The sequence below is a fragment of the Granulicella mallensis MP5ACTX8 genome (genome assembly GCF_000178955.2).
Lineage (GTDB): Bacteria > Acidobacteriota > Terriglobia > Terriglobales > Acidobacteriaceae > Granulicella > Granulicella mallensis.
The window spans coordinates 3,619,983-3,735,325 of sequence record NC_016631.1; the positions used below are offsets into that span (position 1 = coordinate 3,619,983).

Genomic DNA, 115,343 nt, shown 5'->3' on the forward strand with positions numbered 1-115,343 from the left:
CCCCGCTATATTCCACTCGATGCATGAGGAATGCGGTCAGGAAGCAAATAAAGCAAATTTCCTGTAGGTGTATAGCGGAATCGTGACATTTATGGCCGTTTTTACCCAGAAAAACGGTACTACACGCCCGATTCAACTTCCCAATAACAGGAAATTGCTCTAGAGGCATGGCAGTCCTGACGACTGCATGCACTTGAGATCGATAGGGATTAGAGAAAGGAGATTGGCGGGGGAAGTTGAAAGCGGAAAGGAAGAGTCGGCTTCCGAGGGACGATGAGCGACGCTCTAGACCGTTTTACGTACCCAGAATCGAGAACCGGTTCAAATAGATTCAGGCAGAGCGCCTGAAGACCGGCTATCAGATGCCGATAGATATCCGCTGATCGTACGACCAGGAACATCAACAGGCTGGAAAGCAGGAGCAGAAGTATTACTTTGCCAATACCCAGAAATACGGAGGAAAAATAGTGCCTCGTATTAATGATAAACAGAAAGCAAAGGAAACTGAGACACGCTTGTCTGTTCCGACGGAATACCATGAACGCCTCTGCCGGACAAGTATACATCTGAGAGGGAAAATCCAGAAAGGCATTACCAATGGTGGAGCAGAGTGACGGATCACTTCGACTGACCAGAGCCGAAGTGATCCTCTTTTGAAGGGATATTGCAAGATGAAGACGATAGGTCACAAAAGCTCGGGGCTTTTGACATTGCGCTATTCATGCGCGAGCGCACATTGCCATTTACTTCGTCTCTTTTCGCCATTTCCGAATCGTTTCGAGCAGTTCGGTCTGGGTCAGCTTGGCGATCTTTATATTCTTTTCGCCTGCTTTGGCGTTCATCGGACGAACAGCGATCGCTTCCTTGATTCCGGGGCGAACCCGCAGGAACACGCCACTGGCTCTTCTCGGTCCTGGAATGGGAGGTGCCGAAGCCATGCGCAGTTCACCGTTCGGCTTCATGTTGCGTAGGGCGTAGACGGCGCAATTGCCATCCTTCAGCAATTCGCGAATGACATCTTTGACTAGCTCTGACTGATTTGCGTTGAATTCAATACCATGTACATTAGGCATAAAACTACCCTTCCTCAGTGCAAATAGTACAAAGAACTTCCTTAGTAACTCGTAAAGATCTATCCGCGAAAAGACTGGCTATCCTTAACAAAAGTACCCAGCGTGTCGTAAATTCAGAAGTACTCTCAGCAAAGATTCAAGCTGCACGAAGAACTGGATCGGAGATTTAATGGACACCACAATTACCCCGGCGCATAAGCCCATCAACTCCCCGCGCCAGGTTCTGTTCGCCAGCCTGATCGGCACGACCATCGAGTTCTTCGACTTCTACATCTATGCCACCGCGGCAGTGATCGTCTTTCCACAACTATTCTTCTCGGCCGCCGATCCTGCTTCCGCGAAGCTGGCCTCGCTGGCGACCTTCGGCATCGCCTTTCTGGCGCGACCCATCGGCTCCGCGCTCTTCGGCCACTTTGGTGACCGCATCGGCCGCAAAACCACGCTGGTCATCGCCCTGTCGACCATGGGAATCTCAACCGTCGCCATCGGCGCATTGCCTACGTACCACACGATTGGTATTGCAGCGTCGCTGCTGTTGGCGCTATGCCGCTTTGGACAAGGAATCGGATTAGGCGGCGAGTGGGGCGGCGCTGTGCTGCTGGCCATCGAGAACGCGCCACCGAACAAACGTGCCTGGTACGGCATGTTTCCGCAGCTCGGAGCACCGATTGGATTCTTCCTCTCCGGCGGCGTCTTCCTTGTGCTCTCCCGCTGGCTCACGGATAAACAGTTCTTCTCGTTTGGCTGGCGACTTCCCTTCCTCGCCAGTGCGGTGCTGGTATTCCTCGGACTCTATGTCCGGTTGACCATTACCGAGACGCCGGTCTTCCAGGAGACCCTGGATCGAGGCGAACAGGTAAAGCTGCCCATGCTGACGGTGTTTCGCGACCATACCCGGGCGCTCATCGCCGGCATCGCAGTATGCCTGGCGACGTTCGTGCTCTTCTATCTCATGACCGTCTTTACGCTGTCCTGGGGAACCAGTGCGCTGGGCTATACCCGCGGCAAATTCCTGCTGATGCAGTTATTCGGCGTCATCTTCTTCGCAGTAACCATTCCCATCTCAGCGCTGCTCGCGGAACGTGGAAGAAAGACCGTCATGCTCTGGGTTACCGCTCTGATCGGAGTCTTCGGTTTGATCATGGCCCCGATGTTTTCAGCCGGCACCGTCGGCGCAGTCGCCATGCTGGCCTTGGGTCTGGCACTGATGGGACTCACCTACGGGCCACTCGGCACAGTCATCTCTGAGCTCTTTCCAACGCGCGTGCGCTATACCGGAAGCTCACTGGCCTTCAGTCTCGCAGGCATTGTGGGCGCTTCACTGGCACCGTACATCGCCACGTCACTGGCCAAGAAGTACGGCCTGCCCTACGTCGGCTACTATCTCACCACAGCGGCTGTTTTGACGTTCCTGGGTTTACTTTCGATCCGAGAGACGAAGGATGACGATCTCTCCACGACGAGGGGGTAAAGCACCTGCGCATTCCATACAATCGAGAGCATGCGCACTGTCGTCATTACCGGTCCGCCTCCGGTGCAAATTCTGGATGTGACTGGACCGCTTGAGGTCTTCTCTCAAGTAGCAGGCTATGAGATCGTCCTGGGAAGCCCGGACAGGAATACCGAACTGCGTACAAACCGCGGCATCTCCCTGACCGGCGCAAAGCCGCTCGCGGAGATCGACGGGCCCATCGACACACTCATGATTGTGGGTGGTCCGGGAGCGGAGAACGGCCAGTATGACGAGACCTTTCTTGCGTGGGTCACAAAGGCAGCCGAGCGTTCAAGACGCGTCGCCTCCATCTGTACAGGAGCTTTCACGCTGGCTGCGGCGGGGCTTCTCGACGGGAAAAAAGTAGTCACACACTGGGACTTCTGCGATCGGCTTGCCCGAGAGTTCCCAGATGTAATGGTGAAACCCAATCCCATTTACTTGCGCGATGGATCTATCTACACCTCGGCAGGAATCACCGCCGGCATCGATCTGACGCTGGCGCTCGTAGAAGAAGACCACGGGCATAAGGTCGCGCTCGATGTGGCGCGCAAGCTGGTCATGTTTCTGGTTCGACCCGGCGGCCAGGCGCAGTACAGCCACATGCTGTCGCATCAGGCAGTCACGTCCAAGCCACTGCGTGAATTGCAGGTATGGATGATGGAAAACTTACGCGAGAACCTGACGGTCGACCGCCTGGCCGAGCGAATCGGGATGAGTCCTCGCCACTTTACCCGTACGTGTCTGCGCGAGACCAAGATGAACCCAGGGCAGTTTGTCGACCGCATGCGGGTAGAAGCTGCCCAGCAGATAATCGACAGCTCCGATATGGGTCTCAAGGAGATTGCTGACGCAAGCGGTTTTCAGAATGCCGACTCGATGCGCCGCACATTTCTTCGCATCCTCGGGGTCACAGCAGGAGAGTATAGCCGCAGGTTCAATCGCAAAACGTCTGCATAGTGTTCGTGGCAGATTAGAGAAGCAGATTCCCTTCGGGAATGACAACAAGAAAAGCAAAGGCAAAACATAGAATCGCTGTTGCTGTTGTCTCTCTTGTTGTCATTCCCGCAGAGAATCTGCTTCTGGCCAGCGCCGAGCTCCTGCGACAAACGCAACGCTCCAACCTGCCTTGCCAACTTAGTGACGAATCGAGTTCGGGAATGGAGAGTTCGCGATCAGGTCGCAAAAGTTAGGGCTCTTGTAACCCGAAATAAATCGCTCGCAGACATCGGCTTTGACCGTACCCCAGGTCGAGCCCGGCTTGTGCGCGAAGCCGCCAAAGAACGCCTTCACGATGCCCTCTTTGAAATCAACGCGCGGATAGGCCGCGACGATCTCTTCGCGAACTTCTACGGGAAAAGTATCGAACCCTTCACCCAGCACGTCCAGCCCTACACCGGAGAACAGCAGCGCCACCTCAGGCTCCATATACTGCGTTACGCCCGGCGTGGTGTGCAGTGCAATCGCACGCCATGCGACCTGGATCTGGTCCTCGGGAATCTTGTGAGTGGTCAGGAACTGGCGCACCGCATTCGCGCCATCCACTTCAAAGCGCTCTGTCTCGCTGGAGAACGCCTTGATCAGTCCGAGATCGTGAAACGCCGCACTGACGTACAGCAGTTCAGGGTCGAAACGCAGTTTTGCATGCCGTCCTTGTTCCGCGGCAAACAGGTAGACACGAACAGAGTGGTTGTAGATCAGGTCCGTTCCATGCTCGCGAAGAATATCGGTAGCTTCTTTCGCGAGTTTGGTATCGGGAATCAGAGTCGTGTTTTGCGTAGTAGTCATGGCTGAATCCTCCTTGCAGTTGCTGTACGCTCTCGGCGTTACAGCGTCTGACAAGTACGAATCTAGGAGGATTGCAGCCCTAACGCCACGACATAGATCCAGCAAAAACGGACACCCTTACTTGGGGTCCTTCCCTCTGCTGGTGAACTTGCTCAGGATGAACTCCTGGGCCAGCGCGCTGATCATACGGCCGCCTGTAGTGGTCAAAGCACTACTAAAGACCAGGCCCGGGCCGCGATTGGAGGGGGGATAGTACACATTGGTCAGCGCAGCGGCAGCAAAGTCGCCACCAATGCTGGAGTAGTTGAACTGCTCGCGGCCGTTATCACCCTTGGCGATGAAGGGGCTGGCGAGGGCGTGCATGACGCGAGACTTTGTCGTCCCCGTACCCTGATAAAAATAGCGCGGGTCCTGGTGCAGCAGAGAAGGCAGGACAGCGCCGCCGATCATGATGTCGGAGGCAGCGTCAGCATAGGCAGCACCCACGCGCTGACCGTAGCCTTTTGCACCCTGAACGTAATCGGGCGTGTCTCCAGCCTGGTTGATACCCGCCAGAAAGATCGCCGTACCGAAGGTAACGACATCGGTTGAGGTCTTAAACGCGAGCTTGTACTTCAGCTTCGTCGACATCGGCACAAACCGATGATCGTAGGAGACATAAAAGTTGGGAATGATGCCCAGAACGCGCTGCTGCTCCTCCGCCTTGACCTGCTCCACGGCAAGCTCTGAAGCACTAATCGCATCTACCGTCTGCACCGTCGAAACCGTGAGCTTGATGTCGGCGATCTCAGACTCCTGTCCCGGCGTAAGCACGAGAGCAGGCGAGGTCCAGTCCGCAAATCCCTTTGCGGTGACCTTCGCGTGATAGGAGACGGACGGATGGAGACCGATGAGGGTGAAATATCCATCCCCGTCTGCCGTGGCCGTGTGGTGATCGCCGGGGGAGGGCCCGTCGACGCTAATCGTCGCTCCGGGAATCGCCCCGCCTTCAACATCGGTCACGGTTCCGGTCACACCTGCAGCCTGCGGCTCAGGAGCCGAAATTAACTGCCCAGATGCGTAACCAGATGCATAAACTGCAGAGAAACAGAAAGCAAAAATACAGATAAATTTCCTAATGCCCATAGTTAAAAAGAACGTCCTCAGTAACAGACGCCCGAGGCCCCCTAAACGGTTCAAACATTGACAATTCTCGACAAAGATAAATCTCACAATCCACAGCGGATAGAGCTTGACTCCGAGGCCCCGCATGTTGTTCTTCAGCAAACATTAAGGTGAGGGCGATAGGCTTTATGCGAATGATGTCTCACCGCTCTATCAGCAACCTTCGCGCAAGCCTGGCTCTCTGCCTCGCTTTGCCCCTCTGTGCAAAACCATTGGCGGCACAATCCACATCAACCGCAGCCACGACCACGGAGGCCGTCACAACGATCTCGCTGGACGAAGCGATTCGCCGCGCCGAGGCTAACGAATCCGGGTTTGCCTCAGCTTCGGCCGAGAGCCGTGCCTCCCAACTGAACCGCTCCATCGCGCGTGCAGGCCTGCTCCCCTCGGCAAGCTTTCATAACCAGTATCTCTTCACCCAGGGCAATGGGTCAGGAGACCGCATCGGCCAGACGGCCAACGCCCCTGCGCCGCGCTTCATCGCTAACAACGCCGTACATGAATATGCCAGCCAGGGAGTCGTCAACGAGACGGTGGGCCTGCAGCAGTTCAGCGCCGTAAGCCTGGCCGATGCCAACGCTGCGAAGGCTGCCGCCGAGATGGAGATTGCACGACGGGGACTGGTGTCGGCGGTGGTGACGCTGTACTACGGACTAATCTCGGCAGAGACGAAGCTCACTGCGCTCCAGCGTGCCTCCGATGAAGCCAATCACTTCGTAACGCTTACCCAGCAACGCGAAGAGGCACGGGAGTCGGCCCACGCCGATGTGGTGAAAGCACAGTTGCAGCAGCAGCAGCGTTCACGCGATCTGGCCGATGCACAGGTGGCTGCGACACGAGCCAGGCTGGAGCTTGGCGTACTTCTCTTCCCTGACCCGCGTACGCCTTTCAAGACCGAAGCCACCGCGGTACCGGTGCTTCCCGATCGCAGCGATATCGAAGCGGACGCCGCGAAGAACAACGCCGAACTAAAGAGTGCCCTGGCTTCGCTGCATGCGAGCCAGGCGGAGGTCACGTCGGCACGTGCAGCCTATCTCCCTGACCTGGGACTGAACTTCACCTATGGTGTCGACGCCCCTCAGTTCGCGGCAAAGGGCCCGGATGGGGCGCGCAATCTTGGCTACTCGGCCAGCGCCACCCTGGACATTCCTCTCTGGGACTGGCTTGCGACGCAGCACAAGGTGAAGCAGAGCGAGATCCGCCGCGATGCCGCCAAGGTGGCGCTCTCCGCGGCGCAGCGCCGGTTGATCGCCAACCTCGCAGAGTTCTATGACGAAGCTGCTGCTGCACGCGATCAACTGGCCTCACTCGACCAGAGCATCATGACCGCGCAGGAGAGCCTGCGCCTGACACGGCTCCGTTATACGGGCGGCGAGGGCACGGTGTTCGAGGTCGTCGACGCGCAGAACACGCTCCTCTCCGCCGAAGCCGCGCGCGCCGATGGCGCCGTTCGCTATCAGGTTGCACTCGCTAACCTCCAGACACTCACGGGAAGGTTTTAACCCATGCTTCTTCGCTCACGAAATTTCATTGGCTTTGGCGTCGTGTTGTTCTGCCTCAGCACAGCAGGTTGCAAGAAGACCGACCCCACACCTGAGGTCGCAGTTTCCGTCGAAGCAGCCAAACCCGAGACCGGCCCCATCTCCGAGCAGATCACCAGCGATGCCATCCTCGCGCCGCTGGCACAGGCGGCCCTGTCGCCGAAGATCAGCGCGCCGGTTAGGGAGTTTTACGTGCAGCGTGGAGCTCATGTCCATGTGGGACAGCTTCTGGTGTCTCTGGAAGACCGCGACCTTGCGGCAACCGCTCTCGACAATCGCGGCAGCTATACGGCAGCCGAAGCAGCCTACGATCAGACGACCAAGGCACAGATGCCCGAGGACACCCAGAAGGCCGAGCTGGATCTTGCTCAGGCCAAGGCGAACCTCGATCTCAATCGCAGCATCGTGAGCGGCCGCAGGCAGTTGCTCAAAGAAGGCGCGATTCCAGGACGCGATCTCGACACCGCAGAGGCAGCGCTGGTACAGGCACAGGCAGCGTACGACTCCGCCGCCAAGCACCTGCAGTCTGTGCAGAGCGTCAGCCACGCGGCTGCAGGCAAGAGTGCAGAGGGTCAGTTGACCTCAGCTAAAGGCAAGTTCCAAAACGCCGAGGCACAGTTGAGCTATGCCTCGCTGCGCAGCCCCATCGACGGGGTTGTGACCGATCGTCCTCTGTTCGCTGGCGAGACCGCCCAGGCAGGCACGCCGCTCATCACCGTAATGGACACTTCGTCTCTACTGGCGAAGGTGCATCTCTCGCAGGCGGCAGCGCAGCGGATGAAGGTTGGCGATAAAGCGCAGGTCACCATACCCGGCATGGACGAACCGGTCGAGGCCACCGTCTCCCTCATCAGCCCGGCGCTCGATCCAGGCTCGACGACCGTCGAAGTCTGGGTGAAGCTCAAAAATCCCGACGGCAAGCTGAAAGCGGGCACACCGGTTCATCTCGCCATTGCGGGACGAACCGTTCCGGATGCCCTGCAGATTCCAACCCAGGCGCTGGTCCCAGCGAAGGACGGCAGCCTCGGCGTTATGGTCATCAGCGATGGCGCAGCGCATCTGAAGCCGGTCCAGATCGGCATTCGACTTCCCGACAAGGTGCAGATCACGAGCGGCATCAGCGCGTCGGACATGGTGATTACATCGGGCGGCTATGGCCTCGACGACAACACCAAGGTCACCACGGCAAAGGCTGAAGGCGCGGCTGGGGACAAAGACTAATGGCCGCTCCCGAATCCTCTTCCTTCTGGCTGGCACGCTCGACGCGTACCGTATTCTTCTTCGTCTTCGCCCTGACCATGGCTGGGGTCTGGGCCGCATTGCGCGTGCCGATCTCTGTCTTTCCCGAGACCAACTTTCCACGCGTGGTCATCGGCGTCGATAACGGCGTGATGCCGGTCGAGCAGATGGAAGTCACGATCACCAAGCCGATCGAGAGCGCGGTGAATAGCGTTCCGGGACTGGTTACCGTGCGCTCCAACACCAGCCGCGGTTCGGCAGAGATCAGCCTCTTCTTCGACTGGTCCGTGGACATGTTCCACACCCTGCAACTGGTAAACGCGGCCATGAGCACCGTGCAGCAGAGCCTGCCCGCTACAGCAAAGATCACCACCAACCGGCTGACCTTCGCAACCTTTCCCATCCTCGGCTACAGCCTCACCTCCGACACCGTCTCGCAGACGCAGCTCTGGGAGCTGGCCACGTACGATCTCGCGCCGCCGCTGAATCGCGTGCCCGGTGTCAGCACCGTTACCGTCCAGGGCGGTAAGGTCCCTGAATTCCATGTCGTCCCGAACCTCGCGAAGCTGCAGGCTGCAGGGGTCACGATTCTCGATCTCACCAATGCTATTCAAGCCGCGAACATCATCGATTCGCCCGGCCTCTACGAACAGGACCATCAACTGGTGCTCGGCCTCGTCGGCGCACAGGTGCATGACATCGACGGACTGCGGCAGCTCGTCGTAAAGACCACCGCCAGCGGTACTGCCATACGTGTTGGAGACATCGCTCAGGTGGTGGACGCCACGATGCCTGTCTACACCGTGGTGACAGCCAACGGCAAAGCTGCGGTACTGATCAACATTACCCGCCAGTCTTCGGGCAACACCGTCGCCGTCGCGGACCAGGTTGCAGCGGAGATCGCACAGCTGCAAAAGAAGCTGCCGCCGGGCGTCACGCTCAAGCCTTACTACGATCAGTCGCAGCTGGTGCGCGAGAGCATCTCCAGCGTGCGCGACGCGATCTTTCTCGGACTCGTCCTCGCCTGCGTCATCCTCTTCGTCTTCCTGCACGACTGGCGCTCATCGCTCATCGCCGGCCTCGTAATTCCGGTCACGGTTGCCGTCACCATTCTCTTCCTCTGGGTCATCGGCGAGAGCTTCAACCTGATGACGCTCGGCGGCCTGGCTGCGGCCATCGGCCTGGTCATCGACGATGCGATTGTGGTCGTCGAAAACATTGTGCTGCATCGCGACGCGGGCGAGCATCGCGTTGAGGCCGTGCGCAAGGCCCTGCGCGAGATCATGCGTCCTCTGATCGGCTCCACGATCACACCGGTCGTCGTCTTTCTGCCGCTGGTGGCTGTCACTGGAGTAACAGGCAGCTTCTTCCGCGCACTGGCCATCACGATGACGGTCTCGCTACTGACCTCGCTGGTGCTGGCGCTCACCTGGACCCCAGGCCTTGGCATCGTGCTGCTGCGCAGCCATAGCGGAGACACGAAGCCCAAAGATACCAGCGGCCATCCGGAGCCGGGCCGTGCGCTGGCGCGCGTGATGCAGTGGCACCGCTCCGCGCTGGAGTGGTCGCTGCGAAAACCGCAAATGCTCGGGCTTCTCTGCGTGGTACTGGCCGCCGGAGCCTTCTTCGCCTATCGCTCGCTCGGCTCCGATCTATTGCCCGAGATGGATGAAGGCGGCTTCGTGCTCGACTACATCATGCCGGCCGGCAGTTCGCTCGCGGAGACCAACCGCGTGCTAACCCACGTGGAAAAGATTTTGCACGACACACCCGAGGTCGAAAGCACCTCACGCCGCACGGGCCTGCAGATGGGCCTCGCTGCCGTCACAGAGGCGAACACCGGCGACATCACCGTCAAACTAAAGGCCAAGCGCAGCCGCGCGATCGATGACGTGATGAATGATATCCGCGACGAGATCAAATCCACGGAACCTGAGTTGGACGTCGAGTTCACGCAGGTATTGCAGGACATGATCGGCGATCTCTCTAACGCTCCCGAGCCGATCCAGATCAAGCTATTCTCCAACGACTCGAAGCTGCTCTACGAGCTTGGCCCCCGCATAGCGGACGCCATCGGGAAGGTAAAAGGCGTCGTCGACGTGCAGAACGGTGTCGACAATACGATTAGCGGCCCGGCCACCAACTTCCAGATCGATCCTGTGCTGGCAGCCCGCATGGGCTTTACACCCACCGAGGTCGCCGAAGATGCTACCTCGATCCTCGACGGCGTCACGCCGAACGATCCCTTGATTGCAAATGGCAGACCCTATACGATTCGCGTGCGGCTTGGTGACGAGACGCGCAGCTCGCTCGACGCGATTGAGAACACGGTCTTCAACAGCAGCACCGGCCACACCGCGACGCTCGGATCGATGACGCAGATTACGCAACTGCCGCCGCAGAACGAGATCCATCGCGAAAATCTGGAGCAGACCGTTGTCGTGACTGGAAGGCTTGAGGGTTCTGACCTCGGCACGGGCGTGGCCCAGGTGCAGAAGGTTGTCGCGGCGATGCACCTGCCACCAAGCGTGCGCGTAGAGTATGGCGGCACGTATCAGGAGCAGCAGAAGTCATTTGCGGACCTGCTGCGCGTGCTCCTGCTGGCTCTGGTCCTCGTCTTCGGAGTACTGCTGGCGGAGTTCCGCAATCTCTCGGCGCCGGTAGCAATCCTGGCCTCCTCGGTGCTATCGATCGCGGGCGTCGTCTTCGCTCTTCTTGTCACGGGCATCAGCTTCAATGTCGCCTCGTTCATGGGGCTCATTATGGTGATCGGCATCGTGGCGAAGAACGGCATCCTGCTGCTCGATGCGGATGAACGGTTCCGTACAGAGGGTGCCAGTGCGCGCGATGCCATGCTGTTCGCCGCGCAGCGGAGATTGCGGCCAATTCTGATGACCGCGGTCGCGGCAGTCTGTGGGATGTTGCCGCTGGCCTTCGCGTTCGGTGCGGGGTCGAAGATGTTGCAGCCGCTAGCAATTGCGGTGATCGGCGGATTGGCTCTTTCGATGTTGCTGAGTCTGGTGGTGACACCGGTGGTTTATTACCTGCTCACGCGCAATGAGGAACGTGAGATCGTCCTGTAACCCATGACACAGGTCCCGAAGGGGCAATTTGCCTTTGCTTTTCTGGTTGTCATTCCGAGCCTCGAGCGAAGCGAAGGGCGAGGAACCTGCTTCTCGTGCCGCCACAAACGTTATGGCTTACCTCCATGAAGCGCACCCCAGATGCTTCAGCATCTGGGTGCGGAGGAAAAATAAATAACTAAAGAGCATGGCCTGAATCTAAATCGATAAAAACGGGAGGAAGCAGATTCCTCGCTCCGCTCGGAATGACAACCAGAAAGACAAGAGCAAAGGCAAAACAACTACCGCCCGATCACAATCACCTGGAAGCTATCCGGAACCACCGCAGGCCGGGGCCGTGGAGCCTGTGCCGTCGGTTCAGGACGCGGTCCAAGCTGTGCCGTCACCACATAGATGCGATCCTTGCCGGAGTCGTACGCCATCGTCCGTGCGCCCTTCTCCGTAGGCAGGTCCTCGATCACCTTGAAGTCGTGAGCGGCATCCACCACCGTCAGAGTGCCTTCTCCATTGGAGCTGAACGCCAGCCGATGCTTCGCGCTGAAACCCGCGGCATCGGGGCTATCGCCGATAGCAGGCGATGCCAACTGCTTGCCGCTGTCGGCGTCGACCACGGCCATCTTTTTGCCATCGCATACCGCGAAGAGCTGGCGATGATCTTTGTCAAGCGCCAGTCCCGAGGGCGATTCGCAGTTCTCGAGCTTCCATGCCGCCGTCTGCTTCTTCGCGCGCGCATCGAAGCGGACAATTTGATTCGTGCTCTCGATGTTGTCGTAGACCGAGCCCTGACCGTCTGCTACTGGAAACTCGGGCTTGCCGGGAACAGGGAGCGTCGCGACGACCTGGTTGGTTGCGGTGTCGATGACGGTGACGTTGTTGCTGCGGCCATTAAACGCCCACACGGTCTTCGTCGCCGGATCGAACACGATGCCGTCGGGATTGGTGCCTGCAGGAATCGTCGTCACCGTTTTGAAGCTGTGGCGATCGAAGACCAGGACATCGTTGCTGCCGCCATCGCTGATGTAGCCGTACTTGCCATCAGCATCGAGTGCGATACCATGCGTACCCTTCAGACCAATAATCGCCGCGACGGGCTTGCCTGTTTCGGTATCGAGCACCTCAACGCGCGGGCCGTGCGTAATGTACAGCAGATGCGCTGCAGGGTCGGCGAGCAGGTAGTCCCAGCCCCCCGTACCGCCGATCTTCCAGTGGTCAAGAACTTTGTAAGGCTGCTGGGCCTGGGCGAAGGTGCAGCAAAGCGTCGCAGCGCCAAGGGCCATGAACAAACGAGCACCGACACGGGAAGGAAAGAAAGGCATAGGTTTCTCCTGAACTCGGCAGACAGGGGTCTGCCCACATCTCATCATCGTGGGGAATGATTAAGCGTCGCTGAAGATGTCTTTGTTTGCCGCCTATGCACTTGCCGGCAGGACCACTCTCACCCGGGTGCCCGCTCCAGGGGTGCTCACGATCTCGATACTTCCCCCACAGTGCTCGGCAATGGCCTTGCACATCGCGAGTCCCAGGCCCGCGCCGCCGCTATTGCGGCTTCGCGAAGCATCGGCGCGATAGAAACGATCGAAGACATGCGGCAACGCCTCAGCGGGGATGCCCTCGCCATGGTCTTCGACCAGCAGCACGATTGTGCCTGGCTGGTTCTCCACGCTTGCCATAACGCGGCTGCCACCCGCGCTGTGCTGCAACGCATTCAGGATCAGGTTGGAGCAAAGGATCTCCGCATCGTCCAGAGAAATAGCAACCCTGCTTGAGGCCTGAACACTCGTGCCAAGAAGAATCTGCCGCAGCTCCGCCACGGGCCTCAGGCGCTCTGCAACGATCTGCACCACCGAGGACAGGTCCACACTCTCCTGACTCTTTGAGGGAGCCTCTTCAAGGCGTGCCAGCGCGAGCATTCGCTCCGTGAGCTCTTCCATGCGCTGCGTATCGACGAGCACGCCTTCGATGCCGCTCTCGTACTCTTCCGCCGTTCGCTGCCGCAACAACAGCAGTTGCAGACTCGACTTCATTACCGCAATCGACGTCTTCAGCTCATGTGCGGCGTCTCCCGTGAACTGGCGCTGGCGTTCAAAGGACTGCTGCAGTCCGGCGAGCAGCTTCTGGATCGAGGAGACCATCGGCTCCAGCTCGCGGGTGTGCAGGGCAGCCTCCGGCGGCACAAACTCCCAGGCCTGCACCGACACCTGGCTGGCACGCTCAGCTAGCTCACGCAGAGGCGCTAGCCAGCGCCGCAACAGCCAGACGAGCGCCAGCGCCGTCAGGGCCAGCAGCAGAGCGCCTGTGGCCATATAGAAGCTCACAGCCTCCACAGCCTCGTGCCACAGATGCGCGGTCGGAGCAGCGTAAAGAACTGTCACGGGAATGCGTAACGCGCCCGTCTTCTCTTCCCGATCGATCACGCGCATGCCCGGCGTGCGAATCGCCCGGTACTGCTTGCCGCCGGTCGCGAAGTTGAAGTATCCCTCTTTATGCGGCGACTCCAACGCCGCCAGCAGCTCCGGGGAGGACTTCGGAGAGCTCCCGAGTACGTGGCCCGCGGGAGTCGCCACAGCGTAGGCGTCCTCAAAGGGCAGCGATAGCTCCGTCGGGTCGACCATGACGTTATCTTCAGGGTCTTCAGCGTCCTGCACCGCGCCCATCAATGAGTCCGCACGACCACGCAGCATCACGTCGAAGGCGCGTCTGCGCCCGTGCATCTCGTGCGTGATGGCCACGGCCGAGAACAACGCCGCACACAGGAACTCCGCCAGCAGAACTCCGGCGATCAGCCTGTGCGTCAGCGAGCGCGACTTCATTGGGGGCTCTCCGGAGCAAACAGCCGATAGCCCCGGCCGCGAATGGTTTCGACTGTAGCCTCTTCGCCCATCGCGCGCAGCTTCTTGCGCAGGTTGGAGACATGCGCCTCAATGACGTTGGAGTGGTGCTCCCAGCGATAGTCGTAGAGGTGCTCCAGCAGCTCCCGCTTGGATACGATGGCGCGGGGGCGGAAGATGAGGTATTCGAAGATCCGGTACTCCGTCGGCGAGAGGTCGACGAGGAGATCCGCACACCTCACCGTCTGCTCAATGGTGTTCACGCGCAACCGCCCAAAGGTGATGAGGGGATGTGCCACGCCCTTACCGCGCCGGATCAGCGCCTTGACCCGCGCCAGCAACTCGCCGAGGTCGAACGGCTTGGTCAGGTAGTCGTCGGCGCCTGCATTGAGCAGTTCGACCACCTTCTCGCGTTCACTGCGGGCCGTCAGCACAAGGATCGGCGTCGAGTCGCCGCGAGCCCGCACTTGGCGAACGATGCCCATCCCATCCAAACCGGGCAGCATGAGGTCCAGCAACATCAAGTCATAGTGCCCCTGCGCCGATAGGGTCGCGCCATCGGCGCCATTGTCAGCACAATCTACCGCAAAGCCAGAACCTTCGCGCAAGGCTGTCGCGATGTTATGGGCAATCCGAACTTCGTCTTCAACGATGAGTACACGCATGTCAAAAAGCAATCTACCATCTCATCGTTTGCAGGAGGAGAATCCGCCAGAATCACTGGAATCTTGTAGTTGCGTTTCAGCAACATCGAAAAAAGAGAGGAGCGAGTTGGAGGTTGTCGTTCCGAATGAGACGAGGAATGACTGTCAGAAAGGCAACGACAAAGGCCTGAGTTCTAAGGCCTGAAATTCAAGGTGACAATAGAAAATAGCAGCGCCAAAAGTTTTTAGACTGGTACACATCATGATGCTTCGCTTTTCTGCTTCCCTACTTGCCGCCACATTCTCTCTCGTCGCACGCGGGCAAGTAGTCCACGTCTCGCCCACCGGCAACGATAAGGCGCATGGGACGCAAGCCGCGCCGGTGCGGTCTCTGGAGCATGCCCTCGCACTCGCACGGCAGACGCACGAGCACACGGTTGAGCTTGCTGGCGGCGTCTATCGCCTTTCAGCTCCTTTGATACTGACATCAGCGGACTCCGGGCTTACGCTCAAGGCCGCGGCCCATGAGAACGTTACCCTGAGCGGCGGCACGCGCATTACAGGATGGAAGCTTACCGACGCGCGGCGGTCTGTGTGGTCCGCACGTATTCCCGAGGAGATTGCAGCACCACGCCAGATCTATGTCGATGGGGTTCGCGCAAGCCGTGCGCAGGGACGTTCGCCTGTGAAGCTGACGATGACCGAGACCGGCTATACCGCCGACAGCGATCTGCTTTCGCACTGGAGACACCCTGACGATCTCGAGTTCGTTTACACCGGCGGCAATGCTCTTTGGGGAGAGCCCTCCGTAGGCCTGGGCTCCTGGACCGAACCGCGCTGCCCCGTGTCTGCCGTTCACGGGACGGAGATCGAGATGGCCGAGCCCTGCTGGCAGAACTCCACCAAGCGCATCATACTGCCGAACGGCGCGCGCAGTGCGAACCTCGTGGGTCCAGCAAGCGTGGGCAAGCAGCCCACCTACATCGACAACGCCTATGAACTCCTCGGCACACCAGGAGAGTTCTACTTCGACCGCACAACCCACATGCTCTTCTATACGCCTCGCAAGGGAGAAGACCTGCACAGTGCGGACGTCGAAGTGCCGGTGCTCGAATCGCTGCTTGAACTGCACGGAAGCGTGGAAGAGCCGGTACAGCATGTCACGATCTCAGGCATCACCTTCGCCTACGCCGCGTGGCAGGAACCCAGCACCTCGGAGGGCTTCTCCGAGATCCAGGCCAACTACCGCGTCACCACCTATAACGGCGCAGCGAAGCAGGCACTCTGCACGCTCGTCCCCGGCGGCACCTGTCCCTTTGCCGCCTGGACACCTGAGCCCGGCAACGTCTCTGCGACTTTTACCGATGACCTCCACTTCACACGGGACACTTTCACCCATCTCGGCGCAGCGGGCCTTTCGCTGAGCGGCGGGGCCCATAGAGATGTGATCGAAGGCTGCGTCTTCACCGACATCTCCGGCAATGGACTGGAGCTCGCGGGCGTAGACAAACCGATGGCACCGGATGTCGAATTCGCCATCAAAAACCGCATCGAAGATAACCTGTTTCGCAATGTCGGAGCGGAGTTCCACGGAGGCATCCCCATCGTCGTAGGCTATGCCCGCTTCACCCACATCGCGCACAACCAGATCGACCATGTTCCCTACGCGGGCATCTCCATCGGCTGGGGCGGATGGCCCGACAAGATTGCACTGCCAGGCGTAATGAATCGTTCCACCGGGAATGTCATCGAGCGCAACCGCATCACGCACTTCATGCTCAAGCTCTCCGATGGCGGTGGCATCTACACCCAGGGGCGAACGGGTGTAACGATTGCCGATGGTGAGCACGTGGAAAGCAACGTGATCGACGACCAGTTCAGTACCGGGCACGCTATCTATACCGACAACGGCTCCGCCATGATCACGGTTCGCGGCAACGTGATGTTCAACACCAATCACGACAACTGGGGCTCTCGCCACAAGGATTACTACGATGGCGGGAAAGGGGACAATAACGATCCCCTCGCCATTGAAGGCAACTGGTGGGAGCAGGGCGATCCCGACACGGCGGGCAAACAGGTGATCGAGAAAGGCAATCACACGATCACCGCACTGAACCAGGCTCCCGCCGAGTTACTCGAGGACGCTGGAATCGAAACGGGCTTCCGTGATCTGATCACCGCTCCAACGCCGAGAACCGCGCCCGAAGCGCCCTCTGCCGTCTCCGCCTTTGAGACGTCAACCGAGGCCTACATCACGTGGCGTCCTCCGGTCTTCGAAGGCGGCGCGCCAGTCGATCACTACACTGTTCGATCGAGCGATGGTCTTCAGGTCACGCTCCCGGCCGAGAAGTTCAATAAGCTTGCCTACACCCGGATGCCCGTCAAACGGGCTTCAAGACCCCGCACCTTCACGGTCACGGCCTCCAATGCTTATGGCAGCAGCGTCAAGTCCCTGCCCTCTAATCCGGTAACCGCATCCACTGCGCCGATCAGCCGTCCGGGCTTGCCGCAGACGGTCAAAGCCTATGTCGAAGGCAGTCGCGCCAGTATCCACTTTGGAGATCCGAAGGAGAATGCGGAAGGGATCATTGCCTATGCTGTCACCGTCCGGCCGGGCGGTCGCAGGCAAATTTTTACGGGACGCCGCACGCTGACACTGGAAGGCCGCCACGTTACCTTCGTCACATTGGATGGTCTGACGCCAGGCACGAAGTATACGTTCGGGGTCTCTGCAGTAAATCCGTTGGGAGAGGGCGAACCTGCGTGGACGAATGATTCGGCAGATACCTCGCAGCCATAGCGACGAAGCATGAATATTAAATGGGAAAAAGGGGCAAGAGATGAAACATCTCTTGCCCCTTTTCAAGGGGCTCGCTGAAATATCCTGCGCGTTCGAGATAGGATTCAACAAGCCCCTACGGCATCACAGGGACGGTATGCACGCTCGTTACCGGACGCGGGCGCAAGCCATAGACAGCAACCACAACATAGCAGGCGATCACCACCCCATAGCCCAGTGCATAGCTGCCGAAGTGCTTCGCAATCAACCCCAGCAGAGGCGGCACAACAGCCGCGCCCACCACCGACATCACGATCAAGGAACCACCCAGCTTGGTGCGCGGCCCCAGGCCCTTTACCCCGAGCGCAAAGATCGTGGGGAACATAACTGACATGAAGAAGCTCGTAAGCAGAAGAGCGCCTGCGCCCACCAGCCCCGGGTGCAGGATGCCCAGACCAATCAAACAAATATTGACGATGGCGTAGACACCCATCATCTTTGCGGGTGCAAACCACCGCATCAACCCTGTAGAGATAATGCGGCCGGCGGCGAAGGCAATCAGGTTTCCGGTCAGGAATAAGGCTGCCGTCCGCTCGGTGGCGTGGGTGTATTGCTTCACGTACGGAATAAACGCGGACCAGGTGCTTACCTGTGCGCCGCAGTAGCAGAATTGTGCGACGATGGCGGCCAGAAGCCCGGGGCTTCGCAGCAGAGATAAAAGTTGTGAGCCAAGGTTGTGCTCCTCGCTCGCGTCATGCTCACGAGCGTTCGCAGGAAAACGCGTCAGACCAATCACCAGGGCAAGGAGCAGGACAACGCAGCCAAGCGTGACATACGTAGGCACAACCCGCATGATCTCGCCATGAAGGTAGGCGGCATAGGTACCGGCCACCTTCATTTCCGCCACCTTGCCGCCTGAAAGCTCGACGCCGGAGAAGATGAAGAAGGTGCCGATCAAGACACCCATGATGGTGCCGGGTGGGTTAAAGGCCTGGGAAAAGTTCAGCCGCTGCTCCGAGGTCTCGGGAGCACCGGTCTGGGCGATGAAGGGATTCGCCGCCGTCTCCAGCGTCGCCGAGCCGCAACCCACGACAAACAGTGCCGTCAACATGAGCCAGTAACGCCCGATCACAGCCGCAGGCCAGAACATGAGCGTGCCCACGCCAAACAGGCAGAGTCCCGCCAGGATGCCCGCCTTGTAGCCCCACTTCCGCATGCCCAGCGCCGCAGGGAGCGCCATGCAGAAATAGCCGAGAAAGACCGCCGTCTGTACCAGCTGTGCCTGCAGGGGCGAGAGCTCAAAGGACTTCTTGAACTGCTGCACCAGAATATCGGTGAGGTTGTTCGACATTCCCCAGATAAAGAAGAGCACCGTAACCAGCACGAACGGCACCATGTGCCCCACGGGAAAAAGACGGGGCTGTTGGCCACTGCTGGAGGGTCCGGTTGAAGAGGGCGTGTCGACGGCGATATTCACGATGGGACCTCGGGCAGAACGAGGAAGTTGAAAAGTTGATGGTAGTCGATCACAACTCTGCTGAGGCTACTGTTGTTCTTTGCCTTTCTTTCTGTCATTCCATGCGGAAACGACAGAAAGAAAGGCAAGAACAACAACTATATCTCCAGCCCAACCTCTACTTTTGAGCCAGGCTAGTTTCGAGTTCCTGCTCTTTCCATACCTCACCCTCGGGAAAGCTGAACTTGTTCAGAGATTCAGGCAACATCTCACAGCTATAACCGGGATCGGTGGGCACCAGGTAGTGTCCCCGGCGAATCTTTACCGGGTACCGGAAGTGCTCATGCAGGTGATCGACGTACTCGATCACGCGATTCTCCATCGTGCCCGAGACGCTCAGAAAATCGAAGATCGAGAGATGCTGCACATACTCGCACAGGCCAACACCACCGGCATGCGGGCAGACCGGGATGCCAAACTTTGCGGCCATCAGGATGATCGCCAGGTTCTCATTCACGCCCGCGACCCGGCAGCTATCGATCTGGCAGACATCGATCGAACCAGCCTGAAACAGCTGCTTGAACATGACGCTGTTATGGCAGTGCTCACCCGTTGCAATGCGGGTCGGAGCGGCCTCGCGGCGGATACGCGCGTGGCCCAGGATATCGTCCGGGCTCGTGGGCTCTTCCATCCACCAGGGCTGAAGCTCGGCGAGCTGCCGCGTACGGCTGATTGCCTCCTCGACGCCCCACTTCTGATTGGCATCGACCATCATGCGGTTCTGCCAGCCAATCTCCTCGCGCACAATCCGGCCGCGCCGCAGGTCGTCCTCCGGCACGCCGCCCACCTTGAGCTTGAAGTGGGTCCAGCCGTCGGCAATGCCCTCGCGGCAAAGGCGCCGAATCTTTTCGTCGCTGAAGCCAAACCAGCCGGCCGAGGTCGTATAGGCCGGGTAACCGCCAGCTATGATCTCCGCGAGCCGCTGCTGCTGGCCCTCTTTGCCCTTGCGCAGGATAGCGAGCGCCTCTTCCGGCGAAAGCGCGTCGGCAATATAACGAAAGTCGATAGCCGAGACGATCTGTTCCGGCGTCATATCAGCAAGCAGACGCCAGACCGGCTTACCTTCAGCCTTGGCATACAGGTCCCAGACAGCGTTCACCAGCGCGCCGCAGGCCAGATGAATTACGCCCTTTTCCGGCCCGAGCCAGCGAAACTGAGTGTCCCCGGTCAACTCCAGGTACATGGCATTGAGATTGGACGTCAAAGACTCCAACGTGCGCCCCTGCACAAACTGGGTCAGGTAGCGGAGCGCGCTGACACAAAGCTCCGTGCCGCGACCCAAGGTAAAGGTAAGCCCATGTCCTTCTATCCCGGCATCGGTTTCAAGGATGCAGTACGCCGCGGAGTAGTCGGGATCTTTATTTACAGCGTCAGATCCAATGTGCTCACGCGATGTCGGGAACCGCACATCGATGACACGCGTGTTGGTAATCGTAATGGGCTTCAAGAGCGGCCTCGGAGTTCTGGAATAACGGTTAAATTGCTGTTCTGCATGATACCCAATTATGCTTCGCTCGAATCGTAGCGAATGAAATTATTTTTCGTCAATGAAACATCGGTTGCACTAAAGAATACAACGGAATCTGCTATGAAAATAGTCCTAAAGATGTGCTTTTTCTCTTCTTTTTGTCACCTTTGAAGGCACCTGCCTCACGGAAATGAAACAAGAAAGGTAAAAAGCCCGTCTGCCAGACCTCTTGGCATTCTGTCCGCATCCTATGACCTGGAGGCATCCATCCAGGAAAAGATAGATTTCATCCATGATATTAGCTTTTCATATTTGACAGGTATCCACTGGACAAGTAAAACTCAGGCGGTATCGGTAACATCTTCGACAGGAGTTCAGACGTGTTTGATCTTAAGGGGAAACGGGCCGTTGTAACGGGCGCAGCCAGCGGTATAGGCCTGGCGATAGCCGAGCTATTTGCAGCACACCAGGCCGATGTCGTATTGCTCGATCTCGATGCGCAAAAGACAGCCGGAGCGGCCAAGGCCATTGCAGAGAAGACATCGGCCAGCGCTACAGGCATTGCCTGCGATGTCTCCCGCGCGGACAGCGTCGCGGAGGCCTTCAGCCAGGCCGGCGGCCAGCTCGACATCCTCGTCAACTGCGCCGGCATCGCGCACGTGGGTAACCTGCTCTCCACCACTCCCGAGGACATGGACCGGCTCTACTCGGTGAACGTGCGCGGTACGTACCTGTGCATGCAGGCCGCAATCAAGCCCATGCTCGAAGCCAAGCACGGCGTAATCCTCAACTTGGCTTCGATCGCCGCAACCGCAGGGCTCACCGACCGGTTCGCCTACTCCATGACGAAGGGCGCGGTGCTGTCGATGACGCTCTCCGCGGCCAAGGACTATATTTCGCAGGGCATTCGCTGCAACTGCATCTCCCCGGCGCGCGTCCACACACCGTTTGTGGACGGCTTTCTCGCCAAGAACTACCCTGGCCAGGAAGCGGAGAAGATGAAGGCCCTAGCCCAGGCCCAGCCGATCGGGCGCATGGGCACTCCTGCAGAGATCGCAGTGCTGGCACTCTATCTCTGCTCGGACGAGGCTTCGTTCCTGACCGGTGTCGACTATCCGATCGATGGCGGCTTCTTCAACCTGCGCTAGAACTCAAAGGAACAATATGGATCTGGGATTGAAAGGTCACGTCATCGTAGTGACCGGCGGCGCCTCGGGCATTGGAGAAGCCGTAACCCGCGCCTGCCTGGACGAGGACGCAAAGGTTGTCGTCGTCAGCCGCGTCTCGGAGAACGTCGAACACTTTATCGAAGAGATGCAGCGCGAGGAAAAGCCCTGCGACTTCATCGAATCGCACCTCGAAGACCCCGCGCAATGCCGGCGCGCCGTCGAGTATGTGCAGCAGAAGTACGGCAGGCTTGACGGATTGGTGAACAACGCCGGAGCCAACGACGGCGTTGGCCTGGCCAGCGGCGATCCGGACCGCTTTCTCGAGAGCCTGCGGCAGAACCTGGTTCACTACTACGCCATGGCCCACTATGCGCTGCCAATGCTGAAGGAGGCGAAGGGTTCCATCGTCAATATCAGCTCCAAGGTAGCGCTCACCGGCCAGGGAGGAACCTCGGCCTACGCGGCAGCGAAGGGCGCGCAGCTTGCCCTCACCCGCGAGTGGGCGGCAGAACTGCTTCCCTTCGGCGTTCGCGTGAACAGCGTGCTGCCTGCAGAGGTTCTGACTCCGCTCTACAAACGCTGGCTCGACACCCGCGACGACCCGGCGGCCGCGCTGAAATCGATCACAAACAAGATTCCGTTGGGCCATCGCATGACGGAAGGCTCTGAGATTGCGGCAATGACGGTGTTTTTACTGTCTTCGAAGCAGTCCGGCCACACGACGGCGCAACACCTCATCGTCGATGGCGGCTACACGCATCTGGATCGTGCACTGACCTAGCGCGTATCGACACGTGCTCTTTGTTGGGATTGCAATTCTTGTTGCAGCAGATACATGGCACCTAGAAGGTACGAGTGAGTGAGAAGCAGTACGACCGCTTACTCGCCGCAGGCGACCGTGCGAATAGTGGCAGACCACCTCAGCAATCCTCTTACTGGAAACCACCATCATAGTCTGCCTGATATTCAAATGTCTTGCTCGGTGGGTCAGTTATATTATGTGGAAAGTCTCTACAGAGGAGATCTCTTTGAGTAACATCCTGATCTGCGCTCTCCCAAATCCTGGCCACGTAACGCCGATGCTATCTGTAGGAGTTCATCTGGCGAGTCTAGGCCATACAGTCATATTTCATACTGGAGATATTTTCCGCCGGCAGGTGGAAGAAACTGGTCTTCGATTCGCTCCAATGACCGGAAAAGCCAATATCGATTATAGAAATCCAGGGAATGCAGCCGAAAGGGAAACACTGACGGGAGTCGCACGGATTCTCAATAACATCAAATACTGGTTCATTGATCCCCTCCCGGATCAACATCGGGGCCTGCTGCAAGTCTTGAATGAAACGCGGGTTGATTTGATCCTGACGTCTTCCATGTATCTCGGATGCTTTCCGATGTTGTTAGGGCCAAGGGAGAATCGACCACCAGTCATAGGCTGTGGAGTGACTCCCTTGATGCTGCGAAGTATCGATTGTGGTCTCGACTCGTATGACGCCACCCCCGAAGGTCGCAAGCGCAATCAGGCAGAGCATATTCAAATGGAGAGAGGTTTTCAGCCGGTTGCCGACCTGCTGAATCTGGCACTCTCCGAATGCGGCTCTCCTCCACTTTCTGGCTTTTGGTTCGACGCCATCTACACTGTGCCTGATTTATTTCTGCAGTTCACCGGCGACGCATTCGAATATCCACGCAGCGACATGCCATCAAAAGTTCGCTATGTGGGACCAGTATTGCCGAATAAAACCTCAAGCTTCAAAGAACCTGCGTGGTGGACTGAATTGGATGGATCAAAACCAGTGGTCCTCGTTACCCAGGGCACATTCGCCAACTTCGATTTACAGGAATTGCTCCAGCCTACGCTCATGGCTTTGAAAGAAGACAATGCTCTTGTCATCGCAGCTACAGGACGCGCCAATATTGATGACCTTCTTGCTCCCTCTAATTCGAGGGTCGAGACATTTGTCCCTTTTGTACCGCTGCTGCCAAAAGTCGACGTGCTTGTCACCAACGGTGGATACGGTGCGGTGCAACAGTCACTCAGCTTTGGCGTACCGCTGGTAGTTGCCGGTGACACAGAAGAAAAGGCGTTTACCGCGAGCCGCGTGGAGTGGACAGGCACGGGAATCAATCTGAGGACAGGACGTCCCACCCCTGAGCAGATTCAAACTGCAGTGCGCACCGTCCTGACAGATAAGCGATATCGGGAGCAGGCACAGAGAGTACAGAACAACTTCGCCCAATATAACGCGCTAAACGAAATCGCCCGAACCGTTGATGCCGTGCTTGCAGACCCGATGAGAAGCTCGTTAGTAGATGCTCCGCAAGCCGTCGTCTAAAGCGAGTTACCTGATTTGGTGGCGGCGAAGATGTCGTGGAGCTTTCGCCGGGTAGTAGCTTAGAAGTTGGAGCAGTGGCGTCCCCGACAGGATTCGAACCTATGTTTCTGCCTTGAGAAGGCAGCGTCCTGGGCCACTAGACGACGGGGACTTTTACTCGCACTTCCAGTGTAGATGGCTAACCCTATCTACACTGCCGCGAACGCATCCTGCAGAAGCCGCCGTCCGAACTCAAGCTCCTCCTGAGACACCGTATGCGGGCGGCCGGGGTAGCGTCGCGCCGTCACCTTCGCGCCCATATCCGTGAGCACCTCGGCGGACTCCTGTACCCTGCTCCACGGCACATGCGGATCGGGATCGCCGCTGCCAAAGAACACGGGTGTTCCCGCCAGGTCGCCAACATGCGTGACATCGCTGCCCAGAGGCCCAATAAGGCCTCCGGTCAAAGCAATCAGGCCTGCATAGCGCCCCGGATGCGTGGCAACAAACTCCGTCGACAGGCAGGCTCCCTGGGAGAACCCGCCCACCACGATGCGCTCCCGGGGAATCCCCGCAGCGATCGCGAGATCAAGGACGGACTCGACCTTACGCAGCGCAGAGCTGAGCCACGGCTCATTGCTCTCGCGCGGCGCAAGAAATGAGTTTGGATACCACGTGGAACCCGCAGCCTGCGGCGCGAGATAGACCAGACGAGGGTTGTACATCGCCTCGGCCAGCGACAGGATGTCCTCGGCCGATCCGCCGCGTCCGTGTAGCAGGATGACCGCTCCCGAGGCCTCTTCCAAAGAGGCCCCGAAGCGATGCACCGTTCCGTCCTTGTGAGGGTCGGCGCTCATGCGATCTCCTTCCACTTATGCAACTCGATCTTCGGCAGACGCGGTTCGATCGTTGCGCGCCTCGGCTCCAACCACGGCGGCAGGCGCAGAGCTTCACCCAGTGCATCCACCGGCTCATCGGTAGCAAAGCCCGGAGGGTCCGTCGCCAGTTCAAACAGCACGCCACCTGGCTCACGGAAATAGATCGAGTGGAAGTAGTCGCGGTCGAGCACCGGGGTCACGTCCAGGTGCTTCTCGATCTCCTCCCGCCACTCCTTCTGTGAAGCCTCATCCGCCGCGCGAAACGCGATGTGATGCACCGAACCAGCTCCAGGACGTCCATGGCTGGCACCAGGATCAACCAACAGATCGATGTGATTACCCAGCGCTAAGCCCTCTGCCGCGAAACGCTGCCGCTTGCCCTCTTCGGCAACCTTGCGGAAGCCCATCACGTTCAGAATGGCCGCCGTCTCCTCCGCGCGCTGCTGCAACAGCGTCACGCCGAAGAAGCCGCGAATTGCATGCTCCGCAGGCACCGTAGCAAAGCGTGGGGCCTTCGCCTCCCCCGCATCGGCGTGGCCTACAATTTCGATCTTCATGCCATCGGGATCGGCAAAGGTAAGCACCTCTTCCTCGAAGCGTTTGCCGGTGCGCTCCACAAGCACACTCTTTTCAGTCAGCCGCTTCTCCCAGTACTCCAGAGAGGCCAGCGGCACGCTGAAGGCGGTATGAGTGGTCTCACCGGCGCCAGCAAGGCCCCGCGAGGCGCGAGGCCAGGGGAAGAAGGTCAGAATTGTGCCCGGCGTTCCGGCATCATCGCCAAAGTAGAAGTGGTAGCTGCCGGGGTCGTCGAAGTTCACCGTTCGCTTGACGAACCGCAATCCGAGGACATCGGTATAGAAGTCCAGATTCTGCTGTGGATCCGAGGCAATAGCAGTTACATGGTGAAGCCCAACAATCGGGAGTTGTGGCATTTGGTCACTTCCTTTCATCTCTTACGGCTTCATAAGATTCATCAATAGGAAATTGGATTCATTAGCAAACTATCCGTCTTCCGCTCAAAGCTGTCCACGCGAGGGAGTCGCCTGACTTTCGACATCATGATCCTCGCACGTATGATGGCTAACAAACGAACTCTTTGCCCATCCTGTCTTAACCCTGTTTACGAGGCCCGACTCATGCATCTTTCGATCATCGACTGGCTCATCATGCTGGTCTACTTTGTTTTTGTGCTCGGTATCGGCTTTGCACTGAAACGATACATGCGCACAAGCACCGACTTCTTCCTCGCCGGGCGTTCGATCCCGGCCTGGGTCTGCGGACTGGCCTTCATCTCCGCAAACCTCGGCGCGCAGGAAGTAATCGGGATGGGGGCCTCGGGGGCCAAGTACGGCATCATCACCAGCCACTTCTATTGGATCGGCGCCATTCCGGCGATGCTCTTTGTCGGCCTCTTTATGATGCCCTTCTACTATGGCTCGAAGGCGCGTTCCGTTCCTGAATACCTCCGTCTCCGCTATGACGAGAAGACCCGCGCAGTCAACGCGTTCTCCTTCGCCATCATGACGGTCTTCAGCTCGGGCATCTCGATGTACGCGATGGCCCTGCTCATCCAGACGCTGGGCCTGCTGCACGGTATCGTACCGGACGCCTGGGTCTTCCACGTGTCGATCCTGCTCTCCGCGGTCATCGTACTGGGCTATATCTTCCTGGGCGGCCTTACCAGCGCGATCTATAACGAGGTACTGCAGTTCTTCCTGATCGTCGCCGGGTTCCTTCCCCTGGTCTGGATCGGCCTGCGCAACGTCGGCGGTTGGCATGGCATTCAGCAGAAGCTGCCCACGTCCATGACACACTCCTGGAAGGGCATGACGCATGCCTCGACCAACTCGCTCGGCGTCGAAGTCGTCGGTCTCGTGATGGGGCTGGGCTTTGTGCTCTCCTTCGGCTACTGGTGCACGGACTTCCTCGTCATCCAGCGCGCCATGGCGGCCGAGTCACAGGACTCCGCGCGCCGCGTGCCCATCCTGGCCGCCGTACCGAAGATGTTCTTCCCGTTCCTGGTTATCCTGCCCGGTCTGATCGCGGTCAGCGTCACGTCGCACTCCACCGCCGTGCAGGCTCCCGCGGCCCTCACCCAGCAGGCCACGACTTCGCAGCACGCCGTTCCTTTGGATGAAGAGCACCCCCACGGCATCATCCCGCTCAAGATCGATCCGATCAGCGGTAAGCCTATCGTCGACGCAAGCGGCAACCCGGTCTACAACTACGATCTCGCCATCCCCGTCATGCTGCTGCACTTCTTCCCGACCGGCATTCTCGGTCTTGGCCTCACGGCCCTGCTCGCGAGCTTCATGTCCGGCATGGCCGGCAACGTGACCGCGTTCAATACCGTGTGGACCTATGACATCTACCAGTCGTACATCAAGAAGGACGCCAGCGACGAGCATTACCTCTGGATGGGCCGTATCGCGACCATAGGAGGGATATTGCTCACCATTGCCGCGGCCTATGCGGTGACCAACTTCAACAACATCATGGACGCGCTGCAGTTGATCTTCTCCCTGGTCAACGCCCCGCTGTTCGCAACCTTCCTGCTGGGCATGTTCTGGAAGCGGACAACCGGGCATGGGGCCTTTACCGGACTGCTCACCGGCACCGCTGCAGCCCTCGTGCATCACGGCCTCACCATTCCGGCGGACGCCGTCCCCGGCATTCATGGCGGATGGATCCACACGGTCCACACCTACCCCAGCGATATGGCGCAAAACTTCTGGACGGCAATCTTTGCCTTCGGGGTAAACCTGCTGGTGACCATCGCGGTCAGTCTGTTTACCAAACCGCGTCCGGAGCCGGAACTCGTCGGACTGGTCTACTCGCTTACACCGAGAGCCCCGGAGCACCACCTGGCCTGGTACCAGAAGCCCATGACGCTCGCACTTGGGGTGCTGGCGGTGCTGATTGCGTTGAATCTGGTGTTTGCGTAGGGATATTGCCTGTTTTCGTCGTCATCCTAAAAGGATGACGACGAAAGCAAACCACGACAAACAAGCAAACCATCCCGGTTTTGTGGTCGCACCCCAAAACTGATCTAATCAACAAAGCGAAGGAAAGCACACCTTATGGGACTCGACATACGCCTCCCCCTCGGCCTCATCTTCCTGATCATCGGCGGCATCATGGCAGGCTACGGCGTGTTCACACGCGGCAGTGCCATGTACGCCAGCTCTCAGGGGATCAACCTCAATCTGGTCTGGGGTCTAGTCATGCTCGCCTTTGGCCTTATCATGTTTATCGCAGCCCGTAAAAAAAGCTAACAGCCTTCGATTCGCCGACTTGGCCCCAGGAGATCGTTCTGCAAAAGAACTCAAATGAACACGTATACATTGCGCCCGCCCGCGTCAATCTGATCGGCGAGCACACCGACTACACCGGCGGCCTCGTGCTGCCGATGGCGATTCCCTTTTCGACCACAGCCACCATCTCACCGAACAGCGACTCGCAGTACCACTTCCATAGCGAGCAGTTCAAAGAGACCCGCGAGATGCCGGTGGACGATCGCTCTGAAGCCGCCGGCAACTGGAGCGACTACCCTGTCGGCGTGCTCCGCCAGCTTCAACTGCGTGGCATTACACCGCCGCCCTTCCATCTTGAGATCCACGGCAATGTCCCCTTCGGCGCAGGCCTCAGCTCGTCGGCCTCAGTAGAAGTCGCCTCCGCGATCGCCATTTTGGCCCACGCCAACGCCACCCTTCCGCTCGAAGAGATCGCGATGCTCTGCAAGCTCGCGGAGAACGACTACGTCCATTCGCCCTGCGGCATTATGGATCAGTTCGTCATCACCGCCGCCAAAGCTGGCCATGCGCTGCTGCTCGACACGCGCTCGCTTAGCTACGAGCACATCCCGATGAATCACGACGGCCTCGTGAATATGCGGATCGTCGTCTGCAACTCAATGGTCAAGCACTCCATCGCCGATGGAGACTACGGTCTTCGCCGTCGCGAGGTCGAAGCCGGACAGGACGTACTGCGCGCAGCTTTCCCGCAGTTGCGTGATCTCGCCGACGCAACCCTTGATCAGCTCGAGTCCTGCGTCGCGAAGATGACGCCCGAATCTTATCGCCGCTGCCGCCACATCATCACCGAAAATGCCCGAGTTCGCGAAGCAAAAGACGCGATGACAGCCGGCGACGCAGCCCACTTGGGCAAGCTGATGATCTCGGCCCACGCCAGCCAGCGCGACGACTTCGAGTGCAGTTGTGAAGAGATCGACTTTCTCGTAGACCAGGCCGTAGCCCTTGAAGGCTGCCTGGGCGCTCGCATGACCGGCGGCGGTTTTGGCGGCTGCACCGTTAACCTCGTCAGCCAGGACAAGGCAGACACTTTTGCGCAGGCCCTGGCGGCCTCCTACCTGAAGCGCTTCAACATCAAGGCCGAGACCTACATCTGCGAGGCCGTCGACGGCGCCTGCTTCGTAACAGCACCAAAGCAAAGGAATCGCAAGCATGATTGACCCCATCTTTCGTGAGGCCTCCCACCGCCGCTGGAACCCCCTGAAGCGCGAGTGGGTCGTAGTCTCACCGCATCGTACGCAGCGTCCCTGGCAGGGCCAGACCGAAGAGAAGGCCACCCCTCCCTCGCTGGAATACGACCCCACCTGCTATCTCTGCCCCGGCAACACCCGCGCGGGCGGCCACAAGACGCCTGCCTACACCGGCACCTACGTCTTCGAGAACGACTTCGCGGCTCTGAAGTCCGACGTTCCCGAAACGACCATGGACCTGAATCAGGCAGGGCTGCTGCGTGCCGAGACCGAGCGCGGCATCTGCCGGGTGCTCTGCTTCGATCCGCGCCACGACCTCACGCTGGCAACCATGGAACTGTCCGCCATCCGCCGCGTCGTGGACATGTGGGATGCCCAGGCTGCCGAACTCGGCGCACGGCCCGAGATGCGCTATGTGCAGATCTTCGAGAACCGCGGCTCCATGATGGGTGCCAGCAATCCCCATCCCCACGGCCAGATCTGGGCAACCGAGCACATCCCCAACGAGCCCACCCTGGAGCTCGCCGCACAGCGCGAGTACTTCGAGCAGCACCGTGTCTCGCTGCTGACCGCCTATCTCGAACTGGAGATGAACCAGCGCGAGCGCATCGTCGCCGAGAACGACACCTGGGCAGCGCTCGTCCCGTTCTGGGCGGTCTGGCCGTTCGAGCTTCTCGTTCTGCCGAAGCGCCGGGTCGCCACGCTCGCGGAGCTGACCGGTCCCGAGCGCGATGGCCTCGCAGCCATCCTGCAGCAGGTAACACGCGGCTACAACCGCGTCTTCGACACGCCCTTTCCCTACTCGATGGGCCTGCACCCCGCCCCCTCCGACGGTCCCACCAACGGCGAAGCCTATCCGGAATGGCATCTCCACGCCCACTTCTATCCGCCGCTCCTGCGCTCGGCCACCGTACGCAAGTTCATGGTCGGCTTTGAGCTGCTGGGGTCGCCGCAACGCGACATCACCCCGGAGTCCGCGGCCGAAACGCTGCGCAACGCCATGCAAACAACCGCAGAATAAATTGGAAGCTTGGAAAGGGGCGGGCGTCAGCCCGTCCGTACAGTCAGCGCAATCAACCCACGGAGAAGCAATGAACCTCTTAGTTACAGGCGGCGCAGGCTACATCGGCGGAACCGTCTCGACCATCCTCATGCAGGCAGGCCACCGCGTTACCGTGCTCGACAACCTCTGCCACAGCAAGCGCGCAGAGCTGCCCGTGGGCGCGGAGTTCGTGGAAGCTGACATCGCCGACCGTCCCCGCGTTGAAGCGCTGCTGCGCGAGCTGAAGCCGGATGGCGTCCTGCACTTCGCCGCCCTGATCGAAGCTGGCGAATCCATGCAGAAGCCCGAGATCTACTTCCGCAACAACACCGCTTCTACCCTCGCGCTGCTCGAAGCCATGCACGCCACCGGCACCAACCGCCTCGTCTTCTCGTCAACCGCCGCTGTCTACGGCGAACCGAAGTCCACGCCTATTGAAGAGACCGCCGCCCTCGCACCGACCAACGCCTACGGCGAATCCAAGCTGATGGTCGAGCAGATGCTCGGCTGGTTCCATCGCGTTCACGGCCTGCGCTACGCCTCACTGCGCTACTTCAACGTCGCAGGCGCACTCCCCGGACGCGGCGAAGCCCACGAGCCCGAGACTCACATCATCCCCTTAATCCTGGACGTCGCCCTCGGCCGCCGCGCCAGCATCAACATCTACGGTGACGACTACCCCACCCCCGACGGCACCTGCATCCGCGACTACATCCACGTCCGCGACCTCGCCGACGCCCACATCCTGGCCATCAAGGCACTGGGCGAACGCGAACGCATGATCCTCAACCTCGGCAACGGCAGCGGCTTTTCAGTCAAGGAAGTCATCGCCTCCGCCCGCCGCGTCACAGGCCACGCCATCCCCGCAGAGATCAAGCCCCGGCGCGACGGCGACCCGGCACGCCTGGTCGCAGGCTCCGAAAAAGCCAAGACCGAGCTAGGCTGGCAGCCGGAGTACCCGGAACTCGATCGCATTCTGGAGAGTGCGTGGGAGTGGCATAAACAGCGTTACGCCTGAGCATGAAGCGTCAATGGTCTTTCGTCATCACCTTGAGCTTACGACTCAGGATGACGACGAAAGACCATTGACGCTCCCACCCACACCTTGTTATCGTCTCTCTAAGCATTCATGGCGATGGGGTTCGCCTGCCGCTCCGCACGCGCGTAGCTGATGACTCCTACATCTCGTAGGAGGTCCGTTGTCCAAAACATCACCTAGCCCCTTCCTCACAGCACAGTTCGGCCTGCTGCTCGACCTTGCCCGCTGGATTCCGATCTCCGCAGCCATAGGCATTCTCGCGGGCAGCGCATCGGCCCTTCTGCTGGCCTCCCTCCATCTCGCGACCGACGTGCGCGAATCCCATCAGTGGATCATTCTTCTGCTGGCTCCCGCAGGCGTTCTGGTCGGCCTGATGTACCACTACTTCGGCCGCTCGGTCGAAGCTGGCAACAACCTCCTCCTAGACGAGATTCACGATCCCAAGGCCGTCATCCCCTTCCGGATGACGCCGCTCATCCTGCTCGGCACTTTCCTTACGCATCTCTTCGGAGGCTCCGCCGGGCGCGAAGGCACGGCACTGCAGACCGGAGCTTCGCTGGCGGATCAACTCACGCGTCCCCTGCGCCTTGCGCCACGCGATCGTCGCATCCTGTTGATGGCAGGCATCAGCGCCGGCTTCGGCTCTGTCTTCGGAACGCCGCTAGCCGGAGCGCTCTTCGGAATCGAGGTGCTCGCCATCGGCCGCCTCAGCTACGAGGCCCTGGCCCCCTGCATGATCGCCGCGTTCGTCGGTGACCTGGTGACCAATGCCTGGGGAATCCATCACACGATCTACCGCGTGACCTCGGTCCCGGAGATCAACGTCAAAGGCATCCTCGCCGCAATGGCCGCCGGTGCAGCTTTTGGTCTAGTGGGCATGGCCTTCGCCAAGACAACGCACGCCATCTCCCACTTCGTCCGCAGCCGCATCCCCTTCGCTCCGTTGCGTCCAGCTGCGGGCGGCATACTCGTCACCGCCGCAGTCTTTGCTCTCGGAACGACGAAGTACATCGGCCTCGGCATTCCCACCATCGTCGCGTCGTTCGACCACAAACTGCCCGCCTACGACTGGGCCGCTAAATTCCTCTTCACCGCCGTCACTCTGGGAACTGGCTTCAAGGGGGGAGAGGTCACGCCGCTGTTCTATATCGGCTCCACGCTAGGAAATGCCCTCTCCAGCTTGCTGCCTTTGCCTCCGTCCCTGCTTGCGGGCATGGGCTTTGTGGCAGTCTTTGCCGGCGCCGCCAACACCCCGATCGCCTCCACTCTGATGGCGGTCGAACTCTTCGGCGCAGAAGCAGGAGCCTTTGCCGGCATCGCCTGCATCATCAGCTATCTGTTCTCAGGACACTCCAGCATCTACCAGTCGCAGCGCGTAGGACACAGCAAACACCACAGCCTGAGCGCCGACGAAGGCCTGTCGCTCGCCGTCATCGCTAAAGCACGGAGTCAACCAAGGAACGAGTAATGAACCGAATCAAAGACAAGTAAGGGCCGGACTTTCGCCCGGCTCTTACTTGTCAGAGAGCAAAGAGAATCTAGAACCGATACTTCAGGTTCACACTCCCGCTAATCGGCGCTCCCGGGAAGATCTCCAGATCCGAGTGCCCTGTATCGTAGTACCGCGTGTTCGTCAGGTTATCCAAATGCGCCGTCACATCCACATGCCGCTTGCGATAGAAGAACATCGCATCCAGTCGCGTATAGCCGGGCAACTGTACTAGGTTGTCATCCGCCGCAAAGCTGTCGGTGTTGAACACCAGTCCACCGCCTGCACCGAATCCGCCTTTGAAGCTGTATGTCGTCCACAAGCTGCCGCTATTCACCGGTACATCATTCGGACGCTTGCCGTTGTACGACACCCCATTGAACGTGGTCGGCGAGTTCAGCAGCACAGCATCGTTCCACGAGTAGCCGCCGTACACCATCCAGTGCGGCGTGATGCTGCCCTGCACCGACCACGTCGCTCCCAGCGTCCGCTGCTCGCCCACCTGGATCAGTTGGTTCGGGTTCGTAGGACTCACCTGCAGGATGTTCGTCCGATCCAGATCATAGATCGCAACCGCAGAGGTCAGCTTGTCTCCCAGCAGAGAGACCTTCGCTCCAACCTCATAGTTTGTCGTCACCTGTGGTGGCAGATCCGCACTCGAGGTTGAGAGGCTCAAGCCCTCCCCCGAAGGATCGAACGTTCGGCTGTAGCTGAAGTACACCGTGCTGCTCGATACCGGCTGGAATAACAGTCCCACCCTCGGGCTGAAGTCGTTATCCACACGCGACGGGCTGGTTGCACCCGGCAACCGGTTATCCACGTTCTGCTTGAAGTTATCGAACCTAACTCCAGCCAATAGCTTCCACTTAGGGGCAAGCTGCATAAGGTCCTGCGTATATACAGCTGCCGTCTGGAAGAACCCACGACTGTTGGTCGAAGGCGTCGTCGACAAGGTCGGCGCGAGGCTCGTGTCCGGGTTATACAGGGTCACCGAGGGAGCTGTTCCCGTAAACTGCAGCCGATCCTGTGTCTGCCGTCCATATTCCGCGCCTACCAGCAGCAGATGCTCTATTCCGAGAAACTTACCCGAGCGGTAGGCCTCCGCTTGGTCGAAGACGTTCTGCTGGCTCTGAGTAGCATTCGTCTGCCCACGCGTCAGGATCGGATTCTCCGGGCTATCACTCGCACTAACCTGAGCAGAAGAGAACAGAGTTACAACTCCAGGCTTACTCCGCACGTCCGTGCCAAAGATTCCGCTGCTGAGATCCTGATTTAGATACGTCTCAGACCAGACCACGACATCGCCCGCCTGCCGAAACACATTGTGAACATGCCATCCGTCCACAAACTCATGCTTGATGTCCAGCGTCTCGTCCGTCGCGGAGGTGTGACTGAAGTTATGCGGCGCCGTCGTCGGCGTTCCCGTCACATATCCGTAGTTAGTCCCAATCGGCACCACGCCCTGTGGCCCGCTGATAGCTGCAAGGCCACGATCCGGCTCACGCTCATCGCGCAGCTGCTCCCATTGGGCATAGACCTGGGTCCTGTCATTCGGCTGCCAGCGCACAGTAGGAGCCCAGGCATAACGGTCAAGGTAGAAGAAGTCTCTCTGACTTCCCAATTTCTCAGCCGCACCAGTCACCCGCACACCCAGCTTATTGCTCAGCCAACCGTCCTCTACATCGCTTTCAAACCGTTTATCACCATAGCTTCCGCCGAGAAAGCCAATCTGTCCCTGTAGACCTTCCATCTGCGGCTGCTTCGTGACACGGTTGATCAATCCACCGGATGATCCACGTCCATACAACACAGCCGCCGGCCCCTCCACCACCTCAATTCGGTCGGTGTTCGAGAGGTCACGAAAGTACGGAGCATCGTCCTTGACGCCATCAATATAGGTATCCGTGCTCGCACTAAAGCCCCGAATCAACACCTGGTCGCGGCGCCCTTCGCCAAGGCTCACCGCCTGCACACCGGGAATACCCGTCAACGCATCCTTCAGCGACTCTGCTCCACGGTCCTCTATCAACTGGGAAGTGACGGCATAGACCGACTGCGGTGTATCCAGCAAACTCATCGGCACCCGAGTAGCCGTTATCGCTGAGGTCGCCGTGTATCCGACATCTGCCACAACGGTAATGCTCTCCACATTTCCCTTGATCTTCAGGGTCAGCGTCAATCTTGTAGGAGAACTGCTTGCAAGCTCTAGAGGACGCTCCTGCTGTTCATAACCGGTCTGCACGGCAGAGATTTGATAATGCCCGATCTTCAGCAGCACATGAAACGCCCCGGCAGAGTCCGCCGTCACTTCGGTAGGAGTTCCATTTACAGGGCTGAACCTCACCGCTGCGCCCGGCACCATCGCTCCGGAAGCATCCACGACTACGCCAGAGACCTCGACCGGCGCATTCGCGTCTACGACTCCCGACGATACCGCCTGATCCTCGGGGACCCAAGCCCAACCCTTTCCCACGACAACGAAACCCAAAAGAATCAACAAACTAGAAACGAAAGCTCTTTTAGCGCAAGAACTCCTACTAAAGGCGGCGGCCATCCTTTTATCCCCTTAAAACCTATATCGGACTCTAACAGTCGGAATCCGACTATTCGAGTCCGATATTAGGGGAACCCGCCACCTCACTTGTCACAGTCTTGTCGACAAGATGTCACAATTTTGTCTCGACAGTCCGAGATCCTTTTGAAGATAGATATCAGCCCAAAATGCGTTACGGATTGGCAATTGGCTGTGCTGTCGCAGGAGCATTCGGGGCGACGGGCAGCGTATAAATGACCTCACCCGCCCGAGTGTAATGAAGCTCCTCACGGGCCTGATGCTCAATCGCACCAGGGTCATTCTGCAGGCGGTCTACGTGTCCACGCAAACGATCATTCTCAGCCTGCAGCAACTGCATCTGCTGCTGCAATGACCGAGCCTCCTGTCGCTTGTGCAGGAAAACCGTAATTCCGTTGTTGCCGAAGACTACGCCGTACGCCATGCCCAGGGCCAGAACACCAACCGCCACGGTAGCCGCCTTGCGCCGCCAACCGTAGACACGTTCGCGCGCGGTCCCAGCGACCGTCACCAAGCGCGAAATGTTTTCGGATTGTCCATTGACTGGCATAACTAGGCCCTTTATAGCTACTGCATCTTTCAAGTATCACGTATCACAACAAAGAATGCGTCCACAACCCAATAAAGGAACCATACTTGTTACATTTCCCTCATTTGGAGCGGGTGAATCGATAGTTATGAATAGATAGCCATGGCGCTACCCTTTTATTCTTTGGTGCTATTTCTAGTGATGTCGTTGCTTCCCAGATTGTCATTCCAGGCTCTCGAACGAAACATGGGGCGAAGACCCCGTTTCCTATAGATGTATTTTCAAGCGCCAGACACTCAGAGGGGGTCGGAAGAATAAAACGAGAACCGCCCTGTGAAGGGGAGATCCTTGGAACGCCTCTCTTCGGAAAAGAACACCGGCGCCCCCATCACCTTCCGGCTTTGCTATCCTTAGCAAGGCCCATGCATGTCCTTTTTGCCATCTCGATTCTGGCGCTGATTGCTCTTTTGTGGGCCACCATATCAATCGCACAGCACATTCGCCGGACAGGTCTCCGCCGGCGCCCCGGACGCATCGTAGACGATACGCCCCCAGTAACATCAAGCCACAGCAAAGAGCCCAACAACGAGGACTAACGATGCGAATCAACCCGTCTCCCTCGTTCTCCGGCTTCTCCGCGATGCTGACCGGCAAGTTGTTGATCGGACTCGTCTCATCTACAGCGCACCACACAATTGATTCTTCCGGCTTCCTTCAATCGCAACATGGACGAAGCCGCTACGATAGACCTCAACATTAGTAAGGACAGAATGACCTCCGCATCAACTGAAATTCACGACATCAGCATCGCCCATAGCCCCGACTCCGACGACGCGTTCATGTTTTACGGACTCGCCACCAGCAAAGTGCGTGTTCCGGGCTATCGCTTCAACCACACGCTCACGGACATCGAAACGCTCAACCGCAAAGCGATGAACGAGCAGTTCTACGATGTCACGGCCATCAGCTTTCACGCCTATCCGTACCTTCAGGAGCACTACACCCTGATGGCCTGCGGCGGCTCCGTCGGCGAGAACTACGGTCCGATGATCGTTGCCCCCAAGGCCTACACCCTGGACGAAGTGAAGAAGCTCCGCATCGCCGTCCCCGGCACTCTAACCACGGCTTATCTCACCCTGAAGCTCTTTGCTCCAGAGATCGAGACTGTCACGGTCGACTTCGACAAGATCATTCCCGCCGTGGTGGCGGGCGAGTTCGACGCCGGACTCATCATCCACGAAGGCCAGCTCACATACACACGCGACGGACTGAAGAAGATCCTCGACCTCGGCGTCTGGTGGCGCGAGCAGACCGGCCTGCCGTTGCCGTTGGGCGGCAACGCCATCCGCCGCTCCCTGGGCACAGAGGTGCAGGTCATCACCACCAATGCGTTGCGCGAGAGCATTCAGCATGCACTCGACCACCGTGAAGCGGCTCTCGAATACGCGATGCAGTTCGCTCGCGACCTCGACCCCACATTGGCCAACCGCTTTGTTGGGATGTATGTAAACGAGCGCACGCTGAACTACGGCGAAGACGGCCGCGAAGCCATTCGCAAAATCCTCGACATGGGCTACGAACGCGGCATCATCCCGCACAAGGCCAACGTAGACTTCGTAGGCTAACGCCACAAGGTTCCAGCTATGAGCTGCAGGTCTTGTGACTCGCAACTCGTAGCTGGAACCTCAAAGCAAATACCTCCTCCAAAACGCTCGCGAACACCACGCTTCTCCACAACCGAAAACGCAAGACATCGTGTTAAATCGTGCTATACTTATTTTCGTGCGGTGATGTTCTCCCGCACATTCCTTAGCGAGCCAAAATGTTCGCTCTTCACTCTCCCGAGTGAGGTTCAAGGCTTGGACGCGTAGCTCAGCTGGTAGAGCATTCGACTCTTAATCGACTGGTCGTAGGTTCGATCCCTACCGCGTCCACCATTCCCCACCTTGCAAATCAAATAATTCACACGAAGCGCTGCCCGCATCGGGCTATTTGTTTTATCAGCCGTTCAGCACACTAAATGATTCATTCCGAACAAGAACAAAACTCAAAAAACCCGCCACGCTTTTAAGAGCAGTGACGGAGTTGGTTGAGAGGACGAAGATGTTCCAACTAAACGTCAGCCTCGAGTTTCTGAAGTGCTACTGCGGCATTGCCCTTGAATCCGTCGAAGTCAACGACTAGCTTCTTCTCAGCGGCGATGACATCGACATAGTTACTCGAAGTCGTAACCTCGGAAATGAAAGCCTTGAACGCCACCAGGACAGCTTCATCATCTTCGATATTGAGCGCATCAGCTTTCGCGGCAATGGTGATGGCCGCGACCAGGTTTTCGGCTGAGGTGATCGCAGAACCCGAGTCCTTGACGGCTGCCAGAACCAGAGCATCCACATCCTCGATAATAAGAACCGTCTCCGGGAGCAATGTTTCGGCGTCCTTCTCGACGTCGTTCGTGACAGTGACAACCTTCTTTATCCAGTCGGGGACGATTGCCAACTCCTTACCAACCCATGTCAGTCCCTTTACCACTTCCGAAAAAATGTTCATAAATGCCCTCTCTTATGCAGTTGGAGCCGAATCGGCCACGTTGATAGTCCCACCCTGCTTGTTGTTGAGGGTGTTGCGAATCTGGTTAGTCAGCATGTTGATTCCGGCGCCGGTAACGCCGGCGGCTGAAGTTGTCAGTTCCGCATAGTGGAATCTGCAGCCTACGAAGATGGCGACTGTCCCAAAAACGACCATGGACAGGCCGATAAATTGATTTTGAGTGGACTGTTTAGCTTCAATCTGATCGCTCAAACTGCCTCCTTGGAAGCCTGAATAAATTGCGCAACTGTCCAGGAGTTGCGCTTGCTGAAAGCCGGATGGTTCCTGTCTCGATGGCACTCCTGCGCCATTCTCAGAAAGTTTGGCGGAGTGCTATTGGCCGCAGCATTGAAGGCGCGATAGCTATGCAGCCCGGTAGCTGGCCTTTTCGCTGTCGCAGGTTCTCCAATTCCCAGCCCATAAGCCATGTCAGCAATGCCGACCTGTGCGCACTGGGGAAATGAGTCGAAAGCTGGATATAGGACGTGCAGCGGCTCATCCAGAGCCTGCACTGAGGTACATGTAAGTGCATCGATGTCGAACTGGAGAAGATGCAGGCCGGTGAGCGACTTATAAAACTGAGCATCGCGGTCACCCGGCATAGCCTTGACCCGCTGCCAATCATCCGCGATCTGATCGGAGGTCGCAGGTGTGCCGTCTGGCATGTACCAGGGGAGTTGCTGTGAGTTGTGCAGATTGGCTACGAGATGGCCCTGACCGGTGGTCGCATTCGGTGGATCATCCGAGTCCAGGTACAGGAAGTTTTCGTTGCCCTCCCAGACTGGAATCTGTATGCATTCTGCATCGATGTAGGTCACGGCTTCACTCCGTGTGTAAACAACCAGACGATGCCGGTAATGATTCCGCCGATCACTGTGGCGCACGTCCCAATGATCCCCACTGCGATCCCAACCCCGCGCCAGCCGTCCATCCAGGACTTCGCCTCAGTCTGCGAACTTCGGATCGCACGGATGTCGTTTCCGATGTTGTTTACATCGGCGCGCATATCCCGCACTTCGGCACCAAGCAGGACTACGTCGCCACTCATTTGCTTCAGGTCTTTCTCTAGCCGTGGGACCATCCCGCTTGATCCATCACCGCTTCCGACAAGAGACACGATCACCCCTTTCAGGAGCTTTAGTTCCCCCTCGATCTCCCACACCTTGTCCGCATTCTGCTGCACGGCATCGTGCAGGTTGTGGCGCTGCGCATCCTGAGCGACGAGGTTCGCCACTAGGGCCGCATTCCCCTCCACTACACCTTTGCATATGGCTGTGCTCAACGCGTTCAAATCAAAGCTTGGCGCCATCCTCGTCCTCTCTTTTGCGCAACAGAAAGGCCCCGGAGCGCCTCGTTTTGTCTTGTTTTCAGTTGTCAGATCGTGATGCCTCGCGCCGCCATGATCCTTTGTGCCTGTGCGTAAATGAGGGCGTCCTCGCTCGCGAGAGTTGCGCGGTTGTAATGGATATAGGCGTGATTTGTTATTGACCCGTTGGATGCCACCGCACCGGTTCCCTGCGCAAGCATTGAGTAGGGAAAAATGTTGACAGGGCGAGTAGCCCCTGCGGGGATTGCCAGTATCGACTTCCAAGAAGATGCTGCGTGGCTGAGGTTCTGCCAGGTAACCATCAGGTTTGGAATATCAAGCTTCAGCATGTACATCTGGGGGTTAGATATAACTGCTTGGGTTGCCGTGTCTGTGCCCAAGGTCGCAGATCCACCCGCATTGATAGACCGAACGAAGTTAGAAGTTCCACCGCCGGTCGGAACAAATCCCAGATTAGCCTGGACTCCAACGACCTCGTTGGTGGCGATGATCTCCGTTGCAAAGAAAGAATTATTCAGCAGCGATCCGAAAGGGTTAGAGGCGAAGCTGGCCCAGTTCGAAGGGTTGATGGAGGCTACAAAATATATCGTCTCGCTGCCTGTAGAGGGAAGATCAGGCGTTACGAGTTCGCCGGGAAGTGTCGTCACAAGACCGCTTACCGCGTCTATCGTCGGCACTGTTGTAACTGTCATGGGAGCGGCACTGTTCGCGTAATTGACCAGACTTGCCTCCAGCGTTCGGCCAAACAGAGCATACGTCGTCAGGCCAAAACTTACGGCGGGTTGAAGGATCGCTCCAGGCGTCCGAGAGTAGTCGGCGAGATTATCGTTTATGTATCCCATAGGTCTCCTTAGATCGTGAATCCGCGTGTCGCCATGACCTTTTGCAATTGCGCATAGATCAGGGCATCTTCGGACACCGGAGTGGCGCGGTCATAGCGCACGAAGGCATGAATAGTGCTGGCGGCATTCACGGGTGACTGAATGTTTCCCATCAGCTCGTAGTTCGAAGTAATGACAGGCCTCGTTGATCCAGAGGTCAGGACCAGAGTTGAGGTGGTCGCCGCCGGGGCTCCGATCAGGCTAGCCTGCGTTACATTTTTGAAGGTCGCCAGTAGATTAGGGATGTCGAACTTCATCATGTAGCACTGGGGCGTCGAAACAATTGCCTGCTCGGGTGGAGTGGTTCCCAGAGTCCCCGCATTCACGCGAACAGCCATCCCTGCCGTCACGGCCATACCACTCCCATTGATGTATCCCACGTTAAACTGCACACCCGTCAAAGTAGATTGCGCGTTCATATAACACGCCTGTGTCAAGCTTCCTGCCGTACCGTTCCAGATCCCGACCGGCGACATATTAAAAGTTGCCCAGTTTGATGGGTTGATGGATGCCACGATAAATATCGTTTCGCTATCTGTCGAGGGCGCATCGGGCAAAAGCAGTTGTCCAATGCCGTTGACGGTTGCACCGCTCATTCCGCTCGCGATCGCTGGAAAACCATTGCCAGAGGATGATGTCAGCAGCGGCGACGCGGGGGCAGCATAGTTGTTAAGGCTCGCCTGCAGGGATTTACCTAACAACGCAAAGGTTGTAAGGCCTGCGGTAACTGCTGGATTGAACGACCCCGCAACATTGGAAAGATCTATGTTGCTATCAAAGACACTAGGCATATGTGCTCCTCTTATCCTTCGAAGGTTAGGGGTTTGATGTTGAAGGCCACGCACCAGTTATTGAGCTCGTAAGGCAATCCGCTGAGGCCGACGACGTCATAGGCCGCCGTCGGCTGGGGAGGTGTAGTTACAGGCAGCAGCGAATCGTCCTGGTCTGGACTCACATAGATCGCCTGGCTTACCGCAGTATCGGAGTCTGTGATATTTCCACGGCCAGCATGTTGCGTTCCTTTCATGGTTGTCGCGTTCTGTGATCCATTGCCGATATCTGCATACTTCAATTGGGCTGTGGTCCAATCGACCGTGCGGCTCGGGATGCACTGCACGACTGTATCGGCCACGATCGAGTAGGTTGCGGCGATGAATCCCTTGGCATCGAACAGGTTGAATCCGAGGTCGGGGAAATTGACGGGAGTGGCGATATCGTAGGCCGTTTGTACTGTGAGCGGCGGTGCCGGAACGTGGAATCCGATGAGCAGGGTGTTTCCATAAATCACCGTCTTATGAGGACCTAGAGGAAGCCATCCCTGCCGCAAGACCGCCGTGCGAAACCAGACCTTCGCGCACATCGCCATCATCCAGCGATAGCTGTTACCCGTCTTGTGGCCGCCGAAATCGGGATAAGCATAGTGTGGACCGAACATGAACCAGTTTGGCTGCGTCTTCGCAAGATTCCACTGGGCCATGCCGATAGAGATGTCATCGAAGGCGTTGTTCTCGAAAGAACCACCCGTCTGGTATGTATAAATACCAGCCTGGTTGACCTGGCCGAACGATGCTACGTTCAGCGCGTCATTAGCAGCACGCATCGTCAGCATGTCACTCATCCAGTCTGTAGCTGGGTTCGCCTGTCCATAATCCTGCTCACCTTGGTCGTAGATGAATCCGACCGCACCAATCGACAGGCTTGCGTTCGAGGCGTTCGTCGCAGCATAGCCTGCGGCTCGCACCATGCGACTCCACAGATTCTGGCCGCTCGAATCCGGTGGCGCTCCCGGAATCAATACTGAGATCGGTTGACCTGGACACGATACGTTCGTCGCAAGAAATACTCTCGTGTCATTGGCAACGCGCTCATGGATATTGATGAGCTGCTTGGCGTAATTGGCGAAGCAGGTTAGGCCTGTATCTCCTGCAGGGCCTGCAGAGTTGAAGGCCTCAACACAAGGATGGTTAAGCGTATCGCCATTTGGCAGCGATGCGCCGGACGAAGTAGCAAATCGAACCTGATTGCCGATGCACAGGTTGCCCAGCGATTGCGTTGTGTCATAGACGCCCTGACACTGGTATCCAGCCATGAGCGACTGCCCATATGCGGGGACGTAATTCAATCCGAAACGGAAAGTCTCCATCGTCGGGTTGTAACGGCTCCGTACGCTTGTGCTGAAAGCCAGGCAGGCGTTGTTTAGGGAGTTTATCGCGTTCTGCAGCCCATAGGTAAGGTCGAAAACCGGGCTGTCTCCCGTCGTTGGATTCAGCAGTACAGCACTGAATCCCTGTCCATCGGTGAGAACAACATTGGGCTGAGTCGTAAGGCCCGTCCCGGCCGACATAAGACCAACCTGAGACTTGAAGATTCCGGCCTCAAGTTCTTCCAAACGAGGTTCGACAACCGTCATTGCCCCTGTGGCGGTATCAAACAGTTTGACCAGGAATCCCTGCCCATCTCGCAGGTAAAGACCGTCGGCTCTCGACACGACATTTTGCGCTGGGATCGTCTCGCTAAATACGGAGGTGCCAGCGACGTTTTGGTAGGAGTCATACAGGCCGTCCACATTCGCCGAAGGGATTAGAAAATATCCGTTGACAGCAACACCTGTTCCAGGCGCAACACCGGCCGCTGTCGTTGCATAGATCGGAAGGCTGATACCCGAAGCACCAGGGTTGCCTTGCGGCCCGATTTCACCTTGAATGCCTTGAGGGCCTATCGGTCCAACAGGACCAAGAGGCCCAACCTCTCCCTGCGGTCCCACAGGGCCGATGTTTCCCTGTGGTCCCTGGGGTAAGGTGAAGTTTAGAATGGCCGCCGTCCCTGTGCCTACGTTCGCCACGACGGCGGAAGGCCCGCCCGTAACCTCTCCAACCTGTATCGTTCCGGCAGGGCCTACCGGAGAGGTCAACGTCACAGCATAAGATCCAAGCTCAACGCCGGCCGCCGAAGTGACGGTATAGGTATAGACGCCAGCAGAGATCCAGAAGCCGAAACGGCCTTCGGAGTCAGCCTGCAATGGGTTAGCAATCGGCTGCGTAAGGTTCTGATCGGCGAAAAGGCTCGCCAGCGTCTCGGGCGGTGCTCCATAAATATAGACAGCAACAGATCCGTAGGGCACCGTATACACGGGAGCGTCCGCACCAATCGGTACGTTCTTTGCCGATGTAACGACGTTGCTGTCATAGCGAATGCCTGCCATAGCTCCTCTTTTCTGCAGTAAAAAACCCTCCGAAGAGGGCCTGTTTGAATTCGTTGTTGTTTCAATTCGGTACTGACATTTATTTTTTGATTATTCCGATTTCCAACGATAGTCACCAAAGCCATGGACTACTGCGGAAGGTGGAGAGTCAGCGCCTGGGGAAATGATGTTAGAGGAGGGGTCAAGGTCAAACCCTCTAACATCATCGACAACATTCACGGCTTAGTTCGGAACCCATAAATAAAAAGAGTTCTTGATAGGCAGCATCACTTTGGGCCATCTCCCAAGTTTACTTCCCTCCCCCTGCAATCGAGGCAGTGGAATATCTTGCGGCACACTGTCGAACAAGCGCAGCTACAAAATTAGGAGCCTTATAGGTCAACGGGGACTACAACTGGCCCTACTGAGGTGCAACCCCGAAGCCATGCGATAACAAGTGAGTCCAGAGTTTGGGCGTAACAGCCACTCGTTGCGCCTGAGAATCGTTCAGATTCGCAATGTAGTAAGGAATCGATATCATGGACATGATTTACTCCTTACTATTTCCTAAGAACGCCGCAGCATCCTGGCCGCCGCTCTGCATGCCCTGCATGAGTAGCTTCATCCAAGGATTTTGAACCTGATTTGCATTATTGAGCGCCTGGTTTGAAATTCCCTGCTCACCCATCTCTGCGTTCACATTTGTGCCATACAAACTGTTCAGACCGTTAAGGCCTTCTTGCGTCTGTGTCTGTTGCAACTTCGCGTTCTCGAGATCTGTCCCGATAGCGTTTTCGGAGTTCTGACGTTGCCCCGCTTGACTCGATGCGTCAAGCGCTGCTGTAGTGCCGCCAATATTGCGCGTTCGAGCAGCCTCTAACCCAGCTTGCCCAGTCACTCCAGCATTGGAACCGCCGAGAGACTGCTGCGATGAGGTGTTCATCTTCGCAAGGTTCGTCGCGCCAAATCCCTGAGGATTGAACGCCTCAGCCGTGAGCGCGGGTGCGAGTGAACTATAAAGCCCGCCAGCCTGGCCACCATACATCGTAGACGCAGCCTGCGCCTGGCCGCTGTTTGCCAAATCCTGCTGCTTGACTCCCGAAGATCCCATGTCACTTTACCTTTCTGTGCCAATGCGCCCAGCCATTTCCACTAATCCAACCGAATGCTCGACTGAGACGCGATCCAAACTGTTTTGCGAGGTCTGGCTGAATAAATGCCAGCCCGCGAGTAAATCCCTTTGCCTTCACTTCGCGCTCAACTGCGTCATGCAGTTCTGCGAGTGCCTGAAGCCTCCAGCGTGGCGTCGACCATGAAGAATCGGCTAGCAGTGTCGTGCATGCCATCGCCACAGCGCCGGCGAACATAACCACACGGTCGGCGTCGTCTACGAACACATAAGCCGCTATCAACTCTTCCATCTTTGGGAACTCCCATTCGAAGCCACGCAACTCATAAATCTCTTTCAGCCTGGCGACATCGCTCTCTACTGCTCTACGAACTTTCATCCGCGCGTCGGCGCCTTTCCAGTGCTTGATCGATAAGGCAACGAACCGAAACCCTGTGCCGTCTGGGTAGAGCTTCCAGTTCCACTCCCCATACCTTGTTGCATCGGAGGTCCTACTGTACCGCCGCTGCCTACAACAATCCCAGATCCGCCGCCGTGATACACCGGCTCGCTCGGAGCCGAGCTTCCATACGCGCTATAGGCCCTGAAATGTAGCGGCCCCGCTCCTAAATTGCCTCGCCAGTTGCGTGATGGCCCCAGATGAACGGTGTGCGCATTCTGGAAGTTCGGCGTATCCGAGTATTCGAGCAAATAACTCGACCCGCGATTGAATTCCGAGTGGTCGGTAATCTGTGCATCGAACACACCGTTCTTCTCGACGACATTCAGTCCGGAGATCTTCGGTGGCGGCGGCGTTGCGCTCGTAGGATCGGCGTTGACCTGCCGCGCAACGTTATTGTGTGCATTCACGATGTCCAAAAGAGCTTCGTGCAGCTTTGGATCAATCGACCGTATGTGGGCCATATTGCGAGGGTTGAGATTTGCCACCTAAAATGCTCCTCGGACAGGTATCAGCGCATCAGCACGAACGCTGAAGATCATCTTGCTCATGCTCCAGTAGGAAGCCCCTCCATGAGTTACCGGCTGCCCCTCAATGCGAAAGAAGCAGCGTGTAGCCAGCACGTTTAGACCGCATTCGACATCGAACATACTCGAGCTTTGCAGCGGCAGCCAGGGCGTCGGAGCCCACCCATTCAACAAACTCTCCGCGAGCGGAACAAGCCTTATCTGCCCCAAGCCACTTGTGCTCAAGGAGACAAAAGCGAAGAGCTTGCGGTGCATTCCAAGCTGAAGCTGGCGCTCGTTGTCTATGCCGGTGAAAGCATACGTGGTATACATCGCCTGAAAGGAACCAGTATCGTCGTCGATGCCCTGCTGGTCGTTCAAAAGCTTGTAAACACCAGCGCCAGTAAAGCACATCTGATTCGTCCCATCCGGCAATGTCAGCAAGCCCCCGAATGTCGCAGGCCCCGTCCATGTCGTCCATTTGCGGACAACGTCGGTAGATAAGACGCGCCCCGAATAGCTGACCTTGATCGGCCCGCTGCCATCGATGGCCGCCGCGGTGTTGAGCTCGCGATAGTCGAGCACATAGGTGGTGCGGTTGGAACCCACGGTCACCAGAATGTAGATTCGACGAGTTACAGGATCATTCACGACGACCGTATTCTGGGGAGCCGTAATTGCATCCCAGAGAGTTTGTACTTCCTGCGAGATCTTGAACACCTCTCCGCCTTCATAGGCGCGCAAACCCGTATCGGAAGCCCACACAAACCAGTCTTCACCTGAACTATCGCCCCACACTGAAGTAGCGCCGCAGAGAGTCGCGATTTGCGAGACGTTCCAGGACGAAGGTTCCGCACCAGAGGAGTCCTGCGTTTCATAGAGCGATCCGTTCGGTCCCGTCGTGAGCATGCAAAGATTGTCACGGTGCTTCTGAAAGGTGCGGACGGGGTTCGCATCCGAATCAGGTCCTAGAATTCCCGTCACGCCGTCGATACCCTCGGGATTGTTGACATAGGAGACGCGAGCATAGGGGATGTAGAGATTGTCCGTGTAGTCGATCTCCATCTCGTCGATGACGATTACCTGGCCAGCCTGGAGATTGATACCGAAGACCTGAAGCTCTGTATCGGGCGTGATCTGCGCTGGCGTCATTGCGGAGAAGTCAGCCTGAACGAAACCAGTGCCGGCCTGGATGATGAAAGAGGCGACGGCGATGATGCCGCTCGAGTTGACCAGAAAGGCTCCCAAGTTGCCCGCCGTTGTTGGTGAGCTTAGCCAGCAGCGAAAGGTGTATTGCGTGGATGGCTGCAGGATCGCCGCGAAAAATGAATCTTGATAAGCCGACTGGGAGATGAGCCCACGTTGATTGGTCGAACCATCGCCGGTAATCTGCCAAGCCCCTCCAGCATCCGATGGAGATTGTACGAGCGCGCCTCCTCCTCCGGATCCAACAGTCCAACCCAGCGGGCTTGCGGGCGTTGACGCTTGATACCCACCATCAAAACCCATATTTAGCAGGTTTGGAATCTTGTTGCGCTCGCCCCACCAGATCAGCCGATCGGCATAGGAGAAGACACCCAGGCATGGACCAAGCACGACCTGAGCAAACAGATTGTTCCCTGGAATATCGATCGCGGTCGCCCCAAAGAGAGCGTTGTCGCTGAAATCCAGAATGATTTCAGTCGTCGTGTTATCTGGAATCAGCGTCGAGGTCGACGTCACCTGACCATTCAGAGAAGCCGGAACGGGAAGGTAAAAGTAGTTTCCACCCGATGCACCGGTAAAGGCCAGGATCCTCGCCACGGTGTTTGATGGCCCTATAGGAATGTTCGTGACATTGAGGTACTGGCCGCCATTCGCGATGAATTGAACCGATGGCGAAGGCTTTGTTATGCCTCCCTGTCGGGTCTGGAACATTACGACCATCTGATGGGTGCCAGGTGACGCCTGTCCGAACGGGGTCACAGTTCCTACCGCCTCAGTGGATCCATTCGGACCTTGCTGGGCATAGTAGAACTGTGTCGCGCTGACCACCTGGCTGACATAGAACACGCCCTCCCACATGAACCCTACGGTGCCATTCGTCCATATCCCATCGGGATAATTCAGCGAGATATAGAACGAGTTATCGGTCGGACAGGACTGCACCTGAAAGTAGCTCGGCGTTGTGGTGTTATCGGGGATGGGCCATGAAACGCTGACCGATGCGTTGGCGGTAGTTCCATTGATAACATCGGGATCATTAGCATTTATTGGTGTCTGCTCGTAGGTTAGCTCGGTAGGCGATGGAACCGTCAGGATCGTAAAGGTTCCGTTGAAACTGAACGTTATCCCGCTCGCTGATATATCGACCCCTGAAACCTGAATCACTGCTCCGGGGCCAAGATTGTGGCTATTCACCGTCCGAATCGTCGTTAGACCTGTCACCCATTGCGCCGCAGATACGCCAGATACCATTGCAGGCTCTACCCCATTGATCGAGCAGAACGTGCCAGGGACCATCCCATTAGGGCCACTGGTTGTGACAAGCGCCTGTCCTGGATTCGTCTCGTTGTTGATGACGATGCTAGAAACGATGCCTACAGTTCCCGTGCCAGAAAGGGTGTAATAGACCGTGATCTGATAGACCGGAGTGATAAACAGTCTGATATTGTCCGGCTGGCTGACCGAAACCGAGAACCCGAAGCTTGGATCGTTGATGACCGCAGGCGTTATTTTATCGGATGTTAGGCCCCACGTATCTGCCGACGATCCATAGGATTGCTGTGTGTTTACGTTTGTAAACTCGGTGCTCTCTGGCTTCGCGGAACCAAGGATGCCGCTGGAGTTCCAGAGAGATACCTGCGAAAGTACGCCTGCCGTGGGGTTCTCCGAGATCAAACCCATTCCTACTACAACCCCGAGGATGGTCGCAGTATTTGGAATGGACATTCCGAATCCAGAGAAAACAATATCACCCAACGCTGTAGTCGTCGGCTCTTTGATTGTTTCGTAAGTGCCGCCGCCGCCCTGCTGCCAGTTGTTCTGTGCAAAGAACGTGCTAGCCTGACCAGTCTGGTTCACCGTGTTCGCATTGGAATCTGGAACATTTGAAATCTGCGCCTGATAGCCGACCTTCAGATTGTGTGGCGCGGCAGTAGTGCAGAGTACCTGGTTGTTTTGTCGCACCAGCGTAAAGCCGGATGCAGCCATCTGTACCCCGTTATAGGGAAAGCTTGCAATGCTCGGAGGTGCGCCGGGCCCATCCTGCGTCACGCGGTCGAAGTAAGTTCCGTCGAACTGCCGAGGAATATCCTGCCCCAGATTTCCATCCGAGATCGCAAAGTATTCGCGCCCGAAAGCAGTCACTGATTTGACCTTATTGCCCGGAATCGTCTTCCCAAAAGTGGTGTATGTGCTGCCGTCAGTAGTTCTGAATTCCCCGTCCTGCCCAAGCAGGATCGTCACAGACTTCTGCGTCGGAGGAACATAAGTCTTGGCATAGATAGGAGCCGACGGCGGCATGGGCAACGCAGCCTTGCGCGAAGGACGCGTGAACACGCTACCAGGGAGGTATGCGACATCGACGTTAGCCGGCGATACTCCCTCTGGAAGCTCCGATGGAACAAGCTCCGTATCCAACGAACCAAACAGGTCAAGTGATACATCTACAGCTCCAGCGGCGTTATCCATAAGTTTCTCTCCTTAGTAGTTGCTGGCGCTGCCGCGCACTCGTCCATAGGGTTTACGCCTGCGCGAAAGCCGCTGTTTGACACGTGCAATACGAATCGTCATCTTCTGCACAGCGTCATCGCCCTTGCTCATCAGATCGGCTGCAGCGGTCGATCCGCGAGCTGCGGCAAACTCTCCGGCAATGTAGAAACCCATCGCTCTCTGGCAGCGCAAAATCCCAAGCTGAGCCTTCGGATCATTCGGTATATCGGGCAGATAGGCGTAATACCGCAACAAGAGATCGTTCAACTGCGTCGCGCCCGTAAAGTACAGGCTGTCATCTTTCCAGTCCCACCAGCGCAACCTCTGTCCCTGCCCAACACGCGGCAACCCATCTGCCGCAGGTTTCATGGGTATAAAGTTCCCAATCATCCCGGCCTGCCGCTCATGCAATCTCATGGGCTCCATCAGGTCCTGCGGCAATACCGGAGAAGGCCATAGCAGCGCGCCATCATTGCTGCCTGTATAACTCACGCTCACCTGCACAGCAGGGTCAAGCGCAGAAGCAATAGGCACCTGTGGCAGAATCACCTCGCGCTCTAACCTTGGCGCCCCGGCCTCCGCAAGTTCATCCTGGAGCTTGTGCCAGGCCGAGTTCACGTACTCCAGTGTGTAAGGCTGCGTCAGAGCAAGCAGATTTCCGTCGAGTGTCTGCGCGGCATCATTGGTATAAACACGCGCCAGCCGCAACACATGGTCCAGCGTAGGATAGGGCGAACGCAACGGCGGTTCGACGAGTGGCATAGTCTTTCTCTCCTATAGCTATGAGCGGCCAATGCAAGATGAAAATCTGGTGATCATGCGCAGACGCACAACGACAGACAGCCCTGCACCTGGGCCGGAAGATATACTGCTGAGGTCTTGTAATTGCCGCGCTACGGACGGGAAAAGGAAGCATGAACAACTGGGATCAATGGATCAGGCAGTCGTTGCTGCCAACGGCCGCTGTCATTCTTATTTACGAGATCATCAAGGACCTGATTCGAGGCCTGGGCCTCAGTCGTTCCGAGACAAAGCAGCGCGAAGATCAGTTCAACGGCTCCGGCTCATCCAATCAACTCAACACCAGTCAGATTGACACTCGCATCGATGCTCGTATGAACTCCATACTCGATGCCAAAATAGATGCTCGCATCGGCTTTTTGCTCGGCTCTCCCGTATCTGGCCAGATGGGCACCTCTGCGGCGGAATATAAAACCACCTTCACCGTCACCCTGAAAGAGCGCGGCAAAAACATCATTGGCACCATCAAATTGGTACGAGAGGTCACCGGCCTTGGCCTAAAAGACGCCAAAGACCTGGTAGAGGGCGCACCCAGGCCCCTGAAGACGAACCTCTCAAGAGAAGAGGCTACGGTGATCGCTAAAAAATTCGAGGGCATCGCAGCTATCGAAATTCAGTGAACATCGCTAACGTTAGCGCCTCGTTGGTACTCGGTCCATCCATAGAGATTGGTCCTGGGCGTTCCACTGCTGGGGAATGCTGCAGGTGCCAGAGATTTCAAGGTGATCGGTGGACCTTGGAATCTCTGATCGTTATCTCCCACACTTGGTTGTGGCATGCTGAAATAGTTGGAGCCCCTCTCAGGGGCCGATCCATATCCTGTGTTTAACGAACGGAGATACGGAGAGAATGGATTATTTACGGGGTTGGTCGGATCTGAACTCTGAGCGGCCAATCCCATTGTATTTGGAGATATACTCCGTGGGGTGAGATTCTGCGGCCAGGACGCTGCAGATGGAGGCTGTGGATGTGGGTGAAGTACTTCGTGTGGTACGTTCTCTTTCGAATATTGGCTGCCGTATTGGTTGTAATTGCGATCACTCAATGCACTCTTCCCGTTCTGGTCTTGCTCTACGGGCTGGTTGGCGGATTGATTTGGAAATTGTCCGATATCGTTTTCACGAAGTGGGTTCATCCGCATATTCAATCTCGATCCAATGCTTGGATTGACGAAAGCGTCGATGCCCGGCTGGATGCCAGGTTGGACTCCCAAATCGATGCCCGACTTAATACCCAGATTGAGGCCTGGCTTGATTACCGAATTGATGCCTGGATTCGTGCCCGAATCGACGAGGGGATCGACGCCAGAGTCACCATGATGAGTGACCATATCGCTCGAAGTATTGCCGACTCCCAGGAAAGAGGGGAACGTCCTGACAGCTCCAGTAATTCCAGTGTTGACAACTCCTTCGGAAAGCCCCGCACCTAGTCCATTTAAACTATTTGCAATTCCCGTGCGCACAGGAGTGGACTTTATTGTGTTATTCCAAAGCTCTTCAGGCACACCATGCAACAGCTTTGAACCAGCTAAATGTGGATTGCTCCAAGTAGCCGGAGAGCGCAGCTCTTGGAATGCATTCTTAGCAATGGTCTCTGCAATTTCTTTTGCCCCATCCAGGCTTGAACCAGGTATTTCCTTTGCGAGCTTACTCGCCACGAGACTATTGCGAGCCTGCAACAAAGGCGCTTCCAGACTTGGATCTGCATTGTAGAGCTGTTCAGCAATATTATTGTGAATGTCATGTGTAGCGCTAATAACACTATTTGTTGCTGGATCGATCTCGCGATTTTTGAAGATATAGTCGTTGAGATTATTCAACATGCCATGGACATCCGCCGCTGACATCGCTTCCTGACCACTCAGGTATGGATCGAACTCGCTACGAAGATTCCTGAGACTGTTTGCCTCATCTGTAATGCCAAACTGCTTTTGCAACCCCGCGATCTTAGGATTGATGACATTGTCTATTGCTTCTTGCACTGTAGAACTGGGGATCTTCGCTTCTGAATTTGATGCGGCTTGGGAGGCAATCTCCGCGTCGCGCGTTGCTGCTGCGTTTAATTGATCGGCTAATTGTCCCTTGGTCATTGCGAAGCTGGTCCGCGGACCTTCTCCTAAAGCAGCAACTCCCGGTTCGGCTCCGTTAAGGTGGATATCTTTACCTGCATTTAATGCCCAACCCATTGCCTTTGGAGCGACCGTATCCTGCAGAAACTCCCCAGCTCGTTGAACTCCCGGTGAAACTGCTTCTACACCCTCCCCCGCTCCAGGACCAATAAACGATGATGCCAGGGAAAGTGCCGGAACAGTACCATACTGAGTAACAGCTCTGCCATAGTTTCCCCTTGCCCATTCTTCTCGCGCAGCCTCAGGATTCCCACCAGCCGCTGCCACGAATGCGTTCGGAATATTCCATCCGGAAAAACCACCCTCGGAACTTCCACGTGCCAGTTCATTCGCGCCGTTGTCACCGGCTCGAAGCATTCCTAGAAATGTTTCCCTCGGATTAACTGCAAACGCTAAAGGAGAGAGCGCCATGCCTCCTAGGGCATTGCTGATTTGTGTGCTTACCGGTATGCTTGCATGCGCCACAGGTGCCTGCACAGGCATTTGAGCTTGGGCGATCCCTCTGGCATTGGCACTCTTGCCTGCTTCTTGCTCGAACTCCTGCTGCTGCTGTTTGTATTCAGCCTGTGTTTTTGCAGGCCTCCACGTCTTTCCCTGCGAATTTTGTGCGGCGATTGAGGGCGAAGCTGCGACTGGTGCATTTCGCACAGGCAGGGCTTCTCCTGGCGCAACTGGGTGCGGGTCGGCACGCAAATCGTCCACATATCTTGAATGTTCTGCGGCCCCTATCTTGTATCCCTTATAAAGAGCATCACCGACATTGCTATATGGGATATTGATGTCTCTTCCATAAGGGTCCGTTACCTTATACGTGCCCTCACCCTTCGGATTTTCCGCAATGTCCGGCGTTACAGGATGCGGGTCCGCCCTGTAATCCCGTCCATAGCGTCTATCTTCGAAAGGAAGAAGATGATATCCCATACCTACAGCATTTTGTACGTTACTGTAAGGCACCGCAAGGACATTCCCAACAGTATCAATCACTTTATACGTGCCTTCTCCCTGAGGATTGACCGTGATATCGGGCTGTTGTGACGTCTTCTGTTGAGGCTGCTGTCTATTCTGTGATGACTTTTTCGGCATAAGTGGCTCTCTTAGAAAACTTTTGCGGAATACAAAATGCGCGGACAATTTGCGAAGAACTAGAAGGCATACACGCAAGGGCTGCCAACTTTTACCTAAACAACGATATGTTGCCCGCTGAGAGCTCGCAGCCTGCAACTTATTACCTTGCAGCAGCAACGGGTCGTTGAGTCATAATCGGATACTCCATCGGCCAAAGCTCGCGGCACTTCGCTAAATCGAACGGAGCCTTGCACTGTGGGCAGCGCGGCAACGTCGGCTTCACGAAGGCTCCACAGCCATGGCACTCACGCATCTCAACTGGCTCAGCATTGATCCAGTCGCGATGTTGCTTCAAATAATGCGCCGCCTTACGATGCATCGCCTGGATCTGCGCAAGACCGCTATCTCCCTGCAAGGCAAGTGCATCTCCGGCAGCCAGTACCTCGCGCATCTTGGCCGTAAGCTTCTCACGCGCCGCTGACAACTCCTCCCGCGTAGGCTTTTTATCCGCAGCGAGAAAGACTCCCCAGGCGCTCAGGTCAGCTCCATCACGATGGCCGACATTCAAGATAGCCTTCGCAACGTCAGCACCTGTCTCATAGGTCCAGCCCAGCGAGCCTTCGCCACGGTCGAACTCATCGAAAAACTCTCCTGGAACAACCAGCGGCTTCGAATAAGCCTCGCCCGGCTCACAAGCCGGCACATGAAACGTTCCTAACGAGCCTAGTCCGCGCGTATGCTTCATCTCATAGATATTGAAGATATACAGTGGTGGATTGCGCTTCAACGCATCCGGGATAGGTTGACGTGCCCGTTTATTGAGCCCACCAACAGCGGAGGCTACTTCATTTGCTGTAATCATGCGTCTCCTTTGATCTCATGCAGCGGGAAGCGGCAAAACGTCTTCCCTGCTCTGTCTACGGTTTCCTGCTTGCCAATATCTGGCGCCCACCGCGCCTTCCCAACTCCGGCCTTCTACGCAGCAGATCTTCGTGCGAAATATTGATCTGCATATCATCCGGCCGCTTGTCCGTCGAATGCCCTCCAAAGCCTGAAAACGCCGCACCGCGCATCGCCGCAGTCTGCACATCATCAACGGCATCGGAGATCTTCTGTCGCTGCTGCAACTTACGATCTTCCTCACGCTGCCTCAGGGCTAGTTGCTTCTCTGCAGCGCTGTACAGTCTGCCTCTCTCAATTAATTGGGCAATCAGTTCCATCGCTTGCGCGTTGCAAGGCACCCCCTCACCCAACGCAAAGGAAAAGTTGTAGTAACCATAAGCTGGGTAGGGCCCAAGAATGCTCTTACCGCTCTCTACATCGAAGTTCTTAATCTCCCACTCCGCCCGCGACATCCCGCCGGTATCTTCCTCGACAGAGAGCCACTTCTCAAGCACCCACTGCTCGCCAAGATTCGGATACTCCGGAACCATCTCCTCATAGCTCCAGATAAGTTTTTGCGGAGCCCAGACCGCGCGATAGATATTTTCTCCAAAAGGATTCTGGCCAAACCGGCGAAGAACGCGCTCAGCGGTATCGTTCCTGGGGCCAACGTAGTCATTACGAATAAGCATGAAGGATCTCAGTTCTCCGGTGTGGTGATTCTTGTTCTTGCTTTTCTTGCTGTCATTCCCGCAGGGAACCTGCTTTGTTTCTGGTCATTCCGAGCGGCCAACGAAGCGAAGGGCGAGGAACCTGCTTCCTCGCCCTTCGTTCATCCCTCACAAGCGTCGCCCCAGAAGGCAAGAAACCTCACGGGAAGCACGATCCCTCGTGCCTCCCGCAAAGCCACTAGTACCCAGCAGGCAACTGCAGCCCATCCATGAACGCCCCAAACCGCGGACCATCCATACAAATCTGCATCCCCGTAAACAGGTAGAAGATATTGGTGGTCTGGATACCTCCGGTCGTGTCATACGTCGGGAAGATGGTCTGGCCATCGACGTCGTAGTAATCCATCGCCCGATTCTCAGCGCGGAACCAGTGGTCCGGAGCCAGCAGATCGATACGTCCCGGCTGCGCATGAATGGACACCAGCGTCGAACGTCCCGCGATCGTCGTAGGCGCATTCTTCTTCAGCATGTCCTGCGAGCTCGAACCCGCAACCTGGTTCGTAATGACCTGCGAGACCACAGAGCCCACATTTTCCCACGCTGCCTCTTGGTCCAGTCCGAGATGGAAGAGCATGGAGTCCTTCGCACCCGTCGCCGCACCCAGGGCACGCCGCTGCTTCTGAATCAGCATTCGAACGAGGGCAGCACTGATCGGCACGTTCCCGGCGCCAACGTGCGGCGTATCGAGCTTGCCGGGATACGCCGAACGTTGCAACTGCATCCACGTGCCCACATTCGAGTCCACATGGTGATACTCGATGCCGAACAGAGACGAAGCGGCCGTGCCTGGAGCGCCGTCGATGATAAGCAAATCACCGGGAACGGTACCGGCCGGTACCGGGGTTGCTGCGGCGAGGTTCAGCGCCTTATTATTGGCATCCACCGAAAGAATGGTCACCTTGCCGCGGTTCGTTCCACCCAGCGCAGAGAAGATCTGGATGTCCTGATTGTCATAGAACGCATTCGCGTTGTTGACAATAATCTGGAACGAACCGACGACCGTCCCCGTCCCCGGCGCCACCGAATCGAGAGTCCCCGATCCGTCCGTGTTCAGAAGCGCCTCCACAAAAGTGCGGAAGCCTTCCATCGCATTCTCGAGCTCGGCCTTCGCCGCATTCTCTACGGCCTTCTCTTTGCTGTCGGTCGAGATCTCGGTGAGATAGCTCATCTCCGACGCAAAGGCCAGATAAACCGGCGTGGCCTGTGCAATGTCGTACGTCGTGCCGGACCCACGGCCAAGACCGCCGCCATCCGGATTGACCTGGCGAGCCTTGCCGCCTGCCAGGATCTTCAACGGGATGCGCATATTCCGCGAGGAGACCTTCTCCACATCCCGCTTCATGATGCGATCGAACAAAGAGTGATCCTGCTGATAAAGCAGAGGCACTTTGTCGCGCACCTTCTCAAGCTGCAAACCAAGGGTCTGTGCATTGAACTGAGACATATTTTTCCTGTAAGTCTTTTGAGCTTGCCGGCCACCGATTTCATGGAAAACAGAGTGTAGAGAATAGAGTGTGGAGGATAGAGAAGGCTTCTCTACGCTCTACACTCTATTCTCTACACTCTGTTTTTCCTTCCAGCCTCGGCTCTGCTGAAGAAGAGACCCTGCAGCAACCACGCGTTGAGGCAGGTTCGCGCACCTGGCCTGACTACAGGCTTCTTTGCGGCTCGTCCCGGTTTGTGTTCAGGGTGTCCGTATCCCTGCGACTCACCACGAATCTTGAAAGAGCAAGAGGCATATGCAGCAATGCCCGCAGAGCTTTTCACGTCCGCTCTTGTCTTTGTTTTTCTTTCTGTCATTCCCGTAGGGAATCCGCTTTGGCTGTTGCCGTTGGCTTTGGCTGTTGCCCTTGCCTTTCTGGTTGACATTCCGAGGCGAAGCCGAGGAACCTGCTTCCTCCCGCTCTTCGCCAGTTGCAGCAACAATGCCAGGCCAAACACGGGAGGCCTAAAGCGCTTTTCGGAATACAACAACCCGTGCCGCAACCCACTGGATCTTCCCACTGGGACTCCATCGTAAATCAGGAGTTCTAACTCGCCGTACCAGGCCCAGCGAGACGGGCACATCAGGTTGTGAACTACTCAAGAACTACTATGCCAGAAGAACGAAAGGAACCCAAGCAAATTGCAGTTAGAAATCTTTATCCCAAAACCGCACGTTGGTTGTTCTATTCATTTAGCGAATATTCCGTATCCAATCAAGAGCAAAAGAGCCACGACAATCAGCATCATGCGAACTCCTAACAATTTGCCAAAGAACCTGATAACCCCCTGAGTTTTCGAACCTCGAGATTGCATCCGATTCAGAACAACCCCAAGCCGTCTCCAATCCGCTTCATATGGCCCAGGATTTGCCATTCTCTGCATAGAATATGGCAGCTCGAAATTGTGGTAATAGAGAATCGACTCAATATTCATCTCTCGAATCATATCTGGCAGATTATGAAGACGATCGGCTTCCGCGGCGCATTCTTCTAACTTTCCGTTCCAACCCAATACGCGAATGCGGAGCAAGCCCATCCGAAGGATATCAAGCAAAATACATCTAAGCTCCTCTTTATCTGACATAAGCATCCTCAGAAGACATCAAGCAGTTTCATCTTCCATTAGGATAGCGCCATGCTCCAAGGGCTTGAACTCTTCAGGCAATATCGTGTGCCGATCGAAGCTGGCATCCTTAAAATGTGCGCTATGTAAATTATGTGCCAGCATGGTCGTGCCCCGGAGATTGCAGCCTTCAAAATTAGTGTCGGATATCTCAGCATCGCTCAGGTCAGCTCGTGACAGATCTGCATGCTTGAAATTTGTATGATTCAACCGGCAATGATGAAAGACCGATTCATGCAAATACGCCCGCGCAGCATCCACCCCGATGAGAGAGGCTCCACTAAAGTTAACACGTTTGGCTTGCGCATCCTCCATATTTGAAGCACGTAGATCACAGGAGACGAAAGATGCCCCGTTGAGGCTCAACCCCATAAGCTTCGCTCGATGCAAGTACAAACCATCGAAACAAACGCCCTCCGGTGTCATCGCGTTAATGGTCATCATTGCGTCTTATCATCAATAAAGTAGATATTCATTTTGATCTCTGCTGCGAACTCATTTAGGGTTGGAATCGTTGGGTGGGTTATTCCGAGTTGCAAGATCAGGCGTAATTTACATAAAAAACATTGGCTTTCTCAGGCCAAGCATCCTTCGAACTGCTGAATGTCGAGTGCCCATTCATAATGATTTCATCCCCACAAATGGGAGGCTTGACGAAAGGTGGTGCATTTGGAGGCCTTCGCTCTTACCGTCGCTCCCGAGGCAAGCATGGACAGATTTAAAACGAGCTTCAGCCCTTTGATCTACCCTCCCTATTGGGAGCGAGCGGCTACCCACAAAGAGAAATCATTCATCCTCTACGAGAATCGCGCCATGCTCCAAAGGGTTAAACTCTTTCGGCCAAACCGTATGCTTGTCGAATTTAGCTCCTGTAAAAATTGAACTTTCCAATTCCTCCCCCAACATGATCGCACCGCAGAGATTACAGTTTTCAAAATGAGTATCCAGCATTCGAGCACCAGTCAGGTCTGCACCAGAAAAGTCAGCGCCCTCGAAATAACCCACAGTCATATCGCAATTACGAAAAATTGAACCACATACCTTCGATCCCCGTAAGTTAAATTGCCCTAAAACAGCATTGGTAAAATCGACGTTTATAGCTTCAGCATCGAACATATAGGCTCCCCAAAGAAAACACGACACAAAAGATGCTCCATTAAATTTTAGTCTATGGCCCATCAACGAATGCAAGTGCATCCCATTGAAGCACACTCCTTCCGGAGTATCTGCATCAACATACATCTCAACAGTTTCTTCTTTTTCGTTCACATATATGATGTACATATTTACTCACCGTTGATACGGGGATATTTATATCCTGCTCAGTTGTTCTAAGCTCGATCCAGCTAAAGATCCCCCCTGTCAGAGCACAAGATGATCCAACCGGCATGAGTATTGCTTGCCCTACCCGGATTATATGCCGATATGACACCTTCTTCACCATGCATGATTTAGTCACCAGGCTTGAATCCAGGCCTGACCTTCAGTTCGCGGAAGGATCGTGTTCCACTTTCAGGAATTGGCGCTACGCCACTATGAACCTGTGGTATTTCGGTCGGCATAGTGCCATGAATATCTCCGGCAACAATTCTATGATTGCCGTTCCAAACATCTCCACCAATTACCCTGATCGGCGGCGCTACTTGCCCTTCATTCAGCAGATCAATATTCCTATTAATATTCCCTACCCAAACGTCCTGGCGCATTGATCGATACGGTATGTTTGAGTTCTTCAGCCATGCCCCAATCTCGTCAGGTGAAAGATTAGACTTCAACAGATCTGTTGGATACGGCGCTTCTGGCGACATAGAAGTGTCGCCAGGGGCAGCACCACGAACCAAGTCAAGCGATCTGGGGACTGCATCGGCTGCCGCATTCAATGGTCTGCCCCAACCAGCCCTCCTGGCCCCACCTTCCACAAGTGGAGCAACCTGTAGCGCCATACCTGTCAATGTCCCCATCGCTCTAGGGCTGCTCCACACCTTGCCTACGTCCTGCAGGTAAGAGTTCCCCGGATCGCCCATACCGTTCTGCGCGGCATAGTGCATTGCTGTCCTCAGCCCATCACCCAGGACAGGAACAGCCTTGGCGGCATGGACAACCGCACCAGCATAATTGGGCCCATATTTCGGCGTTTGATAGCCATAGGGAGTCACCCCCAGATCCCCCAGGGCCTGCCCAGTCTCCGTTAGGCTATTCATCGCCGTCCCGGCAAGTCCCCTTAGCTCAGGAATGCCAGACATCGGATTATCGATCGTTGCCCTATTCAAAGCTGTCTGAAAGGGGTGCTGATCCGCGGCAGCCTGCTGCTGCATGCCAGACATCGTCTGAATAGGATGACGAACCTGATGCAGGATCGGCGCAACCCCCAGGTTATCGGCCAAGGCATGGGCGTAACCCATGGCACCACCCTGTCCACCGCCAGAGTAGGCTGTTTGCCGTGGTGCTGCCCCTGACGTAGCGGCACCTCCATTAACAGGTGGATTCGTCGAAGCTCGCGGCAAGGGTGAGGGAGGCTGGAGCGGATACGCCTGCGAGTCCGTTCTAAATCCATCACCATGCAATAAATTGATGGTGCGTTGCCCAAAGTCGTTACCTGCCTGTCCTAATAGAGAACTGAGCGGATGCAGACTCTGAACTTTTTGCGTAGAGGCTTCCCAGGGGGACGGCTGTTGCGGCGGCACACTCGTGTTCGTGCCGGTTGGATTAACGCTATAACCATCCATGATCTTCTCCTGGTTTGTAATTGGATCGACACTCCCAGCACCGCAGGATTCCGGCCTGCTATCGCACCTGTTTGGCCCGGCCATTCACGCAGGCTTTACCATCAAGCACATCGCGCCGCGCCATAAAAGCCCAATCAATGGGGCTCGAATCCGGCTGTCGCATGAACAGCCATGGCTCTTCTAGGCCGCTGGCTTATATACCTGCAGCAGGTCTTGTTTTATTGCTTGTTTTTCGCAGCTTGCTTGAATCCTGGGAGGAATTCGATAGGTGAAATTTCGGCATTTCGTGTTAACGCAAAATGCTTGTTGGGTCAGACGCTACCAGACTTTATTCCTGAGGTCTAAGCGTCAAAATAAGAAGGGAGAATCCAGAGACCTTCAGGCCTCGAGATTCTCCCTCATCATTAACTCAATGCTAACAAATTACATCTTAGAATTAGATCGCTTTGCCTGTGTCCTCAACGGGCGGTATCTACCCGCCACAAAATGGAAGACCTCATCCGACATGGTTGTCTCAATATAACTAGTGGTGATTTGCGGATAACCTGAATCATCAGGCTTACCAACTTGAAACCAGTCTGCTGTAACTTCTAAGATCACTTCAGGTTTGCGCTCCCCTCCGTGATTATCTACTAGCCAGAACGTAGTTCCGTGGGCACCCGTGAGGGGAAACTGTTCAACAAGCAAATAGAGCTTGTCATTCGAGTTACTCCTAGATACTCGAATGGCAATGAACCATTCCTTGGGAACCGGTCTTGCAGGGTGGATGGCGTCCGCAAGATTTTGTTGAATAAAATTTTCTTCCGATAAGAGTGTGAGAATTGCCGGTGGAACAGGAACGGGGTTGTGTATCTTGCAAAACTCGATCGCAAAGTGCTTCTGTTCCTTTGGATAGCGAGCAAGCGTGGCCTGATGGAGTACCACATACCTGCAGGGCCAGATCCACCCCTTACCGTAAAATGTAGCCAACAGTGTCAGTGATCTTTCTTACTGCGAAGGAAAACATATTTTCCTGCTACAAAGTGAAAGACAAGGTCCGTCATAGATACGGCAGTCTCTCGCACAGCAGTAATCACTGGGTAGCCAGAAATATCCGTTTTCCCAATTTCCAATTGATCCGTCGCAATTTTAAAGATTACGCGAGGCTTGATCCCGTCCCCCTCATTCGTCACCAACCAGAAGGTTGTCCCATGCGCTCCAGCAAGGGAGCCATTTCCGACAACAAGATAGAGCCTGCCCTTCGAATTTGGCTTCGATACCAGGCTGGCGGTGAGCCAACCGTTTTTGGGACCTCGATTGATGGGCCATCCATGATCGTTCAAGGCTTCTCGGACGAACTCATCATCCTCAGATAGAGTTTTGAAAACATCTTCAGGAATAGGCACGGGGTGCTGTACCGTTGGAGTTCCATCATCTGCATTGAATGACTTTTGCTCCCTGTAATGGGGATCAGTATATTGACGAGACAGAATATACGTCCCCGCCACAAAACGAAAGACGCTATCTGTCCTTGCTGTCGTCGTCTGCTGTGAAGCAATGATCTCCGGATAACTAGAGGCATCTTTCTGGCCTATTACTAGCCGGTCTGCTGTAATTTTGAAGATCACTGAGGATCTATTATGTTCCTTCTCAGTCTTCAATAGCCAAAACGTGTTTCCGGGCACCCCGGCGAAAACGCCCTCCCATGTCGCCAAATAGAGTTCGCCTTTCGAATTCGAAATAGACATAAGTCCAGGCGAAAACCAGCCTCCCAAATATAAACTGCTATATGCCTGCCGGACATCCTTGTCTTCTGTTAAAAGGTCGTAAACCTGCGAAGGAATAGGTACTACGTTATATTGACCCATTTGTTTTTCATATTCTATGTCGAATCTATGCTGTTCATGAAGTGGTTCGATCTGAGACTGACACCACACAGCACTTCCTAATAGGCACACAACAATGGCAAAAACTTCCAGAATTCTACGATGCATTCTCATTTACACTCCGGCGCGGATTGGATTGCCCTATTGTAGGCCGCTATCGCTTCCTCTGGACTCTTTCCACCTTGACGATAATGATCACCTGGGAGGCTAGCCCATTCAAGGCTGCCCCGGTGGAATACGGTCGGCCAATCGCCTTGCATTGCCGGACTTAGCATGCGCCTCCTGTTTTCAATCAAATCGTTTGCGGCGGCATCTTGACCGGCATGAGAGAAGTCGGTATAGCCGCGATCACGTGCGGTATCCCCCAGGATTTGGTATGCGCCAAAGGCATCGCTTTTTACGTATTTCTGACCATTGCGATACAGTTGGACGTCAACATCAGGATGACCTGAGAGCGCTCCCGGATCGGCTATTCTCGCGTCCCTAGAATTCATTTTCAATCGAATGCCGTCTAGATTCTGCGGATTCGCAATAACCTTCCCTCCCGAGGCGAAGCTACCATAACCTCCATCAGGAAGACGATTCATTCCCTCCGTATCCCTGATCATCCCCCGCAACCCCGCCAGCACACAAGCTCTACTATAAGCACTCATTCGCCCAGGGGCCTGACTGCTTCCCTGTCCATTTTGCAGAGGATTTGCCATCAGCCCGCCGCCCGTTGCAGCACCTCCACGAAGCGGTGGGTTCACAGGTGACGGTACAGCAAGAGCAGGAGGAGTGGAAGGTAGAGGGTAGATTTGTGCATCCGTTCTAAAGCCATCTCCATGCAACGCGTTGAGTGAGCGCTGTCCCAGGTTATTGTCTGCTTGCCCCAGTAAAGAACTGAGTGGATGCAGGCTTTGAGCCTTTTGCGTAAATGCATCCCACGCAGACGGCTGTTGCGGCGGTACGCTCGTGTTCGTATCAGTTGGATTAACACCCATCATCTTCTCCTGATTTGTCATTGGATTGCTGCCTTCAGGGCCACAGATATCGATCTACCACCGCACCTGTTCCGCTCTACCCTTCACATAAGCTTTGCCGTCGAGCACATCGCGCCGCGACGTGCGGGTCCAGTCAATGGTGTTCGAATCCGGCTGTCGGCCAGGCTGCGCCGCACGGCCCGTTCCAATATCCACCGGTGCCTTAATCACAGGCCTTGTCGCCCCATAGAACTCGCGATGTACCTTCTTCACGATCTCCGGCAGCCGCTTGCCGACCTCAGCCTTGTAGTTCGTGAGAATCTTGTTTCGATTCCCTTCAGCCAATAATCGGTCGCGCCTTTGAACAAACCCTGAATCCCCACGCAGAGCCGCATCGAGTTCGGCAGTAATCACTCCCCGGAGCCGGGATTTCGCTTCGGGCGAGAGCTTTCCTCCAGACAGTTGATCGATGATCTTATCCGCCTGCGTACCACCATCTCGCTCAATCTCATTGACAATGCCACGCTGAAACTCCGCCGTCTTGCCCGCCTCAAGCTGTTGACGGTCAGCCTCCAGCCTCCTGCGCTCAGGCTCAACCCGCCGCTGCGGCGCACCGTGGAGCGTTTGAATCAGCGGGTTGTACCAGTTCTGCAGATGCTGTGCGAGCCCTGCCGTCTCCTCATGCGACGACAGCACCTGATGGATCGCCTCCATCAGGCCACCAGGTAGATGTCCTGCCATCATGACGCCCGCAATATGTTCGAAATGCTCAGGACTCGTCTCCGCCAGCTTTGCCATCGCTGCCGGCACAAGCTTCGAGAAGCCTTCCGGAGCAACATTCGCAAGATGCTCGAGCACCTTCGCATCCCCCATCGCAAACTGCTGGTCCAACCCCTGAAAATACTGCCGCTCCTGCTCGATCTGTTGAATCCCTTCGTCGCCCCCGAGCCGCTCTTTGAACTCACGCAACGCACGAGCTTCGTTCAACCCACCGGGAAACTCCTTCTTCAAGGCAAGGTCCGCGAACCATACGTTCTTCAGTCGGTTCGCCAGCTTTGGATCGATCAGCCGCAGGTCGTTAAGTGCCGAACGCAGCGCAGGAGGAATCTGTCTTCCATCACCCGCAACATTGGCGTCAGCGGCAGCCTTATCCCCATCCCCAGAATCGGAGGCCTCGTCGTGCGCCTCTTCACTCGGATCAGCGCCAAGAGCAGGCTCCTCTTTGCCGGTAACCACTCCATCCTCATGCCCAGAATCCATACCGGCATCCACCACGTCCCTATCAACCGGCTCTACGATCGCGTCATTCATAGCCACTTAGCTCTTCTCCCCGGCAACCTCAGCCACTGTCTCCAGCGTGAAGGCACCAATTACCTGTTTATTGAGGTCGAGTGTGAGTAACTCATTCACCCGAACCTTTTCATCCCAAATAGCGTTTTTGACACAGGTCGACAGTCTCGCAGGCAAGACCGTGCCAGCCGTCATTTGCCTGCTATCCCCAACGGTCCCTATCTCATACAGCGCAGCAAGACCTGTCAGAGGTCTGTATGTAAGCCGATGCCTCTGCCATCCAATAAAACAAATGACTTTAGATACGGAGGGATTGCCTGGCCGGCGAATCACCCAATATCTAAAGCCATTTATATGTAACATTCTGGATTTCAGATTAAAGTATCAAATCGCTCCACTTGTTCGGATCAATTTTCAGCACAAGCCATTTCTAATGTACGAGTATGCTTCTGAGCTTATAACCGTCATATGCGTCGATCCATATCGAACCATTGACTAACATGATGCCATCAACATTCTCGAAGACACACCGAGGTGATTCTCCAAGAATCGCCTTTTTTAAAGATTCTGTCATGACCAGATCATAGCTCTCGACAAATTGCCTCTTGGACCTTATCCAAAGTTGACGACTGCCGTAGTAATAGTTAATACGTATAGGATAATGGACGAGTGAGGCTACGTGCGTCTTGTCGTTGCTACGGATCGCATCTTGTAGATTCACAACAAACGCCCGTATCTGGGCGGCACTTGTTGGGCCCCATCCATCGACAGTGCTACTATCGCAACCGGCTGTCAATCCAGGAATCTCGTCACCACAATTACCATGCGCCACGCAGTTTAGATCCAAAGGTGGCGCTATATAAGCCGACCAGGAGCCATCATTGTGCTCACCTGACTCAATAGTTACAACCTTGAACCCATCACCTTTTTTATTGTCTTCGAAATAAACATCCATTTTGCCAAGAATGGCTACCTCAGTATGATCGAAAAGCACCTCGCCTCGTAAGGGACTTGGCAACTGATTCAGCACTAGCTTCTTTACGCGCTCGGTCATGATCCTGTCATAAGTAGCCTCAAATTGCTCTGCCGATTTGATAACCGTTTCCACGTTGCCGGGCGACTCTCCCCTAAGCGGATAAGACACCATCGAGGCCACCTGCCCCCTGTCGTTACTCCTCACGGCAGACTGAAGCCGCTTAAGAAAATTCCGTGCCTGCGCTGCTCCCACAGGACCAAGCCCATCGACTGTCTGAGACTTGCAATTGGCGTCTTGCCCAGCACCGCCGCTACTCTCACATCCCGTAGCCTTGGCAAGCGGTGGAGGAACAGACCACCCCATCAAGTGTCCCGCATCTGAATCGAGTGCTGTGATTTTGAAGCTGGCGCCTTTATCCTTGCTTTCAAAGTACATATCACCGGCGCCCAGTATAACCTCGTCGTTAGTAACGGCTTGGCCGTTTAAACACGTCGGCCTCTGATTCAGCACGAGCCGTTTCACTCGTGCTGTAACGATCTTGTCATAGGAGGTCTCAAACTCCCCTGGTGAACGAATGACTATTTCGCGATTCCCCGGAGAATCTCCTTTGAGCGGGTACTCGACCATCACCGCCACCTGCTGCTTATCATTGTGCCTGATAGCAGTTTGGAGCTGGGCAAGAAACTGCCTCGCATGCGCGGCCCCTTCCGAGCCAAAGGAATCGACGGTGCTAGTCTCGCAAAAAACGGCTGCCTTTTCCACGACTCTTTGCGCACGGACGTGCTGTATCAGCCCGCAAAACAGCAGCAACAATACACTAGGCCGCCGACAACTCCGAGAGGCCATGGCGCTATACATATTCATGGTGGAATTGTATAGCCTCTACAAGAGGCTATGTTTTGCCCATCCTGCGGTGAGGATGCCGCGTTCCATAGTTAGTTAACTAACTACTTCTTTCGGGTAAAAGGAGGAGCACTGCAAACATTTGGATCGTTTAGATCTGGATACGTCCCATTCCACAAGTTGGCATCTCCCGCGCGGCGATAAGGCATGCCTCTTCCACCATTGCCCAACGTCATAATGTCCGATGGGACTCTATTTAACGTTGAGGAATTCTGTAGATCGCTCCAAATATCATGTTTCTTGAAATCTCGCACATTGAAGTACACACTGCCCAGAGAGTCAAACTGACTTTGAGTGAGCGGAACTTGGACATTTTTGTTTACCCAGTCTTCATGTTCACGCGCATGCTGCATAAACCGTACATTCGCGTTAGGATATGTAGCCTGCATATCCTTCTGCGTGCAGGGGCCTGCATGAATCAAATCACCAAACCCAATCGTGCAGTTCCCTCCAGGATGGCCACTTCCATCATGATCATAAGGAGTATCGCTGAACCCCTTGCATCGCTTCATCCAAGCGAGCGCCTGCGGAGAAAATTGATGTCCGCCAACAGTAGCGGGTCCAGCAGGCTGTACCTGCCCTTGAACAGGCTGTCGGGGAATTATTGTATTGAGATGCTTGCGTTGCGCCCTGTCCTGTAGCCGGAGCAGATACACCTCCACGGACTGGTGGATTCGTCGGAGGCCGCGCTGCAAGAGCCTGCGGTGGTGGCGGCGGTGGGTATACCTGAGCATCTGGCCTAAACCCATCACCATGCAGCATGTTGATAGAACGCTGTCCCAAATTATTGCCAGCTTGGCTGAGCGTGGCCCCTAGCGGACGCAAGCTATAAGCATTTTGTATCCATCTATCCCACAGAGAAGGTTTTGCTACAGCCGCTCCCTGCTGCGGCATCGCACCTGACGAATTCGTTTGTGTTGGATCGATACTATAACCACCCATAATTTTTTCCTCTTTGTGTTCGCATACACTCACCTCTCAAGGAGAGACAGAGCGTGGCACACGCGTTCTTGCATATGCCCCCTTGAGCGCGCGCGTTAAAAGTAAAAGCTCTATTCAGATGAATAGAGCTGGTATGACCCGCTATTTCATCCCGATGCACGACTTGCGAGGAAGATTCGACATCGGCATATGTAGAGCTTTCACACTAAATTGAGCGATAAATTGTCACTCTGTGCACTTGATCACTAACAAAGGACGCGCCTGTTTTCATATTCCGCCCAACGGCAACTCTACAAGGCCTACGTTGTCGCCTGATGGTGGAGGCCGATAGAGAATAGAGACGATCTGCCTATTGACCACAGATCGACTCCCGCCGCTAATTCAGACTGCGTTTATACTCGTCATTTCTCTCCTGTATTGGAGATGCAAATGGTGTGCGTTTTCCAGACAAGCACCATCAAATATTGACCTGTCTCACCCTATCCATTTACATAAGATCTGCAAGTGACATCGGGATTTGGCTTAGACAAATCTTTCACGCTGAACTGAGTGACAGGTCGCCACCCTGCGCGCTTGACTGCAGTCAAAAGATGCGTCTGTGTCCATACTCCCCCCAACGGAGTATCCACGAAATCTACAAGCTTGCCCGACCATTTAAAACTTGCATTGTTTTGTACATCGAAGAGCGTCTTACGCCCCTTCTTGTAATAGAACACATCAAAGATCTTCCCACTGGAGCGTCTTGCACCTTCATAGGCGATGACATAGATATGCCTCTCCCCGGGCTCCGTCTCGATACCAAAGGCATAACCCATACGAACGAATTTCACATGCGTACGTTGAACTGCGAGCCAATCGACATCTTCCACGGCAAGACAATGCGAGGCTCCATGCAATAAATCTGGGCCACGCTCTTGGGAATAAGCTTCAACACCACCCCAAAGCATTAGAAGAAACAACAGCGCAAGTTTAGGCATGATTACTTCCTAATTGGATCGTTATATAGATAGATGTACCGTGGAGCATTCTTACCCCACGTGTAAGGCCCGTACTGAGAATAAACCGTTTGTCGACTGTTATCGATAGGGCGACTGGACAAATTTTCTGCACTGTTCCCGAAATAGGTTCTCCCCTGAGCGGTATCGGAACCATCCATGAGCCTGTCGTAGTAGGCCTCTCTCATAATTTGTTGATCGTCGGGCGATGGCGTTCCAACCGTAGATGAAGACATACGATGTGGTCGATGCAACTGAGCGTTATTAATAATCGCATGGGCCTCTGCAGTTTTGCCTCTTGTCAACTCTCCTGGCACACCTCCGGTAAGGCCATTACTTTCGTTGTGCAGTGTTTTAGTTAGCCCCCCAACCGTATTATTACCTACCCTCATATTGTCGAGACCAACAAGAAAAGCATGCTTGGCATCCCCCTGTAATGCCTGGTGGAGAAGGAGGTGTTGGTAATGGCTGATAAACCTGCGAGTCTGTCCTAAACCCCATCACCATGCAAGTAGTTAATGCTTTTTTGCTGGTACGCATTAGCAGTCTGTCCGAATTGTGAACCCAGTGGACGTAAGCTTTGAGCCCTTTGAACAAGCAGATCCCATGCAGAAGGCTGCGCAGCATTTGCTGCCGAAGTCCCTTGCTGTGAGGTCGCTCCCGACGGATTTGTTCCTGTTGGGTCGATACTATAATCGCCCATGATCCCCTCCTTATTCCCTTCGTAATTGAATCGCCTACACTGTCTGTTGCTGTTGTGGCAGCAGCGTAATCCCAGCCTGAGCCGCCATCTGTGCCTGTCCAGCCGGAGACATGTCCTTGAAATTGATGGTCTCCCGCGGAAGCTTCTTCTCCGGCGGCGACTGCTGTTCAGCCTGCTGCGCATCCATCGCCTTCTTGTGCTCCAGACCATGCAACCGCACATTCGCAAACCCCAACGGATTCTGCGCTTTCGCCTTTTGCCCATCAGGAGAATTCACAAAGGTCTGAACTTCTGCAAACTCCACCGCATGCATATCAAAATCCGCATCCACCGAAATCGAGCTCGACTGAAACTGCTGCTGTGTCGGGGGCGGCGGCGCCTGCTGTCCCGCAGCCTGGGCCTGCTGCGCAGCTCCCTTCCACTGCTGCATGGCGGCGGCAAATCCCTGAATATCCGGAATAGGAGTAGCGGCCAGTAACTCATTGATCTCAACCAACTGTTTATCCCGCGAGTCCGCCCCTGGAATGACCAGGTCTTCCAGTCCTAGCAGGTTCTTCGCAAACGCCTGATTATCCGGCTGCTGCAGAATAGCCTGCCCCGCTGACGATGCCCCGAACTGCTGGACGAAGGAGCTAAATTTATTCACCTTCTCCGCATAGGAGTCAGGAAAGTTTTCATCCGTCTCAGGGGTCCACCGCGCCTTCCCCTCGCGCAACGCATCGAAATCCACTGAAACAGTCTCAGTCTGCCCTCTCTTCCCGCTGGATGGCACCAACGCCGAAAGAGTCCCCGTCCTGACTTCGGCTGCAGCACGTACTGCCTGCCCGATCACCGTCGACCAGAACTGAACATACGGTAACCAGTTCAGCCCCATCACTCCCATCGCCTGATTGCGAGCCATCGAATAGCCCGACGCCGTCTGCTGTGCATCCATCTCCGCGCCAAACAACGACGGCTGCTGCCCCGTTAGAAACTGGCACAGCGGCCCCTGCACATCCTGCATAAACGACATCATCGAAGGCGAAGGTTCCGCCGCAGCCTCCTGGAAGAAATGACTCTCTGCCGAAGCATCGTTCTGCCGCTCAAACGGTAGATACATCTTCGGTTTCGACTCCTGCTCCGTGATCGCGTCGATGTCGATCGCATCCTGGTCCACCCAGGTCGAAGGAACACCATACTCGAAAGTTTCCTGCGCCAGGTTCATCATGTCGTTGAACGCCTCTTGCGCAGACATCATCGACTTACCTAACGACGGACGATGCATCCCATCACCCGGCAGCGCATGGCACAATGCCAGATGATCGTCCATCGACTCATCGCGGCTCTCGCAATAGGTCTCTCCAGCGAACCCCACGTAGCATCCACGCGGAAAAGCCTCTTTCAGAGCATCTTTATCCTCACCGTCAGGCAGCTCTTCAAACACCCAGGGACGCATCCACGTCCTGCTAAAAGTAGCAAGATACGCACTGGAGTTCCCCGTATTTACCTGCTGCTGGTTCATCCCCTGGGCCACAGACAATCTGGAGATGCGATCGAACTCATCACCACTGTCGCTGGCCGTAATTCTGCTCGCAGCCTCTGGAAACTTCGACTTCAGAAAAGCAACATCATGCTCCGTATTGATCTGCGCATACCCGCACTCCGCAATCGTCCCCGCAGTCATCGGAAATCGCGTCTCGAGCACACCGAAGAGGTCGATCTTCTCCCCCGGTTTATCGTCCTTATCCGATACCGAACGCGTATAGGTCACAACCATCCCATCCGTCCACAACAAACGCGCTGCATCGATCTGTAAGGCCTTTGGAGGATTCTGCTTCTCGATAATCCGGCGAACCTTATTCGCCTCAGCCGCAGCAGCAATATCCAGTGGGTTCATCGGGTCATCGGCTTCGGCCCGCGAGTTCGGGGAGTTCTGGCTGAACACTGCCATAAAACTCTTCGCATAAGCCTGGTAGATATTAAAAGTCTGCCGATAGCTGGCCGCCGTGTCCGCATCCTCTGTCACCGAAGCAAGTCCATTGATCGAAACCAGCGCCTGGTCCTTCGCATCCCACGCCAGATACTGCAGGCCACGATAAAAGAAACGCTGCGTGCGTGCATCCAGCACCTGCACACGACGCGCGGTTGAATCGCGCGTCGTGTGTTTGCGGGCCAACGAAAGCAGAACACTCTGCAGATGCTGGTCGAGCTTATCCTGCTCTTGTTCGTCGGTCACTTAGTCCCCCAATCGGTTCAGGCCCCTCAGGGCGTTTGAAAACTTCGCATTGACAGGCGCCGTATGCTCTTCTTCTTCAAAGTCATCGTCATCATCGTCGCTGCCCAGCACCTCGCGCAGATGTTCCATCACACTCCGCAGGTCAGGATGCTCACGTTCTTCTATCCCATCCGGCCCATGATGCACACACTTATAGCCGTCGAGCATCTTTTCGACCTCACACTTGCCCTCGCAGTCACCACGATCGTGACAGTCGTCCCACTGATCGCGATCCTCATCGGAGACGTCCATCTTGCTGTTTCCCGTAGGCCAATCGCCCATCCTGCGAGCGATATGCCCGCTGCGGTAATACTTGCCTGATTCACCAACCATCACATGCCTCCTATAGCACTTTTTGTAATCACTTCTTTAGCCGCGTTGAATCTACGGCTCCCTCTTTAGCTGCATTGATTGTGATTTTGCTTTTTTTACTGCATAGCCATGAACGAGATCGAAATGATGGAGCCTGCCTCCTGCTCGCGCAGTCAATGCGCCATCCGAACAAACGACAACGAAGAGGGCGTGAAAAAGCGCCAAGATCATAAAGATCTTGACGCTCTTTCACGCCCTCTTCGATATTGTCAAACCACAATTCAGAGTAGAGTCGGCACTCTAGAAAGTTGTTCCAAGCTCAGTCTCTTACTGGCCAGGATCCTTGAACCGGCTCAAGGTTTTTGCGAGCGCCTGGTCTCCCAACTTCGGATGGCTCTTCACAAAAGCGTCAATCTTGCTCCAATAGAAATCACTGAGCCTCGAGTAACGTTCATGCGGCCCATCCACTTGCGTGCGGACACACCAAAGATAGCCTTCTACATAACCACGTTGCTCTGTTTCCGCAAGCTGAAACCACCAGTCGTTATTCATATACCAGTGGGCATTCGTCCACGTATCCGCCCATTTATCCTCGGAACTAGGCTTCCTCTTTGCGACAGGATTCACCCGTTGCCACACCATTAAAACGCTAAGCTCCCTGGAACGAGGTTGAGTCTCATAGAATTTCGTTATCGGATCAGCGAGTTGTTCTGCGGTCGCCTCATATCCTCTTTTGCGAGCTTCCCACGTCATACAATCCGAAATACCGGACAACAGCCCGCCGCGCTCTCCAGGGTTCGCGGCGAGCCACCACCTGCCATTGTATTGGACCTTCTCCCGATAACCTGCTGAAGAAGTAGCCGTCTGAGCCTTGCCTCCAAAGCCAAACCCCAGGATTGAAATGAGCACAACAGTCGACGTTAAAAACCTATTTCGGATCCCTTGGAGCATAATAAGCGGGTTGACTCCTTTTGAATATCTTATTTGCACTCTCAATGCCTACACTAGCACCAATATTATTGATGATCGGACCATACCGTCCCACATCCTGCGTGCCAGGAACCAGCTCTGGAGATACTGTAACAATATGCCCATGTTTAGCCTCGGGAGCAACTCCAAGCACGGTCAATCCTCTTTTAGTCGCAAGGTCTTGTGCTTGCTGAGGCGTTACCGGATACCACGATGAAGAGCGTGGAAGTGTCTCTGCATCCGCGTTCGCAAGATTAGGTTGTCCCTGAGCGTTCACCAGACCATCCACCGGCGCACCGGTTGCCCTCGCAATAGACGTTGTCGCTATATTACAGAACGTCTTCCGATCCGGCTGACCCGGTAGACCAACCGGCTGAAAGGCTGGATTCTTCCGTGCCGCAGCCTGAGCGCCCAACAACTTATATTGTGGCGAACCAGGAGTGATCGCTAATGGCGTAGTAGGCGGCGGCGGTGCCGGTAAAGGAGGATGTACCGTCGTATCTGTTTTAAAGCCATCGCCATGCAGAAGATTTATGGAGCGTTCCTTAAGGCCATCAATAGCCTGCCCCCAATTTGATTCTTCGGCGGGTGCTGTCTCCCCATCAGGGTAATCTCCCGCCCTGCGAGCAACATAACCAGCACGATAATATTTGCCAGATTTACCAATCATTTCCATCTCCTGCAAATGTCAACATATCTTTCATAAAAAAAATGGACACCCCTTAGGGCGTCCGGTTAAAAAAACGAAAACTGAACACTCGAACCAAATCATTCAAACATGCCAGCTGGGAATCAATTTCACATCCCGCGATTCACTCAATAAATATAAAGCGCAAAGATGTTGTATTCACCCGGACCATAGAGATCAAACCATATCGTAACGTCTCCGAGTTCATAGCCATGATCCCCCATCCTGCCTATGCATTCAGGTCTTTGCTTAAGCAATATTTCGCGGGTAGCCGGTGGGAGCAGTCTGTCGTAATTGGCGACAAAGTCACGGCTTGAATTGACATATTTCGGTCTCTTCGTACCAGCCGGCCAGGTGCGCAAGGGATAGTGCATAAAGGTGGCCACTTTAGCCCGACGATCTTCCCTGACAGCAGCTTGAAGGTCGCTCAAAAAATCTGCCGTACCCGCAATCTCATCGGAAGACATCTCGCTGCTGCTATCGCTTCGATCGTCAGCCACACACCCCTTATAATCCACAACCTTTTTAGGTTGAGAAGAAGAAAGCGCAGTAGTTTTCCTTGCAACTTGAGAATGGGCAGGACTGGTAACGCTTCTGGGCCTAGCCTTGCATCCTATTACCGACACCATAACAAAGACCGAAATCCATAGGTAACTCTTCATTTTTCTCGAAATCACAGCCAGGGCGCAGTGCTTCATTTTTTCTTCCTTGAGTAACCTCTCGGGAGCAGGCTCCCGTCGTGTGCAACTCCAACGGGAGGTTTAAATCCAGGAGGAGGAACATATCCGGGAGGAGGCACATGACACGCTGCAGGAATTTCGTTACCTCTATACATAACATCCTCCCCTTCACGTCTCGGAGTAATTCCGCGCCCCCCTGCAAGCAACGTCATTATATCCGAAGGCACAGCATCATACTTTCCATCATGGAAATCGCTCCATGCCTGATGATTGATTACACCGTGCTGATGTGTGGGATCATCCACTCCCATATTGAACGCCTGATCAACGAACGAATGTGTTTGCCCCACGTTCGCGTTGGGGATGCGGCTATGAATATCTCGATAAGGGTCTGCACCATCGTCAAACCTTTTCCTGTCGGCATATCCACCTGACAGGGTTGCGCTGCCGGCGCTACAGATCTAGATTGCTGGGCGTTCTGCTGAGACTGTCGCTGTTGCTAGCCTTGCCGAGCGGCCCCAGAATTGGACGTCTGACTTCCTGCACCTGGTCGCGCCACTCCTTGCTGCCCCAAAGAAGTACCAAAGAAATCCTCGGGTTGACCTGCATCAGCAAACTCATTCCGTCCATCCATCTGGCTCATTCCGTCGCTGGGGACGGAGAAACTATAGGGAGACGCCGCAGAAGATTGAGAATCTGCCCCCGCTACAGTGCCCGCAGCAGACTGTTGCGGACTGGCAGCTTGCTCAGAGTTCTGCCCCTCCAGGGATGCCTCTTGCCCATCGGGCCAGTCGTTCGCCCTGCGCGCCAGAAAACCTGCGCGATAATACTGACCAGATTTGCCGATCATTCCCATCTCCTATAAATGTCAACACCATTTTTATCCAAATTTTGGGGCACCCCTTAGGGTGCCCAACTTGAAAAGCAAAGGTTGAACGCTGATAGGCGTGCGAACGTATATCTGCGATTACTCGCAATGGCCGTCATATTCCTTACGAAGCTCTTTGTCTAAAACCAACCTGACCAACCTATTTTCTTTTGTATCTACGATTGCACCATAACAATGTCCCACCATCTTGTCGGAATTCCCTGCTGCAGATCCATCGGTATCTTTTTTTACAGAATCTACGGAGATGGATACGATCAGACTGTTTCCTTGCCACCACGCAAATTCCACGGCGTAGTGGTAGAGATCCATGTCAGCTCCCACCCTCTTTTCGACAGCATGATGTATCTCATCAGCTACACGGCTCTTAGTATGGGTATTTGGCTTTTCTTCATGCAACCGGGATTCCACATCTCCAAACAAGAGCAAGTCTGAACAGACGGCACATTGCTCGTCGACGATAAGGAGACTATTGCCGTCAGGTCCCCAATGTACGTCCGCCTCCGATTCCAGATACATGATCGTGTGCGTCTTGCTATCGGCACAATCCGTTAGTTGCACGGGGCTGTGGTTGTCCTTTCCGTCAAACACCGGAAACACATCCAGCTTCCACCTTCGATCAGGAGAGGTGAGGGTTTCTCTCTCGTCCCAACGAATGTGGTTCTTTCCTTTTCTTTTCTGTGTCGGGGTAATAGCCTGCAAACTGGAACACACCCGGCTTTGAAGTGGGGCCGCTGGCACATAAGCTTGAGGAAAGAAAAGGAGCATGACGCAAAAATATCATGGTTCTTGCTTCCATCCCACAGGACATTTTCCACCAGAGGTGGCTGGAAAACTGATCGTCGTGTTAAGGTTCTGACGCCCATATCGTTTTCCAAGTGCTTGTGTTGGAAACCTATAAATGTCAATATGTGTATTGGGGCCTGTCTGAGTCGGATCGTTACTATAGTCGGAAACAGACAGTGGCCCGCTAGGCCCACCCAGCCGGGCACTCCTTCTGCCATCTTCAGGCGTCACGAAAATCTGATTTCCCCAATGCCGTAAGGCTGGCTTATCCAATCCCAGGAACCCTGGCCGTACGGCAACCGTTCCAAAAGCCCCCCTTTGATCGAGCCTCCAGCCACTTTGGGATAAGGCGAAAGGAACGCACCATCGGCCTTCGCTTGCGCCCCTCCCACACCTGTAAACTGGGCTACCCCTCGGCACGTTGTCAGGCCATTGGAAGGCGGCAATTGAGTGGCAGGAACTTGTGTCTTTATCTGCGCTACGGGCTGTTGAGCCGGAGGCGCCGGTGCATCCCCATTGCCGGAGGCATTCGCTGGTGGTTGCGCATCTATAGAACTATCAACCACGGACCTCATGTAATTGGAAGTGTCATCGTACTCTGCTTCGCCAGGGTTATCACTTTCATAGTCAGGCAGTCACCTGCCCTGCGTGCCAGATAGCCGGCGCGATAATACCTGACCAGATTTACCGATCATCTCTCTTCTCCTTAGCCTTCTGGACAAACCTCTCTACCTGCCTCATCGATATCCTTCGAGGGTCGTGCGCATCCTCAAACTGCCGCTTCACCTCACGAAACGCTTTGCGCGCGCGAAACGGCTTCGGAATGGACACAGGCTTCGAAGCCTCAAGAACCATGTCCTCAGCCGGAACGATCTTAGCTGTCTCTTTTGGCCACAACACAATCAACAACACATTGATTGCAATGCTCACAACAAACAATGCGTCGATCATCACCAACCCCTCCATAAACATCGCTCATAGCCTTGTCGTCTTTGGTTCAGTCCGTCATCTTCCGACCGTGAACCCAGCGGACCGTTTCCGGTTCTTCTTCTTGAAATCCAGATGCGCCAGGTGCTTTGCCGTCATGTCCTGGATCGGGGCCAGAGTCTCACGCAGCCTCACCTCATAGGGCTTAGCGCTAGGTCCCAACATAGAAAACAACCCATACCGCACCTCATCCGCGATATCGTCCGAAACCTTACGCGTCTTCATCACGTCCTCAAGCTTCTTGTCGTCATAGATCAACGAAGGAATCGCCGTCAGCGCACCTTCACATCGATCCGACACAAACCATCGATCCTGCTCGATCAGCGTATGGATAAACCGCCAGCCGTTCACACGGTCGTTGCGAGCCTCTTCTGGCTGGGGTAATCCGTGCTCTCGAAAAACCTTACGAAAGATATCCGCCACGGCATTACGCTCGCCAAAGGTCTCAGGCGACATAAAGAACCGCGACAGCTCACGCTTATCGTCGTTATCGCAGCGCTCCACAAAGTCCTGGGCCAGCAGCATCTCAGGGCGTCCTGCAACTACATGCTCTCGATAAGTAATCACAACCTCGCGAGCCTCACTCCACTCACGCCCAAGATGCCTACGCGCATCTTCAGGAGACACCAGGCCCGAAGCGTGCCAGTGAATAGAAGCCGCATGTTGGTAGCCCCAATCGCATGAAGCCCAGCGCCTCCACCACGGCTGCATTAACTGTCCCACCTGTGCGGCCTTAAGCTCCCGCTGAGCACGAATAAAGTTCGGGTAATACTGCCCCTCGAACGTGTCCCAATCTCCAAAGAGGTGCGCCTTCCGCTCCTTCTCTGGCATCTGGTTCAACTTAGCCCCATAGTCAGAGTTCGCAATAAAACATTGGAACCGCTGCTGATCGGTCCAGGTGTTGTAGTACTCAAAGTCTGTAATGCCCTGCGCATGCAGATAAGGCCGCACCCACTCGATGTTGTCCCACCCATAAGCCTGAACAAAGGCAAAGGAGTCAGGCTCTTCATGCTCCTGGAATCTGCGGTCCTTGAAGATGCGCTTGATGTAATCGTGCCCGCGGCTGCCGGGATTGCAGGTATACAGCATCTTCGGTGTAATCCCGGACTTCCCTGTCCAGCGAAGCGCTGTAGGCAGAAAGATCAACTCTTCTTCGCTGAAGTGCGTAGCCTCTTCCACAAAGATGTCCGCATACTCAGGTCCCTGGGCTATCTTGCGGATATCATCCATCGTGTCCGCGGAGGCGAAATAGATACGCGAACCATTTGGCAACGTCAGGTGCTTCTTATCGCCCCCGACATACCAGTTCGCCATAAATGGAAACTCGCGAAACAAAGGTTCCAGGTGGTTGCGATAGACCTGCCCCCACACCCGCATAAGGAAGAGCCCATTGGTACGGGCATACTTCAGCCGCCTCAGCAGCATAATGCCGCGTGCCCCGTGAGACTTCGCACCGCCACGCGCTCCCCCATAACCAATCTCAGTAGCCGGCGAATTCTCAACCAGTTCGTAAACCGCGAGTTGCTTCGGCTGAAGCGCAATGTCGAATTTGATCGCGGCTGATTTGCTCACTTTGCCCCCACCGCTACGATGTTTACCTGCACCGACGGAGGCTCTCTCTCCTCCAGCTCGACAATGCCCAGCATCTTATGTGCATGCTGGATGTACTTCAGCCGGGTATCGAAGTCATCCACCATCTCAAATGTCGCGGCCTTACCCGTTCCGCCGGACAACAACTGAGGCCGTTTCGCATCCAGCCCCTCGCGTGTCTTCTGTGCCAGGAACGCAAGAGTCAGTCCAGCCTCTGCCATCGCCCTCCGCATTAGCTCCTGGGTTATGGGCCCTTCGATTCGCCGCTTCGGATTATGTGCGCGACTCAAAGGAAATCCAGCATCCAGCGCAGACCGTTTTTTCGTCTTGCCATCCATCAGGCCTTCCACATAAGCTTCGTGCCGGCTTTTGTGTGGCTGCAGCGCACAGTCGGAGTCCACTTGAGTTTTATCCATCACGCGAACCCCGTTTTTAGCTGCTTCGTCTTGATGCGCAAACTCTTTCCTCCCGGCAAAAAACTGCGGTTAACACTCTGCCACGTGTGCTGCAGAATATAGCGGACCTGCCTGGGACCAACCCACTCCGCTACCGGCTCCGCGGCCTTGCCATTCCGTTGCATATAAAGGGGAGCCGTCATACCGAAGGCTTCGTCTGCACTTACATGTTTGTGCTGATGACAATAAATTGGACGGCCAGCGCGAAGCTCTTCCGCTTCTCCGTCTGAAAGAATGCACACACGACTGGAAGTGGCCATATTAAATCTCCAAAGAAAGCATCCGCAGAAGATGCTCGTCTAAAAATGTAAGAGGAAGTTAGAGCGGCACAGGAATCCGTGCCGTAACCCACTGGATTTTTCCACCGGGACTCCATCGAAAATCAGGAGTTCTACTCGCCGCACAAGGCCCAGCGAGACAGGCACAACAGGTTGTAATCACGACTCGAAAACTACTATGTCACGCCACAAGAGACATACCAAGCAAATTACAGTTAGAAATCTTTCACAATCGCGGTCAAAACAGTTCACTCAACTAACTCGTTACTCGCAGCTCGTAATTAGGCAGCCTTCACCGAAGCATGAGAGGTGCCAGAAGTATTTTCACGGCTACGGCCTTCTCTCACCATCTCAGCCATCCGCAACCTCCGCAGACGCTCACGACCAATGAGTTTCTTGCAAAATGCGGCAATCGTCATACCATCAGCATGCGCCATCGCCTTGAGATCGACATGGTCCTGCACCTCTAGCGTTGTAGCAAATGGAATGACCTCACCTGGTTGGTGCCGGACATAGCCCCTCTTTGTTTGCGAATAGTTCACACTTACTCTATCGAACTCCGTATCTATAGCCATCTTCCCCCTCCAGCTTCCAATCATGTCCACTCAACACCCAATTACTTATGCAGCCTCTATCAACAACTGCATCGGAAAAGCGCGATACGCAATCCACACCTCAGCCCCATAGCGCATCTGCCCTGTACTCCGAATCTTTCCTGCGTCTTTCAACTCTGTAAGTCGTCTGCCAAAGGTATGGAGTGCCCAGCCGGTTCTCTGTGCAATCTCTTTGCTCGTCATGCCGTCGCTGGATTCAGCGATGAGCGCATAAATCGTCTCGCGAGCATTCGCATAACGAGCCTCACCACTGCGAAATGCCACGACATTCATCTTGTTGCCTTCGTATTTGTTCACCGTAATACCCTGCATCTTCTACCTCCACTTAAGGCACTGACGTCATCTATCACGCGGCGATCTGTTGTCCGCCCAATTCTTCTTCCGCATCTAACTCTTCGGCCGCGCGATCGTGCTTCGCACACCATCCGCCTTCACTGCTACTTATCGCGGGTTCATCGCACGGCTCGTCATAGGAACAGACCTTCCATCCGCAGCGCGGCACACAGGCTTCGCAGAGTTGTACCTCTTCCATCCGCCGATGAATCCACGAGTAACGTTCGAACAAGTACATCTCTGACCGTGAATAAAGCTCGCAACAGTCTCCGCACTCTTCCATACCGTGCGGCATATCGGGCAGGTTCCAGGGAGCACGCGAGTCATACAGCACACCGGCAGGTAGGTTGTTCATCGCGAACCGCCTTCCACCCAGGTCACACAGACTGCAAGCCACACCCCCGCCAGCACTACAAAGGCCAGCAGAAACTTAAGGCCAATCTGCGCCGCCATCCAAAACTCTGACTCTTCAGAAGCCTCCGGCTCATCGTCCAAAGCTTGATCGACAGCCGCACAGCAGACCTCAATGGTGAGTTGTCTCAGCCTGATCGCTCGGCTTATCGAGCACACATCTTCCCCAACCTGATTGCGATACCAACTAGCGGAATGCTGCATCGCAATTTCTATGTCGTACAGCAGAAAATCGGCGAGAAAATCCGCCACCTGACGCAGCTCAAAATCACTCAGCGGCTGGGGAACCAACTCTAACGCCCGAGGCGTTGCCAGTTCAGGAAGAAAGGTAGAAGGGGGGACAGGAGATGGTGACATGGCTGACAATCCTCGATGAATCGAGAATAAGCATGCTTATCAATAGAGTCAAGCATAATTATCAAATTCTTGGAATTAACTGCTTCGTTCGAAGAGGGCGCTTATCAAGCCTTCTCCGTACCCGGAGTTAAAGAGTACTTATCCACTTTTAGCTCTTACGGGAGGGAAACATTAATCGTGCAATGTCTACGTCAGCAGGAGGATCTTCCCCACCCCACCTTTTTCAGCGAGTGCATGGGCCTCTGCCGCGTCCCTCAGCGCCATCCGGCGTCCAATCGGCAGCACAAACTTGCCATCACGCACATCATCGGCAAACTCACGCACTTTGGAAGGATCGGTTTTCGCAAACACACGTGCAATCTTCACCGTAGGATTCTGCGCCACCGCACTCTCCGGCAACATCGAAGCGTAACCAAAGGAGCCGCCAGGCTTTACCTTCGCGAGCAACTTCGCGGCAACGTCTCCGCCAACAGTGTCCGCAATCGCATCTACCCTCTGGAACCGCTCCATCGCCTCATCGTCATCGAGTGCCAGCACATCGAACACACCAAGGGCGCGAGCGTCATCCAACTCTTTCCTGCGAACCCCTGCAATCACCTGCGCGCCAATCTTCTTCGCCGCATGCACCGCAGCACGTCCAACGCTGCCCAGCGCCCCTGTTATCAGGACAACTTGTCCCTTCTGTACGTTGGTCGCAAGGCGCACAAGCTGGTCCCCTGTCAGTACGATCAACGGAAGCGCCGCCGCATCTGCCAAATCCAGGCCATCCGGCAAGTGCGTCACGTCTGCATCGTCCACGGCCACCAATTCGGCATAGGTCGCGTTGGTGTAGGCAAGAACGCGATCGCCTGATTTGAAATGCTTCACGTTAGAACCAACCGTACGTACGAGGCCACTTACGTCGCGGCCCAGAATGGCAGGAAGCGACAGTGGAAAATCCTTTTGCCGCAGCCCCGCACGCACCTTCCAGTCAATCGGGTTGACACTCGCAGCAGCCGCCGCAATCAGTACTGTGTCTCCACTAACCTGCGGTTCAGGAACATTGTCTTCAAACTTCAGATTCTCGGGACCACCATACGCATGTAGCATTACTGCCTTCATTGCACATCTCCCCTACCGGCTCACTAACTTGCAAGCGTAAGCAATCAGTTGATCTGATGCTTGAGAGTTGCCTGTAGTAATTGTCACCGGCAAGAAATAAATTTGTCACTGCTCATTTCGCATAGTCAAGCCGACTAGCCCTCAACTATGCGTAGGCAGTTTGAAGAGGCAGAAAGATACGGACGGTAGTGCCATGGTCTTCTGGATCACTACGGCTCTCGATGCTGATCCGTCCCCCATGCCCTTCGACAAACTGCTTCGCAACAAACAGGCCAATTCCCGTTCCGACAGTCGTCCGCGTCGTAAAGAACGCCTCGAAGACCCTTGGTAAAACATCCGGAGTGATACCTACACCCGTGTCTTCAATGGCCAGAACGATGCCTTCACCCTGACTTCTAACGTCGCTCACAGAGACGGATAGTGTTCCTCCTGTGGGCATGGCATAGATCGAGTTCGCAATCAGGTTGGAGATCACCTGCATCATCTCACCCCTGCGAAATACAACCTTGGTCTTCGAGTCGAAGAACTTCTTGATACCAATACCGGCGATAGCACAGCGCGGCTCATAGATGGTGAGGGCATGTTCTGTAATCACACTGAGAGAGGCCAGGCTCGCCGCGGCATGTTCGCGATAGTACCCAAGCGTTTGTTTGGCGATATGTGACACTCGTCCCAGCTCGTCTTCCGCCGTTGCCAGATAACCGCGTCCATCGTCATCCGTGATCTTCGGCCGCAGCAGATAGAGCAGATTCATCACCGCTTCAAGAGGATTATTAATCTCATGGGCAATCGTTGCCGCCATACGACCCGTCGCCGCAATCTTCTCCGCTTGCAGCAAAGATTGTTCGATCCGCCTACGGCTTGAGATGTCCCGAAGGATCTTGGACGCTCCGATCACTTGGCCCGTTCTATCCTTGATCGGAGAAACCGTAAGCGATACCTCGATCTTCCTCCCGTCCTTTGTGACCCGAACCGTCTCGAAGTGTTCGACACGTCGTCCAGCGCGAATGTGTTCGATGATGGTCTTCTCGTCTGAGTGAAGCTCCTCAGGAATCAGCTTGAGAATCGAAGTGCCGACAATCTCATCCGCGGAGTAACCGAAGACCCGCACTGCCGCATCATTCCAACTCGTGATGATGCCGTCCAGATTCTTGCTCAAAATCACATCATCCGAGGACGCAACAATCGCAGCGAGTTCGCCGAGGCGTGCGGCACCCGCCAGCCCCTCCTCCTCTATGTTTCGCATCTCCGTAATGTCCCGCATCGTCCCGAGGATTTTGCCTGTGGAACCATCCGTCGACGGTTGAAGATTGCCATTTACCTCAATCCATCGGAGGCTTTTATCGGAGAGATACATCGGGCCTTTAAAGTGGAACGGCTCGCCCTCTTGCAGCGTAGCGTCCATGGCCTGCCAAAAGGTGCTTTGATAGTCCGCATGCACGATCTCGTTCATGAAAGTGGCACCACTGACCGGACCATCTTCGCGAGTACGCCCGAAGATCTCGTACATGCGGTCGTTTTCCCAGCTTCCGAGATCTTCCACCGTGTCCCAGACAAAGACTCCCAGCTCCGCGACCTCGGTCGCCAGCTTCAGTCTCGCCTCGCTTTCGCGAAGTCTCCGGGCTCCCATCACGACCTCGGTCATATTGCGGAAGGCATCGTAGACACCGCCGATCCTGCCGTTCTCATAAACAGGGATCAGAGAATAGCTCCAATAGTGATCCTCTAGGACCCCATTGAAGAGGATGGGAATGAACATGTTATCCCGCACCGCTGTCTTGCCCCGGTAGAAACAGTCTTCCAGGTCGGCGCTCACCAGCTCCCAAGCTTCATGGAAGACGTCTCGATAAAGACCGCCAAGAGCGTTCGGGTGCTTCGTGGTCAGGGTAGAAATGGCTGCGTCGTTGTAGAGGAACACCATCTCTGGCCCCCAGGAGAGGATCGTCGGAAACGGCGAATGCAGCATGAGGTTGACGGTTGCGAGTAGGGTCTCGGACCATCCTTCAATTGGACCAAGCGGCGTCTTCGACCAATTGTGCGCACGAATGAGAGCAGCCATCTCGCTAAGCCCGGTAATCAGTTCGTTCGCTCGGGAAGTAAGGCTGGCTTTATTCATGGTTTATCGGCAACAGCAGGTTATCAAGCTTCTAACATCCTAATGGAAACCAGGATTCCACATATGAGCGATATCCAACTACGGTCCAGGTGGCAATTGCAGGTTAGCGGGGCCGTCCCCCCTGCTAAGGCGATCCTGAAAGCATGCAGTCATCCTTGATCAATGGCTGGCGAGAAGCCAACGAACGCTATTAATCGATTCGATTCCGGCTGCGGACTACTCGCTTATACACAACCCTCCACTCCTCTGAGGCAGGTAGAACTGGCTTTGCACCAGCCCTGGAGATTGCGATGAAACTTCTAATCTTTGTTCTTTGTGTTGTGTCTGGTTTGAGCGGTCTTCACGCACAGACGTCTGCCTGGCAGCCATCGCCGGGACATAAACAATTGCCGATCTGGCCGGGAGCAGTGCCAGATGCGCGACCTTACACCGGTCCCGAAACCGTTAAGAACACTGGAAGCACCTCGCTGGTGGGCGGCAGATCGTGGACCTACATCAACAATGTCTCGCGGCCGACTATGACGGTCTATGCTCCGAAGGGACAGAACACGGGAGCGGCCGTTGTGGTGTTTCCCGGCGGAGGCTATCAAATCCTGGCCATCGATCTTGAAGGCACCGAGGTATGTGATTGGCTGACGGCTAAGGGCATTACGTGTGTGCTGTTGAAGTACCGCGTGCCGGGTGAGGAAAAACTGCCAAAATCGGGGGCCTATCCGGCTTCACCAGAAGCTTTGGAAGATGCCCAGAGAGCCTTGGGGCTGGTGCGTTTTCACGCCGCCGAGTGGCACATCGACCCACACAAGATCGGAGTGCTTGGATTTTCTGCGGGAGGGCACTTGGTAGCAGCGACGAGTGTGCACTTTGACCATCGTTTGTACCCGGCAGTCGATGCAGCCGACAAGGAAAGCTGCCGCCCTGACTTTGCGGTGGCAATCTATCCAGGACATCTAGCCGTTGACGAAAATAGTTTCAGATTGAACCCGGATATCAGTAGACATATCACCCTTCGGACACCACCTACCTTCATTCTGCAGAATGAAGACGATAACGTAGACGGCGTACAACAAGCACTGAGTTACTACGCTGGGCTGAAAAAGGTTGGAGTCCCCGTCGAGATGCATCTCTACGCACAGGGAGGACACGCCTTCGGACTGCGCCGCACCAAGCTTCCGGCGACGAAATGGCCTGAGTTGGTGGAGACGTGGCTAACGACGATCGGAATCATTCCAGAGTAGAGGCTCTGGCTTTGCATCCTCACAGAGCGGCAGTGCAGATAGCTTTCGACAGATAGTCCACTCGTATGCTTAACGATTGAGTACGAGTGGACTATCCGACAATGAATTAGTTCCGATAAACCGACAGGGAAAACCTATCTGCGTAATCATTGCCCACACTTAGCGTGAAATGGTCTTTCCTGGCTCAAGGTGCGACTCTACACTCCTCAGGGAGTGTGCCGACGAATGATATCGAGGACGTCCTCGGTGGCTTCGAGAGGTCTTTCGGATTGAGGAATGTTCGCCCCAGCGTCAAGGAGTGCGCGGGCGACACCGGCATAGTCACCTGTATTGCGATGCCAGCCATAGAGCGAGCCGTAAAGCGCCCAGGCGAGTGGAGTGCCCCCATGTTCCGCCTCGAAGACGTTGACAGGAGCTTGGTGAACCAATAGAGCGCGGACCATGGCAAGGTTACCGTGCCAGGCAGCATAGTGCAGTGCGGTCTGATGATTGTCGAGTGTGGCGTCTGACGGCCAGCCACATCCGAGCAAAAGTTCGACGGCACGAGCGTTGTTGCGTACGGCAACACCAATGATGCGTCGTGCAGCATTGGCAGTGAGACGACTGAAAAGCGAGGGATGCTGCTGGAGGATTTGTTCAACCAAAGCCTCGTTGCCAACTTCGGCGGCCTGCACCAGACGAAGCCAGGGAGCGCTGCGCTGCATGAGCAGGTCAAAGACAGCTGAATGATTGAACTCGTGCGCGATCATATGCGGCGACTTGGTAAACCCAAAGCCGAAGATATAGATGTTGCCTCCAGCGCGGGGATCACGCTTGGGAAAATAACGATCACTGACGGTGATGCGGACAGTTTCAGGATCGTTATTGAGAATGCGCTCCACGATCGCAACGTCGCCGATTGCAGAAGCCGCGAGAATATCGACCTCTGCCCCGCGGGAGACCAGAAACTTCGCGACATCGTGGCGATGCGGTCGAGTCGAGACCATGTATTGCAAAGCCGTGGACTCATGATCAATATCGAGAGCATTGATGTCTGCTCCGGCGTCAAGAAGGACGGAGGCGATCTCGATGGTGGAGGCGAAGTGCAGTGGAAGCTCGCCATCTCCGCCGCGCGCGTGCACCAGTTGAGGGTTGGCCAGCAGGAACTCTCGTACACGGTCGATCATGCCGAGGCGCGCGGCAGAGTGAATATCGACGGTGGCGCCGCGTGAGATGAGGTAGGTGGCAAGACCGGGATTTGCGAAGTCAAGCACGCCGAAGCTGCCGGCCCACCAACGCGACCTCTCGTTGATGTTGGCTCCGAAGTCGAGCAGTGCGTCGATCATGTCGCGGTTTTGTTTATGGACGGCCGACAGAATAGCGGGTTCGTCGAAGCCATAGTTCGGCAACGGCTTGTTGATCAGGGCTTTGAGCGATGGATGCCGGGCCAGGACTTCTCTCACAAGAGCGGCATCGTTCGCCTTGATTGAGCCGATGAGCGCCTCGATCGGGGCAGTCGAATCGAGCTCGACATGGAGCTTGAGCGCGGGCCAGGTATCAAAGCCATACTCTCGGGCAATAACGTGGAGAGCATCGGCTAGTTTGGGTTTCGCTGATTCGATTCCAAAAGCTGCGAAACGTGCGGCAGCGACTTCATCTGCGGCGAGGCATTCGCGTAGCAGAGTACGCGCCTGGCTTTTGAGATGTTCGAGATTGGGGCGTGCGGGAAGTTCGCGTAGAGACATGACTCACTCCTTCTTTAGAGCCCGCGATCCGCTTCGCTGGGCGAGAAGAGAGTGGATTGTGATGAAGCAAAAGAGCAAAGGTGGGATAATCCCTTTCCGCGGACGGGGTGCACCCTTGGTGTGCGAAATAAAGATTAGCAGTAAAGAAGTCGGAGGGTCTAGAGCATAACGAAATCTCCACATTGGACGCTTTTGAAGCGCACCCCATGCTCTATCGCGAGATAAGCCACCGACACCGTAACAGAGGAATAGCCCCGAAGATTCCAAAGCTGCAATCAATGAGCTGCCACGGAATCGGAATGCCGCGAATATGTCCCGCGATGAGAGCGAGCGGAATCACTCCTCCACAGGCGATCAAACCAAACGTGATAACCCACCTGTTACGGAGGGGATCGCGATACGGGCCGAAGAACAAGACAGCGAGCACTAGGTGAGCAAAAGCCAACCAGTCCGTTCCGTACGCGAGGAAAGGGTAATGTGCATTCGTGTCGGAGAGCGCCGCCTGCACGTGTGCGATCCATGGCAGCAAAGAGGTGGCTTCAGCGATAGGCCGCACAGGCGAGGCTTCCAGCAGAGACACCGCCCAGGTCAGCTCAGTCTGCAGCGGAAAAGCAGTGACTCCGCTGAGCACCAGCCCTGCGATAAAGATACCCAGCCAGAAACGAATCACGCGGAGATGCTGACGCAACAGCATGGGCTGCTCTCCCTCTCCAGCGGCCTCTCTGTACGAAACTGCATTCTTCATACCATCGTCTCCGGTTGAATCACCGGCAGGAGTTGAGCTTCTGCCGGTCTCGTCTGTTGAGGTTTTCTTCCCGTCACTCGTGACAGCACCGCTTCGAGCAGCGGTGTAACCCGAGCCAGTTGCCGTGCCCGAATCAGCAGATCCCACACAGGCTCGGACTTCTTCCATCCTGAAGCGTAGAAGAAATGTTTCGCCTGATGCTTCAGCGTGCCATGATGCAGTGCAGCACGCCCAATAGATTCCCAGCGGTAAAACTCCCGATACGCCCAATCGTATCCGTCCTTCAGCGCCTCCGGCCTTAGCCTGGTGGGCTGATAGACGACGTGCCTCGTATCGTAAAGGTTCCAATCTCGTGTCAGCATGCGCCCTTCACGCTCCATCCGCGCATGCAGTTGCGTCCCAGGATAAGGCGTCTGGATATGAAACGTTGCAGTCGTAATTCCCCGCTCAACGGCCCAGTCCACTGTCCGCCGGAAGACATCTTCTCCATCGTCATCCATGCCAAAAACGAAGCTGCCATTGATCATGATGCCGAGCGAATGCAGCCGGTCCGCAACGGCTTTGTAGTCACGGCCCAGATTCTGCCGCTTGTTGCTCCGCCTCAGATTGTCCGGAGTAAGCGTCTCAAAGCCAACGAAGAGGCTGCGCAGTCCCGCCTCTGCGGCATGCTCAATCAAGTTACCCCGCAGAATGGAGTCGACTGTGGCCGCGCCCTGGAAGAGCCGTCTCATTCCCTTCATCCCCTCGAATAGAGCTTCCGAAAACCGCCTGTCGCCCAGCAGGTGATCGTCAAGAAAGTAAAGATGCCGTCCAGGCAGACGCGCGATCTCTGCCAGAGCGTCATCTACTCGTTGCGTGTAGAAACCTTTGCCTCCCTGGAAGAATGCGTCCTTGTAGCAGAAGTCGCAATGCTGAGGACAACCTCGCGTCACCACGATGGAGTTTGGGACCAGGTACGACGCACGACGAATGAGGTCACGGCGAATCGGAGGAACGCGGTCCAGCGTGCGGCCTGTGGTCGAGGTATATATTCGCTCAGGCCGTCCTGCACGGAAGTCCTTCAAAAAAAACGGAAAGGTCTGCTCTCCCGGCCCGAGAAAAATGCAGTCCGCATGAACAGCTGCCTCTTCAGGAAGCGCCGTGACATGCAATCCACCCAGACAGACAAACGCACCCCTGCTGCGATAGAGATCTGCAGTCCTGTACGCGCGATAGGCATTGGTGATGTAGACCTGGATCACAACCAACTCAGGCGCATCGTCGAGTTGGAGCGGCTCCACGTGTTCATCCGAGATAACCGCATGGTCCTCAGGTCTCAGATATGCAGCCAACGTCGCCAGCCCCAGCGGTGGAAACAGAGAGTACTTGATTGGACGCCATTGAGGGTCGGACGCCTCCTTCAATGCTGGCAGAATGAACTTCACCTTCAAAGGACGCGAGCCTGGGGCGATCATTCCGCACCTCCAACTAACTGCGCCGCAAGTTGCGAGGATGCCTCCGGTACCCCACCGAAGCGTCGTTCCCTGTGCCTGAATTCTTCAAGCGCAGCTTCCAGATCGGCAGCATCGAAGTCTGGCCACATGCGATCGGTAAACAGCAGCTCGGCGTAAGCAGACTCCCATAGCAGAAAATCTGAGAGACGCTTCTCTCCACCCGTACGAATCAGCAGATCCACATCGCCGTTCCCTGCCTTCAGTTCCTCCGCGAGCATCTGCCCCAGCATCTCCGCCGAGAGTTCTGAAGAATCGCAAACCTTAGAAGAAGCGCGCATGGCAGCACGTGTAATGTCATCCCGAGAGGAGTAATCCAGGGCAACTCGCAAATGGAGACGCGTGCCTCCAGCGGTTGCATCTTCGGCGTCATTGATCTCGCGCAATAGGACTTTGGGCAGACGATCGCGCCGCCCTATCGCCTGAAGCCGTACACCACGTTTCCTGAATCGCTCCCGCTCCAGGCGCAAGAAGGCACGCAGCAGCCAGAAGATCCTGTGTACCTCCAAAACTGGCCGCCGCCAATTGTCCGAGGAGAACGCATACAGCGTCAGACACCGAATCCCCATATCCATCGCATGCTCAACCACGCGCCGTGCCGCAGCGCCTCCTGCACGATGGCCGGCAATACGGGGCAAGCCACGTTGCGTAGCCCAGCGGCCATTGCCGTCCATAATGATGGCCACATGCAGGCCCTCGCAGGGATCACTTTGCACTGCAAAGCTTTTAGCCGCAAGTAGATAACTTTGCATCATAAAGTAACCTCCGAAAAAAAGGGCCTAGGCCCGTGATGTTGTAAGACCACGAAGTGCGACGGGCGCAGGTTCGTCTTTGCTTCCCTTAGCGGCGTCCTTCACCACCTGCTCGAGCGTCGCCAGATACTCCAGGTAGCGTTTCCGTCCGGAAGGAGTAATGCGGCATATCGTCTGCGGCCGATTGTGATCGTACCCTTTCACAATCTCAACCATCTTTTCTGTCTCCAGCACCTTCAGATGACGGCTCAGGTTCCCATCTGTAAGCGAACACAGCTCCTTCAGCTTGTTAAAGACCAGCCCCTTCGGATTCGTAATCAGAGAAGTAAGAACGCTCAGACGGGCGCGCTCATGGATCACTCGATCCAATCCTTCATACGCAAATCGTCCTTCGCTCGCAGCCGTCTTAGATTTCATCTACACCCTCCTGAGTCGTAACAAACAGGATGCAAGCCGCGAGCAACTGCCCTACCCCGTAGCCAACACCCATCGTCCACGGGGCAAGTGCGCGGCTATCGCCTAAAGAGATGCAAACTAAGCCCGCCAGCAGATACCACGCACCCGTCGCAATCATCGGTCGTGGGAGAAAGCGGCAGGAAGAGAAAACGCCCAGGCTAAAGATCACCTGCCAAAGCCCCGGAAGCATCCACAAAACCGAGGGAGCATACAGAAACAGCGCCAGGGTCATGAGCGCACCTGCGCCAACAGCCGGCAGGAACTGCTCAACGGCCATCTGGATCATCTCATCCGACAGGCCCGAATGCATGCGGCGAGAGCGTCGATACATCTGCGTGCCCGTCAAAGTAGAGCCCAGTACGGCGGTCGCTATCCAGAGCCCCAGATAAGCCGGCATATGACTCGCAGGCTCGGGGAGCCAGGTCGCCTGCGCTGCAGAAGCCACAAACGCGAGCCCTCCCGTCGCCGCCAGAGTCGCCGGTCCATAGCCACGAAACTGCGTGCTATGGGCCATCTCTCTGCGGATGCTGCTGATGTCGCCAAGCGCCTTGTCAAGATCATCCATAGGAAGTCACTTTACAATGCAAAGTACGCCAGATGCTAGGAGTTTGTCAAATTGGCGGGCTGCAGGTTCTGCCTGCAGCCCGAATCGATCAAGGTGCAAGTTGCCCCCGAGCATAGTCAAGAGACCGCAACGCGAGCAGATAGTCATATCGTGCATTGACGGCGGCGACGGCGGCCTGTGTGCTCTGCAACTGCGCCTGGCTAAGTTCGACGATGGAACTCAGTCCGAGCTTATACCGCGTCTGAGCAAGAGCAAACGCTTGTGCCGTTTGGTTACGAAACTGGTCAGCCACACCGATGCGCCGGAACGCTGTTTGCGCATTCAGGACTCCAATACGCACATCGCGAGCGATTGTGTCGGAAAGCTCCTGCGCCTGCTTCTCTGTAGCTCGCTGACGAAGCCGAGCCTCCTCCGCCTGCGCGTCGATGCGAAAACCAGTGAAGAGCGGCAAGGATAAGTTGACTCCGCCCGCAGCATACCAATGCGGCACAAAGACACCGTCAGGAGCTGCAGGTGTGATCCCTCCTACAGCTAAGGCGGAGATAGTCGGCAGGTGCTGTAATTGTTGAGCGCGCGCGTATTTCTGGTAGGCCTGTGCATTCAGCCTGAGCGCCTGCAAATCCGGGCGTTGCATCTGTGCGTCGGCATTCAAGGCTGCGGAACTATCCGTCCCTGGAGGCGGAGGAGGAGCCGCATTCGAATCTTCGACGGCCTGATACACCGTATCCGGTGCCGCCGCCAAAAGAGCCGCCAGGGCAGCACTCGCAGACGCTACGGCATTCTCTGTATCCAGTTGCAGCAACTGCGACTGGGACAAATCCGCTGATGCGATATTGAGATCCAGATCGCTCTTTAAAGCACTCCTGGTCAACGCCGAAGTAAGCTTTTGAACATCACTTCTGGCCGCTACGGTTGCCTTGGCAACATCCAGCAGAGACTGCGCATTAAGCAACCGATAGAAGGCTGCATCGGTGGCCATCAGAACATCCTGCTCCGTAGCAATCACCGTCTTGTCTTGAGCCTTTTGCTGAAGTTTGTTCGTCGCAACGAGGTCCCGGGTGTGGCCGAAGTCTGTGATGAGTTGAGTAAGACCTCCTCCTGTTCCCGCATGCGAATACAGACGTGAATCCGTAAGAGCACCCGACCCAACTCGACTTCCATCTTCCGCCTCAGACGCAGTAATAGAGCCGTAAACCTGCGGCAACTCTGCCGATCGCGTCTGGCGCGTAACCTGTCCTGCGGCCAGCGCCAGCAGTTGATTCGCAGTAATCCTCGGATTGTTTTTGAGCGCAATGCCTTCTGCATCCGAGCGAGTGATTGGAGTCGCTGGACTCCCTGAATCCAGCAGTGGCTTCTGCGGAACTCCGGAGCCCGAAGAGACTGAAGAACTGCTCGAAGCCTGCGGCCCTGCTTCTTGACTCAAAGCAGAGAGCACGAAAATACCAGAGGCGGGGCGCGGGGCAGCTGGCAGATTCGCCCCATTCACCTGGGCCAAAGCAGGGCCAGAGGCCGCAAGCAGGAAGAGAAAGAATAGTTGTCTCACGCTGTGGCCTCCATTCCCTGCTGCAGATTTCCAGGCTCTGTCGTTCCTGCATTCGCCTTGCGAGCTTCAATACGCCGATGAATCAATAGATAGGCACTCGGCACAAGAAACACCGTAACGATGCCCGAGACCGTAAGCCCCCCGAGAATCGCGCGAGCGAGCGGAGCGTATTGTTCACTCCCCGCTTCAAGCGCGAGAGCCATGGGAATAAGCCCAAGAATCGTCGCCAGTGTAGTCATCAGAATCGGCCTCAATCGCACCTTACAAGCTGTGATGATGGCCTCCTCCAACTTCAGCCCTTGTTCGCGAAGCTGGCCCGTAAACTCGACGATCAGGATGCTGTCCGATACAACGATGCCAGTCATCATCAGCACGCCCATCAAACTCATGATGTTGATAGAAGTTCCCGTAACCAGGAGAAAAAGGATTACTCCCGAAATACCCGGAGGGATCGCCAGAAGAATAATGAAGGGATCGACAAAAGAGGCAAACTGCGCCATGAGGATCAGGAAGACGAGAATAATCGAAAGGATCAGCCCTATGGCAAACGACTTGAAAGAGTCGTTCATACTATTGACCGAGCCTCGCACAGTCAGTACCGTTCCGTGCGGAGGATGCATGGCGGCAACGATCTTGTCGACATCCTTGCTCACAATAGAAAGGTTCTCCGCCTTCGGCATAATATAAATGTCAAAAACTCGACGAAGCTGATAGTGATCGACTTCAGTTGGCGTATTGATCGATTTGATCGACGCAACCGTCTCAAGGGGAGTCGTGCTTTTACCGTCTGCTGAACGCAATGGAATCTGTTTAAAATCATTCAGTGTCTGGACCTGCGTCTCTGGGTACTGGACAGTCAGCATGTAGTTGTTCCCTGTCTTTGGATCGATCCAGTAGCTGGGAGCCACCACGCCATTCGATGTCATAGCTGTAATGACGCTATCTACGATCGTCTTCGGTGTCAGGCCTTCAAGACTTGCCTGTTGACGGTCGATATTAAGCGCAAGACCGGGATAGTCGACATCCTGAGGAATCAGCACATCACTGACTCCATGCAACGCGCGCATCTTCTGCGCGAGTTGCTGGGCTATCGCGTACCCACCTTCCATATCGTTGCTGCTGACCTGGATATCGAAGGGAGCCGGCAGTCCCTGGTTAACGATGGAATCAACAAGCCCCCCAGATTGGAAGTAGGTCTGTACGGAGGGAAGATCGGCAGCAAGTTTCGTTCTTACGCGCTGCATATAAGCAAAACTGCTAAGACTGTGATCCTCTTTGAGACTGACCTGGACAAAGGCGGTATGCATCCCCGAGTTCGGCGTGTAGATCGCCGAAAGATCGGGAGTAACCCCAATATTTGAAACGATCATATTGAGATCCTTCGGAGCAATGACTGAACGAACGTCCTCTTCTACACGAGCGATGTATTGGTCCGTAAGTTCGATACGAGTACCTGTTGGAGCCTTAATGCTGACAACAAATTGCCCGGGGTCCGTGCGTGGAAAGTAAGCGCGCCCTAAAAACGGAGCCAGGGCAAAGCTAAGCACAACAAACGTGGCAAATACCGTGATGACCAGCACAGGTCTACCCAGGCAGTATTGAATCGCGCCATCGTAGCGAGTCTGCAACCAGCCAAAGCCCCGATTGAACTGATAGACGATCTGCGCAAAGATGTTTTTCTGTCCATGGCCGCCACGCATATGCTCCGGCACAGGGTCGTCCTCTTGCGCTGACTTATGTTCGTTGCCATGCCCTGTATGTTTAATGAACTTCGAACAGAAGAGTGGCACTACCGTCATGGCCACAACATAAGAACAAAAGAGCGCGATGACCACAGCGAGCGCAAGTGCCGTGAACAGATATTTACTAACACCCGTAAGCAGAACAACCGGGAAGAACACAATGGCAGTACTGACGGTCGCCGCCAAAACCGCAAGCTGAACTTCCCTGCCGCCCTCCTGCGATGCCTTCACAGGATCTGAGCCCATCTCAAAATGTCGAAAGATATTCTCAAGCACAACTACCGAGTTATCGATAAGACGAGAAAGCACCAGGGCCATGCCGCCTAATACCATCGTGTTGATCGAGTTCCCAAAAGCATTCAACACAAGGAACGTGGCGATACACGAAATTGGAATCGATAAGAGAACCGCAATCGTTGCACGAACATTTCCAAGAAAAAGTAGAATCATAATGCCGGTCAGGCAAAGCCCGATGGCACCTTCGCTGATCACATTCTTGATCGCCGTCTTTACGAAGACCGATTGATCGAATACCACGCTGGTCTTCAGTTGTTGGGGAATGTCGAGTAGATGCGCAGTTGCTTTTCGAATTCCATCGACGATAGTGATCGTGTTGGAATTGCCTCCCTGCTTGAGCACAGGAATATAAACGGAGCGCTGTCCATCGACACGCACAATATTCGTCTGTAGTTGTCCGCCATCGACCGCATGCCCCACGTCTCCGACCAGGATAGAGGCGTTCCCTACCGTCTTGAGCGGAATACTGTTTACATCGTTCGGAGTTGGCACCTGGCTATTCGCGTAGATGTTGTAATCCTTAGGCCCAATGCGAACGTCACCTGCCGGCAAAATGAGGTTAGAGTCGTTGACGGCATGGACCACATCCATCACTCCAAGCTGGGAAGCCTGGAGCTTCAGTGGATCGACATAGACCATGATCTGCCGATACGTTCCACCGTAAGGTTGTGGCACCGAGGCACCCGGTACATTGGCAACCTGGTTGCGAACGCTGAACTGCGCAACGTCTTTCAGTTGCGTCTCATTCATCCCGGCGCCCTTCAGCGTGATCAGACAAACCGGAAGATTGGCTGCATCAAAACTGAGCACTACCGGCGGCAGAGTTCCCGGAGGCAAGCGTCGCAGGTTGGCCATGGCCAGGTTCGATATCCCACTGACCGCAGCGGTTGGATCGGTGCCGGGCTGAAAATAGATCTTGATCAAGCTGACGCCGCTCATCGAGCGTGACTCAATGTGATCGATATTGCTTCCCAGCGTGAAGAACCGTTCGTCGCTGTCCGTAATATCGGATTCGATCTGTTGTGGTGGCATTCCAGCGTAGAACGTAGCGACTACAACCACTGGAATCTTGACTGGAGGAAATAAGTCGACAGGCATACCCGTGATAGCCGCGATACCGACAACAATCACGATCATGCAGGACATAAGGATGAAGAAGGGATAACGAATCGCAAAGAAGGACATGGCTAGCGGTCCCCCTTCTGATTCTCTTTTTGATAATTCGCGAGATCGTTCTTAGCCGCCTGGGGAGTGACTTGTTGTCCTGGCTGCAAAGCGGACAAACCACCGATAACAACACGATCACCCGCCTGCAAACCGGAGGTTACCTCTTGCGAATTTGATCCTGCAATACCCAGAACAACAGGCCGCTTCTCTACGCGGTTACTGCTATCAACCAGCATGACCGACGGCTGATCTCCTTGGACAACGGCGCTCGCCGGAATAAGAAGTGCATTGTCTTTCTGCTCCAGGTTGAAAGTGACATCGGCGTACATGCCTGGCGTAAGCGTGAGCGTCGGATTATTCACGTCAACTTCGGTCATCATCGTCCTTGTCGCATTGGAAACATCCCGTGTAAAGCGAACGACGGTTCCGGGAAATTGCTGCCCTGTCGCCTGCACATGAACCGCGACGACAGATCCCACGTGAACGAAAGGAACGTCCCGCTCAGGAACTGGCATACGGAGACGCAGCACGTCACTTTGCGCCAATCGAACCACCGCCTGGTTGAGTCCTTCGGCAGTCCCTGCTGGAATCAATGCGCCTGTATCTGCATAGCGCATCGTGATGACTCCGCTATAGGGAGCGGTGATCGTAGCGTATTGCTCAAGGCTGCTGACACGCAGGTTCTCAGCTCGCGAGACTCCGAGCTGCCCGTGCGCCGCTGCAACGGCAGACTTCGCCGCATCTACCTGCGAAGCTGCGGATCGGTCCTTCGCCAGCGCATCGTCAAGCTCCTGCGCGGCAACTAATCCCGGCTGCTGATCGGATGCCTGCTTCAAACGAACATAGTTGGCATGCACAGCGGCATAGCCGGCCTCTTCGCGAGCAACTTCGTTCTGCAAGCGCAGGATGTTCTGCTGCGTCTGAGTAATGCCGGCCTGCGCGCCGGCTACTTCGGCTTGAAGCTCTGGAACTTCCAGGACGGCAAGCGTCTGGCCCTGACGCACCCGATCACCGATATCTACGTAAATGTGCCGGATATATCCCGAGACTTTTCCATGAACGTCGATCTCTTGAAAGGGCTGGAACACTCCGGCAACCGTAAGTTGATTAGCAATAAAGCCAGCATGAGCGGTCGCGACAGAGACGGTTGGGGGAGAAGCAGGCGCATCGCCGGTCGCATCGGACGGATGATGAGCATGGAGCAGATAGAGCAATAGCAAGACCACGGCGAGACAACAGCCAGCAGCCACTAGCAGGCGCCTGGAGCGCATGAGAGACCTTCCTTCAAAGCGGATGATTTTTAATGATCCGCTGGAGGTCTATCTCCAGCGGCTAATCGAGTGAGCGCACTTCTGCCGGGGGAGGCCGAAGATAGAGAACGGGTCGCGAACGAAGTGGCGACAGATCCTCCGAAATCTCAAAAAAACCGCTATCGATGAGGGAATAAGTCTCTGTGCTACTGGGAACAAAAATCAGAGACAGAAGCACGCTCGAGGGCCAAATTTTGCAGCCAGCCGTTGCGTGATCGACGCTACTCCTTGCGGCATCGCTGCCACGAGTACAAACCTTCGCCGGCTCTCGATGTTGATCGGCTTTATAGAGCGACAGCTTGTATCCCGTGCCCCAGGCAAAGACCGAGAAGGCAAGGAACAAGCACAGCAAAACTCCCAGGGGAGATCGCACCCTTTGGGGAGACAGCCGAGTTTGATCGATAAGATACAAATGAATCGCTCTCACACTCAAATCATCATCGCCAACAATCTCTGAGATTCTGATCGAGATTGCGCTTTTAGTCATGGCCAACAAATTCGGACTGCTGAGCTTCACGCTCACCTTGAGCGTCTAGCATGCCCCTGGCATCTGAATCCGCGAGACATTCGGAGACATGCAATCTAATGCTGGCTCCGTCGGTTATCCTGGCCTCCACCCCCAAAATGGTGGTGCACCATGCTTTGGGCAAGGAAAAAGAACAGTGTGATCAGCAGCACGATAAAGAGGAATTTAACGAAACCGACCCAAGGTGGCCGTGAACCTCTGGAAGACTCGGAATTCCATTTTTCCATCATAGAAATAGATCCTTTCTGATAGCGCTTGACGATCTATCCATGGACCGCCAAAGGCTGGCGAAAACACCCGCTGCCTTCGTTCGCCACTCCTGGCTGAGTGACGTTGATCGTCGATCTACGCTAAGGCCACAATCTGGCCGACGGAGAGCGGTTTACAGGAGAGTTGGAGGGGGGCGGTGCAAAGAATAAAAACCGTTCAGATCAAATCTCGTCGGATTGGAAAGACGAATCTCAGCTTGCGCAATGACTGACGGGGAAATCGGTTGAATGAGCACGCCACTAAGGGAAAAAGCATGCGCTAGCCATTCGATGGGTTGTGGAGCCTGATCGCGCTCGGCGAGCACCTTTAGAACTTTTTCAGACTGCTTTTCAGTGGCAATCTTGGCGGCCGTAGGATTCGGAGGATAGGGCTGGTATTGCGCCAGCCGGGCCTGAAGACCGAAACCAAACACGGAAAACGCGAGCAACAAAAGGGCGCAACTGCGAAGGAGAGAAACGGCCGATCTCGCGTTCGAAAGCATTGCTGTACTCCATGGATGCGGCCCTCGGCCCCTTATAGGTACCGACCAGAGAAGGCTACCATATACGACTCAGTGTTGAGAACCGGCAGATGCCTGATTTGCCGGGAACTACCTCGAAATGGGCATGGATCCCATGAATAATCGTTTCTGAACCTCTACACGTCTATAACTCATCCAACAGATGTGCAATATCCTATAAAAAGCGCAAGATCATAACGATATGGCGAAACCGATCCTTCTAGCGGTAGATGACGACGTCAGCGTACTTGAGACTGTCGTCCAGGACCTGCGCCGAAAATACGGAAAAGACTACCGCATCCTCCGCGCGGCGTCCGGACAGGCCGCACTCGATACCTGCCAGCAACTCAAAGAACGTGGCGATGTCATCGCCCTCTTCCTCTCCGACCAGCGCATGCCCGGCATGACCGGCGTCGACTTCCTCGAAAAAGCCATCCCGCTCTATCCTGACGCGAAGCGCGTACTCCTCACCGCGTATACAGACACCGAAGCCGCGATCCGTGCCATCAACTCCGCACGCATCCACTACTACCTGACCAAACCCTGGGATCCGCCAGAGGACAAGCTCTACCCGGTCCTCGACGATCTCATCGCCGCCTGGAACGACGGACATAAGCCCGCTTATGACGGCCTGCAGCTTATCAGTGCTCGCTGGGGCGCGGGCGACCATGAGACCCGCAACTTCCTCTCACGCAACCTGATCCCCTTCAAGTGGCTCGACCCCGAAAAGAACCCCGAGTGCCTGGATCTTCTCTGCGAAAAGCAGCTCGATGACGCCAAGCTTCCCGTGGTTCTCTTCCCGGATGGCTCATCACTCGTGCAACCCTCCATGACCGAGCTTGCAGCGAAGGTGGGGCTCCGCACGCAGGCCCGGCAGGAGCACTATGACGTGGTCGTTGCGGGAGCAGGTCCCGCAGGACTCGCGGCAGCCGTCTATGGCGCATCCGAAGGGCTTAAGACCCTCATCATCGACTCCCTCGCCCCCGGCGGTCAGGCAGGCTCTTCGTCCAAGATCGAAAACTATCTCGGCTTCTCGCAAGGCATCAGTGGCGAACGGCTCGCTAAGGAGGCCTACATCCAGGCCATCCGCCTTGGCGCAGAGTTCATGACGCAACGCGTCTGCTCCATCCGTTCCGAGAATGGATATCACATCGTCAGGCTCGCGGATGGACGCGAAGTCTCCTGTCGCGTGTGTCTCATCGCCACTGGCGTTGAGTACTGCAAGCTCGACATTCCGGGTGCAAAGGAATTCTCTGGTGCAGGTCTTTTCTACGGGGCCGCACTGACCGAAGCTGCATCGTGCGCCCAGCAGGAGATCTATATCGTTGGCGGTGCCAACTCGGCCGGACAGGCTGCAATGTACTTCTCACGCTCAGCGGCCCAGGTCCGCATGCTGGTCCGCGGCCCCTCGTTGGAGCGCAGCATGTCCCGCTACCTGATCGAGCAGATTGAAAAGACCTCCAACATTGCGGTCGAACATCACACGCAGATACGCGAGCTCAAAGGCAATGGCCATCTCGCGGAGATCGTGCTCGAGACCCCCAACGGATTCGAGACGCGTCCAGCGACCTCCGTCTTTGCCTTCATCGGAGCAGCGCCCAAAACCGGATGGCTTCCCGACTGTGTAGCCCGCGACCCCAAGGGGTTTGTGCTGGCTGGTCCCGATCTGAAGACCAAGGCCGGAAATCTTTGGAAGTATGAACGTGATCCCTATCTTCTGGAAACAACGGTTCCCGGCATCTTCGTTGCTGGAGACGTTCGCTTCGGCTCCGTGAAACGTGTAGCCTCCTCTGTCGGAGAGGGCTCCATCGCCATCCAGTTCGTCCACCAATATCTTGCAACACTCTAACGAGGCAACAACGTGACCCCCTCAGCCATTTCACCCCATCCCGTGACTTCGACACTTTCGCCCGAGACCATCGCACGTCTCGCCGACGTCTCGATCCTGGCCTCACTCGACGAGACCACTCTGCATTGCCTCGATGGCGCGACCGAAGTCCATCTTCCTGCTGAGGAGGTTCTCATCCAGCAGGGCGAAGCCGCGCGTTTTTTCTGGATTCTGCTCTCCGGCTCCATCACCATATCGAATACCTCCACCGATGGCCAGGAGACTACGCAGCACACCATGCACCAGGGTGTGGCCTTCGGTGAGGTCCAGCTCCTCGCCAACATCGCCTCTGCCGCGACATACCGTGCCGCAAGCGATTGCGAGCTCCTCCAACTGGATGAAGAGCAGTTCTGGCTCCTTATGACGAGTTGCCCCGAAGTCCGCAAGGCGATCCTGGGCAACATGGCCATGCGCCTGGCCAAGCTCCAGGCAACTACCTTTCACCAGGAGAAGATGGCCTCCCTCGGCACCCTTGCTGCTGGGCTTATGCACGAACTCAACAATCCGGGTGCCGCCGCGCGCCGGGCCTCCTCTCAGCTACGCGAAAATCTGCTCCGCATGCATGCTCTCACCGCCAAGTTTTCCAAGACAGATATGACGTACGAGCAGAAGCAATGCATGTTCGACCTCCAGGAGTTTGCACTCGGAGCATCGCTGCCCCAGCCACTCAGCTCCATCGAGCAGGCTGACGCGGAAGAGGCTCTCACCGCATGGATGGAAGACTCCCAGATCGAGGACGCCTGGAAGATGGCCCCCACACTCGTCTCCATCGGCATACAAGCCCAGGACCTGGAGCACGCACGCATCACTTTTACCGGAAGCATGTTTTCGGACTCTATCAGTTGGCTCGTGGCGTTAATCTCTTCCATGCAACTTGTAGGCATCGTGGAAGAGAGCATCACCCGCGTGACAGATCTGGTCCAGGCGGTCAAAAGTTACGCCTACGAGGGTCGCGGCGAAAAACAGACCATCGACGTGAACGCCAGCATTCACGCTACTCTCGTAATCCTCAGCCACAAGATCCGCGAAAAGCAGCTTACTCTCGATAAGAGCTTCTCTTCGGACCTGGTCAATCTCCAGACCGAGTGCCAGGGTCTCAACCAGATCTGGACCAATCTCCTCGATAACGCCATCGACGCCGCTCCACAGGGAGGCACGCTGACGATCCGTACCTGGACGGAACAGGTCCGCACGGGGCCGCAGACCCCACCGCGAGCCAACATCTGCGTCATGTTCCGCGACAACGGCCCCGGCATCCCTCCCGAGATCCAGTCCCGTATCTTCGATCCCTTCTACACCACTAAACCAGTAGGCGTCGGCACAGGCCTCGGCCTGGGAATCGTCTTCCGCATCGTCGAACAGTGCGGCGGCACTCTCCGCTTCACCTCTGCTCCCGGAGATACCGAGTTCGTCGTTCGCCTACCCTCGACCAGAGCCTGAGAGCAAATAGATTTCGACTAACGACAAACGGTGCAGATATTTTGCTGAGGCACAACTCGGAAGGGCGTGGCTTCAGCCACGCCGCACAGGGTCAGGACTAACTCCTTTCCGCTCTGCCGAAGGCCGGAGTGAAGGCGCAGCCACAACGACTGAATTGCTTTCTTTAGTCGTTGCAAAACAGTCGCGCCAGCCTTGGGTACAACCTTGATGAAGGCTCTAATGCTTGTTGGACTGAGGAGACAGAAGCCGAGGCTTCGGCCCTTCTTTCGTCATCTTGACCGTTTCAATATTGCCCTCCGCATCGAAGTGCATCGAGTCAATGGCCATCACCCGTTCGTTCGGCCCCGTCGTTCCAAGAGGATGACGATGATAGACGATGTACCAATCATCCGTTCCCGGAATCTGAACCACTGAGTGATGCCCCGGCCCGTTCGCAATAGCCGGGTCCGTCCCCAGGATCTTGCCGATGCGCTCGAACGGGCCCGTCGGACTGTTGCTCTTCCCATAAGCGACCCCATAGCTTGAGTCGCCCCAATCGCCCTCCGACCACATGAAGTAGTACACGCCCTTCCGTTTGATCATGAACGGCCCCTCGACGTAATTCCCCGGCGTGATCTCCTTGTACATCGAGCCGTCCTTCATGGGAATCACACTCTTCAGGTCGGGCGAGAGACGGGCCACATTGCAGTGCCCCTGTCCACCGTAATAGAAATAGATCGACCCATCATCGTCCTTGTACACCATCGGATCGATCGGCTGAGCTCCATTGTGAAACTCGCCGATGAGCGGTTTGCCCAGCGCGTCCACGAACGGCCCACCCGGCTGATCACTAACGGCCACACCGATTCCGCCGAGAAAGGTGTCGCTCTTCTGGATGTCGTTTGCAGCGAAGAAGAGATAGTACTTGCCGTTCAGATGGATGGCCGTCGGTGCCCAGATCGCGTAGGCCGCCCAGGAGACATTCCTGATGTCCAGCACGTCTTTATGCTTCGTCCAGTGCACGAGGTCAGGCGAAGAGAAAGCATCCAGAGACGTATGCAGCAGATAAACCGGATGCACAACATGCCCGCTACGCAGTCTCTGCTGCAGGGGATTGAAGCTTCGATGCTCGTCGCTATCCGGGTTAGGACTGGAAGACGTTGGATAGATCCAATACTGCCCCGCAAAGATGCGGATCTCAGGATCGGCATACCATCCCTGCTGTGCAAGATTCGCGTTAGCCTGCGCCCATCCGGCGGAGACGAATGGCAGCGAGGCGAAGAGTACAAGGGTAGTTCGAAGATATCGGTACACAGTCCATCCAGTCATACGAGTCCATCAGGCCGGCAGATGAGAAGCTATAAGTCATCTCAATTGAAGGCTTGGAAAAAGATCAAAGCGATAGGTTCCGATAGAGCTCATCCGTTTCCCGAATCAAACTCTCCATCAAAGCTTCCACCGTAGTATGACGGATCAAAGCTGCCGCTTGCCCCGCCCAGAGTGGCAAAAAGTCCGTACGCTCCTGCCTCGTAGCAGCCTCTGTATACGGACGCATAAGAGCTCTTTGCAGTGGGTACGGTAACGGGTCAAGCGCTGATTTGTCCATGTCGTTCATGAAACGGTTTCGGATACCACGAGCCAGTCTTCCGCTGAAGTAGCGACTAAGCCCGGTCGATCTTACCGCATCCGAAAGAAGTGCCCGACGATGGAGTGGGCCGATACCCGATCCCTCACAAACCAGAAAGGCAGTCCCGACCTGAACGGCATCCGCTCCAAGAGCAAATGCAGCTACGATGCCGCGTGCATCCGCAATACCACCCGCCGCTATCACCGGAATCCCTACGGTATCTGCGACCTGCGGGATCAATGCAAAGGTTCCTGTGAGAGAAGCCTCGGCAGGAGACAGGAAGGATCCCCGATGCCCTCCTGCCTCAAAGCCAGAGGCAACAACCAGGTCCATCCCCGCATCGGCAACGGCTTTCGCTTCGTCTCCGGTTGTAGCCGATCCGATCGTGACGATGCCAGATGTACGACACGCTTCCAACACAGACTTCGGAGGAATCCCAAAGATAAAACTCGCGACAGGCGGGCGAGCCTGCAAGAGAGCATCGACCTGAGCATTGAAGTCCGGGGCGCTGAACTTCGGAGCTTCGGGTGTTGGAATATTCAGCTCTGCGAAATAGTGTTGAGTTGCCAGCACACTCGCTTCGATACGGGCGCCCGTCGTTGAGGGAGCAGCCTCATCGTAGGTAGAAACCCAGAGATTGATGGAGAAGGGCTTGTCCGTGGATTCGCGTAGTTGGGCCACGGTTTCCTTGATCTGAGTTGGACTCAGTTGAGCAGCACCAAAGGAGCCCAGACCACCGCTATTGGACACGGATGCTGCAAGCGCAACCGACGAGAGGCCACCGAATGGCCCCTGGATAATGGGATACCGAACGCCGAGACGCTGTGCGGCTTCACTCTCCCTCCACGGATGCTTGCGATCTACTCTCATCATCTTGACGACCTCTCTTTTAAAGAGTAGTCGGCTCTCAGAGACATTGCTCTCCGGCAACATAGAAGTACATCGAAAATCGCACGAGAGCGTGGCCCCGGTTAGGGGATGCTCTCAAAGATGATTTCGAATACATCCGAAACTCCATCCTGATCTATTGGCAATAGGCTTCGGACACCGCTCAATACTTGAACGACTTGTCCGGATATGGCGGAGCCTTTGGAACAGGCCTTGGATCGGACTGAATCTGCTGCTTCAATAACTCAATAGCAGACTGCAGTTGCGCATCACCGCCTGTAAAGGTGGCATGTGGAAGATTATCGACCGTGATATCCGGCTCAACACCATGCCCCTCGATCAACCACTTTCCTTCCGGCCCATACACCCCAGTCTCCGCCGCCGTAGCCACGCCGCCATCCGCCTGGCGATTGCTTCCACTGAGCCAGATCTCTCCGCCCCATGTGCGGGTTCCAATCACCTTCCCCATCTCGAAGCGTTTGAAGCCCTCCGTAAACGCTTCTCCGTCAGAGGCCGTCTCCTGGTCGCACAGCACAACAATGTGCCCCCGGAACGCGTCCTGCATGTTCCATGAGGGATTGCCCACCCGCGGCTGCCAGTAGAACCACGCCTTCCTTAGCAGCGTGCTCAGCAACCACGAGTCGATATTGCCGCCCCCATTATGACGAACGTCGATGATCAATCCCTGCCGGTCGAAGATCGGATAATACTCCCGCGCCCACTGATTGATATCGTCCGGCCCCATGGCACGCAGGTGAACATATCCGATCTTGCCGCCCGAATCCGACTCCACCTTCAATCGCCGCGAGTACTCCCACTCCGCATAGCGCAGATTGTTCTCATCCCCCGACTTGATGGGCTTCACCAGTACATTGCGTATCTCTCCGGTCTTCGACTTCACCTGCAGCATCACCTGCGTATCGGCCTTGCCGCGCAACAACTCGCGTTCATCCGGTACGCTCAGCAAGTCCGTTCCATCGAGGCTCACAATCACCTCGCCCTCATGCACCATCGAGTCCGGATGAGCCAGCGGAGGCGCCAGGTTCGGCAGATCCGGATCATGCAGATAGATATGTTCCACCACATAGCCACCGGCTTTTTCATCGCGCCGAAGCTCCGCTCCCAGCGCCGCCAGGCCAATTTCATCGGACGGCTTTCTCTCGTCTCCGCCATAAACAAACGTATGCAGCGCGGACAACTCGCTCACCATCTGCGCGATCACTTCGTTCAACTCGTCACGGTCCGACACCCGATCTACCAGCGGTAGATATCGGTCTCGCATCGCAGTCCAATCAACTCCGTGCATGTGCCGGTCATAGAAATAGTCCCTCTCCAGCCGCCACGCGTCCAGAAAGATCCCTCTGAACTCAGCCCTTGGCGTAGTCGAAAAGGTCCAATGCGAAAGATCGATCTTCGCCTTGCCGAGCACCTTCGGATCGCCGAGCCCGGAGGCCTTCACGTCGGAATCGACAATATAAAAATCATCCTGCTTGTGCAGAAGAATCTTCTTCCTGTCCAGCGAGACCTCATACCCTTTCACATCCGTCATCACGGTATCCACGTCATCGCCCTTGTTCGCGATGTCGAGACACTGCAACGACCTCTTCCGATCAGCCTCATCATTTGAGTTCAGCCAGCACAGCCGCTTCTCCGTAGCCTGCAGACCATCGTAGTTTCCCGCAGGAACCGGAACCTCTGTCAAACGTGCCTGGATGTCCGTGAAATCGATCTTGACCTCGGGAACTTTCTTCTTCTCCGCGTCCGCCTTTTCGGCATCTGCTTTCTCCCCGGCGTCATCTTTCTTCGCCTTGTCCTCTGCCTTGTCCTTGGTCTTGTCTGCTGCTTTCTTCTCTTTCTCTTTTTCCCGCTTCTCCTTCTCTTCCTTCTCCGGCGTCTCCGGATGCAGCTCATCGGGCGGCAGGAAAGGAGACCGAAGTCCCGATGTCAGTGCGAGTTCATAGATCTTCACCGGGCGATCAAAGTGCGGCTGTGGCATCCGTGATCCCCACGGAGACATCACCGTCGTCTTAAGCATCCTGTCCGAGAGGAAGTAGAGCCACTTGCCATCGGAGCTCCAGATCGGATTCACGCTGTTATAGCGATCGGAAGTAATCGTCGTGATCGCACCCGATTCCACATTCAACACCTTGGTCTGTGAAAACTGATTTTCCGCCGTCTCCACATACGCCAGCCACCGGCTATCCGGAGACCAGCTCAAATCCGAAAAGTCACCCGTCGTCGACTGCGCGATCCGCTTGCTCTGCTTCGTCTTCGTGTCATAGACCCAGAGTTGCTCATCCTTGTCGTGGTGAGCCAGCCATCGCCCATCCGGAGAGGGCACACCCTCCCAGCGCAGCACCTTCGCGTCGTGGGTCCATTGCTCCGGTTTACCTTCGCCATTCGCGGGATACTTCCAGAACTCCGTCTCACCGCTCTCGGTCGAAAGCGCAACAACGCTCTTTCCATCAGGCAGGAAACGGGCCCCGCGATATCGCGTCGCAGAATCGCCAGCGACCTTGATGATCCGTCCACTCCGTACAGGCAGCGTAAACACCTCGCCGCGTGCCGTGAACACGGCACTGCTGCCATCCGGCGCGATATGTACCTCCGTCAGATAACTCACGGGCTTCTTGACCCAGTGTTCGCGCATCTGGTCGAAGTCCGACATCAACGTGATCGGAATCACCGTCTCATGTCCCGTCTTCAAATCAAGAGACCACAGGTCCGCGCCGCACGCGTACACCATGTTTCCATCGGAGACAGAAGCAGCCTCAATATCGAATCCGTGCTGATGGCTCTCCTGCTTCAGGTCGTGCCCTTCCTGGTCCATGGACCAGACATTCATCACCCCATCCCGATCCGAGAGAAAGTACACGCGTCCATTCCAGAACATTGGATTGTGCGAAGTTCCCACCCAATCCGCCGCCATCGCTACAGCCTCTCCCTGTCCATCGAACCGCCATATGCTTTGAGGCCATCCGCCCTTGTAGCGTTTGGTGTTGCTCCACTGCTTCTCAAATCGCGTAAAGAACAACGTCTTTCCATCCGCCGAATACGCTGCCTCTGAACCCGTGGCCAGCGGCACCCTCTCACGTTCACCATGGCTGCCGACCAGCACCAGTCCAGGATCGGGCAGCGTTGAATAGCGATTCGTCGAAATCACCAGACGGCCATCTGGCTTCCATCCCACTGGAACTGCGCCACCATCCCAGGTCTTCCGCTGCGGCATCCCACCTGTAATCGGAATCGTATAGACCTCGTCCGGCCCCTCATACTGCGCAGAGAACGCAACTGTCAGCCCATCCGGTGAGATGCTCGCCATCCTCTCCAGACCGGGGCTGGAGGTCAACCTGTGCGCCGCACCACCATGCACGTTGACCGACCAGAGATCCCCTTCGGAGGTAAAGATCAGCGTGTCGCCATGCACTGCCGGATCGACATAATAGCCACCGTGCACCGCCTCATTCTCACTTGCATGTAGCGGCAGCAAACCAGGAATGCAGAGCACAAGAAGACTTGCAGCACAGCGAAACGCCTTCGAAGACACCATAGGCTGGAGAGTTCCTTTCGGTTCCTTAAGACCCTGCCATCGGCAAGGAATCTGACATTTCAATCTTCTGAAGGAGAATACTATCGATTTCCCAATCCAGGCCGCCAGCCGTGAAACTGGCCAAATGTCCGCAGATTGTTTCAGTAATACCTTTACATAGGTTTACGGTTCTCCAGGTGTTGGCTATGATCCAATTTAAATAGATTTGGAGAATTCTTGTGTTGGCACGAGCAGCTATGCGATGCCCGGTGACTCATTCCTCTAAACGGCCTGAACGTTTAGGACGGTGGCAATTGCGCGTGCCATTGTGGGGTTTTCTTCTAGCCCTCGTCTGCCTTGGCCCCAAAACCGCTATGGCGCAGTGTGCCGGCATCGCTTCGACACCGGGAGCTGCGGCCGATTGCGCAGCCCATGCAGTTCCGATGGACACGGTGATACAACTTGACCCTGTCCATCCCTACACCTTGGCCGAGTTGATCGACATCGCCGAGCACAACAATCCCCATACACGCATCGTATGGGAGCGCGCCAAGCAGAAGGCTGATGCGCTGGGCGTCGCAAAGAGTTCCTACTACCCTGTTCTCGCAGGTGTTGCCGCCTTTTCAGATGAACGCACCATCGAACCCTTCCCGAAGCCCTTGGCCCCCCGTGGTTACACCATGGTAGAAGTCCCGGCCGTCGTGCCCGAAGTCACGCTCGACTATCTTCTCTTCGACTTTGGACAGCGCGCGGCAAAAGTAGATGCAGCCACTGCCGAGAAGCTTGCCGCCGGAGCCAACTTTATCCAGGCCAACCAGCAAGTCGCCTTCTCCGTGGCCAGCGCCTATTACAAGCTGCTCACCGAGCAGGAACGCCTCGAAGCGGCACGCCAGACCCTGAAGACCGCCCAGGCGACGCAGGACGCCGCCGAGACACAGCTTCTCAACGGCCGCTCCACACTACCGGACGTCTTGAATGCACGTGCGGAAACCTCGCAGGCCGTCTTCGATCTCGAATCAGCCGACGGTGACGAGAAGGTTGCACGGGTAGCACTGACGGAAGAGCTCGGCGTAGAGCCCTCGCCAGACATCAACGTTGACGGGCAGAAGAATGCCCCCCTTCCTGACGCCCTGACTCTGCCGATCAACACGCTGATCGGCCGTGCCATGTCAGACCGTCCGGATCTCATGGCGCAGGTTGCAGAGATTCGAGCCGCCGACGATGCCATCCGTTCCGCAAAATCCGAATATCTTCCGAAGATCTCACTCTCGGCGAATGGAGCTCAAACCTCCATTTGGCCCACTACTGACTTCGGTCAGCTTGGAAATGCCAGTGAGCCAACATGGTCGGCAACGGTGGGCGTGCAGTGGAGGATCTTTGACGGTGGTGCGCGGAAGAACGAACTGGCTGAGGCCCGATCGAAGAAACGCGAGGCCCAGGATGATCTGAGAGAAAAGCGCGATCAGGCTACACGAGAGGTCTGGACAGCCTATATCGCCTTCCGCGCGGCACTTCGCAAACAAGATGCCGCTGTAGCGCTCCTTGCCTCCGCAAACTCTTCTTACTCCGCCTCGCTCGAAGCTTACAAATATGGAGTTAAAAATTTGATCGATGTCGTCACAGCGGAAAAGCAGTTGGCGCAGGCACGTTACTCCAGCGTCTCCGCGCGATCTCAGCTCTTTCTTGAAGCGGTCTCTCTGGAATTCAGCACCGGCAACCTGTTGCGGCCACAACCGCCGGCAACGAAGACATCAACTCCGCAACCTCAGGATGGCCAACCACAATGACCCGAAGAACTTCCATCTTCGTTCCAGCGATCTTCCTGCTTTGCACCGGATGCGGCCGCGCGCCGTCCATCGATATCATTGGTTCCTTCTTTCCCGTCTGGATGGTCTGCCTAACAATCGCGATCGTTCTCGCCTCTATCCTGCGGCTCATCTTGCTGCGCTATCAATTCGAGGCGGAGATCGGTCCCGTTGCCCTCTTCTACCCCTCCGTCGTCATCCTCTTCAGCTGCCTGCTGTGGTTGATCTTTTTTCGCTGAAGCAAATCTCCTGTAGGTGTATAGCGAAACCACGAAATTTATGGCCGTTTTTCCCCAGAAAAACGGTACTGAAAGCCCGATTCAACTACCCAGTAACAGGAGATTTGCTTTAAGGACATCGTATGGATCAAGAGACGCAAAGCACGCATCGCAAACGCCTCGGCCGCTGGGTTCTCATCGGTGTCGTCATCGCTGCGGTACTTACTCTCCTGCTGACCGTCTATCAGGTCGATCGTCACCCGCGAACGGATGACGCCAACGTCTGGGCTAACTACATTGAGATCGCACCGGAGGTTAGCGGACGGCTCGTCCAATTGCCCGTGAAGGACAATGCTTTTGTGAAGAAGGGCGACCTACTGTTCGTCATCGATCCGCGCCCCTATGAATACGCACTACAACAGGCACTGGCCGACCAGGACCTGCTGGAACAGCAGATCATCGACGAAGCACGCAAGATCGCCGCACAGAACAGCTCCGTCGACGCTGCCACCGCCGCGGTTCATGTCTCGAAGACTGGCATTCAAACCGCCAGCAGCAGCATCGATCTGGCCAAAGCCGCTGTCACTCGAGCACAGGCAGCCAGTGCCGCGGCCGAGGCGCGGTTGAAGTATGCGACCAACGACCTCAACCGCATCCAGCCCTTGCTGCAAAAGCAGTACGTCACAGTCGACCAGGTCGATCAGGCCAACACTGCTGTGCGCGTCGCGCAGGGAAACTACGACGAATCTCAGGCCGCACTCGCCCAGTCACAAGCCGCACTAAATCAGGCAGTGCTGCAGCACGAACAAGCCGGGAATACCGCCGTAGAGTCGCAGGCCCGGTTGGGCCAGGCGATCCACACCGTCGACCGCGTAGAGACCTTGATAGCGCAGAGACCCGCCAGAGCCTCCAGGGTCGACAGTGCACGGCTCGACCTCGAGCGCACGCGCGTACTCGCTCCCTTCGACGCTTACGTCACCAGCATGAATATCTCTGAAGGCGCTTACGCCCGTCCCGGCAGCCCCCTGTTTACGCTCATCGATAGCCGCAACTGGTACGTCATCGCCAACTATCGCGAGTCCAAGCTGAAAAACATCCACATCGGTTCGCCGGTCGATGTCTACGTGATGGCACATCCGGACCACAGGTTTGAAGGCCATGTGGAGAGCATCGGCTACGGCATCTTCCCCGAAGACGGCAAGCAGGCCGATGGCCTGCCCAATATCGAGCGCACCCTCAACTGGGTCCACCTCTCGGCGAGGTTCCCGGTCCGCGTGCATATTGATAATCCCGACCCAAGCCTGTTCCGCATTGGAGCCACCGCTGTCACGGTTGTGAGGTAGGGTATGGCCGCAAACCTCGGGGCTACGAGCCTAAGCACATGGATCGATCGCTTCTGGCAAGACCTGCAGCCGATGCCAGGACGGCTGAACAGCTCCCTGCGTGTCGTTCTCTCCACCGTCCTCACGCTCATCCTTCTGATGACGCTGAGGATGCCCTCTGCCTCGATAGGCCTTTACTTTGTCTTTCTCGTCGGGCGTGACTCCCCTTCAGTCTCGCTCAGGTCCGGTCTCTTCTCCGTAATAGCCTTTGCTGTTACGGTAGCTACCGTTCTCGGCGTCGTCGCCCTTACAGACAACAATCCCGTAGCACGGCTTCTGAGCGTCTCTGTAGTTGTCTTCCTCTCGGGAATGCTGATGCTCTCCACGAACCTTACAGTTCTGGCCTCCACCTGGGGATTCATCTACTGCACACTGATCGCATTCTGGGAGACACAAGCCCCCTCCGACTATCTGGTCAAGCAGTCGCTGTACCTCATCGGAACAGTCTCGATTGCAGTCCTGTGTTCTGTCGCCGTCGAATATTGCTTTGGAGTCAAACATCCCGCCACAGAGCTCCAGAATCAGCGCAGGATTCGCTACGAGGCGCTCAGCAGAATGTTCTCTCTGTACGCGCAGGGCGCTACACGGGAACAACTCACCCCAGCGGTGATCGGCGTCTCTCGCCTCGCCGCCTCGGGGCAGAACGGAATGCTGCAGCTCTACAACACCATCGTCGATCGCAAGCTTGATCCGGGAGCGCTGCCCATTGGAACGCGTGTCCGCATCACCATGCTGGCGCAACTGATGGACGTCTCCGCTGCCTTCGGCACACAAAATCTCACCGTTACAGACCCGGAGCTTCAACGCCGCTGTGGCCACATCGCCGCCCTCTGCCTGGATCTCATCCATGACATCAGGCCGAAGGCCAGAGAGCTGGAAGAGCAGAGATATACGGGAACCACCAACCTGCTCGATCGCGTCGATGAAAATCTCCACGCCATTCTCTCCATGCCCTCGGAGGTAGGGGGAGAAAAAAACAAAGAACTAGTCGCATTGCCTTCGAGCAAAACTCCTATCTTTATCCCCGGCGCTTTCACACGAAAGGAAACCGTCGCCTTCGCACTCAAGCTCAGCCTGTGCGCTACGATCTGCTACATCATTGTTCGCGCCGTTGATTGGCCAGGGATCTCTACCTCGGTCATCACGGTTGTAATTGCAGGACTCAGCACCAGTGGTGCGATTAAGCAGAAGCTCATCTTTCGTCTCGTAGGCGCTGCCATTGGTGGTCTGATCTTTGGAATAGGATCTACGATCTACCTCTTCCCGCACATGGATTCAATCACCTCCCTGGTCCTGCTCATCGCAGCCATCTCGATGCTTGCAGCCTGGTGGGCCGGCGGACGCCAGTTCAACTATGTAGGTCTGCAGATTGCGTTCGCCTTCTACCTCGTAGCTTTCGAAGGCTTCAGCTCACCCACCCAGCTTGCGCCCGCCCGTGATCGCCTCATCGGCATTCTTCTTGCGCTCGTCGTCATGGCGTTCGTCTTCGACCTGCTCTGGCCGGTACGCACCGTAACCGCCATGAGAGGCTCTCTGGCAGCGATGATGCAACTTGCTACGGACTATCTGCAGAAAGCCAGCACAATCAGCGGACTTCCCGTGCTTCGGCAAGAAGCCGATGCTATTCGCGACCAACTCGGCAAGACAGTTGGCACAGTCCGGGCCATGAGCGAAACGGTAGAGTACGAGTTCGGCGCTGACGTCAAACAACAGCTCGTCTCCAGCGAAATGATCCTAGGAGCCTCGCTGACCTTAGTCGCCTTCTTCTGGAATCAATTTGCTGTCCTGCATCGTGAAGAGGACCTCGACTTTCTACAGCAACCCGAACTCATTGCGATGCGCCTCAGGATGGCGGAGGGCATGAAGACGATGGCCAACGCAACCGTAAAAAAGACTGAATTCGCAATGATAGCTCCCGGCACACTCGTCGAAGCCTCGCTGCTCGATCATCCCCGTTATGGTGAGTTTGCCCGAAATTCAGTCGATCGATATCAAGAGCTGGAGAAGGTCGTGCTGCGTCTCACAACACTGGCATAAGTGCCAGCTTCACGGAGATGGCCCCGTTACAAACCACCCTCGCCCATCTTGTGAATCACCTGCCCGATGATGAGCACGTTGTTCAGGTCATCGCCTTCGATGAACTCATCCGGATACTTCGCCTTGTCAGGATTGTCGCTCACAACGCGCAACCGGCCGTCGGCCAACTGGTACAGCCTCTTCACCCGCGCCTCGCCCGCATAGGCCAGTGCAAAGAGCCGCTCATTCCGAATCCGCGTCATGCCCAGATGGATCACGACTTTATCGTTGTCCCAAAGCGTAGGCTGCATGGAGTCGCCGCGCACCCTGGCCACCCGGATCTCCTCCGGTTTGGCCTTCACATCCTTCAGCCACTTCCGTGTAAAGTGCAGCTTGTAGCGTGTCTCGGCAAACTCAAGAATCGGCGCACCAGGTCCACCCGATACATCCATCTCGTACACCGGAATCATCACTCCGGTCTCAGGATCGAAGTCCTCATCGTCCACCATGCCATGAATCGCAAAGGCCTCGACCTTGACGGAGCCAGGACTGCCCTCAACTCCATCCCCCTTGAGCAGGTGACGAACCGTCGTATGCAGCTTGTGTGCCGCGGCATCGAGAAACTCAGCCCTGATCTTGTCAGGCTGTGTTTCCCCACTCTCCCATTGCGAGATCGCGGCCCCACTGATGCCGATCTCGGACGCAAGCCCTCTCTGCGTATAGCCATGCGCTGTGCGGATTCGCTTAAAGCGTTCCCCAAAGTTTTCCATAGAAAAAGTTTAGCGCACTTATCAAGATAAGTGCTTGACAATAATAAAAAGCGTACTAATCAAGTAACTACCTTAGTGGACTTTGAATTCCGTAGACGCCTTCAGAGCTTTAGTTACTTCACCGGCGATATCGTTCTGGACCATCAAAATGTCGTGTAACGGACGATCGTAGGTCTCAGACCAAACCACAAACCCGTTGTCCGCGCGAACTAGTCGCGCGGCAACCCGTAGCCTGTCGCCCGATTTGCGCACGCTCCCATCGAGCACATAAGCGACGCCCAGCGTCCTGGCGATATCGGCGACGGGTATCTGTTTACCCTTGAAATAGAACGAAGAAGTCGCGCCCGGTACTCGAAGGTCCGGAATCTTGCTAAGTTTATCGATCAACTCCTCCGTCATACCATCAGCGAAGGGCTCCTCATTCATCTCTTCGGTAAGGTCGAGAAACGGCAGCACAGCAATGGATTTCTGCGTCTGCACAACAGACGCGGGCGGAGTTGGCAGGTGGCTGTTCGTGATTCTGCCATGGAACAGGAAGGCAACACCAAGCGTGAGACAAAGCGCCACGCCAGCAACCACCATGAACCCGGCCCTGAACCGCTTGCCGAATGCTGGCACATCAGGATCGGCTGATACCGCGGACTCACCAGGCAAAACTGGAGAAGACTCATCCACCCAGGGGCTGACCTTCGCCACCATCCGGTACCCTAACCGCGGCACGGTCGCGATGTAAGCGGGCTGCCTGGAATCATCTCCGAGCAGACGGCGAAGCGAAGCCACAGCCTGGTAGACGGAATCCTGAGAGACGATCACCCCAGACCAGACCTGGTTGAGCAAGTCATCGATACTGACGACCTCGCCCGCGTGCTCGGCAAGGCACAGCAGCAGTCGCATCGTTCGCGCCTCCAGCCGAGCCGTCTCACCCTCTCGTGAGATCTGACCGGACGCCGGATTGACGCACCAGTCACCGATGCGAAGCATTGTCGTGGCCGGAGCGCTCATGCGGGATCGGTGATTACCCTCTGCCTCATAGAAAGTGGCGTTCGCCGATTATACCGACAGCCTGAAGAACATCGGAAAAGCTCCGGTCACCCCTGCACCTTATGACGCCCCCCCTGACGATACAGCGTTATTTCAGAACTATTCAGAGTGTTTCAGGCCAGCCTCAGGACTTCCCAACCTCTTCTGGATAC

General features: G+C 55.8%; 96 protein-coding genes, 2 tRNA genes and 1 riboswitch. Of the genes, 25 read left to right on the forward strand and 73 right to left on the reverse strand.

All coding sequences use genetic code 11. The annotated features are described in order from the left end of the window. Window positions 1-743: 743 nt before the first annotated feature. Window positions 744-1,073 (reverse strand): hypothetical protein, encoded by a 330-nt coding sequence (locus ACIX8_RS14555; RefSeq protein ID WP_014266112.1) that lies wholly within the window; start codon window positions 1,071-1,073, stop codon window positions 744-746. Between the two features lie 169 nt (window positions 1,074-1,242). Here ACIX8_RS14555 and ACIX8_RS14560 point away from each other — a divergent pair, with 169 nt between their 5' ends. Then, the gene (locus ACIX8_RS14560) at window positions 1,243-2,544 is read left to right on the forward strand and encodes an MFS transporter (protein WP_014266113.1); all 1,302 of its coding nucleotides are present in this window, start codon (window positions 1,243-1,245) and stop codon (window positions 2,542-2,544) included. Between the two features lie 30 nt (window positions 2,545-2,574). After that, entirely contained in the window at window positions 2,575-3,525 is a 951-nt protein-coding gene (locus ACIX8_RS14565) for a GlxA family transcriptional regulator (RefSeq protein WP_014266114.1), read from the forward strand. A gap of 177 nt (window positions 3,526-3,702) precedes the next feature. Here the strand turns inward: ACIX8_RS14565 and ACIX8_RS14570 are convergent, their stop codons facing one another. After that, complete coding sequence (locus ACIX8_RS14570; protein ID WP_014266115.1) at window positions 3,703-4,353, reverse strand: HD domain-containing protein; 651 nt, start codon at window positions 4,351-4,353, stop codon at window positions 3,703-3,705. A gap of 117 nt (window positions 4,354-4,470) precedes the next feature. Then, entirely contained in the window at window positions 4,471-5,367 is an 897-nt protein-coding gene (locus ACIX8_RS14575; RefSeq protein ID WP_223295344.1) for a carboxypeptidase-like regulatory domain-containing protein, read from the reverse strand. A 278-nt stretch (window positions 5,368-5,645) separates the two neighbouring features. Between ACIX8_RS14575 and ACIX8_RS14580 the strand changes: the two genes are divergently transcribed. Genes ACIX8_RS14580 through ACIX8_RS14590 form a run of 3 tightly spaced genes read left to right on the forward strand, consistent with a single transcriptional unit; the run spans window position 5,646 to window position 11,380 of the window. Further along, window positions 5,646-7,019, forward strand: coding sequence for a TolC family protein (locus ACIX8_RS14580; protein ID WP_014266117.1), 1,374 nt, complete (start codon window positions 5,646-5,648; stop codon window positions 7,017-7,019). A 3-nt stretch (window positions 7,020-7,022) separates the two neighbouring features. Then, a complete protein-coding gene (locus ACIX8_RS14585) occupies window positions 7,023-8,279 on the forward strand; it encodes an efflux RND transporter periplasmic adaptor subunit (protein ID WP_014266118.1) in 1,257 nt (418 codons plus the stop codon). Further along, the gene (locus ACIX8_RS14590) at window positions 8,279-11,380 is read left to right on the forward strand and encodes an efflux RND transporter permease subunit (protein WP_014266119.1); all 3,102 of its coding nucleotides are present in this window, start codon (window positions 8,279-8,281) and stop codon (window positions 11,378-11,380) included. The genes ACIX8_RS14585 and ACIX8_RS14590 overlap by 1 nt, the downstream gene beginning before the upstream one ends. 281 nt (window positions 11,381-11,661) lie before the next feature. On the opposite strand, the gene ACIX8_RS14595 is transcribed toward ACIX8_RS14590, so the two are convergent. The 3 genes from ACIX8_RS14595 to ACIX8_RS14605 form a co-directional block, all read right to left on the reverse strand. Further along, window positions 11,662-12,696 (reverse strand): YncE family protein, encoded by a 1,035-nt coding sequence (locus tag ACIX8_RS14595; protein ID WP_014266120.1) that lies wholly within the window; start codon window positions 12,694-12,696, stop codon window positions 11,662-11,664. A 93-nt stretch (window positions 12,697-12,789) separates the two neighbouring features. Then, window positions 12,790-14,190, reverse strand: a complete 1,401-nt coding sequence (locus tag ACIX8_RS14600) for a sensor histidine kinase (RefSeq protein ID WP_014266121.1) — start codon at window positions 14,188-14,190, stop codon at window positions 12,790-12,792. Continuing rightward, window positions 14,187-14,873, reverse strand: coding sequence for a response regulator transcription factor (locus tag ACIX8_RS14605; RefSeq protein WP_014266122.1), 687 nt, complete (start codon window positions 14,871-14,873; stop codon window positions 14,187-14,189). Before ACIX8_RS14605 ends, ACIX8_RS14600 begins: the two co-directional genes overlap by 4 nt. 241 nt (window positions 14,874-15,114) lie before the next feature. On the opposite strand from ACIX8_RS14605, the gene ACIX8_RS14610 reads away from it, so the two are divergent. Then, complete coding sequence (locus ACIX8_RS14610; RefSeq protein WP_014266123.1) at window positions 15,115-17,655, forward strand: fibronectin type III domain-containing protein; 2,541 nt, start codon at window positions 15,115-15,117, stop codon at window positions 17,653-17,655. 115 nt (window positions 17,656-17,770) lie between these two features. Here the strand turns inward: ACIX8_RS14610 and fucP are convergent, their stop codons facing one another. Together fucP and ACIX8_RS14620 are read right to left on the reverse strand one after the other, a co-directional pair. Continuing rightward, window positions 17,771-19,111, reverse strand: coding sequence for an L-fucose:H+ symporter permease (gene fucP, locus ACIX8_RS14615; protein WP_014266124.1), 1,341 nt, complete (start codon window positions 19,109-19,111; stop codon window positions 17,771-17,773). Between the two features lie 157 nt (window positions 19,112-19,268). Next, entirely contained in the window at window positions 19,269-20,597 is a 1,329-nt protein-coding gene (locus tag ACIX8_RS14620) for an L-fuconate dehydratase (RefSeq protein ID WP_014266125.1), read from the reverse strand. A gap of 401 nt (window positions 20,598-20,998) precedes the next feature. Between ACIX8_RS14620 and ACIX8_RS14625 the strand changes: the two genes are divergently transcribed. From ACIX8_RS14625 to ACIX8_RS14635, 3 genes are all read left to right on the forward strand, one after another. Then, on the forward strand, window positions 20,999-21,766 hold the full coding sequence (locus ACIX8_RS14625) for an SDR family NAD(P)-dependent oxidoreductase (protein WP_014266126.1): 768 nt from the start codon (window positions 20,999-21,001) through the stop codon (window positions 21,764-21,766). Between the two features lie 16 nt (window positions 21,767-21,782). Continuing rightward, the gene (locus ACIX8_RS14630) at window positions 21,783-22,568 is read left to right on the forward strand and encodes an L-fucose dehydrogenase (protein ID WP_014266127.1); all 786 of its coding nucleotides are present in this window, start codon (window positions 21,783-21,785) and stop codon (window positions 22,566-22,568) included. 247 nt (window positions 22,569-22,815) lie between these two features. Further along, entirely contained in the window at window positions 22,816-24,123 is a 1,308-nt protein-coding gene (locus ACIX8_RS14635) for a glycosyltransferase (protein WP_014266128.1), read from the forward strand. Between the two features lie 75 nt (window positions 24,124-24,198). Here the strand turns inward: ACIX8_RS14635 and ACIX8_RS14640 are convergent. The 3 genes from ACIX8_RS14640 to ACIX8_RS14650 form a co-directional block, all read right to left on the reverse strand. After that, window positions 24,199-24,274 (reverse strand) — tRNA-Glu (locus tag ACIX8_RS14640). A gap of 37 nt (window positions 24,275-24,311) precedes the next feature. Further along, the gene (locus ACIX8_RS14645) at window positions 24,312-24,959 is read right to left on the reverse strand and encodes an alpha/beta hydrolase (protein WP_014266129.1); all 648 of its coding nucleotides are present in this window, start codon (window positions 24,957-24,959) and stop codon (window positions 24,312-24,314) included. Further along, a complete protein-coding gene (locus tag ACIX8_RS14650; RefSeq protein ID WP_014266130.1) occupies window positions 24,956-25,912 on the reverse strand; it encodes a ring-cleaving dioxygenase in 957 nt (318 codons plus the stop codon). Before ACIX8_RS14650 ends, ACIX8_RS14645 begins: the two co-directional genes overlap by 4 nt. A gap of 204 nt (window positions 25,913-26,116) precedes the next feature. On the opposite strand from ACIX8_RS14650, the gene ACIX8_RS14655 reads away from it, so the two are divergent. From ACIX8_RS14655 to ACIX8_RS14680, 6 genes are all read left to right on the forward strand, one after another. Then, on the forward strand, window positions 26,117-27,925 hold the full coding sequence (locus tag ACIX8_RS14655; protein WP_014266131.1) for a sodium:solute symporter family protein: 1,809 nt from the start codon (window positions 26,117-26,119) through the stop codon (window positions 27,923-27,925). A 135-nt stretch (window positions 27,926-28,060) separates the two neighbouring features. Beyond that, window positions 28,061-28,255: a hypothetical protein gene (locus ACIX8_RS14660; RefSeq protein ID WP_014266132.1), complete on the forward strand. Its 195-nt coding sequence runs from the start codon at window positions 28,061-28,063 to the stop codon at window positions 28,253-28,255. Between the two features lie 38 nt (window positions 28,256-28,293). Further along, complete coding sequence (galK, locus tag ACIX8_RS14665; protein ID WP_223295563.1) at window positions 28,294-29,451, forward strand: galactokinase; 1,158 nt, start codon at window positions 28,294-28,296, stop codon at window positions 29,449-29,451. Next, window positions 29,444-30,502, forward strand: coding sequence for a UDP-glucose--hexose-1-phosphate uridylyltransferase (locus tag ACIX8_RS14670; RefSeq protein ID WP_014266134.1), 1,059 nt, complete (start codon window positions 29,444-29,446; stop codon window positions 30,500-30,502). The genes galK and ACIX8_RS14670 overlap by 8 nt, the downstream gene beginning before the upstream one ends. A 70-nt stretch (window positions 30,503-30,572) precedes the next feature. Further along, window positions 30,573-31,541: a UDP-glucose 4-epimerase GalE gene (gene galE / locus ACIX8_RS14675; RefSeq protein ID WP_014266135.1), complete on the forward strand. Its 969-nt coding sequence runs from the start codon at window positions 30,573-30,575 to the stop codon at window positions 31,539-31,541. A 104-nt stretch (window positions 31,542-31,645) separates the two neighbouring features. Next, a riboswitch (Fluoride riboswitch) is annotated at window positions 31,646-31,711 on the forward strand. Window positions 31,712-31,722: 11 nt separating this feature from the next. Next, window positions 31,723-33,030 carry a voltage-gated chloride channel family protein gene (locus ACIX8_RS14680; RefSeq protein WP_014266136.1) on the forward strand — a complete coding sequence of 436 codons (1,308 nt, stop codon included), beginning with the start codon at window positions 31,723-31,725 and terminating at the stop codon, window positions 33,028-33,030. 70 nt (window positions 33,031-33,100) lie between these two features. On the opposite strand, the gene ACIX8_RS14685 is transcribed toward ACIX8_RS14680, so the two are convergent. Continuing rightward, window positions 33,101-35,551: a TonB-dependent siderophore receptor gene (locus ACIX8_RS14685; protein ID WP_190273668.1), complete on the reverse strand. Its 2,451-nt coding sequence runs from the start codon at window positions 35,549-35,551 to the stop codon at window positions 33,101-33,103. A 226-nt stretch (window positions 35,552-35,777) separates the two neighbouring features. After that, window positions 35,778-36,173 (reverse strand): FtsB family cell division protein, encoded by a 396-nt coding sequence (locus tag ACIX8_RS14690; RefSeq protein WP_014266138.1) that lies wholly within the window; start codon window positions 36,171-36,173, stop codon window positions 35,778-35,780. A 749-nt stretch (window positions 36,174-36,922) separates the two neighbouring features. On the opposite strand from ACIX8_RS14690, the gene ACIX8_RS14695 reads away from it, so the two are divergent. Together ACIX8_RS14695 and ACIX8_RS14700 are read left to right on the forward strand one after the other, a co-directional pair. Then, complete coding sequence (locus tag ACIX8_RS14695; RefSeq protein ID WP_044178743.1) at window positions 36,923-37,777, forward strand: menaquinone biosynthesis family protein; 855 nt, start codon at window positions 36,923-36,925, stop codon at window positions 37,775-37,777. A 236-nt stretch (window positions 37,778-38,013) separates the two neighbouring features. After that, window positions 38,014-38,089, forward strand: a tRNA-Lys gene (locus tag ACIX8_RS14700). A 175-nt stretch (window positions 38,090-38,264) separates the two neighbouring features. Here ACIX8_RS14700 and ACIX8_RS14705 read toward each other — a convergent pair. The 13 genes from ACIX8_RS14705 to ACIX8_RS14760 all read right to left on the reverse strand — a co-directional run bounded on the left by ACIX8_RS14705 (window position 38,265) and on the right by ACIX8_RS14760 (window position 50,656). Beyond that, complete coding sequence (locus tag ACIX8_RS14705) at window positions 38,265-38,699, reverse strand: hypothetical protein (RefSeq protein ID WP_014266140.1); 435 nt, start codon at window positions 38,697-38,699, stop codon at window positions 38,265-38,267. Window positions 38,700-38,711: 12 nt separating this feature from the next. Continuing rightward, window positions 38,712-38,951, reverse strand: a complete 240-nt coding sequence (locus ACIX8_RS14710; protein ID WP_014266141.1) for a hypothetical protein — start codon at window positions 38,949-38,951, stop codon at window positions 38,712-38,714. Continuing rightward, a complete protein-coding gene (locus tag ACIX8_RS14715; RefSeq protein ID WP_014266142.1) occupies window positions 38,948-39,556 on the reverse strand; it encodes a hypothetical protein in 609 nt (202 codons plus the stop codon). Before ACIX8_RS14715 ends, ACIX8_RS14710 begins: the two co-directional genes overlap by 4 nt. Continuing rightward, complete coding sequence (locus ACIX8_RS14720; protein WP_014266143.1) at window positions 39,553-40,047, reverse strand: hypothetical protein; 495 nt, start codon at window positions 40,045-40,047, stop codon at window positions 39,553-39,555. Before ACIX8_RS14720 ends, ACIX8_RS14715 begins: the two co-directional genes overlap by 4 nt. Before the next feature lie 65 nt (window positions 40,048-40,112). After that, on the reverse strand, window positions 40,113-40,907 hold the full coding sequence (locus ACIX8_RS14725; protein ID WP_014266144.1) for a hypothetical protein: 795 nt from the start codon (window positions 40,905-40,907) through the stop codon (window positions 40,113-40,115). An 8-nt stretch (window positions 40,908-40,915) separates the two neighbouring features. Next, complete coding sequence (locus tag ACIX8_RS14730; protein WP_014266145.1) at window positions 40,916-41,737, reverse strand: hypothetical protein; 822 nt, start codon at window positions 41,735-41,737, stop codon at window positions 40,916-40,918. Between the two features lie 11 nt (window positions 41,738-41,748). After that, the gene (locus ACIX8_RS24650; RefSeq protein WP_014266146.1) at window positions 41,749-44,148 is read right to left on the reverse strand and encodes a collagen-like domain-containing protein; all 2,400 of its coding nucleotides are present in this window, start codon (window positions 44,146-44,148) and stop codon (window positions 41,749-41,751) included. 400 nt (window positions 44,149-44,548) lie between these two features. After that, window positions 44,549-44,674, reverse strand: coding sequence for a hypothetical protein (locus tag ACIX8_RS26350; protein WP_014266147.1), 126 nt, complete (start codon window positions 44,672-44,674; stop codon window positions 44,549-44,551). 3 nt (window positions 44,675-44,677) lie between these two features. After that, window positions 44,678-45,238, reverse strand: a complete 561-nt coding sequence (locus ACIX8_RS14740) for a hypothetical protein (protein ID WP_014266148.1) — start codon at window positions 45,236-45,238, stop codon at window positions 44,678-44,680. Between the two features lies 1 nt (window position 45,239). After that, window positions 45,240-45,635 (reverse strand): integral membrane transporter, encoded by a 396-nt coding sequence (locus ACIX8_RS14745; RefSeq protein WP_014266149.1) that lies wholly within the window; start codon window positions 45,633-45,635, stop codon window positions 45,240-45,242. Beyond that, window positions 45,632-46,183 (reverse strand): hypothetical protein, encoded by a 552-nt coding sequence (locus ACIX8_RS14750; RefSeq protein WP_014266150.1) that lies wholly within the window; start codon window positions 46,181-46,183, stop codon window positions 45,632-45,634. Before ACIX8_RS14750 ends, ACIX8_RS14745 begins: the two co-directional genes overlap by 4 nt. Beyond that, complete coding sequence (locus ACIX8_RS14755; RefSeq protein ID WP_014266151.1) at window positions 46,184-49,873, reverse strand: hypothetical protein; 3,690 nt, start codon at window positions 49,871-49,873, stop codon at window positions 46,184-46,186. 12 nt (window positions 49,874-49,885) lie between these two features. After that, window positions 49,886-50,656 (reverse strand): hypothetical protein, encoded by a 771-nt coding sequence (locus ACIX8_RS14760; protein WP_014266152.1) that lies wholly within the window; start codon window positions 50,654-50,656, stop codon window positions 49,886-49,888. 152 nt (window positions 50,657-50,808) lie between these two features. Between ACIX8_RS14760 and ACIX8_RS26215 the strand changes: the two genes are divergently transcribed. Beyond that, window positions 50,809-51,315 carry a ribosomal protein bL12 gene (locus tag ACIX8_RS26215; protein ID WP_014266153.1) on the forward strand — a complete coding sequence of 169 codons (507 nt, stop codon included), beginning with the start codon at window positions 50,809-50,811 and terminating at the stop codon, window positions 51,313-51,315. On the opposite strand, the gene ACIX8_RS25655 is transcribed toward ACIX8_RS26215, so the two are convergent. The 32 genes from ACIX8_RS25655 to ACIX8_RS14925 form a co-directional block, all read right to left on the reverse strand. Next, entirely contained in the window at window positions 51,309-53,906 is a 2,598-nt protein-coding gene (locus ACIX8_RS25655; protein WP_014266154.1) for a hypothetical protein, read from the reverse strand. The genes ACIX8_RS26215 and ACIX8_RS25655 overlap by 7 nt on opposite strands. Window positions 53,907-54,048: 142 nt before the next feature. After that, on the reverse strand, window positions 54,049-54,750 hold the full coding sequence (locus tag ACIX8_RS14785; protein ID WP_014266155.1) for a hypothetical protein: 702 nt from the start codon (window positions 54,748-54,750) through the stop codon (window positions 54,049-54,051). A 55-nt stretch (window positions 54,751-54,805) separates the two neighbouring features. After that, entirely contained in the window at window positions 54,806-55,462 is a 657-nt protein-coding gene (locus ACIX8_RS14790; protein WP_014266156.1) for a hypothetical protein, read from the reverse strand. Window positions 55,463-55,679: 217 nt separating this feature from the next. Beyond that, window positions 55,680-56,945: a hypothetical protein gene (locus ACIX8_RS14795; RefSeq protein ID WP_014266157.1), complete on the reverse strand. Its 1,266-nt coding sequence runs from the start codon at window positions 56,943-56,945 to the stop codon at window positions 55,680-55,682. A gap of 728 nt (window positions 56,946-57,673) precedes the next feature. Beyond that, window positions 57,674-58,069, reverse strand: coding sequence for a hypothetical protein (locus ACIX8_RS14800; RefSeq protein ID WP_014266159.1), 396 nt, complete (start codon window positions 58,067-58,069; stop codon window positions 57,674-57,676). 18 nt (window positions 58,070-58,087) lie between these two features. Further along, the gene (locus ACIX8_RS14805; protein ID WP_014266160.1) at window positions 58,088-58,552 is read right to left on the reverse strand and encodes a pentapeptide repeat-containing protein; all 465 of its coding nucleotides are present in this window, start codon (window positions 58,550-58,552) and stop codon (window positions 58,088-58,090) included. Window positions 58,553-58,894: 342 nt separating this feature from the next. Next, on the reverse strand, window positions 58,895-59,392 hold the full coding sequence (locus ACIX8_RS14810) for a pentapeptide repeat-containing protein (protein WP_014266161.1): 498 nt from the start codon (window positions 59,390-59,392) through the stop codon (window positions 58,895-58,897). Window positions 59,393-59,559: 167 nt separating this feature from the next. Then, on the reverse strand, window positions 59,560-60,834 hold the full coding sequence (locus tag ACIX8_RS14815; protein ID WP_014266162.1) for a hypothetical protein: 1,275 nt from the start codon (window positions 60,832-60,834) through the stop codon (window positions 59,560-59,562). A 423-nt stretch (window positions 60,835-61,257) separates the two neighbouring features. Further along, window positions 61,258-61,758, reverse strand: coding sequence for a hypothetical protein (locus ACIX8_RS14820; RefSeq protein ID WP_150110611.1), 501 nt, complete (start codon window positions 61,756-61,758; stop codon window positions 61,258-61,260). Between the two features lie 50 nt (window positions 61,759-61,808). Continuing rightward, a complete protein-coding gene (locus tag ACIX8_RS14825) occupies window positions 61,809-62,807 on the reverse strand; it encodes a hypothetical protein (protein WP_044176815.1) in 999 nt (332 codons plus the stop codon). 2 nt (window positions 62,808-62,809) lie between these two features. Continuing rightward, complete coding sequence (locus tag ACIX8_RS25660; protein WP_223295345.1) at window positions 62,810-63,685, reverse strand: lysozyme family protein; 876 nt, start codon at window positions 63,683-63,685, stop codon at window positions 62,810-62,812. Window positions 63,686-63,736: 51 nt separating this feature from the next. Continuing rightward, window positions 63,737-64,972 carry a hypothetical protein gene (locus ACIX8_RS14835; protein ID WP_014266166.1) on the reverse strand — a complete coding sequence of 412 codons (1,236 nt, stop codon included), beginning with the start codon at window positions 64,970-64,972 and terminating at the stop codon, window positions 63,737-63,739. A 409-nt stretch (window positions 64,973-65,381) separates the two neighbouring features. Further along, the gene (locus ACIX8_RS24655; protein WP_150110613.1) at window positions 65,382-66,689 is read right to left on the reverse strand and encodes a hypothetical protein; all 1,308 of its coding nucleotides are present in this window, start codon (window positions 66,687-66,689) and stop codon (window positions 65,382-65,384) included. 185 nt (window positions 66,690-66,874) lie between these two features. Beyond that, window positions 66,875-67,585, reverse strand: a complete 711-nt coding sequence (locus ACIX8_RS26565) for a lysozyme (protein WP_396247608.1) — start codon at window positions 67,583-67,585, stop codon at window positions 66,875-66,877. Between the two features lie 666 nt (window positions 67,586-68,251). After that, complete coding sequence (locus ACIX8_RS14850) at window positions 68,252-68,749, reverse strand: hypothetical protein (RefSeq protein ID WP_014266170.1); 498 nt, start codon at window positions 68,747-68,749, stop codon at window positions 68,252-68,254. A 755-nt stretch (window positions 68,750-69,504) separates the two neighbouring features. Beyond that, on the reverse strand, window positions 69,505-71,685 hold the full coding sequence (locus ACIX8_RS14855; protein ID WP_014266172.1) for a hypothetical protein: 2,181 nt from the start codon (window positions 71,683-71,685) through the stop codon (window positions 69,505-69,507). Further along, window positions 71,686-72,057: a hypothetical protein gene (locus ACIX8_RS14860; RefSeq protein ID WP_014266173.1), complete on the reverse strand. Its 372-nt coding sequence runs from the start codon at window positions 72,055-72,057 to the stop codon at window positions 71,686-71,688. It lies immediately after the preceding gene. Window positions 72,058-72,363: 306 nt separating this feature from the next. Next, window positions 72,364-72,987, reverse strand: a complete 624-nt coding sequence (locus ACIX8_RS14865; RefSeq protein ID WP_014266174.1) for a hypothetical protein — start codon at window positions 72,985-72,987, stop codon at window positions 72,364-72,366. Further along, entirely contained in the window at window positions 72,965-73,675 is a 711-nt protein-coding gene (locus ACIX8_RS25665) for a hypothetical protein (RefSeq protein ID WP_014266175.1), read from the reverse strand. Before ACIX8_RS25665 ends, ACIX8_RS14865 begins: the two co-directional genes overlap by 23 nt. 146 nt (window positions 73,676-73,821) lie before the next feature. Then, on the reverse strand, window positions 73,822-74,391 hold the full coding sequence (locus tag ACIX8_RS14870; protein ID WP_014266176.1) for a hypothetical protein: 570 nt from the start codon (window positions 74,389-74,391) through the stop codon (window positions 73,822-73,824). 435 nt (window positions 74,392-74,826) lie between these two features. Continuing rightward, window positions 74,827-74,994 carry a hypothetical protein gene (locus ACIX8_RS25975; RefSeq protein ID WP_190273669.1) on the reverse strand — a complete coding sequence of 56 codons (168 nt, stop codon included), beginning with the start codon at window positions 74,992-74,994 and terminating at the stop codon, window positions 74,827-74,829. Between the two features lie 346 nt (window positions 74,995-75,340). Continuing rightward, window positions 75,341-76,027: a hypothetical protein gene (locus ACIX8_RS14875; protein ID WP_014266179.1), complete on the reverse strand. Its 687-nt coding sequence runs from the start codon at window positions 76,025-76,027 to the stop codon at window positions 75,341-75,343. A 702-nt stretch (window positions 76,028-76,729) separates the two neighbouring features. Next, window positions 76,730-76,999, reverse strand: a complete 270-nt coding sequence (locus ACIX8_RS14880; RefSeq protein WP_150110614.1) for a hypothetical protein — start codon at window positions 76,997-76,999, stop codon at window positions 76,730-76,732. A 51-nt stretch (window positions 77,000-77,050) separates the two neighbouring features. After that, complete coding sequence (locus ACIX8_RS14885) at window positions 77,051-78,604, reverse strand: phage terminase large subunit (protein WP_014266181.1); 1,554 nt, start codon at window positions 78,602-78,604, stop codon at window positions 77,051-77,053. Beyond that, a complete protein-coding gene (locus ACIX8_RS14890) occupies window positions 78,601-79,038 on the reverse strand; it encodes a hypothetical protein (protein ID WP_014266182.1) in 438 nt (145 codons plus the stop codon). The genes ACIX8_RS14885 and ACIX8_RS14890 overlap by 4 nt, the downstream gene beginning before the upstream one ends. Next, window positions 79,038-79,337, reverse strand: a complete 300-nt coding sequence (locus tag ACIX8_RS14895) for a hypothetical protein (RefSeq protein WP_014266183.1) — start codon at window positions 79,335-79,337, stop codon at window positions 79,038-79,040. The genes ACIX8_RS14890 and ACIX8_RS14895 overlap by 1 nt, the downstream gene beginning before the upstream one ends. 299 nt (window positions 79,338-79,636) lie before the next feature. Then, window positions 79,637-79,930 (reverse strand): hypothetical protein, encoded by a 294-nt coding sequence (locus ACIX8_RS14900; protein WP_014266184.1) that lies wholly within the window; start codon window positions 79,928-79,930, stop codon window positions 79,637-79,639. A 45-nt stretch (window positions 79,931-79,975) separates the two neighbouring features. After that, the gene (locus ACIX8_RS14905; RefSeq protein WP_014266185.1) at window positions 79,976-80,281 is read right to left on the reverse strand and encodes a helix-turn-helix domain-containing protein; all 306 of its coding nucleotides are present in this window, start codon (window positions 80,279-80,281) and stop codon (window positions 79,976-79,978) included. Window positions 80,282-80,315: 34 nt separating this feature from the next. Then, window positions 80,316-80,657 carry a hypothetical protein gene (locus ACIX8_RS14910; RefSeq protein WP_014266186.1) on the reverse strand — a complete coding sequence of 114 codons (342 nt, stop codon included), beginning with the start codon at window positions 80,655-80,657 and terminating at the stop codon, window positions 80,316-80,318. Beyond that, on the reverse strand, window positions 80,654-81,070 hold the full coding sequence (locus ACIX8_RS14915) for a hypothetical protein (RefSeq protein ID WP_014266187.1): 417 nt from the start codon (window positions 81,068-81,070) through the stop codon (window positions 80,654-80,656). Before ACIX8_RS14915 ends, ACIX8_RS14910 begins: the two co-directional genes overlap by 4 nt. 186 nt (window positions 81,071-81,256) lie before the next feature. Continuing rightward, complete coding sequence (locus ACIX8_RS14920) at window positions 81,257-82,171, reverse strand: NADP-dependent oxidoreductase (protein WP_014266188.1); 915 nt, start codon at window positions 82,169-82,171, stop codon at window positions 81,257-81,259. A 145-nt stretch (window positions 82,172-82,316) separates the two neighbouring features. Further along, window positions 82,317-84,287 carry a PAS domain-containing sensor histidine kinase gene (locus ACIX8_RS14925; protein WP_014266189.1) on the reverse strand — a complete coding sequence of 657 codons (1,971 nt, stop codon included), beginning with the start codon at window positions 84,285-84,287 and terminating at the stop codon, window positions 82,317-82,319. 290 nt (window positions 84,288-84,577) lie between these two features. Between ACIX8_RS14925 and ACIX8_RS14930 the strand changes: the two genes are divergently transcribed. Continuing rightward, window positions 84,578-85,522 carry an alpha/beta hydrolase gene (locus ACIX8_RS14930; protein ID WP_014266190.1) on the forward strand — a complete coding sequence of 315 codons (945 nt, stop codon included), beginning with the start codon at window positions 84,578-84,580 and terminating at the stop codon, window positions 85,520-85,522. Between the two features lie 206 nt (window positions 85,523-85,728). Here ACIX8_RS14930 and ACIX8_RS14935 read toward each other — a convergent pair whose 3' ends face one another. The 10 genes from ACIX8_RS14935 to ACIX8_RS14980 all read right to left on the reverse strand — a co-directional run bounded on the left by ACIX8_RS14935 (window position 85,729) and on the right by ACIX8_RS14980 (window position 98,590). After that, window positions 85,729-87,246, reverse strand: a complete 1,518-nt coding sequence (locus tag ACIX8_RS14935; protein WP_014266191.1) for an ankyrin repeat domain-containing protein — start codon at window positions 87,244-87,246, stop codon at window positions 85,729-85,731. Between the two features lie 211 nt (window positions 87,247-87,457). Continuing rightward, entirely contained in the window at window positions 87,458-87,991 is a 534-nt protein-coding gene (locus tag ACIX8_RS14940; protein ID WP_014266192.1) for a hypothetical protein, read from the reverse strand. Further along, window positions 87,988-89,445 (reverse strand): B12-binding domain-containing radical SAM protein, encoded by a 1,458-nt coding sequence (locus ACIX8_RS14945; protein ID WP_014266193.1) that lies wholly within the window; start codon window positions 89,443-89,445, stop codon window positions 87,988-87,990. The genes ACIX8_RS14940 and ACIX8_RS14945 overlap by 4 nt, the downstream gene beginning before the upstream one ends. Then, entirely contained in the window at window positions 89,442-90,236 is a 795-nt protein-coding gene (locus ACIX8_RS14950) for a di-trans,poly-cis-decaprenylcistransferase (protein WP_014266194.1), read from the reverse strand. Before ACIX8_RS14950 ends, ACIX8_RS14945 begins: the two co-directional genes overlap by 4 nt. 24 nt (window positions 90,237-90,260) lie before the next feature. Then, window positions 90,261-90,650: a transcriptional regulator gene (locus ACIX8_RS14955; protein ID WP_014266195.1), complete on the reverse strand. Its 390-nt coding sequence runs from the start codon at window positions 90,648-90,650 to the stop codon at window positions 90,261-90,263. Continuing rightward, complete coding sequence (locus tag ACIX8_RS14960) at window positions 90,640-91,254, reverse strand: hypothetical protein (protein WP_014266196.1); 615 nt, start codon at window positions 91,252-91,254, stop codon at window positions 90,640-90,642. The genes ACIX8_RS14955 and ACIX8_RS14960 overlap by 11 nt, the downstream gene beginning before the upstream one ends. Before the next feature lie 88 nt (window positions 91,255-91,342). After that, window positions 91,343-92,797 carry a TolC family protein gene (locus tag ACIX8_RS14965; RefSeq protein ID WP_014266197.1) on the reverse strand — a complete coding sequence of 485 codons (1,455 nt, stop codon included), beginning with the start codon at window positions 92,795-92,797 and terminating at the stop codon, window positions 91,343-91,345. Then, entirely contained in the window at window positions 92,794-96,021 is a 3,228-nt protein-coding gene (locus ACIX8_RS14970; protein WP_014266198.1) for an efflux RND transporter permease subunit, read from the reverse strand. The genes ACIX8_RS14965 and ACIX8_RS14970 overlap by 4 nt, the downstream gene beginning before the upstream one ends. Before the next feature lie 2 nt (window positions 96,022-96,023). Continuing rightward, the gene (locus tag ACIX8_RS14975; protein ID WP_014266199.1) at window positions 96,024-97,274 is read right to left on the reverse strand and encodes an efflux RND transporter periplasmic adaptor subunit; all 1,251 of its coding nucleotides are present in this window, start codon (window positions 97,272-97,274) and stop codon (window positions 96,024-96,026) included. A 947-nt stretch (window positions 97,275-98,221) separates the two neighbouring features. Beyond that, window positions 98,222-98,590: a hypothetical protein gene (locus ACIX8_RS14980; RefSeq protein ID WP_014266201.1), complete on the reverse strand. Its 369-nt coding sequence runs from the start codon at window positions 98,588-98,590 to the stop codon at window positions 98,222-98,224. Window positions 98,591-98,810: 220 nt separating this feature from the next. On the opposite strand from ACIX8_RS14980, the gene ACIX8_RS14985 reads away from it, so the two are divergent. Together ACIX8_RS14985 and ACIX8_RS14990 are read left to right on the forward strand one after the other, a co-directional pair. Next, a complete protein-coding gene (locus ACIX8_RS14985; RefSeq protein WP_014266202.1) occupies window positions 98,811-100,457 on the forward strand; it encodes an FAD-dependent oxidoreductase in 1,647 nt (548 codons plus the stop codon). A 12-nt stretch (window positions 100,458-100,469) separates the two neighbouring features. Beyond that, on the forward strand, window positions 100,470-101,936 hold the full coding sequence (locus ACIX8_RS14990; RefSeq protein ID WP_014266203.1) for an ATP-binding protein: 1,467 nt from the start codon (window positions 100,470-100,472) through the stop codon (window positions 101,934-101,936). Window positions 101,937-102,152: 216 nt separating this feature from the next. On the opposite strand, the gene ACIX8_RS14995 is transcribed toward ACIX8_RS14990, so the two are convergent. The 3 genes from ACIX8_RS14995 to ACIX8_RS15005 all read right to left on the reverse strand — a co-directional run bounded on the left by ACIX8_RS14995 (window position 102,153) and on the right by ACIX8_RS15005 (window position 107,980). Next, window positions 102,153-103,229: a glycoside hydrolase family 43 protein gene (locus ACIX8_RS14995; protein ID WP_223295346.1), complete on the reverse strand. Its 1,077-nt coding sequence runs from the start codon at window positions 103,227-103,229 to the stop codon at window positions 102,153-102,155. A 79-nt stretch (window positions 103,230-103,308) separates the two neighbouring features. Beyond that, on the reverse strand, window positions 103,309-104,415 hold the full coding sequence (locus tag ACIX8_RS15000) for an NAD(P)H-dependent flavin oxidoreductase (RefSeq protein WP_014266205.1): 1,107 nt from the start codon (window positions 104,413-104,415) through the stop codon (window positions 103,309-103,311). Window positions 104,416-104,593: 178 nt separating this feature from the next. After that, complete coding sequence (locus ACIX8_RS15005; protein WP_014266206.1) at window positions 104,594-107,980, reverse strand: S41 family peptidase; 3,387 nt, start codon at window positions 107,978-107,980, stop codon at window positions 104,594-104,596. Between the two features lie 422 nt (window positions 107,981-108,402). Between ACIX8_RS15005 and ACIX8_RS15010 the strand changes: the two genes are divergently transcribed. The 4 genes from ACIX8_RS15010 (at window position 108,403) to ACIX8_RS15025 (ending at window position 113,401) form a co-directional block, all read left to right on the forward strand. Then, window positions 108,403-109,746, forward strand: coding sequence for a TolC family protein (locus ACIX8_RS15010; RefSeq protein ID WP_223295347.1), 1,344 nt, complete (start codon window positions 108,403-108,405; stop codon window positions 109,744-109,746). After that, window positions 109,743-110,003, forward strand: coding sequence for a YtcA family lipoprotein (locus tag ACIX8_RS15015; RefSeq protein WP_014266208.1), 261 nt, complete (start codon window positions 109,743-109,745; stop codon window positions 110,001-110,003). Before ACIX8_RS15010 ends, ACIX8_RS15015 begins: the two co-directional genes overlap by 4 nt. Before the next feature lie 122 nt (window positions 110,004-110,125). Continuing rightward, window positions 110,126-111,325 carry an efflux RND transporter periplasmic adaptor subunit gene (locus tag ACIX8_RS15020; RefSeq protein WP_014266209.1) on the forward strand — a complete coding sequence of 400 codons (1,200 nt, stop codon included), beginning with the start codon at window positions 110,126-110,128 and terminating at the stop codon, window positions 111,323-111,325. Window positions 111,326-111,328: 3 nt separating this feature from the next. After that, entirely contained in the window at window positions 111,329-113,401 is a 2,073-nt protein-coding gene (locus ACIX8_RS15025) for an FUSC family protein (protein ID WP_014266210.1), read from the forward strand. Between the two features lie 26 nt (window positions 113,402-113,427). On the opposite strand, the gene ACIX8_RS15030 is transcribed toward ACIX8_RS15025, so the two are convergent. Together ACIX8_RS15030 and ACIX8_RS15035 are read right to left on the reverse strand one after the other, a co-directional pair. Further along, window positions 113,428-114,150: an XRE family transcriptional regulator gene (locus tag ACIX8_RS15030; RefSeq protein WP_014266211.1), complete on the reverse strand. Its 723-nt coding sequence runs from the start codon at window positions 114,148-114,150 to the stop codon at window positions 113,428-113,430. 72 nt (window positions 114,151-114,222) lie between these two features. Further along, a complete protein-coding gene (locus tag ACIX8_RS15035) occupies window positions 114,223-115,152 on the reverse strand; it encodes a winged helix-turn-helix domain-containing protein (RefSeq protein ID WP_014266212.1) in 930 nt (309 codons plus the stop codon). Window positions 115,153-115,343: the final 191 nt, after the last annotated feature.

Coding starts and splice junctions, on each gene's coding strand:
- ACIX8_RS14555 (WP_014266112.1), bottom strand. CDS start 1,073: ATGCCTAATGTACATGGTATTGAATTCAACGCAAATCAGTCAGAGCTA.
- ACIX8_RS14560 (WP_014266113.1), top strand. CDS start 1,243: ATGGACACCACAATTACCCCGGCGCATAAGCCCATCAACTCCCCGCGC.
- ACIX8_RS14565 (WP_014266114.1), top strand. CDS start 2,575: ATGCGCACTGTCGTCATTACCGGTCCGCCTCCGGTGCAAATTCTGGAT.
- ACIX8_RS14570 (WP_014266115.1), bottom strand. CDS start 4,353: ATGACTACTACGCAAAACACGACTCTGATTCCCGATACCAAACTCGCG.
- ACIX8_RS14580 (WP_014266117.1), top strand. CDS start 5,646: ATGCGAATGATGTCTCACCGCTCTATCAGCAACCTTCGCGCAAGCCTG.
- ACIX8_RS14585 (WP_014266118.1), top strand. CDS start 7,023: ATGCTTCTTCGCTCACGAAATTTCATTGGCTTTGGCGTCGTGTTGTTC.
- ACIX8_RS14590 (WP_014266119.1), top strand. CDS start 8,279: ATGGCCGCTCCCGAATCCTCTTCCTTCTGGCTGGCACGCTCGACGCGT.
- ACIX8_RS14595 (WP_014266120.1), bottom strand. CDS start 12,696: ATGCCTTTCTTTCCTTCCCGTGTCGGTGCTCGTTTGTTCATGGCCCTT.
- ACIX8_RS14600 (WP_014266121.1), bottom strand. CDS start 14,190: ATGAAGTCGCGCTCGCTGACGCACAGGCTGATCGCCGGAGTTCTGCTG.
- ACIX8_RS14605 (WP_014266122.1), bottom strand. CDS start 14,873: ATGCGTGTACTCATCGTTGAAGACGAAGTTCGGATTGCCCATAACATC.
- ACIX8_RS14610 (WP_014266123.1), top strand. CDS start 15,115: ATGATGCTTCGCTTTTCTGCTTCCCTACTTGCCGCCACATTCTCTCTC.
- ACIX8_RS14630 (WP_014266127.1), top strand. CDS start 21,783: ATGGATCTGGGATTGAAAGGTCACGTCATCGTAGTGACCGGCGGCGCC.
- ACIX8_RS14645 (WP_014266129.1), bottom strand. CDS start 24,959: ATGAGCGCCGACCCTCACAAGGACGGAACGGTGCATCGCTTCGGGGCC.
- ACIX8_RS14650 (WP_014266130.1), bottom strand. CDS start 25,912: ATGCCACAACTCCCGATTGTTGGGCTTCACCATGTAACTGCTATTGCC.
- ACIX8_RS14655 (WP_014266131.1), top strand. CDS start 26,117: ATGCATCTTTCGATCATCGACTGGCTCATCATGCTGGTCTACTTTGTT.
- ACIX8_RS14660 (WP_014266132.1), top strand. CDS start 28,061: ATGGGACTCGACATACGCCTCCCCCTCGGCCTCATCTTCCTGATCATC.
- ACIX8_RS14670 (WP_014266134.1), top strand. CDS start 29,444: ATGATTGACCCCATCTTTCGTGAGGCCTCCCACCGCCGCTGGAACCCC.
- galE (WP_014266135.1), top strand. CDS start 30,573: ATGAACCTCTTAGTTACAGGCGGCGCAGGCTACATCGGCGGAACCGTC.
- ACIX8_RS14690 (WP_014266138.1), bottom strand. CDS start 36,173: ATGCCAGTCAATGGACAATCCGAAAACATTTCGCGCTTGGTGACGGTC.
- ACIX8_RS14695 (WP_044178743.1), top strand. CDS start 36,923: ATGACCTCCGCATCAACTGAAATTCACGACATCAGCATCGCCCATAGC.
- ACIX8_RS14705 (WP_014266140.1), bottom strand. CDS start 38,699: ATGAACATTTTTTCGGAAGTGGTAAAGGGACTGACATGGGTTGGTAAG.
- ACIX8_RS14720 (WP_014266143.1), bottom strand. CDS start 40,047: ATGGCGCCAAGCTTTGATTTGAACGCGTTGAGCACAGCCATATGCAAA.
- ACIX8_RS14725 (WP_014266144.1), bottom strand. CDS start 40,907: ATGGGATACATAAACGATAATCTCGCCGACTACTCTCGGACGCCTGGA.
- ACIX8_RS14730 (WP_014266145.1), bottom strand. CDS start 41,737: ATGCCTAGTGTCTTTGATAGCAACATAGATCTTTCCAATGTTGCGGGG.
- ACIX8_RS24650 (WP_014266146.1), bottom strand. CDS start 44,148: ATGGCAGGCATTCGCTATGACAGCAACGTCGTTACATCGGCAAAGAAC.
- ACIX8_RS26350 (WP_014266147.1), bottom strand. CDS start 44,674: ATGTCCATGATATCGATTCCTTACTACATTGCGAATCTGAACGATTCT.
- ACIX8_RS14740 (WP_014266148.1), bottom strand. CDS start 45,238: ATGGGATCTTCGGGAGTCAAGCAGCAGGATTTGGCAAACAGCGGCCAG.
- ACIX8_RS14745 (WP_014266149.1), bottom strand. CDS start 45,635: ATGAAAGTTCGTAGAGCAGTAGAGAGCGATGTCGCCAGGCTGAAAGAG.
- ACIX8_RS14755 (WP_014266151.1), bottom strand. CDS start 49,873: ATGGATAACGCCGCTGGAGCTGTAGATGTATCACTTGACCTGTTTGGT.
- ACIX8_RS14760 (WP_014266152.1), bottom strand. CDS start 50,656: ATGCCACTCGTCGAACCGCCGTTGCGTTCGCCCTATCCTACGCTGGAC.
- ACIX8_RS26215 (WP_014266153.1), top strand. CDS start 50,809: ATGAACAACTGGGATCAATGGATCAGGCAGTCGTTGCTGCCAACGGCC.
- ACIX8_RS25655 (WP_014266154.1), bottom strand. CDS start 53,906: ATGCCGAAAAAGTCATCACAGAATAGACAGCAGCCTCAACAGAAGACG.
- ACIX8_RS14785 (WP_014266155.1), bottom strand. CDS start 54,750: ATGATTACAGCAAATGAAGTAGCCTCCGCTGTTGGTGGGCTCAATAAA.
- ACIX8_RS14790 (WP_014266156.1), bottom strand. CDS start 55,462: ATGCTTATTCGTAATGACTACGTTGGCCCCAGGAACGATACCGCTGAG.
- ACIX8_RS14795 (WP_014266157.1), bottom strand. CDS start 56,945: ATGTCTCAGTTCAATGCACAGACCCTTGGTTTGCAGCTTGAGAAGGTG.
- ACIX8_RS14800 (WP_014266159.1), bottom strand. CDS start 58,069: ATGTCAGATAAAGAGGAGCTTAGATGTATTTTGCTTGATATCCTTCGG.
- ACIX8_RS14805 (WP_014266160.1), bottom strand. CDS start 58,552: ATGATGACCATTAACGCGATGACACCGGAGGGCGTTTGTTTCGATGGT.
- ACIX8_RS14810 (WP_014266161.1), bottom strand. CDS start 59,392: ATGTACATCATATATGTGAACGAAAAAGAAGAAACTGTTGAGATGTAT.
- ACIX8_RS14815 (WP_014266162.1), bottom strand. CDS start 60,834: ATGGATGGTTATAGCGTTAATCCAACCGGCACGAACACGAGTGTGCCG.
- ACIX8_RS14825 (WP_044176815.1), bottom strand. CDS start 62,807: ATGCATCGTAGAATTCTGGAAGTTTTTGCCATTGTTGTGTGCCTATTA.
- ACIX8_RS25660 (WP_223295345.1), bottom strand. CDS start 63,685: ATGATGGGTGTTAATCCAACTGATACGAACACGAGCGTACCGCCGCAA.
- ACIX8_RS14835 (WP_014266166.1), bottom strand. CDS start 64,972: ATGAATGACGCGATCGTAGAGCCGGTTGATAGGGACGTGGTGGATGCC.
- ACIX8_RS26565 (WP_396247608.1), bottom strand. CDS start 67,585: ATGGTGATGGGTTTAGGCCAGATGCTCAGGTATACCCACCGCCGCCAC.
- ACIX8_RS14850 (WP_014266170.1), bottom strand. CDS start 68,749: ATGCCTAAACTTGCGCTGTTGTTTCTTCTAATGCTTTGGGGTGGTGTT.
- ACIX8_RS14860 (WP_014266173.1), bottom strand. CDS start 72,057: ATGGTTGGTGAATCAGGCAAGTATTACCGCAGCGGGCATATCGCTCGC.
- ACIX8_RS14865 (WP_014266174.1), bottom strand. CDS start 72,987: ATGCTCCAAGGGATCCGAAATAGGTTTTTAACGTCGACTGTTGTGCTC.
- ACIX8_RS25665 (WP_014266175.1), bottom strand. CDS start 73,675: ATGATTGGTAAATCTGGCAAATATTATCGTGCTGGTTATGTTGCTCGC.
- ACIX8_RS14870 (WP_014266176.1), bottom strand. CDS start 74,391: ATGAAGCACTGCGCCCTGGCTGTGATTTCGAGAAAAATGAAGAGTTAC.
- ACIX8_RS25975 (WP_190273669.1), bottom strand. CDS start 74,994: ATGAGTTTGCTGATGCAGGTCAACCCGAGGATTTCTTTGGTACTTCTT.
- ACIX8_RS14875 (WP_014266179.1), bottom strand. CDS start 76,027: ATGCTCCTTTTCTTTCCTCAAGCTTATGTGCCAGCGGCCCCACTTCAA.
- ACIX8_RS14890 (WP_014266182.1), bottom strand. CDS start 79,038: ATGGATAAAACTCAAGTGGACTCCGACTGTGCGCTGCAGCCACACAAA.
- ACIX8_RS14895 (WP_014266183.1), bottom strand. CDS start 79,337: ATGGCCACTTCCAGTCGTGTGTGCATTCTTTCAGACGGAGAAGCGGAA.
- ACIX8_RS14900 (WP_014266184.1), bottom strand. CDS start 79,930: ATGGCTATAGATACGGAGTTCGATAGAGTAAGTGTGAACTATTCGCAA.
- ACIX8_RS14905 (WP_014266185.1), bottom strand. CDS start 80,281: ATGCAGGGTATTACGGTGAACAAATACGAAGGCAACAAGATGAATGTC.
- ACIX8_RS14910 (WP_014266186.1), bottom strand. CDS start 80,657: ATGAACAACCTACCTGCCGGTGTGCTGTATGACTCGCGTGCTCCCTGG.
- ACIX8_RS14915 (WP_014266187.1), bottom strand. CDS start 81,070: ATGTCACCATCTCCTGTCCCCCCTTCTACCTTTCTTCCTGAACTGGCA.
- ACIX8_RS14920 (WP_014266188.1), bottom strand. CDS start 82,171: ATGAAGGCAGTAATGCTACATGCGTATGGTGGTCCCGAGAATCTGAAG.
- ACIX8_RS14925 (WP_014266189.1), bottom strand. CDS start 84,287: ATGAATAAAGCCAGCCTTACTTCCCGAGCGAACGAACTGATTACCGGG.
- ACIX8_RS14930 (WP_014266190.1), top strand. CDS start 84,578: ATGAAACTTCTAATCTTTGTTCTTTGTGTTGTGTCTGGTTTGAGCGGT.
- ACIX8_RS14935 (WP_014266191.1), bottom strand. CDS start 87,246: ATGTCTCTACGCGAACTTCCCGCACGCCCCAATCTCGAACATCTCAAA.
- ACIX8_RS14940 (WP_014266192.1), bottom strand. CDS start 87,991: ATGAAGAATGCAGTTTCGTACAGAGAGGCCGCTGGAGAGGGAGAGCAG.
- ACIX8_RS14945 (WP_014266193.1), bottom strand. CDS start 89,445: ATGATCGCCCCAGGCTCGCGTCCTTTGAAGGTGAAGTTCATTCTGCCA.
- ACIX8_RS14950 (WP_014266194.1), bottom strand. CDS start 90,236: ATGATGCAAAGTTATCTACTTGCGGCTAAAAGCTTTGCAGTGCAAAGT.
- ACIX8_RS14955 (WP_014266195.1), bottom strand. CDS start 90,650: ATGAAATCTAAGACGGCTGCGAGCGAAGGACGATTTGCGTATGAAGGA.
- ACIX8_RS14960 (WP_014266196.1), bottom strand. CDS start 91,254: ATGGATGATCTTGACAAGGCGCTTGGCGACATCAGCAGCATCCGCAGA.
- ACIX8_RS14970 (WP_014266198.1), bottom strand. CDS start 96,021: ATGTCCTTCTTTGCGATTCGTTATCCCTTCTTCATCCTTATGTCCTGC.
- ACIX8_RS14975 (WP_014266199.1), bottom strand. CDS start 97,274: ATGCGCTCCAGGCGCCTGCTAGTGGCTGCTGGCTGTTGTCTCGCCGTG.
- ACIX8_RS14980 (WP_014266201.1), bottom strand. CDS start 98,590: ATGCTTTCGAACGCGAGATCGGCCGTTTCTCTCCTTCGCAGTTGCGCC.
- ACIX8_RS14985 (WP_014266202.1), top strand. CDS start 98,811: ATGGCGAAACCGATCCTTCTAGCGGTAGATGACGACGTCAGCGTACTT.
- ACIX8_RS15000 (WP_014266205.1), bottom strand. CDS start 104,415: ATGATGAGAGTAGATCGCAAGCATCCGTGGAGGGAGAGTGAAGCCGCA.
- ACIX8_RS15005 (WP_014266206.1), bottom strand. CDS start 107,980: ATGGTGTCTTCGAAGGCGTTTCGCTGTGCTGCAAGTCTTCTTGTGCTC.
- ACIX8_RS15010 (WP_223295347.1), top strand. CDS start 108,403: ATGGACACGGTGATACAACTTGACCCTGTCCATCCCTACACCTTGGCC.
- ACIX8_RS15015 (WP_014266208.1), top strand. CDS start 109,743: ATGACCCGAAGAACTTCCATCTTCGTTCCAGCGATCTTCCTGCTTTGC.
- ACIX8_RS15020 (WP_014266209.1), top strand. CDS start 110,126: ATGGATCAAGAGACGCAAAGCACGCATCGCAAACGCCTCGGCCGCTGG.
- ACIX8_RS15025 (WP_014266210.1), top strand. CDS start 111,329: ATGGCCGCAAACCTCGGGGCTACGAGCCTAAGCACATGGATCGATCGC.
- ACIX8_RS15030 (WP_014266211.1), bottom strand. CDS start 114,150: ATGGAAAACTTTGGGGAACGCTTTAAGCGAATCCGCACAGCGCATGGC.
- ACIX8_RS15035 (WP_014266212.1), bottom strand. CDS start 115,152: ATGAGCGCTCCGGCCACGACAATGCTTCGCATCGGTGACTGGTGCGTC.